The 112,112-nt window shown below is 66.5% G+C and carries 102 protein-coding genes and 3 pseudogenes (2 of these 105 running past the window's edge); 57 read left to right on the plus strand and 48 right to left on the minus strand.

All coding sequences use genetic code 11. The annotated features are described in order from the left end of the window. Both QFZ57_RS08680 and QFZ57_RS08685 read right to left on the minus strand, forming a co-directional pair. Window positions 1-2,596 carry the 5' portion of a family 78 glycoside hydrolase catalytic domain gene (locus tag QFZ57_RS08680; RefSeq protein ID WP_306899535.1) on the minus strand. Its footprint begins 683 nt before the window's first position, so the window shows 2,596 of its 3,279 coding nt (coding positions 1-2,596); its start codon is at window positions 2,594-2,596; the stop codon falls past the left edge of the window. Then, window positions 2,596-3,801, minus strand: a complete 1,206-nt coding sequence (locus QFZ57_RS08685; protein WP_306899537.1) for a Gfo/Idh/MocA family protein — start codon at window positions 3,799-3,801, stop codon at window positions 2,596-2,598. Before QFZ57_RS08685 ends, QFZ57_RS08680 begins: the two co-directional genes overlap by 1 nt. Window positions 3,802-4,037: 236 nt before the next feature. Between QFZ57_RS08685 and QFZ57_RS08690 the strand changes: the two genes are divergently transcribed. The 6 genes from QFZ57_RS08690 (at window position 4,038) to QFZ57_RS08715 (ending at window position 9,691) form a co-directional block, all read left to right on the plus strand. Continuing rightward, the gene (locus QFZ57_RS08690) at window positions 4,038-4,706 is read left to right on the plus strand and encodes a YesL family protein (protein WP_306630033.1); all 669 of its coding nucleotides are present in this window, start codon (window positions 4,038-4,040) and stop codon (window positions 4,704-4,706) included. Between the two features lie 129 nt (window positions 4,707-4,835). Further along, complete coding sequence (locus QFZ57_RS08695; protein WP_306899539.1) at window positions 4,836-6,365, plus strand: extracellular solute-binding protein; 1,530 nt, start codon at window positions 4,836-4,838, stop codon at window positions 6,363-6,365. Then, entirely contained in the window at window positions 6,366-7,340 is a 975-nt protein-coding gene (locus QFZ57_RS08700) for an ABC transporter permease (protein ID WP_306899541.1), read from the plus strand. A 2-nt stretch (window positions 7,341-7,342) separates the two neighbouring features. After that, complete coding sequence (locus tag QFZ57_RS08705; RefSeq protein WP_306899543.1) at window positions 7,343-8,215, plus strand: carbohydrate ABC transporter permease; 873 nt, start codon at window positions 7,343-7,345, stop codon at window positions 8,213-8,215. Between the two features lie 90 nt (window positions 8,216-8,305). Next, a complete protein-coding gene (locus QFZ57_RS08710; protein ID WP_306899545.1) occupies window positions 8,306-9,019 on the plus strand; it encodes a rhamnogalacturonan acetylesterase in 714 nt (237 codons plus the stop codon). Then, the gene (locus QFZ57_RS08715; protein ID WP_306899547.1) at window positions 9,020-9,691 is read left to right on the plus strand and encodes a DUF1961 family protein; all 672 of its coding nucleotides are present in this window, start codon (window positions 9,020-9,022) and stop codon (window positions 9,689-9,691) included. It begins immediately after the preceding gene. A gap of 57 nt (window positions 9,692-9,748) precedes the next feature. On the opposite strand, the gene QFZ57_RS08720 is transcribed toward QFZ57_RS08715, so the two are convergent. Continuing rightward, complete coding sequence (locus QFZ57_RS08720) at window positions 9,749-10,315, minus strand: ABC transporter substrate-binding protein (protein ID WP_306899549.1); 567 nt, start codon at window positions 10,313-10,315, stop codon at window positions 9,749-9,751. A 311-nt stretch (window positions 10,316-10,626) separates the two neighbouring features. On the opposite strand from QFZ57_RS08720, the gene QFZ57_RS08725 reads away from it, so the two are divergent. Then, entirely contained in the window at window positions 10,627-11,004 is a 378-nt protein-coding gene (locus QFZ57_RS08725) for a DUF7793 family protein (RefSeq protein ID WP_306630040.1), read from the plus strand. Window positions 11,005-11,016: 12 nt separating this feature from the next. Here the strand turns inward: QFZ57_RS08725 and QFZ57_RS08730 are convergent, their stop codons facing one another. Then, a complete protein-coding gene (locus tag QFZ57_RS08730) occupies window positions 11,017-12,036 on the minus strand; it encodes a LacI family DNA-binding transcriptional regulator (protein WP_306899552.1) in 1,020 nt (339 codons plus the stop codon). 152 nt (window positions 12,037-12,188) lie between these two features. Between QFZ57_RS08730 and QFZ57_RS08735 the strand changes: the two genes are divergently transcribed. The 9 genes from QFZ57_RS08735 (at window position 12,189) to QFZ57_RS08775 (ending at window position 21,905) form a co-directional block, all read left to right on the plus strand. Then, window positions 12,189-12,533 carry an L-rhamnose mutarotase gene (locus tag QFZ57_RS08735; protein ID WP_306630042.1) on the plus strand — a complete coding sequence of 115 codons (345 nt, stop codon included), beginning with the start codon at window positions 12,189-12,191 and terminating at the stop codon, window positions 12,531-12,533. Between the two features lie 122 nt (window positions 12,534-12,655). Continuing rightward, window positions 12,656-13,822, plus strand: a complete 1,167-nt coding sequence (gene rhaI, locus QFZ57_RS08740; RefSeq protein ID WP_306899555.1) for an L-rhamnose isomerase — start codon at window positions 12,656-12,658, stop codon at window positions 13,820-13,822. Between the two features lie 6 nt (window positions 13,823-13,828). Further along, entirely contained in the window at window positions 13,829-15,919 is a 2,091-nt protein-coding gene (locus tag QFZ57_RS08745; RefSeq protein ID WP_306899557.1) for a bifunctional aldolase/short-chain dehydrogenase, read from the plus strand. Beyond that, window positions 15,916-17,400 carry a rhamnulokinase gene (locus QFZ57_RS08750; protein ID WP_306899559.1) on the plus strand — a complete coding sequence of 495 codons (1,485 nt, stop codon included), beginning with the start codon at window positions 15,916-15,918 and terminating at the stop codon, window positions 17,398-17,400. The genes QFZ57_RS08745 and QFZ57_RS08750 overlap by 4 nt, the downstream gene beginning before the upstream one ends. 137 nt (window positions 17,401-17,537) lie before the next feature. Further along, a complete protein-coding gene (locus QFZ57_RS08755) occupies window positions 17,538-18,557 on the plus strand; it encodes an acetylxylan esterase (protein ID WP_306899562.1) in 1,020 nt (339 codons plus the stop codon). A gap of 48 nt (window positions 18,558-18,605) precedes the next feature. Continuing rightward, the gene (locus QFZ57_RS08760) at window positions 18,606-19,931 is read left to right on the plus strand and encodes a glycoside-pentoside-hexuronide (GPH):cation symporter (protein WP_306899563.1); all 1,326 of its coding nucleotides are present in this window, start codon (window positions 18,606-18,608) and stop codon (window positions 19,929-19,931) included. Window positions 19,932-20,165: 234 nt separating this feature from the next. Beyond that, entirely contained in the window at window positions 20,166-21,287 is a 1,122-nt protein-coding gene (locus QFZ57_RS08765) for a 3-deoxy-7-phosphoheptulonate synthase (protein ID WP_306630048.1), read from the plus strand. A 155-nt stretch (window positions 21,288-21,442) separates the two neighbouring features. Beyond that, a complete protein-coding gene (locus QFZ57_RS08770; protein WP_043452394.1) occupies window positions 21,443-21,655 on the plus strand; it encodes a helix-turn-helix domain-containing protein in 213 nt (70 codons plus the stop codon). 151 nt (window positions 21,656-21,806) lie between these two features. Beyond that, window positions 21,807-21,905 carry a 30S ribosomal protein bS22 gene (locus tag QFZ57_RS08775; RefSeq protein WP_003792170.1) on the plus strand — a complete coding sequence of 33 codons (99 nt, stop codon included), beginning with the start codon at window positions 21,807-21,809 and terminating at the stop codon, window positions 21,903-21,905. Window positions 21,906-21,977: 72 nt separating this feature from the next. Here the strand turns inward: QFZ57_RS08775 and QFZ57_RS08780 are convergent, their stop codons facing one another. Further along, entirely contained in the window at window positions 21,978-22,796 is an 819-nt protein-coding gene (locus QFZ57_RS08780) for an HAD family hydrolase (protein WP_306630049.1), read from the minus strand. Between the two features lie 78 nt (window positions 22,797-22,874). Between QFZ57_RS08780 and QFZ57_RS08785 the strand changes: the two genes are divergently transcribed. Beyond that, window positions 22,875-23,129, plus strand: coding sequence for a glutaredoxin family protein (locus QFZ57_RS08785; RefSeq protein WP_306630050.1), 255 nt, complete (start codon window positions 22,875-22,877; stop codon window positions 23,127-23,129). A 121-nt stretch (window positions 23,130-23,250) separates the two neighbouring features. Then, window positions 23,251-23,955 carry a redox-sensing transcriptional repressor Rex gene (locus tag QFZ57_RS08790; protein ID WP_306630051.1) on the plus strand — a complete coding sequence of 235 codons (705 nt, stop codon included), beginning with the start codon at window positions 23,251-23,253 and terminating at the stop codon, window positions 23,953-23,955. Between the two features lie 104 nt (window positions 23,956-24,059). On the opposite strand, the gene QFZ57_RS08795 is transcribed toward QFZ57_RS08790, so the two are convergent. Then, a complete protein-coding gene (locus QFZ57_RS08795; protein WP_306899566.1) occupies window positions 24,060-24,881 on the minus strand; it encodes a Yip1 family protein in 822 nt (273 codons plus the stop codon). A gap of 229 nt (window positions 24,882-25,110) precedes the next feature. Then, window positions 25,111-25,659, minus strand: a complete 549-nt coding sequence (locus tag QFZ57_RS08800) for a YceI family protein (protein ID WP_306630053.1) — start codon at window positions 25,657-25,659, stop codon at window positions 25,111-25,113. Window positions 25,660-25,874: 215 nt separating this feature from the next. Between QFZ57_RS08800 and QFZ57_RS08805 the strand changes: the two genes are divergently transcribed. The 10 genes from QFZ57_RS08805 to QFZ57_RS08850 all read left to right on the plus strand — a co-directional run bounded on the left by QFZ57_RS08805 (window position 25,875) and on the right by QFZ57_RS08850 (window position 39,834). Further along, window positions 25,875-26,555 carry a histidine phosphatase family protein gene (locus QFZ57_RS08805; RefSeq protein WP_306899569.1) on the plus strand — a complete coding sequence of 227 codons (681 nt, stop codon included), beginning with the start codon at window positions 25,875-25,877 and terminating at the stop codon, window positions 26,553-26,555. 35 nt (window positions 26,556-26,590) lie between these two features. Beyond that, a complete protein-coding gene (locus QFZ57_RS08810; protein ID WP_306632466.1) occupies window positions 26,591-27,169 on the plus strand; it encodes a TlpA family protein disulfide reductase in 579 nt (192 codons plus the stop codon). Window positions 27,170-27,184: 15 nt separating this feature from the next. Next, window positions 27,185-27,940 (plus strand): cytochrome c biogenesis CcdA family protein, encoded by a 756-nt coding sequence (locus QFZ57_RS08815; RefSeq protein ID WP_306630055.1) that lies wholly within the window; start codon window positions 27,185-27,187, stop codon window positions 27,938-27,940. Next, on the plus strand, window positions 27,940-29,694 hold the full coding sequence (gene resB / locus QFZ57_RS08820; protein WP_306899572.1) for a cytochrome c biogenesis protein ResB: 1,755 nt from the start codon (window positions 27,940-27,942) through the stop codon (window positions 29,692-29,694). The genes QFZ57_RS08815 and resB overlap by 1 nt, the downstream gene beginning before the upstream one ends. Next, window positions 29,694-30,782 (plus strand): c-type cytochrome biogenesis protein CcsB, encoded by a 1,089-nt coding sequence (gene ccsB / locus QFZ57_RS08825; RefSeq protein WP_306630057.1) that lies wholly within the window; start codon window positions 29,694-29,696, stop codon window positions 30,780-30,782. The genes resB and ccsB overlap by 1 nt, the downstream gene beginning before the upstream one ends. Before the next feature lie 173 nt (window positions 30,783-30,955). Further along, a complete protein-coding gene (locus tag QFZ57_RS08830) occupies window positions 30,956-33,043 on the plus strand; it encodes an Hsp70 family protein (protein WP_306901560.1) in 2,088 nt (695 codons plus the stop codon). Window position 33,044: 1 nt separating this feature from the next. Continuing rightward, window positions 33,045-35,129 (plus strand): LuxR C-terminal-related transcriptional regulator, encoded by a 2,085-nt coding sequence (locus QFZ57_RS08835; protein WP_306899576.1) that lies wholly within the window; start codon window positions 33,045-33,047, stop codon window positions 35,127-35,129. Between the two features lie 165 nt (window positions 35,130-35,294). After that, window positions 35,295-36,347, plus strand: coding sequence for an IniB N-terminal domain-containing protein (locus tag QFZ57_RS08840; RefSeq protein WP_306899577.1), 1,053 nt, complete (start codon window positions 35,295-35,297; stop codon window positions 36,345-36,347). Window positions 36,348-36,475: 128 nt separating this feature from the next. Continuing rightward, window positions 36,476-38,344 carry a dynamin family protein gene (locus QFZ57_RS08845; RefSeq protein WP_306901562.1) on the plus strand — a complete coding sequence of 623 codons (1,869 nt, stop codon included), beginning with the start codon at window positions 36,476-36,478 and terminating at the stop codon, window positions 38,342-38,344. Then, entirely contained in the window at window positions 38,341-39,834 is a 1,494-nt protein-coding gene (locus tag QFZ57_RS08850) for a dynamin family protein (protein ID WP_306899579.1), read from the plus strand. Before QFZ57_RS08845 ends, QFZ57_RS08850 begins: the two co-directional genes overlap by 4 nt. Before the next feature lie 9 nt (window positions 39,835-39,843). On the opposite strand, the gene QFZ57_RS08855 is transcribed toward QFZ57_RS08850, so the two are convergent. Next, complete coding sequence (locus tag QFZ57_RS08855; protein ID WP_306630061.1) at window positions 39,844-40,413, minus strand: hypothetical protein; 570 nt, start codon at window positions 40,411-40,413, stop codon at window positions 39,844-39,846. Window positions 40,414-40,418: 5 nt separating this feature from the next. Next, window positions 40,419-40,808, minus strand: a complete 390-nt coding sequence (locus QFZ57_RS08860) for a PLD nuclease N-terminal domain-containing protein (protein WP_306630062.1) — start codon at window positions 40,806-40,808, stop codon at window positions 40,419-40,421. Between the two features lie 61 nt (window positions 40,809-40,869). On the opposite strand from QFZ57_RS08860, the gene QFZ57_RS08865 reads away from it, so the two are divergent. Further along, window positions 40,870-41,181: a DUF4229 domain-containing protein gene (locus QFZ57_RS08865; RefSeq protein ID WP_306630063.1), complete on the plus strand. Its 312-nt coding sequence runs from the start codon at window positions 40,870-40,872 to the stop codon at window positions 41,179-41,181. Here QFZ57_RS08865 and QFZ57_RS08870 read toward each other — a convergent pair. From QFZ57_RS08870 to QFZ57_RS08885, 4 genes are all read right to left on the minus strand, one after another. Next, entirely contained in the window at window positions 41,178-42,059 is an 882-nt protein-coding gene (locus tag QFZ57_RS08870; RefSeq protein ID WP_306630064.1) for a 1,4-dihydroxy-2-naphthoate polyprenyltransferase, read from the minus strand. The genes QFZ57_RS08865 and QFZ57_RS08870 overlap by 4 nt on opposite strands. Window positions 42,060-42,134: 75 nt before the next feature. Beyond that, window positions 42,135-43,325 carry an AMP-binding protein gene (locus QFZ57_RS08875; protein ID WP_306899582.1) on the minus strand — a complete coding sequence of 397 codons (1,191 nt, stop codon included), beginning with the start codon at window positions 43,323-43,325 and terminating at the stop codon, window positions 42,135-42,137. A 12-nt stretch (window positions 43,326-43,337) separates the two neighbouring features. Further along, window positions 43,338-44,291, minus strand: a complete 954-nt coding sequence (locus tag QFZ57_RS08880) for a 1,4-dihydroxy-2-naphthoyl-CoA synthase (protein WP_306630066.1) — start codon at window positions 44,289-44,291, stop codon at window positions 43,338-43,340. Between the two features lie 22 nt (window positions 44,292-44,313). Further along, on the minus strand, window positions 44,314-44,754 hold the full coding sequence (locus tag QFZ57_RS08885; protein WP_306899585.1) for a VOC family protein: 441 nt from the start codon (window positions 44,752-44,754) through the stop codon (window positions 44,314-44,316). 152 nt (window positions 44,755-44,906) lie between these two features. Here QFZ57_RS08885 and QFZ57_RS08890 point away from each other — a divergent pair, with 152 nt between their 5' ends. From QFZ57_RS08890 to QFZ57_RS08905, 4 genes are all read left to right on the plus strand, one after another. Beyond that, window positions 44,907-46,181, plus strand: coding sequence for an extracellular solute-binding protein (locus tag QFZ57_RS08890; RefSeq protein ID WP_306630068.1), 1,275 nt, complete (start codon window positions 44,907-44,909; stop codon window positions 46,179-46,181). Between the two features lie 4 nt (window positions 46,182-46,185). Then, complete coding sequence (locus QFZ57_RS08895) at window positions 46,186-47,130, plus strand: carbohydrate ABC transporter permease (protein WP_306899587.1); 945 nt, start codon at window positions 46,186-46,188, stop codon at window positions 47,128-47,130. Between the two features lie 3 nt (window positions 47,131-47,133). After that, on the plus strand, window positions 47,134-48,069 hold the full coding sequence (locus QFZ57_RS08900) for a carbohydrate ABC transporter permease (protein ID WP_306630070.1): 936 nt from the start codon (window positions 47,134-47,136) through the stop codon (window positions 48,067-48,069). Window positions 48,070-48,145: 76 nt separating this feature from the next. Beyond that, window positions 48,146-49,873, plus strand: coding sequence for a hypothetical protein (locus QFZ57_RS08905; protein ID WP_306899589.1), 1,728 nt, complete (start codon window positions 48,146-48,148; stop codon window positions 49,871-49,873). Between the two features lie 36 nt (window positions 49,874-49,909). Here QFZ57_RS08905 and QFZ57_RS08910 read toward each other — a convergent pair whose 3' ends face one another. Continuing rightward, a complete protein-coding gene (locus QFZ57_RS08910) occupies window positions 49,910-50,671 on the minus strand; it encodes a CPBP family intramembrane glutamic endopeptidase (protein WP_306899591.1) in 762 nt (253 codons plus the stop codon). 207 nt (window positions 50,672-50,878) lie between these two features. Between QFZ57_RS08910 and QFZ57_RS08915 the strand changes: the two genes are divergently transcribed. Further along, on the plus strand, window positions 50,879-52,339 hold the full coding sequence (locus QFZ57_RS08915) for an amino acid permease (protein WP_306899592.1): 1,461 nt from the start codon (window positions 50,879-50,881) through the stop codon (window positions 52,337-52,339). A gap of 173 nt (window positions 52,340-52,512) precedes the next feature. Here QFZ57_RS08915 and QFZ57_RS08920 read toward each other — a convergent pair whose 3' ends face one another. Then, entirely contained in the window at window positions 52,513-53,250 is a 738-nt protein-coding gene (locus QFZ57_RS08920; protein ID WP_306899594.1) for a dienelactone hydrolase family protein, read from the minus strand. A 112-nt stretch (window positions 53,251-53,362) separates the two neighbouring features. Here QFZ57_RS08920 and QFZ57_RS08925 point away from each other — a divergent pair, with 112 nt between their 5' ends. After that, the gene (locus QFZ57_RS08925) at window positions 53,363-54,433 is read left to right on the plus strand and encodes a DNA polymerase IV (RefSeq protein WP_441296739.1); all 1,071 of its coding nucleotides are present in this window, start codon (window positions 53,363-53,365) and stop codon (window positions 54,431-54,433) included. A gap of 163 nt (window positions 54,434-54,596) precedes the next feature. On the opposite strand, the gene QFZ57_RS08930 is transcribed toward QFZ57_RS08925, so the two are convergent. After that, on the minus strand, window positions 54,597-54,773 hold the full coding sequence (locus tag QFZ57_RS08930; RefSeq protein ID WP_306630075.1) for a CsbD family protein: 177 nt from the start codon (window positions 54,771-54,773) through the stop codon (window positions 54,597-54,599). 128 nt (window positions 54,774-54,901) lie between these two features. On the opposite strand from QFZ57_RS08930, the gene QFZ57_RS08935 reads away from it, so the two are divergent. The 4 genes from QFZ57_RS08935 to QFZ57_RS08950 all read left to right on the plus strand — a co-directional run bounded on the left by QFZ57_RS08935 (window position 54,902) and on the right by QFZ57_RS08950 (window position 58,619). Next, window positions 54,902-55,576 (plus strand): pentapeptide repeat-containing protein, encoded by a 675-nt coding sequence (locus tag QFZ57_RS08935; protein WP_306899597.1) that lies wholly within the window; start codon window positions 54,902-54,904, stop codon window positions 55,574-55,576. 119 nt (window positions 55,577-55,695) lie between these two features. Beyond that, complete coding sequence (locus QFZ57_RS08940; RefSeq protein WP_306899599.1) at window positions 55,696-56,922, plus strand: thiolase family protein; 1,227 nt, start codon at window positions 55,696-55,698, stop codon at window positions 56,920-56,922. After that, entirely contained in the window at window positions 56,922-57,731 is an 810-nt protein-coding gene (locus QFZ57_RS08945; protein WP_306899601.1) for an enoyl-CoA hydratase/isomerase family protein, read from the plus strand. Before QFZ57_RS08940 ends, QFZ57_RS08945 begins: the two co-directional genes overlap by 1 nt. A 3-nt stretch (window positions 57,732-57,734) precedes the next feature. Continuing rightward, complete coding sequence (locus tag QFZ57_RS08950) at window positions 57,735-58,619, plus strand: 3-hydroxyacyl-CoA dehydrogenase family protein (protein ID WP_306899603.1); 885 nt, start codon at window positions 57,735-57,737, stop codon at window positions 58,617-58,619. Between the two features lie 8 nt (window positions 58,620-58,627). On the opposite strand, the gene QFZ57_RS08955 is transcribed toward QFZ57_RS08950, so the two are convergent. Further along, the gene (locus QFZ57_RS08955; protein WP_306630080.1) at window positions 58,628-58,861 is read right to left on the minus strand and encodes a DUF6480 family protein; all 234 of its coding nucleotides are present in this window, start codon (window positions 58,859-58,861) and stop codon (window positions 58,628-58,630) included. 72 nt (window positions 58,862-58,933) lie between these two features. Here QFZ57_RS08955 and QFZ57_RS08960 point away from each other — a divergent pair, with 72 nt between their 5' ends. Further along, complete coding sequence (locus QFZ57_RS08960) at window positions 58,934-59,542, plus strand: GNAT family N-acetyltransferase (RefSeq protein WP_306899606.1); 609 nt, start codon at window positions 58,934-58,936, stop codon at window positions 59,540-59,542. Window positions 59,543-59,552: 10 nt separating this feature from the next. On the opposite strand, the gene QFZ57_RS08965 is transcribed toward QFZ57_RS08960, so the two are convergent. Further along, a complete protein-coding gene (locus QFZ57_RS08965) occupies window positions 59,553-60,461 on the minus strand; it encodes an SGNH/GDSL hydrolase family protein (RefSeq protein WP_306899608.1) in 909 nt (302 codons plus the stop codon). A 169-nt stretch (window positions 60,462-60,630) separates the two neighbouring features. On the opposite strand from QFZ57_RS08965, the gene QFZ57_RS08970 reads away from it, so the two are divergent. Continuing rightward, window positions 60,631-61,338, plus strand: coding sequence for a tyrosine-protein phosphatase (locus tag QFZ57_RS08970; RefSeq protein WP_306899609.1), 708 nt, complete (start codon window positions 60,631-60,633; stop codon window positions 61,336-61,338). Further along, window positions 61,335-63,929, plus strand: a complete 2,595-nt coding sequence (locus QFZ57_RS08975) for a S1 family peptidase (protein ID WP_306899611.1) — start codon at window positions 61,335-61,337, stop codon at window positions 63,927-63,929. The genes QFZ57_RS08970 and QFZ57_RS08975 overlap by 4 nt, the downstream gene beginning before the upstream one ends. A 74-nt stretch (window positions 63,930-64,003) precedes the next feature. On the opposite strand, the gene QFZ57_RS08980 is transcribed toward QFZ57_RS08975, so the two are convergent. Both QFZ57_RS08980 and QFZ57_RS08985 read right to left on the minus strand, forming a co-directional pair. After that, complete coding sequence (locus tag QFZ57_RS08980; protein ID WP_306899612.1) at window positions 64,004-64,711, minus strand: DUF4397 domain-containing protein; 708 nt, start codon at window positions 64,709-64,711, stop codon at window positions 64,004-64,006. 101 nt (window positions 64,712-64,812) lie between these two features. After that, the gene (locus QFZ57_RS08985; RefSeq protein ID WP_306899615.1) at window positions 64,813-65,256 is read right to left on the minus strand and encodes a PaaI family thioesterase; all 444 of its coding nucleotides are present in this window, start codon (window positions 65,254-65,256) and stop codon (window positions 64,813-64,815) included. A 141-nt stretch (window positions 65,257-65,397) separates the two neighbouring features. Between QFZ57_RS08985 and paaZ the strand changes: the two genes are divergently transcribed. Continuing rightward, complete coding sequence (gene paaZ, locus QFZ57_RS08990; RefSeq protein ID WP_306899617.1) at window positions 65,398-67,509, plus strand: phenylacetic acid degradation bifunctional protein PaaZ; 2,112 nt, start codon at window positions 65,398-65,400, stop codon at window positions 67,507-67,509. Between the two features lie 155 nt (window positions 67,510-67,664). Here paaZ and QFZ57_RS08995 read toward each other — a convergent pair whose 3' ends face one another. From QFZ57_RS08995 to QFZ57_RS09015, 5 genes and pseudogenes are all read right to left on the minus strand, one after another. Next, window positions 67,665-67,970, minus strand: a complete 306-nt coding sequence (locus tag QFZ57_RS08995; RefSeq protein WP_306899619.1) for a hypothetical protein — start codon at window positions 67,968-67,970, stop codon at window positions 67,665-67,667. 12 nt (window positions 67,971-67,982) lie between these two features. Beyond that, window positions 67,983-69,119, minus strand: a complete 1,137-nt coding sequence (locus QFZ57_RS09000; protein ID WP_306899621.1) for a S1C family serine protease — start codon at window positions 69,117-69,119, stop codon at window positions 67,983-67,985. A 102-nt stretch (window positions 69,120-69,221) separates the two neighbouring features. Next, entirely contained in the window at window positions 69,222-69,869 is a 648-nt protein-coding gene (locus QFZ57_RS09005) for a TetR/AcrR family transcriptional regulator (protein WP_306899623.1), read from the minus strand. A gap of 61 nt (window positions 69,870-69,930) precedes the next feature. Next, a pseudogene (gene paaK / locus QFZ57_RS09010) lies at window positions 69,931-71,317 on the minus strand (phenylacetate--CoA ligase PaaK). 7 nt (window positions 71,318-71,324) lie between these two features. Then, window positions 71,325-71,795, minus strand: a complete 471-nt coding sequence (locus QFZ57_RS09015; protein WP_306899624.1) for a hotdog fold thioesterase — start codon at window positions 71,793-71,795, stop codon at window positions 71,325-71,327. 262 nt (window positions 71,796-72,057) lie between these two features. On the opposite strand from QFZ57_RS09015, the pseudogene pta reads away from it, so the two are divergent. Further along, window positions 72,058-74,197: pseudogene (gene pta, locus QFZ57_RS09020) on the plus strand (phosphate acetyltransferase). A 75-nt stretch (window positions 74,198-74,272) separates the two neighbouring features. On the opposite strand, the gene QFZ57_RS09025 reads toward pta, so the two are convergent. Further along, window positions 74,273-75,604, minus strand: coding sequence for an MFS transporter (locus QFZ57_RS09025; RefSeq protein WP_306899625.1), 1,332 nt, complete (start codon window positions 75,602-75,604; stop codon window positions 74,273-74,275). Window positions 75,605-75,845: 241 nt separating this feature from the next. On the opposite strand from QFZ57_RS09025, the gene QFZ57_RS09030 reads away from it, so the two are divergent. From QFZ57_RS09030 to QFZ57_RS09045, 4 genes are all read left to right on the plus strand, one after another. Next, complete coding sequence (locus tag QFZ57_RS09030) at window positions 75,846-76,571, plus strand: GntR family transcriptional regulator (protein WP_306899626.1); 726 nt, start codon at window positions 75,846-75,848, stop codon at window positions 76,569-76,571. A 169-nt stretch (window positions 76,572-76,740) separates the two neighbouring features. Further along, complete coding sequence (locus QFZ57_RS09035) at window positions 76,741-78,090, plus strand: L-fuconate dehydratase (RefSeq protein ID WP_306630096.1); 1,350 nt, start codon at window positions 76,741-76,743, stop codon at window positions 78,088-78,090. Further along, window positions 78,087-79,613, plus strand: a complete 1,527-nt coding sequence (locus QFZ57_RS09040; protein WP_306899628.1) for an aldehyde dehydrogenase (NADP(+)) — start codon at window positions 78,087-78,089, stop codon at window positions 79,611-79,613. Before QFZ57_RS09035 ends, QFZ57_RS09040 begins: the two co-directional genes overlap by 4 nt. Before the next feature lie 5 nt (window positions 79,614-79,618). Further along, the gene (locus QFZ57_RS09045) at window positions 79,619-80,809 is read left to right on the plus strand and encodes a fumarylacetoacetate hydrolase family protein (protein ID WP_373461301.1); all 1,191 of its coding nucleotides are present in this window, start codon (window positions 79,619-79,621) and stop codon (window positions 80,807-80,809) included. An 83-nt stretch (window positions 80,810-80,892) separates the two neighbouring features. Here QFZ57_RS09045 and QFZ57_RS09050 read toward each other — a convergent pair whose 3' ends face one another. Beyond that, complete coding sequence (locus tag QFZ57_RS09050) at window positions 80,893-81,183, minus strand: hypothetical protein (protein ID WP_306630099.1); 291 nt, start codon at window positions 81,181-81,183, stop codon at window positions 80,893-80,895. Window positions 81,184-81,317: 134 nt separating this feature from the next. Between QFZ57_RS09050 and QFZ57_RS09055 the strand changes: the two genes are divergently transcribed. Together QFZ57_RS09055 and QFZ57_RS09060 are read left to right on the plus strand one after the other, a co-directional pair. After that, entirely contained in the window at window positions 81,318-82,484 is a 1,167-nt protein-coding gene (locus QFZ57_RS09055) for an acetate kinase (protein WP_306899633.1), read from the plus strand. Between the two features lie 3 nt (window positions 82,485-82,487). After that, window positions 82,488-83,063, plus strand: coding sequence for a GNAT family N-acetyltransferase (locus QFZ57_RS09060; protein ID WP_306899635.1), 576 nt, complete (start codon window positions 82,488-82,490; stop codon window positions 83,061-83,063). Between the two features lie 84 nt (window positions 83,064-83,147). Here the strand turns inward: QFZ57_RS09060 and QFZ57_RS09065 are convergent, their stop codons facing one another. The 3 genes from QFZ57_RS09065 to QFZ57_RS09075 form a co-directional block, all read right to left on the minus strand. Next, window positions 83,148-84,344: an NAD(P)/FAD-dependent oxidoreductase gene (locus QFZ57_RS09065; RefSeq protein ID WP_306899637.1), complete on the minus strand. Its 1,197-nt coding sequence runs from the start codon at window positions 84,342-84,344 to the stop codon at window positions 83,148-83,150. A 4-nt stretch (window positions 84,345-84,348) separates the two neighbouring features. After that, on the minus strand, window positions 84,349-84,555 hold the full coding sequence (locus QFZ57_RS09070) for a DUF2945 domain-containing protein (RefSeq protein WP_306899639.1): 207 nt from the start codon (window positions 84,553-84,555) through the stop codon (window positions 84,349-84,351). 85 nt (window positions 84,556-84,640) lie between these two features. Then, window positions 84,641-86,872: a S9 family peptidase gene (locus tag QFZ57_RS09075; RefSeq protein WP_306899641.1), complete on the minus strand. Its 2,232-nt coding sequence runs from the start codon at window positions 86,870-86,872 to the stop codon at window positions 84,641-84,643. A 148-nt stretch (window positions 86,873-87,020) separates the two neighbouring features. Here QFZ57_RS09075 and QFZ57_RS09080 point away from each other — a divergent pair, with 148 nt between their 5' ends. The 3 genes from QFZ57_RS09080 (at window position 87,021) to QFZ57_RS09090 (ending at window position 90,332) form a co-directional block, all read left to right on the plus strand. After that, on the plus strand, window positions 87,021-87,587 hold the full coding sequence (locus QFZ57_RS09080; protein ID WP_306899643.1) for a hypothetical protein: 567 nt from the start codon (window positions 87,021-87,023) through the stop codon (window positions 87,585-87,587). Between the two features lie 13 nt (window positions 87,588-87,600). Next, window positions 87,601-89,238, plus strand: coding sequence for an FAD-dependent monooxygenase (locus QFZ57_RS09085; protein WP_306899645.1), 1,638 nt, complete (start codon window positions 87,601-87,603; stop codon window positions 89,236-89,238). Between the two features lie 671 nt (window positions 89,239-89,909). Further along, window positions 89,910-90,332 carry an Hsp20/alpha crystallin family protein gene (locus QFZ57_RS09090; RefSeq protein ID WP_306630108.1) on the plus strand — a complete coding sequence of 141 codons (423 nt, stop codon included), beginning with the start codon at window positions 89,910-89,912 and terminating at the stop codon, window positions 90,330-90,332. 191 nt (window positions 90,333-90,523) lie between these two features. Here the strand turns inward: QFZ57_RS09090 and QFZ57_RS09095 are convergent, their stop codons facing one another. The 8 genes from QFZ57_RS09095 to QFZ57_RS09130 form a co-directional block, all read right to left on the minus strand. After that, on the minus strand, window positions 90,524-91,480 hold the full coding sequence (locus tag QFZ57_RS09095; protein ID WP_306899647.1) for an NAD(P)H-hydrate dehydratase: 957 nt from the start codon (window positions 91,478-91,480) through the stop codon (window positions 90,524-90,526). Further along, window positions 91,449-92,240 carry a histidine phosphatase family protein gene (locus tag QFZ57_RS09100; protein ID WP_306899649.1) on the minus strand — a complete coding sequence of 264 codons (792 nt, stop codon included), beginning with the start codon at window positions 92,238-92,240 and terminating at the stop codon, window positions 91,449-91,451. The genes QFZ57_RS09095 and QFZ57_RS09100 overlap by 32 nt, the downstream gene beginning before the upstream one ends. A 255-nt stretch (window positions 92,241-92,495) precedes the next feature. Continuing rightward, window positions 92,496-93,626: an LCP family protein gene (locus QFZ57_RS09105; protein WP_306899651.1), complete on the minus strand. Its 1,131-nt coding sequence runs from the start codon at window positions 93,624-93,626 to the stop codon at window positions 92,496-92,498. A 142-nt stretch (window positions 93,627-93,768) separates the two neighbouring features. After that, window positions 93,769-94,479, minus strand: a complete 711-nt coding sequence (locus QFZ57_RS09110; RefSeq protein WP_306899654.1) for an arsenate reductase/protein-tyrosine-phosphatase family protein — start codon at window positions 94,477-94,479, stop codon at window positions 93,769-93,771. Between the two features lie 144 nt (window positions 94,480-94,623). Further along, window positions 94,624-95,256 carry a DUF305 domain-containing protein gene (locus tag QFZ57_RS09115; RefSeq protein WP_306899655.1) on the minus strand — a complete coding sequence of 211 codons (633 nt, stop codon included), beginning with the start codon at window positions 95,254-95,256 and terminating at the stop codon, window positions 94,624-94,626. A 56-nt stretch (window positions 95,257-95,312) separates the two neighbouring features. Continuing rightward, window positions 95,313-95,759, minus strand: a complete 447-nt coding sequence (locus QFZ57_RS09120; RefSeq protein WP_306899657.1) for a hypothetical protein — start codon at window positions 95,757-95,759, stop codon at window positions 95,313-95,315. Window positions 95,760-95,791: 32 nt separating this feature from the next. Next, entirely contained in the window at window positions 95,792-97,939 is a 2,148-nt protein-coding gene (locus QFZ57_RS09125) for a copper-translocating P-type ATPase (RefSeq protein ID WP_306899659.1), read from the minus strand. Between the two features lie 80 nt (window positions 97,940-98,019). Continuing rightward, entirely contained in the window at window positions 98,020-98,376 is a 357-nt protein-coding gene (locus tag QFZ57_RS09130; RefSeq protein ID WP_306899661.1) for a heavy-metal-associated domain-containing protein, read from the minus strand. A gap of 269 nt (window positions 98,377-98,645) precedes the next feature. Between QFZ57_RS09130 and QFZ57_RS09135 the strand changes: the two genes are divergently transcribed. Next, on the plus strand, window positions 98,646-99,326 hold the full coding sequence (locus QFZ57_RS09135; protein WP_306899662.1) for a PAS and ANTAR domain-containing protein: 681 nt from the start codon (window positions 98,646-98,648) through the stop codon (window positions 99,324-99,326). 85 nt (window positions 99,327-99,411) lie between these two features. Next, the gene (gene nhaA / locus QFZ57_RS09140; protein ID WP_306899664.1) at window positions 99,412-100,764 is read left to right on the plus strand and encodes a Na+/H+ antiporter NhaA; all 1,353 of its coding nucleotides are present in this window, start codon (window positions 99,412-99,414) and stop codon (window positions 100,762-100,764) included. Window positions 100,765-100,844: 80 nt separating this feature from the next. Here nhaA and QFZ57_RS09145 read toward each other — a convergent pair whose 3' ends face one another. The 6 genes from QFZ57_RS09145 to QFZ57_RS09170 all read right to left on the minus strand — a co-directional run bounded on the left by QFZ57_RS09145 (window position 100,845) and on the right by QFZ57_RS09170 (window position 107,041). After that, window positions 100,845-101,123: a hypothetical protein gene (locus QFZ57_RS09145; protein WP_306630118.1), complete on the minus strand. Its 279-nt coding sequence runs from the start codon at window positions 101,121-101,123 to the stop codon at window positions 100,845-100,847. A 192-nt stretch (window positions 101,124-101,315) separates the two neighbouring features. After that, window positions 101,316-102,473, minus strand: a complete 1,158-nt coding sequence (locus tag QFZ57_RS09150; protein WP_306630119.1) for an ABC transporter ATP-binding protein — start codon at window positions 102,471-102,473, stop codon at window positions 101,316-101,318. Beyond that, window positions 102,470-104,059, minus strand: a complete 1,590-nt coding sequence (locus tag QFZ57_RS09155; RefSeq protein WP_306630120.1) for an ABC transporter permease — start codon at window positions 104,057-104,059, stop codon at window positions 102,470-102,472. Before QFZ57_RS09155 ends, QFZ57_RS09150 begins: the two co-directional genes overlap by 4 nt. Before the next feature lie 4 nt (window positions 104,060-104,063). Next, entirely contained in the window at window positions 104,064-105,119 is a 1,056-nt protein-coding gene (locus QFZ57_RS09160) for an iron ABC transporter substrate-binding protein (protein ID WP_306630121.1), read from the minus strand. Window positions 105,120-105,300: 181 nt separating this feature from the next. Next, window positions 105,301-105,879 (minus strand): hypothetical protein, encoded by a 579-nt coding sequence (locus tag QFZ57_RS09165; RefSeq protein ID WP_306899668.1) that lies wholly within the window; start codon window positions 105,877-105,879, stop codon window positions 105,301-105,303. A gap of 13 nt (window positions 105,880-105,892) precedes the next feature. After that, the gene (locus QFZ57_RS09170) at window positions 105,893-107,041 is read right to left on the minus strand and encodes a zinc-dependent alcohol dehydrogenase (protein WP_306899669.1); all 1,149 of its coding nucleotides are present in this window, start codon (window positions 107,039-107,041) and stop codon (window positions 105,893-105,895) included. Window positions 107,042-107,233: 192 nt separating this feature from the next. Here QFZ57_RS09170 and QFZ57_RS09175 point away from each other — a divergent pair, with 192 nt between their 5' ends. Beyond that, window positions 107,234-107,752, plus strand: coding sequence for a DUF2243 domain-containing protein (locus QFZ57_RS09175; protein ID WP_306899670.1), 519 nt, complete (start codon window positions 107,234-107,236; stop codon window positions 107,750-107,752). Window positions 107,753-107,882: 130 nt separating this feature from the next. On the opposite strand, the pseudogene ctaD reads toward QFZ57_RS09175, so the two are convergent. Then, window positions 107,883-109,638, minus strand: a pseudogene (ctaD, locus tag QFZ57_RS09180) (aa3-type cytochrome oxidase subunit I). Window positions 109,639-109,652: 14 nt separating this feature from the next. Then, complete coding sequence (gene ctaC / locus QFZ57_RS09185; RefSeq protein ID WP_306632471.1) at window positions 109,653-110,510, minus strand: aa3-type cytochrome oxidase subunit II; 858 nt, start codon at window positions 110,508-110,510, stop codon at window positions 109,653-109,655. 198 nt (window positions 110,511-110,708) lie between these two features. On the opposite strand from ctaC, the gene QFZ57_RS09190 reads away from it, so the two are divergent. Then, on the plus strand, window positions 110,709-111,563 hold the full coding sequence (locus tag QFZ57_RS09190) for a carbon-nitrogen hydrolase family protein (protein WP_306899672.1): 855 nt from the start codon (window positions 110,709-110,711) through the stop codon (window positions 111,561-111,563). A gap of 17 nt (window positions 111,564-111,580) precedes the next feature. Here QFZ57_RS09190 and QFZ57_RS09195 read toward each other — a convergent pair whose 3' ends face one another. Next, window positions 111,581-111,994, minus strand: coding sequence for a hypothetical protein (locus QFZ57_RS09195; RefSeq protein ID WP_306899674.1), 414 nt, complete (start codon window positions 111,992-111,994; stop codon window positions 111,581-111,583). Between the two features lie 115 nt (window positions 111,995-112,109). Next, window positions 112,110-112,112: the final stretch of a VIT1/CCC1 transporter family protein gene (locus QFZ57_RS09200; RefSeq protein ID WP_306899676.1), read on the minus strand. It continues 720 nt past the right edge of the window; only the last 3 of its 723 coding nucleotides appear in the window; its start codon lies off the right edge, out of view; it ends in the stop codon at window positions 112,110-112,112.

Consider the following 112,112-nt stretch of genomic DNA (forward strand, 5'->3'; position numbering starts at 1 on the left):
GCCCGTCCACCATGACTCCGTCCACGCGCAAACGCGTACGAATGGCATCGGCGAGCATGCGGGCCGCGGCGGCGTACCGGATTGCCGCGTCCTCATCACCTGCCGCGCTGCAGAGCCGGGCCGTTGACAGCAGTGCCGAGTAGGCCTGGACGTTGACGGTGGTTTTGGCAGCGCACTCCATGTCGTAGCCGAACCGGCCGGGTGCGGGCCAGTCCACGATGCCGTGCAGGTAGGGCCCGGAGCCCCCGCCCAGCCTGGTGACCAGTCCCGCCGTCGGACCTTCCGCGGAAACGTACCGCAGGGCGTAGTCGGCCGTGTTGCACAAGTGGGGCAGCAGCTCCCGGACCAGGGCAAGATCGCCCGTACGCAGGTGGTACTCCTCCGCCCATTCCGGGAGCATCAGGGAAAAATCCGGGATGTCCCGTTTACCGTCCCCATTGGGGTACACGGCGTTGTAACGGCCCTTGTCCGCGCCGGAGGTCCAGTAGCGGCGGGCGGACCAGGCGAACTCCCGCAGCGCCTGCGCCGTGCAGGCGTGTTCGCCGAAGAGCGCCATGGTGGCGTAGGAGATGTTCGCGGCGTCGGCCAGGAACTGGCCCTTTTCCCTGGTGGGCGTGTCCACGAACTGCTCCTGGACGCCATACAGCGCCGAGTCGCGGAGCAGCCAGAATACGGCGTCCAGCGTGGGGTCCGAGCTGCTGAAACTGCCCTCGCCGGGGTGGCTGCCGTGCACGGTGACGGCGCCAACGCGGGAGACTTCCGCGGCATCAACGCCTGGAAGCTCGAGGTAGCGGAAACCCAGATGCACCGTGGCCCGGTGCTGCTGCGGACCGGAGGCCTGGGTGTAGGGGAAGGACATGTCGGTGTTCTGGCTGGCGGTCTTCCCGGCGTCAACCCTGCCATCGGACCGGAGGACATAACCGGCCCGGAGCATCACGGTGCGCCCGGGGACGCCGTCCAGGAAGTCAACCTCGGGCCGTGCGGGGATGACCTGGCCGAAGTCCGCAACCATCGTGCCGTCGTCGGCGGACAGGAACTGCTGCGGGGCCATGAACTCCCCGGCAAGGAAGGTCCGGCGGGGGTGCAGCCGGGGAAAGTCCGACGACGGGTGGTGGCCGGAGCTGATGGCGGCAGGAAGGTCAGCGGCAGCGTCCAGGGACGCCGCGGCATAGCCGTCCAGGTGCTCGACGGGATCGCCCTCGTCGTTGCGGTAGCCCGACTGGCGGTACGGCGCCTCACCCGCGGACCAGCCCGGACCCGAGGCAAGAAGATGCCGGCGCCCGTCGTCGTAGTCCACTGTGAGCCGGACCAGGAGGCCTGGGACGCCTGCAGCGCGGCCCTGGCCCGGACCGTACCAGTGGAGCAGCGCCGTCACTGGCACGGGCGTGCCCGCGGGGTGTGCTGCGAGCAGGCCGGTGACGTCGGCGGCGTCGTAGTAGCCCTCGCCCGGGTAGCCGAACGAGGTGGTGCTCAGGCAGTCCGTCCCTGCCACGGACAACTGGGCGTGGTGGTTGGCCGCCACGTACAGCCGGGCCCGCCGGACGGCTCCCGTGAGCTGGACTGTGGTCCGGAACAGGGTCCACTCATCCGGCTGGCGGTGTCCTGTGGTGCGGGGCCAATCCGCCAGGCACGCGAGGGCGTGGTCATCGCCCGCATCGAAACGGTGGTCGAGCAGGACAGCTTCGGTCCGGCCGGGAGCGGCACCAGTGATGCGGAGCCACGCATACTCCGCCTGGCTCCGCGGACCCTGGTGCAGAGCGAGCCTGCCGCCGGCCTGCGCAGCTGCCGGTTCGTCAACTGCCAGCAGTTCTGTTCCGTCCACCTCCACGCGGATGGTCAGCCCGTCGTCGCTGACAGCGAGGTTCCGCCAGGTACCCGGTGCCGTGACCTCGGCCCGGGCACTCGCCAATACCGCCGTCTCCGGAGCCGCGGGGGAGGGGATCTCCCATTCCGGGGCGCTGCGGAGCACAAGGTCTCCGTCCGCGCCCAGCTCCAGCAGCAGCCCGGTTCCCGCACCGCTGCTGCGCAGGAGCAGGCCGGCCCGGCCCATCACGGGGCGGAGCCGGGTTTCGAGCCGGAAGCTGCGCAGAACGGGGCAGGGAACAGGCAGGAAGGGGGAACCGGCTACGCGGAGTGCGTGGCCGAGGATTTCCAGCGGGGCGCGTCCGCCCGGGGCGCGGCTGATCCACTCGGACTGCCACGAGCCGTCCGAAAGACCCGTGCTGAAAGGCTCCGGAGATGACCAGGCGCCTGTAGTGCCGGCTGCGTCACGGATGCGGACGCGCCAGGCGTAGTCAGAGTCGTCGTCGAGCGCCGGGCCGCCGTAGGGAACGCCGCGCTGGCGAGAGGACGCCACCGGTCCCGAGCTCCACCTGACGGCCCCTTGGCTGTCCTGAACCTCAAGCTCGTAGCCGGTTTGCCGCGCCAGCGCCCGATCACCGCCGTCGTCCTGCCCCAGCTGCCAGCTGAACCCGGGGGAGGAGGCCGCTGTCAGGCACGGTGCAAGCCCGTCCGTCAGGAGGTTGGTCGCATGGAGTTGACCCGCACCCGCGGAAAGAGTGGTGGTCCCGGGAACCGCTGGTTCGTGACGTCCCATCAGGAGGCGGGAAGCTCGAAGACAGCCGGGACGGACGCGGCCCAGGGCAGGCCCAGTTCGCTGAACGTGGCATGCTGCCGGCCCGCGCGTTCCAGGGCGTCCTCGATGCCCACCACCACGGCGTGGGCTGCATCGCCGTCGCCTTCCCACCTGACGTGCGCGGGATCGATGGGGGCAGGGAGCGGTGCTGTGCGGACTGCTTCCAGGACCAGCATGAAGGCTCCGCTGTCCACGAGGCTGCTGATGAGCGGGGTGCCGTTGGCGCGGTGGGCCAGGAGATTCTCCGTCAGGTCGTCCCGGCCGTAGGTTTGCTCGCTGCGGCCGGCCGCCGTCTCGATGGTGAGCCGGTCCTGGGTGTAGTGGAACACCGCGGTACCGGCCGAGCCCTGGAGGGTGACATACGGCTCAACGGACTCCGAGGCGCAGATGGTCAGGGCGCAGGTGATGGGCAGCCCTGCCGCGGTGCGGATCCGGATCACCGAAGTGTCATCCGATTCGATGTCGTTGGCCCGGTAGAGCTCCGTCTCCACGGACGCAATGTCCGCGGTGGTGCGCGCGCCGGCAATCCGCAGTGCGGTTGCCACGGCGTGCGCCAGCGGGTTGGTGGCCACCCCATCCACCACGTCAACGCCATTGATGCTTCGTTTCCCGGCCCAGCGGGAGCGCTTGTAGTAGGCCCTGTCCCGGACCCAGCGGCCGGTGGCGGTGATGCCTTCCAGCGTTCCGATAGTTCCGGCGGCAATCAAGTCCTCAATGGCCTTCAACGCATGCGAGCCGAGGCTTTGGAAGCCGATCTGCACACTGTGGCCGGACGTGGATGCCGCCCCGCAGAGCCGGTTGAAGTCCGCCAGGGACGCCACGGGAGGTTTTTCCAGGTACAGCTCCGCGTCCGTGGCGAGGGCGGCCAGCGCCAGCGGGGCATGGGTCTGGATGGGGGTGGCCACAATGATCAGGTCCAGGTCACGCGTCGCCCCAAGGAGGTCATCGAGCCCCGGGAAGACAGCGGCCGGCGGCGGGACGGCGCCGGGTGCCGGCGGCTGGGGGTCGGCCACGGCAACAAGTTCGGTTGCGCCCGCCGCCTGGAGGCGCTCGAGGTTCCGCAGGTGGTGGGTGCCAAAGCCGTGCACTCCAACCAGCGCAACCCGTGCCGCTGCCCTGGTGGCTGTACCGGCGTCGCTGCCGGCGGCCTCCGTTGCCGTTCCCATGGTTCTCCTTCTGCCCGGCGGTCACCAGCGTCGTGGGCGCCTACATCCAGCAAGCGCTTTCCACCGTTCAGTGTGCGCCATGAGGGCGCGTCCCGTCCAGCTATGTAACGATTCAAAATTTAGCTTGACCCTGGCGCTGCGCGGGGTCTACATTTTCGAGAAACCGATTACCAGCGTGATGCGGAACGCTTTCCGCTTCGCCTCTGCAACGATGGAGAACAGAAGGGAGCCGTGCCATGCTGTCCGGAACCTTCAGTGCCCGCGCCTACTCGTTTTTTGACACGCTCGTGTGGGTGGCGGGCCTGAACCTGATGTGGATCGCTTTTACCGTGCTGGGTCTCGGAGTGTTTGGTGCAGGGCCCGCAACCGCAGCCGCGCAGATCGCGGTGCGCAAGCGGTCCGGTGGTGACGCAGCCCCGCTGCTGCGCGGCTTCGCCTCCGCGTATTTCCGGAACTTCTTCAGGGCGAACATCCTCTCGCTTCCGGTCCTGGCCGTCGCGGCGGCACTTGTCCTGAACTGGAACTACTTTTCCCGCAGTGGTGGGCTCTTCGCTCAATTCATGGCGGCCGCTATTTTCGTTGCCGCGATCTTCCTGGCCGGTGCTGCCTGCTACGTGTTCCCCATGTATGCCCGGTATGAGCTGTCGCTGCCGCAGTACCTGCTGATGTCGTCCCGGTTTGCCGTACGGCACCTGGCCGGGACGGTCATCCTGCTCTTTGTCTCCGCCGCAGTGGTGTATGCCAGCACCGCCCTCCCTGGCCTGATCCCGTTCTTCAGCATCGGGGCCTGGCTGTTCCTTACCGGATGGCTCTGCGACCGATTTTTCGCCGCAAATGATGACTCCGTGGCCGCGGCGGCGGAATCCGCCGGACGCTCCGCCTTCCAGGGAGCTTCCACCGCCTGACCTCCGTCCCGGCACCCTGGTGCTTGTCCTGGTGCCGCCCCGGCCCTGTCCGGGCTATCAAATGAAACGTATCAATAGTGTGGGCGAGACCAGCCCCAAAGAACCCCAACGAAGTGGAAAAGGAAAATAATGATCCGTAGGAAACTTTCCCTGGCCGCCGCCGTCGTCACCGCGACGGCGCTGACGCTAACGGCGTGCAGCGGCGGTGACACCCCCGCCGCTGACCTCACGTCCGTGTCCATCATGGCCCCGTTCCTTGAGGCGCAGCCGCCGGCCGCGGACGGCGCAGTCCAGAAGAAGCTGGAGGAGCTCACCGGCAAGCAGGTCAAGATCAACTGGACCCCCAACGCCTCCTACGAGGACAAGACCAACATCACGCTCGCGGGGTCTGACATCCCGCAGGTCATGGTGATCCAGGGCAAAACCCCCGGGTTCGTCAAGAACGCCCAGGCCGGCGCGTTCTGGGACCTCACGGACAAGCTGGACAAGTACCCCAACCTCAAGACCACGTTCCCGGACATCCAGAAGAATGCCAGCGTCAACGGCAAGGTCTACGGCGTGTTCCGCGGCCGCGCCCCCATGCGCGCGGCCGTCATGTTCCGGCAGGACTGGCTGGACAAGCTCGGCCTGCAGCCGCCCAAGACCACCGAAGACCTGTACAAGGTGGCGAAGGCCTTTACCGAGCAGGACCCGGACGGCAACGGCCAGAACGACACCTGGGGCATCACCATCCCCAAGTGGGGCGCGCTGGGCACCAACAGCCCCTACGACATGATCGAGGAATGGTACGGCGCCGGGAACCGCTGGACGGAGCGCGACGGGAAACTCATCCCCAGCTTCGAAACGGACGAATTCCTCGAGGCGGACCGGTTCATCAAGAAGATGGTGGACGAAAAGCTCATTAACCCCGACTTCGCCACCTTTGACAGCACCAAATGGAATGAGCCGTTCTTCAACGGCAAGGGCGGCATTATTGTCGACGTCGATTCCCGGGTCAGCGTCCTCATCAACCTCTTCAAGCAGGCAGACCCCAACAACTTCCAGAACAAGGTGGGCTTCGTGGGCAACCTCGAAGGCCCCGACGGTGAATTGCACGCCCACCCCACGGACGGCTACTCCGGCTTCCTGGCCGTCCCGAAGGCCAGCGTCCGGACAGAAGCTGAGCTGGACAAGGTCCTGGAATTCCTGAACACCATAAATGGCAAGGACGTGGCCGTGCTGCTGAACAACGGGATTGAGGACGTGAACTTCAAGGTGGAGGACGGCAAGGCTGCCACCATCAAGCCTGAAACCCCGGAGGGCAAGGCCGTCACCACCGATATCAAGAGCTACGCGCAGCTGGGCATGAATGTCGCCGGAAACGGGTTCTACCCGGTGAAGCAGCCCTCCGACTACGAGCAGCAGGTCTTCGACAAGCGCACCGAAGTCATGGCCCAGGACCTCAAGAGCGCCGTCTACAACCCGGCCGCACCCTACGTCTCCGAAACGTACGTGGCCAAGGGAGCGCAGCTGGACAACATCGTGGCAGATGCCCGGATCAAGTACCTGGCCGGCCAGATCGATGAGCAGGGCCTCAAGGATGCGATCAAGCTGTGGGGCACCAGCGGCGGCAACAAGGTCAAGGAAGAGATCAACAAGCTCTGGCAGGACAACAAGTAAATGGCAGCCCCTGTCATTGACACCCTTGCCGGGGAGCGGGCGCGCAGGAACGCGCCCACTCCCCGGACCGGGGGCAGGTTCTCCGTCCATTTCGCGCACTACAAATGGCTGTACCTGCTGCTGCTGCCTGGCGTGGTGTACTTCGCGGTGTTCCGCTATGCCCCCATGTACGGGGTGTCCATCGCATTCAAGGACTACGTCCCGTTCCTTGGCGTAAACGGCAGCCCCTGGGTGGGGTTCCGGAACTTCGAGGATTTTTTCGCCAACCCGGACTTTCCCCGGCTGCTGGGCAACACCCTCATCCTGGCTTTCCTCAACCTGGGCGTGGCCTTTCCGCTGACCATCGTCCTGGCGCTGCTGCTCAACGAAGTCCGGTTGTCCATCCTCAAACGCACCGTCCAGACCCTGGTGTACATCCCGCACTTCCTGTCCTGGACCATCGTGGCGTCCCTGAGCTTCCTGCTCTTCGCCCTGGACTTCGGACCGCTGTTCCTGTTCCTGAACACCGTGATGGGCACCGACATCGACTTCCTGTCCGATCCCGCCTGGTTCCGGCCCCTGATCGTGCTCCAGGAAATCTGGAAGAACACCGGCTGGGGCACCATCATTTTCCTGGCGGCCCTTTCCACCGTGGACCAGGACCAGTACGAGGCCGCCATCATTGACGGCGCCGGCAGGTTCCAGCGGGTCTGGCACATTACCCTTCCTGCCATCCGCTCCACGATCATTGTGATGCTGATCCTTGCCATCGGGCAGATGCTTAACACCGGCTTTGAACAGATCTACCTGATGACCAACGCCCTGAACCGCGAAGTGGCCGACGTCTTCGACACCTACGTCTACTTCGTGGGCATCACCCAGGGCGCCTACAGCTACTCCACCGCCGTGGGCCTGTTCAAATCCCTGGTGGGGATCGTGCTGATCTTCGGCACCAACGCCCTGGCCAAGCGGTTCAACCAGAGCGGACTGTTCTAGCCATGAAAATCCACAACACCCCCGGCGGCCGGATCTTTGACGCCGTCAACTACGTCTTCCTGTCCCTGATCGGCATCATCACGCTGCTGCCGTTCATCTACGTCTTCGCCGGCTCCTTCGCCACCGAGGCCGAGATCACCCGCCGGGCATTCTTCGTCTGGCCGGAGCAGTTCACCCTGGGCGCCTACGAGTACATCTTCGCCACCCCGGCGTTCGTCCGCGCCCTGGTGACCACCATCCTGGTCACGGCGGTGGGCACCCTGGTCCAGCTGGCCTTCACCGTGACCATGGCCTACCCGCTGGCCAAGAGAACCCTGCGGGGCAGGAACGTCATCCTCTCCCTGGTGGTTTTCGCCATGGTGTTCTCCGGCGGCATGATCCCCACCTTCCTCCTGGTCAAGGACCTGGGCCTGCTGAACTCCTACTGGGCCCTGATCCTGCCAGCGGCCATCAACCCGTTCAGCCTGATCATCATCAAGAACTTCTTCCAGGAACTCCCCCAAGAGCTGGAGGAATCAGCCAAGATGGACGGCGCCACCGAGATCGGAATCCTCTGGCGGATCCTGCTCCCACTGTCCAAACCGGTCCTGGCCACCTTTGCGCTGTTCTACGCCGTGGGCATCTGGAACGACTTCATGTCACCGCTGCTTTACCTCAGCGACAACTCCAAGTGGACCCTGCAGATGTACCTGCGCCAGGTCACCGCCGCCTCGGACCTCCTTGGCACCGGCAACGTGGACCCCAACTACATCCCGCCGGAACAGGGCATCAAGTTCGCCGTGATCGTGGTGGCCACCCTGCCCATCCTGATCTTCTATCCATTCCTGCAGAAGCACTTCGCCAAGGGCATGCTCATCGGTTCGGTCAAGGGCTGACCCCCGTCTTGCTCCATCACTTGTGGCTGCTAAAACCGGGTTTTAGGGACCATAAGTGATAGGGCAACCACCAACCAGAGGAAGGACACCATGAAAATTCTGCTGGCCGGAGATTCCACCGTGGCCAACTGCCCCACTCAGGAGTACCCCATGAGCGGCTGGGGAGCGCACCTCGCCCCGCTCACTTACGGATGGGCTGCGGTGCACAACTTCGCCAAGGGCGGTGCGAGTACGGAATCCTTCCGTGACGAGGGATTGTGGGCGGACCTGCTCGCAGAGGCGGGACCGGGCGACCTGTTGCTGATCCAGTTCGGCCACAACGACCAGAAGAAGCAGCACCTCGCCGCCCGTACCGGGTATGCGGCCAACCTGCGCACCATGGTGGGGGAGGTGCGGGCCGAGGGCGCGCTGCCGGTGCTGTGCACCCCGGTGGAGCGGCGGCACTTCGTGGACGGCAGGCACCCAAACCACGGGCCGTCGTCGGACGCTGTCCTTGAAGGCAGCCTGGAGGACTATCCGGAGGTGGTCCGGGAACTCGGCCTGGAGCTGGCGGTCCCGGTGGTGGACCTGAACGCCTGGACCAGGCACCTGTACCTCCGGCTGGGCAGGGACGGATCCCGGGAGCTCTTTTGCCATTTTGCCCCGGGAGAGCACGCACACTGGCCGGACGGCCTGGCAGACAGTACGCATTTCTCGCAGCGCGGGGCCGCTTTGGTGGCGGGGGAGGTGGCCACGCAACTTCGCGCACCGGGGTACGGCGGGTCCACCATCAAAGAGCTAAGTACGACGGCGGTGCGCGGCTAAGTGGGGACAGCAGGCTCGGAGGCGGGCATCCTCTACAGCAACGCACTGGCAGGACCGGACGACGTTGCCGGATGGGTGGCTGAAGGACCGCTGAGGCTGGGAAGCCACCAAGGAACCCTGGAGCTGTCCGGCTCGCTGGACGACGCCGAGTTCGGCGACCACGCGCACTGGACATTCTGGTGCCCCGAGGAATTCCCGGACGGCATCCGCATCAGCTGGGACTTCCTGCCGCTCGCGGAGCCCGGCCTGGCCATGCTGTTCTTTGCGGCCACAGGGCAGCGCGGGCTGGATCTCTTCAGCCCGGCCCTGGCGCCCCGGACGGGCTACTATCCGCAGTACCACTCGGGCGACATCGACGCCCTGCACGTCTCGTATTTCCGGCACAAGCACCAATCCGAGCGCGCCTTCCGCACCTGCAACCTGCGCAAGAGCGCGGGCTTCGAGCTGGTGGCGCAGGGCGCGGACCCGTTGCCGCTCACGGCGGACGCCGCCGGCTTCTATCGGCTGGAAGTGGTGAAGGACGGGCCGGAGGTGGCGTTCTCCATCAACGGGCTGCTCCTCTTTGAGTGGCGGGATCCCTCGGCCAGGGTGCTTGGCGGCGGCCGGATAGGCTTCCGCCAGATGGCCCCGCTCCGGGCTGCCTACCGCAACCTGGTGGTGGAGAAGCTTTAGGGGCAACGGAAGGCGGGCGGCCCCGAAGGACCGCCCGCCTGTTGTAATACCCGGGAGCTAAAGTCCCAGGAGGCGGTTGAGCAGGTTGGCCAGGCCGCTTAGGCCATTGCCGCCGTCCAGGAGCCCGGTGACGGCGCAGAGGAGATTGCCCACCAGGTTGCCCGCTCCCGTCTGGGAGGTGATGTCCAGGACCACCTGGTTCAGGTCGACCTTAAGCCCCAGAACATCCAGGTGCAGCGGCCCGAGGACCAGGTTCAAGATGTCGCAGCTGCCGCCGGAAGCCAGCGCGGCGGCGGTGGAGGGAGCGGCGGCGGCGGTGGTGGTCAACGTCTGGCTGACCGGAGTGGCCACGCCGGCGACGCTGGTGAATGTTCCTTCAACCAGCCCGGTGACCTTCAGCTGGCCGTTCTCGGTGCTGAAGCCCGAGGGCGTGAACGAGCCGACGAAGGTGCCCACGCCCTCGATGGTCTGGTTGATTGTTCCCGTCACGTTGGCAACCTGTGACGGCTGGGAGGCGGCAGAAGGAGCCGCGGGTGCCGCTGCCGTCGCCGGGCCTGCCATGCCGAAGAGCATGGCGCCGGAGAGGGCAATGGCGGTGACTGAAGCTGAGACCTTTGTTCGCATTTTCGGTAAATCCTTTCAGCGCCGGGTTGCGGCGCAACGAACCCCCCGAGGCTCCGCCCCCATGGAGAACCCCGGCGGAACTGTTTATTTCAAATGCAGTTCATTCCTGATGCAGCCCTGTCGGGGCCGCGACACGTGGCGTTGGACTCGTGATCCAGGCCACGTGCACGTCGACCAACCTAATAGTAAGTATGCTGATGAGTCAAGCGGGTCCAGAGTTGTAATTGGGGCGCAGGAGAGCCATGTGTCCCCGGGTCATCCGTACTGGGGCAAGATAGAGGTTCAGGATTGCCTACTGGAGGGAGGCGGGTATGGAGCCCGTCACGGTTGACGGCGGCAAAGGCAGCGTGGAATTACGCGCCGACGGCGTTATCCATCTCATTTGGGAACCCAAGGTCCGGATAGAAATTGAAGATGCGCAGGCTGCTATGGCCACAGTGAACCGGATAGCAGGGGACGGCAACTACCCGATGCTGGTTGACATGGCCACCACCGAGAATGTCAGCCGGGAGGCCCGCGGGGTGTTCTCCATCCCGTGTGCAGCCAACCGGATCGCCCTGCTTGGTGCAAGCCCCGTGGACCGGATCATTGCCAACTTCTTCCTGGGCGTCCATGTCCCGCCCTGCCCCACCCGCTTCTTCACCTCCCGGACCGAGTCCATGAGGTGGCTGCAGCAGGCCACGAATTAGTCCTTAGCTGAGTCAGCCGGCAGGTGTGGCCGTGCTCTGCCGGATGACCAGCTCAGGCGTGAACACCACTGACCGGTGCACGGGGTTCTGGGACTCCACTTCTTCGGACAACAGCTCGATGGCTGTCCTGCCCAGCAGTTCGGTGGGCTGGCGGATGGAGGACAGCGGCACCACGGCCGAGACGGCAAAGTCGATGTCGTCATAGCCGATCAATGCCACGTCCTCCGGGATGCGGAACGTGTGGGTCATGGTGAGTGACTGCATGACGCCAAGGGCCAGGAGGTCATTGGCGCAGAAGATTCCGTCCGGCAGCTCCGCCCGGCCCCGCTCCACCAGCATGTCACCCACGCTGCGGCCCGCCAGGACCGTCTGCCCCTCCGCATCCAGCACTTCAAGGGTGGCATCCGGCTCCTCCTTTACGGCGCGCCGGGCGCCTTGGAGGCGGTCCGCCACCTGCCGGATGGACGTGGGGCCACCAACAAAGGCCAGCCGACGGCGCCCGGTGTCCAGCAGGTGCCGTGCAGCGAGGTACCCCCCGGCGTCGTCGTCCACTGCGACCGAACTGAACTTGGATTCGTCAGCCAGCCGGTCCACCAGCACCGTGGGCACTCCGCGCTCGCGGAGGAGGTCCAGCCGGTCTGCGATATCCCCCACCGGCGAGATCAGCAGGCCCTGGACGCGCTGCTCCTGGAAGAGGTCGATGTAGTTCGCCTCCCGGCTGGCATCATGGCCGCTGTCGCCCAGCAGGACCGCGCTGCCCTGCAGTGCCGCGGCGTCCTCGGCTGCGCGGACCACTGAGGTGAAGAAGGGGTTGCCCACGTCAAGGACAATCAGGCCGATGGTGCGGCTGTGGCCTACGCGGAGCTGCCGGGCGGCATCGTTGCGGATAAAGCCCAGTTCATCAATGGCGCGCAGGACCCGCTCCTTTGTCCGCTCGGACACCCGGTCCGGGTAGTTCAGGACGTTGGATACCGTCCCCACGGCCACGCTTGCGTGGTTGGCCACGTCCTTGATACTGGCTGTGCGGTTCATCGATTCTCCGTGCTGATATGCCCGGCGGCCGTTCGTTCCGCGCGGGAGATCAAAAGTTTCTGTCATTGCTTGACACCTGCTCAAATCCAAGAGTACTTTGAATCGTACCAATGAAACGATTCAAAACTTTTGCAGTTTGAAGAGGAGTCCCAATGAGGGTGTGCTTCCGTTCTTCCGTCCAGCCGGCACTGATCGACGAGTACCGGCGCCGCCATGCGGCGGTGTGGCCGGAGATGCTGCGGGCCCTTAAGGAAGCGGGCTGGAACAACTATTCATTGTTCCTGGGTGAGGACGGGCTCCTGGTGGGTTACGTGGAGTGCGACGACTTTGACGCCGTCCGTGCCCGCATGGCCCTGACGGAGGTCAACGCCCGCTGGCAGGCGGAGATGGCAACCCTCTTTGAAGATTCAGGCCAGGCACCCGACGAAGGGTTCCAGGTCCTCGAGGAAGTCTTCAACCTGGACGGCCAGTTGGCGGCGCAGCCTTCCGCCAGCTGACCGGCAGGACCGAAACAGCCCGCCACGTAAATGGCAGGCATGACCAGTAGCTCGACGGCTCCAGCAGCGGGGCATTAACCACAACGCATCAGACAGACGCTCAAACACCGGGAAGAACCATCATGAATGACGTAGCAACGGCGCTGGGCAGGCTCGAGGAGCTTGCCATCGAGGTCCCTTCGTGGGCCTATGGAAATTCAGGCACGCGGTTCAAGGTGTTCGGCACACCCGGCACGCCGCGGACCGTGCATGAGAAGCTGGCGGACGCGGCCAAGGTCCACGAGTTGACCGGCCTGGCACCCACCGTGGCCCTGCATATCCCGTGGGACAAAGTGGATGACTATGCTGCCCTCAAGGAGTACGCGGCCGGCCTGGGCGTAGGCCTGGGCACCATCAACTCCAACACCTTCCAGGATGACGAGTACAAGTTCGGCTCCCTGACCTCCTCCAACGAGACCGTGCGCCGGCGTGCCATCGACCACCACCTGGAATGCATCGACATCATGCACGCCACCGGTTCCAAGGACCTGAAGATCTGGCTGGCGGACGGCACCAACTACCCCGGCCAGGACGATATCCGTGGCCGCCAGGACCGCCTGGCCGAATCCCTGCGGGAGATCTACGCCGCCCTGGGGGATGAGCAGCGGCTGGTGCTCGAGTACAAGTTCTTCGAGCCGGCTTTTTACCACACCGATGTTCCGGACTGGGGCACCTCCTACGCCCAGACCCTGGCCCTTGGTGAAAAGGCGTTTGTCTGCCTGGACACCGGGCACCACGCCCCGGGCACCAACATCGAGTTCATCGTGATGCAGTTGCTGCGCCTGGGCAAGCTGGGCTCCTTCGACTTCAACTCCCGCTTCTACGCCGACGACGACCTGATCGTGGGTGCCGCGGACCCGTTCCAGCTCTTCCGCATCATGCACGAGGTCATTCGTGGCGGCGGCTTTGGCAAGGATTCCGGCGTTGCCCTGATGCTGGACCAGTGCCACAACCTGGAGGAAAAGATCCCGGGCCAGATCCGCTCCGTCCTGAACGTCCAGGAAATGACCGCCCGGGCCCTGCTGGTGGACACCGCTGCCCTGGCCGAGGCACAGCGTGCCGGTGACGTCCTCGAAGCGAATGGCATTTTCAACGATGCGTTCTACACCGACGTCCGGCCCGTACTGGCCGAGTGGCGTGAATCCCGCGGGCTGCCCGCGGACCCGCTGGCCGCCTTCAAGGCCAGCGGTTACCAGAAGAAGATCAACGAGGACCGCGTGGGCGGCCAGCAAGCCGGATGGGGCGCCTGAATAGCCATGAGTAACAAGACTGTTGAAGACCTGATTGCCCGTTCCAACCGCCTGGGCGCGGACAAGCGGAACACCAACTTCGCCGGCGGCAACACCTCCGCCAAGGGCACCGAAAAGGACCCCGTCACGGGCGAGGACGTCCAGCTGCTCTGGGTAAAGGGCTCCGGTGGAGACCTTGGCACGTTGAAGGCGGAAAACCTCGCCGTGCTGCGCCTGGACCGGCTGAACGCCCTGAAGAACGTCTACCCCGGCGTCGAGCGTGAAGACGAGATGGTGGCCGCGTTCGATTACTGCCTGCACGGCAAGGGTGGCGCAGCCCCGTCAATTGACACCGCCATGCACGGCCTGGTGGACGCCGCGCACGTGGATCACCTGCATCCGGACTCCGGCATCGCCATTGCCACCGCTGTGGACGGCGAAGCGCTGACCACCAAGATCTTCGGCAACAAGGTGGTGTGGGTGCCTTGGCGCCGCCCCGGCTTCCAGCTGGGCCTGGACATCGCCGCGATCAAGGAGGCCAACCCGCAGGCCATCGGCACCATCCTGGGCGGCCACGGCATCACCGCCTGGGGCGCCACCAGCGAGGAAGCCGAGCAGAACTCGCTGTGGATCATCGAGCAGGCCGAGAAGTACCTCAAGGACAACGGCAAGGCCGAACCCTTCGGACCCAAGATCCCCGGCTACGCAGCCCTGCCGGAGGCAGAACGCCGCGCAAAGGCCGCAGCCCTGGCACCCGTGATCCGCGGCCTGGCGTCCACGGACAAGCCGCAGCTGGGGCACTTCAGCGATGACGCCGTCGTCCTGGAATTCCTCGAAGCCGCCGAGCACCCGCGCCTGGGCGCCCTGGGCACCTCCTGCCCGGACCACTTCCTGCGCACCAAGGTCAAGCCGCTGATCCTGGACCTCCCCGCGGACGCGTCGATTGAGGACTCGATCGCCCGGCTGCACGAGCTGCACGCTGACTACCGCGAGGACTACCAGGCCTATTACAGCCGTCATGCGGTCCCCAGCCGCTCCCTAACCTCGCAAGCTCGGCCAGGGGACCCTGCGGCCGTGGGCCCAGCCAGCCCCGCCATGCGCGGCGCGGACCCGGCCATCGTGCTGGTCCCCGGCGTGGGCATGTTCTCCTTTGGAGCCAACAAGCAGACCGCCCGGGTTGCCGGCGAGTTCTACATCAATGCCATCAACGTGATGCGCGGCGCCGAGGCGATCTCCACCTACGCGCCCATCGAGGAATCCGAGAAGTTTCGCATCGAGTACTGGGCGCTGGAGGAAGCCAAGCTGGCCCGCATGCCCAAGCCCAAGTCCCACGCCACCCGCATCGCCTTGGTGACCGGCGCGGCATCGGGCATCGGCAAGGCCATCGCCACCCGCCTCGCCGCGGAAGGCGCCTGCGTGGTCATCGCCGACCTGAACCTGGAGAACGCCCAGAAGGTAGCCGACGAGCTCGGCGGCGCGGACATTGCCATCGGCGTGCAAGCGGACGTCACGGACGAAGCCCAGGTGGCCGCCGCGATCGACGCCGCTGTCCTGGCGTTCGGCGGCGTGGACCTGGTGGTCAACAACGCCGGCCTGTCCATCTCCAAGCCGCTGCTGGAAACCACCGAGAAGGACTGGGACCTGCAGCACAACGTCATGGCCAAGGGCTCGTTCCTGGTGGCCAAGGCCGCTGCGAAGGTGATGATCGCGCAGGGCCTGGGCGGAGACATCATCTACATCTCCTCCAAGAACTCCGTGTTCGCCGGCCCCAACAACATCGCCTACTCCGCCACCAAGGCAGACCAGGCCCACCAGGTCCGCCTGCTCGCCGCCGAACTGGGCGAGTACGGCATCCGCGTCAACGGCATCAACCCCGACGGCGTGGTCCGCGGCTCCGGCATCTTCGCCGGTGGCTGGGGCGCCAAGCGCGCCGCGGTGTACGGCGTGGACGAGGAGAAACTGGGCGAGTACTACGCCCAGCGCACCCTGCTCAAGCGCGAAGTCCTGCCTGAGCACGTGGCCAACGCCGCCGCCGTCCTCACCAGCAACGAACTGTCCCACACCACCGGCCTGCACATCCCCGTGGACGCCGGAGTGGCTGCAGCCTTCCTGCGGTGAGCACCACAAAATCCGGGGTCGACGGCGCTGATCCCGCCTCCAGCGTTTTTGCCGCCGTCGACATCGGGGCCTCGTCCGGGCGCGTGATGCTGGGCCGTGTTTCCACTGCGGGGGTATCGCTGGAGACCGTCCACCGTTTCCCCAACGGTGTGATGGAGCTCGACGGCGGCCTCCGCTGGGACTTCGACGCCGTCTACGCGGAGGTACTGGACGGCCTTCGGGCCGCGGCCAGGGTGGCAGCCGTGCAGGGCGCAACGGTCGCCAGCATCGGCATCGACACCTGGGCCGTGGACTACGGGTTGGTCAACAGGGCCGGTGAGCTGGTGACGCAGCCGTTCAGCTACCGCGACGACCGCAGCAGGGCCGCCGTCGCGCCCGTCCACGCCACGCTGGACCCGGGACGCCTTTACCAGACCACGGGGCTGCAGTTCCTCCAGTTCAACACCATCTACCAACTCGCCACCGAGAAGAACCTGGACGGGCTGCAGGCGCTGCTCATCCCGGACCTCATCGCGTTCCTGCTTACCGGGGTGCGACGGACCGAGGCCACCAACGCCTCCACTACTGGCCTTTTCGATGCGGTGGCGGGGGAGTGGGCGACGGAGTTCTTTGCGGCACTGGGGCTGCGGAAGGACCTGTTCCCGCCGCTGATCCAGCCCGGGGAAGCCTTCGGAAACCTCCTGCCGGAGATTGCCGATGCCGTGGGTTTGCCGGGTGACACCAAGGTGGTGGCGGTGGGCTCGCATGACACTGCATCCGCCGTCGTGGCTGTTCCTGCCCGGGATGATGCTTTTGCCTACATTTCCTCCGGCACGTGGTCCCTGGTGGGGCTGGAACTGAAGCATCCTGTCCTGACTGAAGCCAGCCGAGAGGCGAACTTCACCAACGAGCGCGGCGTGGACGGCACCATCCGTTACCTGCGCAATGTGGGCGGACTATGGCTTTTGAGCGAGTGCCAGCGGACCTGGGCCAGTGAGGGCTTCCGGCCGGACCTGGCGGCGCTGCTCTCGGCCGCCGCGGCGTTGCCTGCCGGCGGTCCGCAGATCAATGCCGACGATTCATACTTCATTGCCCCGGACGATATGCCGGAGCGCATCCGCTCTGCGGTCCGCCGAACCGGTGACGTCCTGCCTAATGATCCCGCAGCCATCACCCGTTGCATCATGGACAGCCTCGCCTCCGCGTATGCCAAGACCATCACGGCGGCAGAACGCCTCGCCGGCCGTCCGGTTGAGGTGGTGCACGTGGTGGGCGGCGGCTCGCAGAACACCCTGCTCTGCCAGCTCACCGCCAACGCCACCGGGCGGGCGGTCATCGCCGGTCCCGTCGAAGCCACCGCCCTGGGCAACGTGCTCATCCAGGCGCGTGCCGCCGGAGCTGCCGCCGGAGGGCTGCCGCACCTGCGCGAACTCATCGCCGCCGGAGCGGACCTCCGCCGCTACGAACCACTGGACCTGACCCTGAACGCTTCAAAGAATTGAACCCTTGAAAATCGCCCTTTTCGCCGCCTGCATCGTGGAGGGCGTGCACGGGCCCAGGCGCCTGGATGTCATCATCGTGCGATAGAAATAGAGGAACCGCACTACCCGCCGAACAACCGAATTCAGGACGGACAACGATGCCCCTCTTCGACCTGCCACTGGCCCAGCTGCGCAGCTACACCTCCGACGTCACGCCGCCGGATGACCTGGGCGCGTTCTGGGATGCCACCTTGGAGGCGGCGCGCGGCTTCCCGCTTAAGGCGTCCTTCGAGCCGGTGGAGAACTACCTGGCGGTGATCGACACCTTCGACGTCACGTTCGCGGGCTATGGCGGAGCGCCGGTCAAGGGCTGGCTGCACCTTCCCGCCAACCGGGAAGCAGGCGCCCGGCTGCCGGTCGTGGTGAACTACATCGGCTATTCCGGCGGCCGGGGCCTGGTCAACCAGGACACCCGCTGGGCGCAGGCCGGGTACGCGCACTTCATCATGGACACCCGCGGCCAGGGGTACGGCGGCACGCTGGGGGATACCGCGGATCCGCACCCCTCCGCCGGGGATGTGGCGCACGCGGGCCTGATGACCCGGGGCATCGCGAGCAGGGAGGACTATTACTACCGCAGGGTCTACGTGGATGCGTTCCGCGCGGTGGAGGCCGCCCAGGCGCACCCCGCCGTCGACCCGTCCAAGGTAGTGCTGGCCGGTGTCAGCCAGGGCGGCGGGCTGGTGGTGGCCACGGCAGGGCTTACCGCGGGGCGGCTCGACGGCGTCATCGCCGCGCTGCCCGACGTCCCCTTCCTCCAGGACTTCCCCCGCGCCATCGACATCACCCCGCGCGGCCCCTACCCCGAAATCGCGCAGTTCCTGGCGCGCCACCGGGACCGCTACGAATCCTCGCTGGAAGTCCTGAGCTACTTCGACGGCGTCAACCTGGCCCGCTGGGCCACCGCGCCGGCACTGTACTCCGCGGCGCAGATGGATGACATTTGCCCGCCGTCCACTGTGTTCGCCAGCTTCAATGCCTATGGCTCGGGGACGTCCGCTGCATCCGCCACTGGAGCGGACAAGGAGATCGAGGTGTACCGGTTCAACAACCATGAAGGTGGCCAGGAGCACCACTGGATCCGGCAGTTGGTGTTTCTGCGCAAGATTCTGGGGTAAGTTTCTCCCGGGGTGAGAAAGCGGTTTCTTTCCCTTGGGCAGGGAGAAATGAAGCGACTGAACAGGGCCGCGGTTGTGGGCTACGGCGCCGGCGACGCAGCCAACAGCATGATCATCAGTACAGCCAACATGTTCCTGCTGGTCTACTACACGGATGTGGCCGGGATAGGCGCGGCTGCTGCCGGCACGCTCCTGGTGGTGGCGCGGGTGTTCAACGCCTTCACTGACATTGCTGCAGGCCGGATCGTGGACCGTTTCCACAGCCCTCGATGGGGCAAGTTCCGGCCCTTCCTGGTCTTCGGCTTTGTTCCACTGGTCTTGGGTGTTGCGGTGTTCCACGTGCCGGACGTCGAACCATCCCTGAAACTCCTGTATGCCTACTGCACCTACGGCCTGGTCTGCCTTGCCTACAGCCTGGTCAACGTACCCTACGGCTGCCTGGTGGGCGCCATGACCCAGGACCCCCGCGAGCGGGCCAGGCTGGCCGGCGCGCGGACCATCGGCGGGCTGTCCGTGGGGGCAACGCTTGGGTTCTTCGTGGCACCGCTCCTGGGCAGGGGCGGGGATATCCAGCAGATCTTCACCGTGATGACGCTGGCCTTCGCTGTCGTCGGCTCCGGGCTCTACGTGTTCACCGGTATTGCGTGCCGGGAACAGGTGGCCGGCAGCATTCCCACGATCACCTGGCGCCAGAGCCTGGACGCGCTCAAGGTGAACTCACCCCTGGTGGTCCTGTGCCTCAGTTCCGTGCTGTTGGTGACGGGCAACTCCGCCACCGTGGCCGCCCAGTTCTACTACCTGCGCGATGTCATGTTCCGCCTGGATCTCTTTCCCCTGCTTTCGGTGACGCAGGTGGTGATCACCCTGACGCTTGCCGTCGTGATGCCCCGCCCGGTGGCCAGGTGGGGCAAGAAGGCCGTGTTCACGCTGGGCTGCCTGCTCGGCGGGGCAGGCGGGATGGTGGTTTTCCTGGCGCCGGAGGGAGCACCCTGGCTGGCGGTGGCCGGCATGGCCTTGGCGCAGTTATCAGCTGCGACGGTCAGCATCCTCACCTGGGCGCTGATCGCGGACACTGTGGAATACGGCGAATGGAAGACCGGGGTCAGGGTCCAGGGCATCAACTACGCGCTCCTGGCCGCAACACGGAAATTGGGTATGGGCTTCGGCGGCGGACTGGTTGCCTTCGCCCTGGCATGGGGTGGATATTCCTCGTCCCTCCAGGAGCAGGGCGCGCCAGCGGTCACGGCCATCCGGGCCGCCGCCGGGCTGCTTCCCGCCGTCCTGGTGCTGGCAGCGGTCGGCGTCATGTACTGGTACCGCCTCACTGACCAGAAGCACGCAGAGCTGGTGGCAGGCCTCCAGGACCGGCGGTAACCGAAATGTGACGGACGGAGATTTGCTGATCCGCAGGGGCGGGCTTATGGTCTTTCCCATGACTAACCGTTGGTATGCGTATTTTTCGTTGGCTCTGGAGGGGCCCGCGTCTAACTGACACGCATCCAGCATTCCTTCAGAGCCAACAGGGCAGAGATAATTCTCTGCCCTTCGCCGTTTCTCCGGCGGGTTCTGATTGTGGGCCCGCTTCCCATCTGGAACAGGACCCCGAATATGAGCACCGCAACAGCAGCCGCCCCCGCCGGCGACACCAAGTCCACCTCGAACCTGCGCGTCAGCGAATTCACTGCGCTGCCCACGCCTTCGGAACTCCTCGCCGAACTGCCCCTGGACGCCCGGGCGGCTGCCGTCGTCGAACGCGGACGCGACGAAGTGCGCGCCATCATGGACGGCGTGGATGACCGCCTGCTGGTCATCGTGGGTCCCTGCTCCATCCACGACCCCAAGGCCGGGCTCGAATACGCCCGCCGGCTGGTGAGCCAGGCCGAGAAGCACAACGAAGACCTGCTGGTCGTCATGCGGACCTACTTCGAAAAGCCGCGCACGACGGTCGGCTGGAAGGGCCTGATCAATGACCCCCGGCTGGACGGCAGCCACGACATGGTCACCGGTCTCCGCACCGCCAGGCAGTTCCTGCAGCAGGTCACCGCGCTGGGCCTGCCCACCGCCACTGAATTCCTGGAGCCGATCAGCCCCCAGTACATGGCGGACCTGATCTCGTGGGGTGCCATCGGTGCCCGCACCACCGAGAGCCAGATCCACCGCCAGCTCGCCTCCGGCCTTTCCATGCCCATCGGCTTCAAGAACGGGACCGACGGCGGCCTGCAGGTGGCCATCGACGCATGCGGTGCCGCCGCGGCGGCCCAGGCTTTCCTGGGGATCGACGGCGACGGCCGGGCTGCGCTGGTGGCCACGGCAGGAAACCCGGACACCCACGTGATCCTGCGCGGCGGCCGCAAGGGGCCCAACTACTCAGCGGCCGACGTTGAACGCGCCTCCAGTGAACTGGCGGGCAAGGGGCTGAACCCGCGCCTGATCGTGGACGCAAGCCATGCCAACAGCGGCAAGAGCCACCACCGGCAGGCCGAGGTGGCTTTGGAGATCGGTGCCCAGCTGGAGGACGGCGGCGCCGCGGCGCGGGCGGTCGCCGGGGTGATGCTGGAAAGCTTTTTGGTGGGCGGCGCGCAGAACCTGGACGTCGCGGAGCATGCGGCCGGACGCTCGGAGCTGGTCTACGGCCAGAGCGTCACGGATGCCTGCATGGACTGGGACGTTTCCGCGTCCGTCCTCGGGCAGCTGGCGGCATCGGCGCGGAAGCGGCGGCAGTCCAAATAGGGGAGTGAAATAGGGGAAGCACTACTTTCACATCTGCCACAGGAACATCTAGAGTATCTGTTTAGGTGGTTGGTGGATGGCTCAGCATCGTAACACCGCATTGGCACGTACCTGGGGTCACTGTTGTCCATCCGTCAGCAAAGGAAAATAGGGAAATGTCGGCAGAACAGAACTTCTCCAACGCGAAGTTCCTGACCGTGGCTGAAGTAGCCGAGGTCATGCGCGTCTCCAAAATGACCGTTTACCGGCTGGTCCACTCCGGCGAAATGCCGGCGGTGCGCTTCGGCCGCTCCTACCGGGTCCCCGAAAACGCCGTCGAACAGTACCTCAAAGGCGCTGTCGTGGACGGGCACACCGAGACCGCCTGAGGCGGCCTGTCCTGAGCCGCTCCCGATAAGCGGTACCCTGTTAAGGAACGTTTTACGTCATTGTAAGAATCTGTCAGTTGTTCAGTTCGTAGCTCTGTCCACGGACATTCTCCATCAGACAGGTACTGCATCTAGTTTGTAAGGAACTTTCGTGGGTTCAGTTATTAAGAAGCGTCGCAAGCGTATGGCCAAGAAGAAGCACCGCAAGCTGCTTCGCAAGACTCGTCACCAGCGCCGCAACAAGAAGTAGAGATACTTCGGACAGCGTGGAAATGCCCGTCGCCTTTCAAGGCGGCGGGCATTTCGTTTGTGACAGGGAGGGCTATGCCCGCGGCCCGCGGATGCGGGCGAAGCCCTTCCAGAGGCCGTAGATGGCGCCGCCGAAAGTGGCCGCCTTGAGGCCAAAGGTGGCGGCACGCCGGCCGGCGCGGAAATCATAGACCGGCCAGTTGCGGTCCCGGGCGTGGCGGCGCAGCTTGGCGTCCGGGTTGATGGCCACCGGGTGACCCACCAGCGAAAGCAGCGGGACGTCGTTGTAGGAGTCGCTGTAGGCCCAGCAGCGCTTCAGGTCCAGGCCCTCATCGTCGGCTATGGCCTGGACGGCCACCGCCTTGGCCGAACCGTGCAGGATGTCGCCCACCAGCCGGCCGGTGTACATACCCTCGGAGACCTCGCCGACTGTCCCCAGGGCTCCTGTCAGTCCCAACCGGGTGGAGATCACGGTGGCCACTTCGATGGGGGTGGCCGTCACCAGCCAGACGCGCCGGCCCACCCGCAGATGCTGTTCGGCCAGTGCCTTGGCGCCGGGCCAGATCCGCGAAGCAATCATTTCGTCGTAGACTTCTTCGCCCAGCGCTTTGATGTCGTCAACGGTGATCCCGGCAGCCAGGGTCAGGGCGGAGTCGCGGACGGCATGAACGTCGTCGATGTTTTCTCCGCGGGCAACGAACTTGAACTGTTTCCAGGCGAACCCGGCGGCCTGCGGCAGGGTGAACGCCCCACGCTGGTACATCTTCCGGGCCACATGGAAGAGGCTGGCCCCACGCATCAAGGTATTGTCCACGTCGAAAAACGCCGCCTCGCCGGGCTGCGGCGCAGCAACCGGCCGCGTGACGACGGCGACGTATTTCTCCTCGGGCATGGACCCGAGTCTAGTCAATCCACTGGCCTGCCGCCGTTGGCGTCCCCTCCAAGCCGCGAACGGCGATACCGTTAAGTCATGGCTACACCCCGCGTCGTCCTGGTCACCAAAGCTGACTGCCACCTTTGTGAGGAGGCGCGCGACGCCGTCGGCCGGGTCACTGCCTCGTTGGGCCTTACCTGGAGCGAAGAGTTGGTGGACAACCAGCCCGACCTGCGGGAGCGCTATGCCGAGGAGATTCCGGTAGTTCTGGTGGACGGGGTGCAGCGCGACTTCTGGAAAATCGATGAGGTCCGGCTGGAACGCGTGCTGCAGCGCGCCATGGCCCAGTAGGGGAGTGGCGGCAGTGGCAGCAGATGCCTTGGATGCGCGGGTTGTTGATGGCCCGCGGTTTTGAAGGCATGAGCGGCAGGGACCTAGAGTGGAGTCACAACGCGACGCAAGGGAGGTGCGGGTGACATCCCTGGGTTCCACGCCCCAGTCTGTCCCGGACCTTCCGGATGCCACGGGCGCACTGTCCAAGCAGATACCTCCGGCTGCCGTGGCCCGGCTGACGATCTACCTCCGTGCGCTGAATACCCTGCTCGCCGAGGGTGTGGAGCGCGTCTCCTCCGAATCCCTGGCTGAAGCCTCCGGCGTCAGTTCCTCAACCCTGCGCAAGGACCTGTCCCATGTGGGGTCCTACGGAACCAGGGGCGTGGGTTATGACGTGCAGTACCTCAGCCGCCACATTGCTGCTGCCCTCGGGCTGACGCACGACTGGAAAGTGGCGATTGTCGGCGCCGGCAACCTGGGCAAGGCGCTGGCCCGCTACGGGGGCTTCGAATCCCGCGGGTTCGACGTCGTGGCCATCTTCGATGCCGACCAGATGGTGGTGGGCAACGAGGTGGGATGGCTGCGCGTCAGCGACGTTGCGGACCTTGAAACCGTCCTGCACCGCACCGGGGCCAACATGGTGGTGCTGGCGCTTCCCGCGGCGGTGGCGCAGGACGTTTGCGACCGGGTGGTGGCGGCAGGGGTGCACAGCGTCCTGAGCTTCGCGCCGGTGATGCTGCAGGTTCCTGAAGGGGTCAATCTCCGCAAGGTGGACATGGCCACCGAACTCCAGATCCTGGCCTACCATGCCCAGCGGGCGCAGGCACCCGGGCAGACGGCCTAGAAACGCTGCGACCGGGCCAGGACTTCGCCAGGTTCCGGCTTAAAGCAGGCGGCCCGGGATGCATGTCGCATCCCGGGCCGCCTGGCTGTCGGCGGGCGTGCTGGTTACCGTCCGTACGGGTTGCCGAAGCCGCCTGAAGAAGGGTTGCCGAAGGGCTGCTGCTTCCGGAAGTACGGGGCAGCTGCCGGCAGGTAGAGCAGCACGATGGCCGCGATCCCCAGGACGGTCCCGAGCGTTCCGATGCTGGGAACCCCGAACAGGCCGAATATGGACAGTGCTGCAAACACCGTTCCTAGGATGCGTGCCCAGTTCTTCCCCTTGCGGATGAAGAAGGCCACCAGCAGGTAGAGCGCGGCCCCGATGATGGCGAAGACCACCAGCGTGCCGGCGATGACGCTCTTGATGTCGTCATAGGTGACGCCCGACGCCCCGCTGGCCTGCACCTGCTGTTCAAAGGCCTGGCGGAACTCAGGATTATCCAGCTGGGTGAGCCCGGTGAGCATGCCGATGACGAAAATCACGGCGGATGCGATCAACAGCCAGAACGAGATATTAACCAGCTGCGGAATTCCGTTGCTGCCGGCTGCCTGCGGCTGCTCCGAGGGGTACTGGCCATACGGGGACTGGCCGAACGGGGGTGGGTTCTGGCCGTAGCCCGGAGCCTGGGGCGCGTTCTGCCCATACGGTGAGCCATACTGCGGGGCATTCTGGCCGTACTGCGGAGCTGCCGGCGGCTGGGACCCATACTGGGGCTGGTTCTGGCCGTACTGGGGCGCGTTCTGGCCGTACTGCGGTGCATTCTGGCCGTACTGGGGCGCGTTCTGGCCATAGCGGGGCTGCTGGCTGCCGGACTGGTCATTTCCGGGCTGGTCATTGTTGGAGTGCGGGTCTTGGGGCGCGGGAGGCGGGACTGGAGGAGTACTCATGGGCGTTCCTTCTGCAGGTGGGGATCCGGGTAGGCTGCCGGGAATCGGTCCTCAGCCTTCCCCCCAGCATGGCTTAAGTCCACCGTACCCCCGGCAGGCTGCGTTGTGGGTGATTCGCAAGGTATCCGCGCAGGTGGACTGCGGGTTAAGCAGGCGGACTGCGGTTAAACAGGGGACCCCGGCCCCAAGCCGGAGGCCTGGTGCCGGGGTGTGCCCTGAACGGGTGGAATTATGCTGCGGGAGCGATGAACGCAAGCTCAAGGTTGATGGCAACCTTGTCGCTCACCAGCACGCCGCCGGCTTCGAGGACCGCGTTCCAGGTCAGGCCGAAGTCCTTGCGGCTGATGGTGGTCTCGGCGGAGACGCCGGCGCGGGTGTTGCCGAACGGGTCAACGGCCACACCGTTGAACTCGGTGTCCAGGGTCACCGGGCGGGTGACGCCCTTGATGGTCAGGTCGCCGGTGAGTTCGTAGCTGTTGCCCTTGGCCACCAAACCGTTGGACACGAAGGAGATCTCGGGGAACTTCTCCACATCGAAGAAGTCTTCGCCCTTGACGTGGCCGTCGCGGTTGGCGTCGCCGGAGTCGAAGCTGGCGGTCTTGATGGTGGCGTTGATCTTGGAGTCGGCCACATCCTGGGCCAGGTCCAGGGTGGCGTCGGCGTCGGTGAACTGGCCGCGGACTTTGCTGATGCCTGCGTGCCGGACTGTGAAGCCGATTTCGCTGTGGGAGTTGTCCAGGGTCCAGGTGCCGGTGGTGACGTCTGCGGGAAGTGCCATGATGTTGCTCCTTGTATGGATATGCCTGCGGTGCTCTTGCGGTTGAACCTTCATCTATTGAAAGCTCAACCAACTTGCTGCATCCAGTATAAACATGCATTTGCATGTTTTGTTCCCGGCTCCGGAACATTTCTTCAAAAACTTCAGTTCTACTGTTTGTAGAAGCACGTGTGGAAGATTTCGGATCGCACGCCATCTTTGAGAAACTGGTAAACATGCCCCAAGCCACTGTCCATCTGCTCCGCCACGGCGAGGTCCATAATCCCGACGGCGTTCTCTATGGGCGGCTTCCCGAATTCCACCTCTCCGAACTGGGGCAGGAGATGGCCCGGACGCTCGCCGAGCACTTCCGGCAGCGCGCCGAACGCGGCGCCCGCATCACTTACCTGGCCGCCTCCCCGCTTGACCGTGCGCAGGAAACCGCGCGGCCGACGTCGGAAGCTCTGCATCTGGAGATCCACACCGACGAGCGGATCATCGAAGCGGAAAACTACTTTGAGGGCATGAAGGTCACCAAGGCCGAGCTCCGCAGGCCCAGGCACTGGCCGCACCTGGTCAATCCGCTGCGCCCGTCCTGGGGCGAACCGTACAAGGAGCAGGCAGCGCGGGTGGCGGCTGCCGCGCAGGATGCGCGGCTGCGGGCCATCGAACTGGCTGCCGGCGATTTTGGTGCCAACGGCCCCGAGGCCATCCTGGTAAGCCACCAGCTGCCTATCTGGGCCACCCGGCTGAGCGCCGAGGGCAGGCCCCTGTGGCACGACCCGCGCAAGCGCGAGTGCACCCTGACATCCGTTACGTCCCTGGTGTTCGACGACGACGGCTCGCTTGTGCGGGTCGAGTACAGCGAACCCGCGGCGGCCCTTCTTCCCGGTGCCGCCAGCACCCCTGGAGCCTAGCAGTGAGCAACAACAACCTTCCCTCACGCCGCAGCATGCTCGCTGCCGGCGGCATGGCCCTGACCGCGCTGACACTGGGCCTGTCCGGTTGTGCCCAGGAGGACGCGCTGGCCAAGCAGGCCAAGGCAGGGGACAACAAGAATTACGTTGCCGGCGACGGCTCCGTGACCGAGTTCGCCGCCGGGGACCGCAAGGAAGCCGTGCAGATCCAGGGTGCGCTGTTCAACGGTGCCGCAGTTACCCCGGCCGATTTCCAGGGTAAGGTAAGCGTCCTGAACTTCTGGTTCGCCGCCTGCGCCCCGTGCCGGGTGGAAGCACCGCTCCTCGAAGAGCTGCACCAGGAGTTCAAGGACCAGGGCGTTCAGTTCTTCGGCGTCAACCTCCGGGACGAGAAGCCCACGGCGGAGGCTTTCGAGAAGACCTTCAACCTGACCTACCCGAGCTTTGACGACAAGGACGGCGGCGTCCTGCTGTCCGTGTCCGGCCTGGTACCGCCCGGCGCCGTTCCCACCACCCTGGTCCTGGACAAACAGGGGCGGGTGGCCTCGCGCGTCCTCGGCGAGATCGAGAAGGGCACCCTGAAAGCCCTCATCACCGCCGCCGTGGCCGAGTAGGACGGGGCCGGGACAGTGAACAGCCCCTTCGCGGAAGCCATCCTCAGCGGCTCCCTCCTGCTGGCCATTCCGGTGGCATTGCTCGCCGGACTGGTTTCCTTCCTTTCTCCCTGCGTCCTTCCCTTGGTTCCCGGCTACCTGGGCTACGTCACGGGCCTGAGCGGCGTGGACCTGGAAAAGCAAAAACGCGGCCGGATGCTGGCCGGGATCGGGCTGTTCGTCCTGGGCTTTTCCGTGATCTTTGTCCTGCTGGGCGGCGCGTTCGGCCAGCTGGGCACGCTCATCACCGGCAGCCAGAACGCCTGGATCACCCAGCTCCTGGGGGTGCTGGTGATCATCATGGGCATCGTCTTCATGGGCGGCTTCAGCTGGCTGCAGCGGGACGCGAAAATCCATGCCAAACCGCCGGCCGGGCTCTGGGGTGCGCCGTTGCTGGGCCTGACCTTCGGGCTGGGCTGGGCGCCGTGCATCGGCCCCACCTATTCGGCCGTGCAGCTGTTGAGCCTTTCCGGCGGATCCTCAGCCGCCAAGGGCGCCTTCCTGGCGTTCGTCTACAGCCTGGGACTGGGCATTCCGTTCCTGCTGATCGCGCTGGCCCTGCGCCGGGGGATGGGCGTGATGGCGTTCTTCCGCAGGCACCGCCTGGCCATCCAGCGCACCGGTGGCGGAATCCTGGTGGTGCTGGGGCTGCTGATGGCCACGGGTGTGTGGGGAGCCTGGGTGACCGGCCTGCAGTACTGGTTCCAAACCGACGTGAAGTTGCCGATCTGATGAGCGAGCGTGTGAACGTAAAGAAGAAGCAATCCGCCCCTCTTGCAGAGGCAAAAGCCCAGGCCGCTGTTCCCGCACTGGGCCCCAGGGGCATGCTGCGGTGGGGCTGGACCCAGTTGACCAGCATGCGCACCGCGCTGTTCCTGCTGCTGCTCCTCGCCGTGGCTGCCGTCCCCGGATCCCTGTTCCCGCAGCGCCCGGCCAACCCGGCCGTGGTGACCCAGTACATCAAGGACCACCCGGACTACGGCAAGCTGCTGGACTCGCTGCAGCTTTATGACGTCTACTCCTCAGCGTGGTTCTCGGCCATCTACCTCCTGCTGTTCATCTCGCTGATCGGCTGCGTGGTGCCCCGCGCCATCGCCCATTACAAAGCCGTGCGCTCCCAGCCGCCGCGTACGCCGCAGCGCCTGTCCCGGCTGCCGGAATACGGCACCCTGGAGATCCCTTCCGCTGCCGGCGTCCCGGCGTCGGACGCCATCAACGGTGCGGCGGGGCTGCTCAGGAAGCGCGGCTACCGGGTGGACGTCAGGGATGCCGACGGCGCCCTGCCGTCCCTGGGTGCCGAACGCGGCTTCCTGAAGGAAGTGGGCAACCTCGTCTTCCATACCTCGCTGATCGGCGTTCTGGTGTCCGTGGCCGCCGGCGGCCTGTTCGGGTACAGCGGCCAGCGGATCCTGGTGGAAGGCGATACGTTCGTGAACACCCTGGTGGGCTATGACCAGTTCAACCCGGGCACCAACTTCCAGTCCAGTCAGCTGCAGCCGTACTCGCTCCAGCTGGACAAGTTCAACATCACGTTCGACCGCGAGTCCAAGGGCAAGTTCGGCCAGCCCATCGACTTTGCCGCCACCGTGACCACCAAGGAAAACCCGGACGCTCCGCCCAGGCAGGAGATCCTCAAGGTCAACGACCCCGTGAGCCTGGGCGGCACCAGCATCTACCTCACCGGCAACGGCTACGCGCCGGTGGTGACCATCCGGGACGGCGCCGGCAACGTGGCCATGCAGGGCCCCGTGGTGGCCAAGCTGCAGGGCGAGAACTACTACTCCTCCGTGGTGATCAAGGTCCCGGACGCCCAGCCCGACCAGTTGGGCTTCGTGGGCTTCTTCCTCCCCACCGCGTTCGTTACGGACAAGAACGTCTCGTTCAGCGCCGACCCGGAGCTGTTCAACCCCCAGCTGACCCTGAACTCCTACTACGGGGACCTGGGCCTGAACACCGGTGCCCCGCAGAATGTCTTCGAACTGGACGTCAAGAACCTCACGCCGCTCAATGCACGGAACCTGGCCGCGGGCGGCATAACGCTTGCCCCGGGCTCCACCTACACATTGCCGGATGGCAAGGGAACCATCAGCTTCGACGGCGTGAAGCGCTACATCGGCGTGGACATCCACCACAACCCGGGCCAGGGGTACGCCCTGGTCTTCGCCTTGCTGGCCGTGGCCGGCCTGATCCTCTCGCTCTACGTCAACCGCCGGCGCGTCTGGGTACGGACGGGCACCGCTGATGACGGCCGCACCATGGTGGAATACGGGCTCCTGGCCCGCGGTGAGGACCACCGCCTGGCCGGCGAGGCAGCTGCGCTCCGGAAACTGTTCTCCACGGAGTGGCAGCTGGCCGAAGACCGTGTTCCGGACTCCACCCCGGATGACCCTGCCGGGTCCCAGCAAACTCCCAGCCGACCGGGCGATAATATAGCAGGCTCCGTCACCACCCCAGCAGGCCCCACCGGGCCCAAAAAGGACCAGTAATGCCATTTGGAATCAATGAAACCATGGGCCAGTACAGCGAACTCTTCATGCTGCTGGCGGCGGGTACCTACACCGTGGCCTTCATCGCCTTCGCCTGGGACCTGGCCAAGAGCAGCAAGGCGCTGCGCGCAGTGGACCTCAAGGCCGCACAGGCCGGGGCTTCCGCCAAGGTCCCCGTTGCCGCCGGGGTTGCCTCCGTTTCTGCCGAGACCCGCCTGGACGGGCCGGCCGGCCGGGCCGAGCGCCCGTCGTCGTCCGCTGCCAAGGCTGCCGGTGCAGGCTCCAACGGAGTGGTGACGGCCGACGGCGACATGAAGTACGCCGCGGAGCGCCGGGTTCCGGCGCGGGTGGCCGTAGCGCTGACCACCCTGGCCGTCGTCATCCATGGCGCGGGCGTGGTCACCAGGGCTTTGGGCGCAGGCCGGGTGCCGTGGGGCAACATGTACGAATTCCTCACCACCGGCGCGTTCCTGGTGGCGGCCGTATTCCTGCTCTCGCTGATCCGGCGCGACCTCCGCTTCCTGGGTACCTTTGTAGTGGGCCTGGTGATCATCATGCTGGTGGCCGCATCGGTGGCGTTCTGGACGCCCGTGGGGCACCTGGTTCCCGCCCTCCAGAGCTACTGGCTGGTCATCCACGTTTCCATCGCGGTGCTGTCCTCGGCCCTGTTCACCCTGACCTTCGCGATGTCCGCCCTGCAGCTGGTGCAGTCCCACCGGCAGAAGACCGTGGCTGCCGGCGGCGCCGACAAGCTCGGTTTCATGCGCCTGGTGCCGTCCGCGCTGAGCCTTGAGAACCTGTCCTACCGCATCAACGCAATCGCCTTCATCGGCTGGACCTTCACCCTGATGTTCGGTGCCATCTGGGCCGAAAAGGCCTGGGGCCGGTTCTGGGGCTGGGACACCAAAGAGGTGTGGACTTTTGTTATCTGGGTTGTCTACGCCGGATACCTGCACGCACGCGCCACCCGGGGCTGGACCGGAACACGCGCTGCCTGGTTGTCGATCGTGGGCTACCTCTGCGTGATCTTCAACTTCACCATCGTGAACCAGTTCTTCAACGGACTGCACTCCTACTCCGGCCTCTAAGCCGAAGCCTCCCGGGCCCAGGACCGGTGACTAAACCCAAATGGGGCAAGTGCCCGATAAATAGCCAATCGATGTAGCAAACAGGGGTGTTCCCCGGTCCTTCGGAAATGCTACGTTGGTGATGTTCTCTGTGATGAAGCTTGCAGGTGAACCGCCAGCCCTCCGAGGTACCCATGAGCTATGCTCTCGCCGTTGACGTCGGAACCAGTTTTACGGCAGCTGCAGTTGTTCGTTTTCACCAGGGCGCTTCCGCTGTGCCCGAGTGCCTGCCCCTCGGCACGCGTGGAGCGTCCGTGCCCTCCGTGGTGTACTACCCGGCGGAAGGCGCCGTCCTGGTTGGCGAGGCTGCCGAACGGCGCGGGCTGGACTCGCCCGAACGCGTGGTACGGGAATTCAAGCGCCGGATCGGGGACGACGTACCAATCATCGTGGGCACCCTTGCGCTGCAGCCGGAGGACGTCTTCGCCACCATGGCCAGGTGGGTGGCGGACCGGGCTGCCGAACGTGAGGGGGAACCGGCGTCGGCCGTTTTCCTGACCCACCCCGCCGCCTGGGGCAACCACCGGCTGTCCGTGATCCGCGCTGCCCTCAGCGCGCACGGCCTGGAGAACGTCACGCTCCTTCCCGAACCCGAGGCGGCAGCCCTGCACTACGCATCCCAGGTGCGCGTGGAGGAAGGCAGCACCATCGCCGTGTACGACCTCGGTGGCGGCACCTTCGACACCGCCGTCCTAAGGAAGTCCGGCAGCAGCCGCTTTGAGCTTATGGGGCGCCCGGAGGGCATCGAAGACCTGGGCGGTGCCGACTTTGACGCCGCCGTCTTCCGCTACGTCGCCGGGCACACCGGGAATGCCCTGGAAGAGCTGGACAGCACCGATCCGGCGGTTCATGGCGCCCTGACACGGCTCCGGCGTGAATGCGTCGAAGCCAAGGAGGCCCTGTCTGCGGACAGCGAGGCCAGCATTCCGGTGCTCCTGCCCGGCGTCCAGCAGCAGGTCCGCCTGGTCCGTTCAGAGTTCGAGGCGCTGATCGAAGAGCCCGTGCGGGAAACAGTGGAGGCGCTGGAGCACTCCCTGGCCCAGCTGCACCTGGAGCCGGCAGACCTGTCCGCGGTGCTTCTGATCGGAGGCTCGTCCCGGATCCCCCTGGTGGCGCAGATCGTGTCCGAGGAACTGGACCGGCCCATCGCAGTGGACGCCGACCCCAAATCCTCCATCTGCCTCGGGGCAGCGGTGGCGGCCGTCCTCGCCCACACGGCTGCAGCGGTGGCACAAACTGAAGCGGCAGAAACTGGAGCGTACGCCGAAGAGGTGCCCGCCGCCGTCGTACCCTCTGAAGTGCCGCCCGCCCCAAGCGCCACGGGCAGGCCCAGCTGGTCACGCAAATCCACGACGCCGGCAGGTGCTCCTGCAGGGCCGGGCGCCGTCCGCGGTGCACGGCACGGGGCGGGAGGCGCGCATGCGCCGAAGCCTGGCGTCCGCGTGACCGCTGTAGCCGCAGCTGCCGCCCTCCTGACGGTCCTCACCGCTACTGCCGCGCAGAGTCCGGACGGCTTCGGAAACCTGACCGCCATGTTCGTGCCGCAGGCCGGTGCCAGCACCACGGGCGGTTCCACCGGTACGGATGCCGCCGGCGCCGGGGAAGCAGCCACCGCGGCCGGGGCCCCCCAACCGCTCGCAGGCATCGAGGCCAGCACCAGGAAACCCCTTGCCCCGGAGCCCGGACTGGAAGGATTCGCCCCGCCCGGCAGCGGGCAGGATTCCGGCAGCGAGGGGACCGCAGGAAGCAGCTCCATTGTGGACGGACCTTCCGGGGCAGGCGGAGCACCCGCCCCCGATTCACTCGCCGGCCCCGGCGGGACAACGGCCGTTGTTCCCGAACCCGCCACCGTGGATCCCACGGCGCCTTCGGACACCCCGTCAGCCGGCTCGACCGGCGATCCCACTCAGGGCCAATCCACGGCCTCACCCACGCAGAACGCAGGCACCACGACTCCAACCGATTCTGCGACCGCGAGCCCCACGTATCCTGCCGCGACTGACCCGCCCACACAAGTCACCACCAGCCCATCCGGTCCGACAGGCAGCCCAAGTCCCACATCTGATCCCGATCCGTCCGTTCCCGATCCATCGATGACCCCAACCGGCCTGGCCACGGAGGCTACGGGCAGCACGGTAGCGCAGGCCACGCCGCTTGAATCGGCAACCACGTCCTCTGGAGTTGCTGTTGCAACGTCCCCGACCACCTCTCCGGCGGCCTGAGATGGACGGGCAGTTTCAACGGGCGGACCAGCCCGAAGGCCTGTACACGGGACCGGACCACCAGGGGAATCCGCAGCAGGCCGCCGAGCTGATGGCCAAGCAGTTGCAGGGCACCAATGCCGCGGTGCGGGAACTTCTGCTGGCGCTCTCGGTGGGCTTCGCCTTGCCGGGGCCGCTGCCTGCGGCGCTCCAGCAGAAGATCGGCAACGGCGCGGTGGAGGACCTTGATGTCCTGGTGGACCGGGCAGAGGCCGCAGGACTGCTGAGGCCGGACGGCACTGTGGTGGGGACGGCCCAACACGCCCTGCTGGCCGCCACCCCAACTGCCAAGGTTCACGCCCTCCAGCGCGAGCTCGTGGACATCTTCGCTTCTACAGGGCAACGGTTGGGAAACCTCGCCCGCGAGCTGGCCCGGGGAGGCCTCACGGACCCGCGGGTGGCCGCGGAGCTGGAACTGGCCGCGGACAGTGCGCTGGAGCATAACCCCCGTCTTGCGTCCCAGCTCTACGAGGAGGCGCTCCTGGCCGGTGCCGATCCGGTGGCGACGGCAGCGAGGCGCGCGCAGGCGGCAGCCGGTGACGGTGAACTTGATGCCGCGGCCCGCATTATCGACAGCCTCCTGGAGAGCACTGACCCCCAGGATGCCCGGCGGTGTGCGGATGTGGCCGCCTCCGTTTGGGCGCAAAGGGGAATGCTGGCCCGCGGCGCGGACGTCTACAGCTGGCTGGGTCCGGAGCGGGTTGGCTTCTCAGCGCCCCTCGCGGCAGTCGTCCTGATAGGAATCGGAGACCGGCCCGGTGCAGACGCGTTTTTGCAGCCGGACGCTCCGGCAGCTTCCCCCACCCTTCTCGCGGCCACCCTGGTGCAGACGGGCCAAGGAATCTTTGCGTCCCTGGGAGAGAAACCGCAACAGGGCATATCCGTGCTGATCCATGCCTCGGACATGCTGAACTCGGCAGGCGCGGCGCTTCCGCTGCCGGAAACACCAGCCGCACTTGCAGCCCTGCTGGCCTTGCACACCGGTGAGCCGCACCTGGCGGAAACCATCTGCCGGGCTGCGGCAGCCGCCGGGCAGGGAGGCAATGCCGCCCAGCCCAGGCTCCTGCTGCTCCAGGCCTGGGCGTCCATGATGCAGGACAAACTCGAAGACGCCCGGCTCGCCGCCACTGAAGCCGCCAAGGTAAACCATTGGCCGCTGGTCCCGCGGGACGAGTTCATGTGTGCTGCACTCGAGGTTGGGCTTGCCCGCCGGAACGGTGATGTGCCGGAACTCCTCAGGGCGTGGGAACGCGCCCGCGAAGCCATGCTCCATACCTCGGTGGACCTTTACAACCTGCTGCCGTGGGGCGAACTGCTGATTGCTGCTGCCCGCCTGCGGGAGACGCGGCGCGTGGCGCATTACCTGGAAGAGGCATGGAAGCTGCTTAACCGCCTGGGTGAACCTCCGCTGTGGGCTGTTCCCCTGCATTGGTCCGCCGTCCAGGCCGCGCTGCTGAATGAAAGTCCCGCCGATCTTGCCCCGCACGCAACGGCACTGGCACGGGCCTCTGCGCACAGCCAACTTGCCGCAGTCCTGGCCACGGCGGGGAAAGCCTGGGTCTCCGTGCTGGCCGGCCGGTTCCGTACCGTCGACGTGGAGGGCGCGGCCCGGTTGCTGGGCGTTGTCGGGATGCCCTGGGAGGGCGCAAGGCTCGCCGGTCACGCCGCCGCGCGTGCGGACGAGCGGCGGGACATGATGCGCCTGCTCGCCTGCGCCCGGGACCTTCACCCGCAGGGCAGTCCGGCCGGTGGCGCGTCCGGGCCCCAGGTCCCGGCGGGCACCGCTGCCGGGAGTGGCGGCAAAACGCACCAGCCGGACGGGTCTGGGTTGAGTGAGCGGGAAAAGGAAGTGGCCCGGCTGGTGCTTGAGGGTAAAACCTACCGGGAAATCGGTGAGGCCATTTACATCTCGCCAAGGACCGCGGAACACCACATTGCCCGGATCAGGCGCCGCCTGGGCGCGGAAAACCGGTCCGACCTCCTGGCCCGTTTGCGGCTGGCCCTCGGTGTTGAGCATTCCCAGCACATGAATCCCCAGCAGGAATAGTCCCTAACACCCCTAGCCGCGGAGGCAGGGGCACCCCGGGACGGCACAAACCGGCAGGGGGAAAGCGCCCGATGCCCCCTCCACGGAAGCGACCCTAGTTTTGAAGCAACCGGATAAGTTCCGCCGCATGATCCGCTACTCAAAGAAGCCGTGAGGACCAGGCATATGCCAACGCTCGCAAACGACCTTGTTCAATTCCTGATGCACCTCTTTGGCAACCGCAAGGCAATCCAGGGGTTCCTGGACAACCCGGAGAGGGCGCTGGCCGAACACGGCCTGGGCAACGTCAGCTTGGCTGACGTTGACGCTGCAATGCCTGTTGTCCTCGACTACGCTCCCATCACTGTCAATGCCTCTTCCTTCGAGCGTGAGGACAACACAGGCGCCGGCAGCGCCTGGGCGGGACAGGCGGCCGTGGCGGCCGGCCCTGCCGGCGCCGCAGCAGCCATTCAGGGCGGAAGCCAGGGGACGGCGCATGGCGGCGCGAACTACGACCATGACGACCACGCCTACGCCGTACAGCAGCTGCACCAAGTGGTAAACCATTTCTCCTACACCACCAACACCACCATGCTGGACGACCGGGACACCATCACGGACCAGTCCGTGTACCAGAACGTCTGGGCGCACGGAGACGTGGAGCAGTGGTTCGACAACGATGCCGTAGTGGCCTCTGGGGACCATGCCGTGGCCGCCGGTGATGACGCAAGTATCCGGGATGCGAACAACATCAGGGATTCATACAACACCGACCACTCGACCGATGACTCCATCCATGCCGGCGGAGACGTCAGCATCGGCAATGAGGAGACGGGCGTTGCCGACTCCTTCAACACTGACCTGGGCCTGGATGTGGAGGACTCCTTCAACGACAATTCGGACAGCTCCGACTACTCCGACCATTCGGACAACTCCGTCAGCACCGACATGGATCTCGATGTCCGTGACTCGTTCAACGACAACTCCGATAACTCCACCCAAAACTCCGTGGAGGTGGAGGACTCCTTCAACCAGGACAGCTCCACCACTACGGCAGTGGATGTGAATGTGGAGGACTCCTTCCAGGACAATTCGGCCACGAGCATCGTCGAGGACAACGTGGTGGTCACGGACAACCAGCTCGATTTCGCGGAGGACAACTCCACCCAGACGGAAGTGGACCTGGACAATCAGACCACCATCAATGACTCGGTGGTTGACGACTCCACCGTGCTGTAACACGCTATTTCCGGAAGATGAACCGCCCGGCAGGAGGCATCCGCCCCCTGCCGGGCTCTTCCGGTATCACCGACTGGGACGAGGGACGCGCTGTGGCAGAAGCAGGACCGGCAAGGGTACCGGGGCCTATCACGGCCGGGCAGCTGGTGAGGCTCCTGGAGCAGGGCCTGCAGCTGGTGGGCAGCGGGGAGCGTGCGGACCTGCGCAGGAGGCTGGACCAGGCCATGGCCAGGCTGCAGGACCCCAGCATCAGGGTCATTGTGGTGGGGGAGTTTAAGCAGGGGAAGAGCAAGCTCATCAACGCCCTGGTGAATGCGCCGGTATGCCCGGTGGATGACGATATCGCCACCTCGGTGCCCACCATTGTCCGCTATGGGGAACCGGCCTCGGCCGCCGTACTGGTACCCGCACCGGAAAAGCCTCCCGGGGAGGCTGCCGGCGACGGCGTGGATGGCAGCGTTGAGCGCCGCCCGGTGGACCTGTCCGAGCTGCCCGCATTGGTCTCGGAGCAGGGCAACCCGGGAAACGTCCGGAAACTCGCGGCCGCGGAGGTCTGCCTGCCGCGCCGGATCCTCACCGGCGGGCTCACCATCATCGACTCCCCGGGCGTGGGCGGCATGGGCTCCACCCACACCCTGACCACCCTTACCGCCCTTCCCACCGCTGACGCCATGCTGCTGGTCTCGGACGCCTCCCAGGAATACACGGAACCGGAACTGCGGTTCCTGCGCCAGGCCATGCGGATCACCCCCAGCGTTGCAGCCGTCCTTTCCAAGACGGACCTCTACCCTGACTGGCGCCGCGTGGAGGAGCTGGACAGGACACACCTGGAACAGGTGGCGCCGGACATTCCGCTGTTCCCCTTGTCCGCGGACCTCCGCCTTGAGGCTTCGCGGCTTCAGGACAGCGAGCTTAACCAGGAGTCGGGCTTCCCGGGCCTGGTGGCCCACCTGCGGAACGAGGTGGTGGGCAAGGCGCAGCGCATCCAGCGCCGCTCGGTCAGCCAGGACCTTCTGTCCGTGACCGACAACCTGCGGTTGTCCCTGCAGTCGGAGCTTGAGGCCCTGGAGAACCCTGGCGGTACGCCGCAGATACTCGCGGCCCTTGAGCAGGCCAAAACCGAGGCGGACGACCTGCGGAAACGGTCCGCGCGCTGGCAGCTGACCCTCAGCGACGGCATCAACGACCTCATTGCAGACATGGAATACGACCTCCGGGACCGCCTGCGCCGGATTCAACGCGAAGCCGAGACGGCCATCGACCAAGGGGATCCCGGTCCCGTGTGGATGGAGTTTTCCCAGTGGCTCGAAGAGTGCGTCGCCGCGGCGGTTTCCGACACCTTCGTCTGGACCAGCGAGCGGTCGCAATGGTTGGCGGCGCAAGTGGCCGAGCACTTCGCCGCCGATGACGTTTCGCTTCCCGTCCTGCACGTCTCCGACTCAGGGGACGCCCTGGACCCGGTGGACCAGATGCCGGACCTGGACCCGGGCCGCGTAAACCCGGTCCAAAAAGTCCTTATCGGCATGCGCGGGTCCTATGGCGGTGTTTTGATGTTTGGCCTCCTGACAGGCATTTTCGGGATGGCCCTGATCAATCCGCTCTCGGTGGGCGCCGGGCTGCTGCTGGGCCGCAAGGCCTACCGGGAGGACAAGGAAACGCGGCTGAAGCGGCGCCAGGGCGAGGCGAAAGCGCTGGTCAGGCGGCAACTGGACGATGTGACCTTCCAGGTGGGGAAACAGTTGAAGGACAGGCTCCGCCTGGTTCAACGGACCATCCGGGACCACTTCACCGAGATCGCGGACGAGTACCACAGGTCGTTGTCGGATTCGGTGGCCGCGGCCCAGAAAGCTGCCAGCTCGTATGCCCAGGAAAAGGAAGGGCGCATCCGGGACATCAAGGCTGAGCTCACAAAGGTGGATGCGCTGCGCCGGGCCGCGGAAGCCGTGTCCGCGGAGGTAACCGCAGCCGGGGCCCGCACCGGGGCGGGAGTGGGATGACGGCGTCCACCACGGCCGGGGCTGCCGCGCTCATCCGTGAAGCGCTGGAGTTTTACCGCGACGACCCCCAGGCCGCCCAGGCGCTGCAGGGCTATGCGCGGCGGCTGGCTGAGCCATTGAGGATCGCCATTGCAGGCATGGTGAAAGCCGGTAAGTCCACGCTGCTCAATGCCATCATCGGTGAGGAGATCGCGCCCACTGACACCGGCGAATGCACCCGGATCGTCACGTGGTACCGGCACGGACACACTCCCCGCATCACGCTCCACCCCATAACCGGGGAGGCGCGGAACCTGCCGCTGAAGCGCGTGGACGGGCGCCTGGTCTTCGTCCTTGACGGCATCCCGGCGGAAGAAGTGGAACGGCTCGACGTCGAATGGCCGGCGCCGACACTTCAGTCCATGACGCTGATCGACACCCCCGGCATCGCTTCCCTCTCCCAGGATGTGTCCGCACGGTCCGTACGGTTCCTGACCCCGGAGGACTCGCCGTCGGAAGCTGATGCCGTCATCTACCTGATGCGCCACATGCATGCCTCCGATCTCCGGTTCCTGGAGTCCTTCCGCGATACCGGGGCCGGTCGCTCGGGTACCGTCAACGCCATCGCGGTGTTGTCCCGGGCCGACGAGGTGGGAGCCGGACGCATCGACTCCCTTCTGTCCGCCGCCGGCATCGCGGAAAGGTACAGCCGGGACCCCAACCTCCGGAAGCTGGCGCTGGGCGTTGTCCCGGTGGCGGGCCTCCTGGCCCAAAGCGCCCGCACCCTGCGCCAGCCAGACTTTGCGGCCCTCCAGTTGCTGGCCACACTGGACCGGGCCGCGCGTGAACGGATGATGCTTTCGGCCGACAGGTTCCGCCGGTCGAGGGAACCGGAAGCACTGACGGAAGAGGCGCGGTCATCGCTGCTGGAGCGCTATGGGCTTTTCGGTATCCGGCTGGCCGTGGTCCTCATCCGCAACGGGTACCCGGAGCCCACGCCGCTGGCCCATGAACTGACCCGGCGCAGCGGACTGGACCCGCTGCTGGACGTTCTGGACCGGCAGTTCCAGGCGAGGGCAGAGGAGTTGAAGGCCAGGACCGCACTGGTGGCGGTAAGTAACCTCCTGGACAGCCGCCCCCGCCACGGAACGGAACGGTTGGCGGCGTCCCTGGAACGGCTGCTGGTCAACGCGCATGAGTTCCGCGAGCTCCGGCTGCTGGCGGCCCTGCGGACCACGGAGGTGGAGCTGGCACCCGAACTCGCCGCCGAAGCCGAACAACTCATTGGCGGCCGCGGCGTGCCAGCGTACCTCCGGCTGGGCGTGGCACCGGATTCGGGCCCCGACGTGCTGGCGGGTGAAGCACGGCGCCGACTGGCCCGCTGGCGCAGGGTTGCCGAAAGCCCGTTGACTGCCAGATCCGCAGTTGAAGCATGCCGGGTGGTGGTCCGCAGCTGCGAGGGTGTCCTGGCGGACTGCGCAGGCAGGGACCGCCAGGCGCAGTCAGCGTAGGGCATGGGCTCAACCCGGGCTGTGCTCCCGCTGCAGCCAGGCTCCGGCGGACGGCAGGAACAGAAACACCAGCCCGGCGACCGCCAGGAGCAGGCCGGCGCCCCACAACATCACCACGTAGCTGCCGGCGTCACCGCCGGGCACCAGGAACGCGGACGCCAGAAGCAGGAGAGGCAGGTGGCTGGCCAGCAGCGGAACCAGGACCCAGCGGGCCCAGTTCCGGCGGCCCAGCACCGCCGCCAGAGCGGCCGCCTCGAGGAGCGTCACCAGCAGCAGTGCGCCAATGCTTCCCCAGAAGACCATTTCCGCTGCCGTACCCACCGATTCTGCGTCGCTGCCGGACGCCATGTCTGCCACCACGCCGCGGAGCCGCTGCAGGTTGGACTCACGGGCCGCGAAGGATCCCAGCAGGACGGCCAGCCCCGCGGCAAAGCTGGAGAACCAGAGCGTGCGGGCCGTGCGGACTGTCCGGGGCGCCGGGGGACTGACCGGAATGGGCGGCGGCGCAGAGTAGGACAGGCCGGGCCTCGGTGGGGGAGCCGACGGGCGGCGCTCGTCACCGCCGGGCTGGAACGCCATGGGCGTTATTTCAGTCCGTCGGTATCATGTTCGTCGGTGCCGCGCTGGCCTTTCCCGCCGTCCTCTTTGGCCTTTCCCTCCAGCTCGTCCCGGAGTTTCTTCAGGCGCTCGGCCTCTGCCTGGCTGCGGCGGCGGGCCTCGAGATTGCGGAGGAAGTCCGGATCATCATCCGGAGCCACGGGATGCGGGTAGCCCGGCCTCGGCTGGGCTGTACCCCGCGGCCTGCCAATCAGCAGCCACAGGATGGCGCCCAAAACGGGCAGGACGATCTGTACGATGATCCATGCCGGTTTCGAAATTCCCCGGGTCAGGCGGCCCTCAGTGCGGATCACGTCCACCAGGCCATACACAAAGATGACGAGGACTGCGACGGCCAAAGCCACACGGAAGAGCATGCCATTAAGTCTATCGTCAGGACGCGCAGGGGCCGCGGGCGGAGGCGGCTAAACTTGAATAGTGGCCTTTTTGAAATATTCCCTGATCCGGCTGGCAATCTTCGTGCCCCTGTTTGCCCTGTTCGCGCTTCTGCAGGTGGGGGTGCTGATGTCCGTGATCTGCGCCGCGCTCATTGCCTTCGCCATTAGCTACCTGTTCTTCCAGAAACAGCGCGACGCTGCCGCGGCGGCCCTGCAGCACCGCTTCTCGGGCAAGGCCAAGCCGCTGCGCTCCGCCGGTGAGGTCCAGGACGCCAACGCCGAGGACGCCCTGCTGGACGCCAACCCGGATATCACCATCAACAACGCCAAAGGCGGCAACACCAAGGGCTAGAACCCGTGGCTGAGGATCAGCCCCAGTGAGAACAGCACGCTGTAGCCAAGGTTGATCAGGCCGGTCTGCTTCAGGACCGGGATCAGGCTCTTGCGTTTCCGTCCGTTGATCATCAGCCAGGCCGGCATCAGGCAGGCCGGAATAAGCAGCAGCACGATCAGGATCCATGGCCGGCCCGGGGCCAGGATCACCACCAGCAGGATGGCGACGGCGAGCATCAGGACGTAGCTTTCGCGCGCGTGCTTGTCCCCCAGCCGCACGGCCAGGGTCTTCTTGCCGGCCTGCATGTCGGTGGGGATGTCCCGGACATTGTTGGCCATGAGCAGCGCAGTGGCGATCAGTCCGGTGCCGATGGCGCCGATGACCGCGGACAGGCTGATGTGCCCGGCCTGTGTGTACGTGGTGCCCAGCGTGGCCACCAGGCCGAAGAAGACGAAGACGAAAAGGTCGCCCAGGCCCATGTAGCCGTAGGGGTTCTTGCCGCCGGTGTAGCCCCAGGCGGCCATGACGCAGCCGAGCCCCACCAGAATCAGCCACCACGCCTGGGTGAGGAACACCAAAACCAGGCCGAAAACCATGGCCAGGGCAAACGTACCGAGCGCCGCCCACTTGACGTGTTCAGGCTGGGCGGCACCGGAGCCCACCAGCCGCAGCGGACCCACACGGTCATCGTCAGTCCCGCGGATGCCGTCCGAATAGTCGTTGGCGAAGTTCACGCCCACTTGGAGGAGGAGCGCCACCAGCGCCGCGAGGATGGCGTTGGGCAGCAGGAACGAGCCCATCTCGTAGGCTGCGGCAGTGCCGATCAGCACCGGCGCGATCGCTGCCGGCAGCGTCCGGAGTCGGGCGCCTTGGATCCATTGGGCGGCTGTGGCCACGGTTAGTACCTCGTGTTGTTTCGGTAAGACGGCAGGATAAGACATGCGCACCCGCCGCGGCGGTGCAGGTCCACTCTACTTTCCCCCGTGCAGGGCGCTGAGTTGGGCGGTCATGGCGAGCCGGTCCGGTTTGCCGTTGGGCAGCATCCGCAGGGCCGGAGCGGTGAGGACGGTCTTGGGTGCCAGGACTCCCAGTTGCTGCTGCCACTGCTGCTGGAGTACGACGGCGGTGTCCCCGGCTTCCCGGGCCCCGTCTTCTCCGGCAAGGGCCACAAAGGCGGCCACGGCCTGGCCCCATTCCGCGGACGGGACGCCGGCCACGAAAGCCGCGGCGACGGCGCCGGACTTTTCCAGCTGCTCCTGGACGTGCCCCGCGGAGACCTTCACGCCCCCGGTGATGATGACGTCGTCGGCCCGGCCCAGCACCGTGAGCCGGCCGTCGTCGTCGATGGAGCCCAGGTCGCTGGTGCGGTACCAGCGCACGCCGTCCTCCTCGAAGAATGTTCCGGTTTCCTCGTCCGGTGCCTCGATGTAGCCGGCGGCCACCGTGTCCCCGCCCAGCAAAATCCGGCCGTCCGCGGCCACCCGGACCGAGACACCTTCCAGGGGGTAGCCGTCGTACACGCAGCCGCCGGAGGTTTCCGCGGAACCATAGGTGGTGACGACCCGGACACCGGCGTCCCGGGCGGCTGCCAGCAGGGCCGGGGGTGCGGGGGCGCCGCCCAGCAGGATGGCATTGAACCGGCGCAGTACGGCAAGCGTGTCCGGCGAGGGATCGTCCAGGAGCCGCTGCAGCTGGGTGGGAACCAGCGACGTGAAGCGGATTTTGTCCGTCAGCTCCAGTGCGGCGGCGGTGAAGGCCTCCGGGGTGAAGCCGCCGGACATGTCCATGACCCAGGGCCGGGTGCCGGCGAACAGGGAGCGCACCAGCACCTGGATGCCGGCGACGAACTGGACCGGCAGTGCCAGCAGCCACTGCCCCTCGCCCTTGAGCCGCAGGGCGGTGGCCATCGAGGAAGCGGCCAGGGATTCCACGGTCAGCACGGTTGCCTTGGGTGTGCCGGTGGAACCGGAGGTGCGGACAACGGCCACGGCGTCGTCGCAGCCCGGGGTTTCCACGTGGCCCACCACCAGTCCGCCGTCCGGCCCAACGGACAGTTCGACGGCGGGGCCCTCACCGTGGAGGGCGGCCGCGAGGGCTTTCAGGGCAGGTTCGATGTTCAGGGGCCCGGTTGGGGCGGGCGCCGGTGTTGCTTCGCTGTTCATTGCCGTCCTGCCTTAGAAGTAGTGCGGGAAGCGTGACCAGTCGGGGTCGCGTTTTTGCAGGAAGGCCTCCTTGCCCTCCACCGCCTCGTCCGTCATATAGGCCAGCCGGGTGGCTTCGCCGGCGAACACCTGCTGGCCGGCCAGGCCGTCGTCCGCGAGGTTGAAGGCGAACTTCAGCATGCGGATGGCCTGCGGGGACTGGCGGGCGATGTCCGCGGCATACTCGAGCGCCACCTCCTCCAGCCGTTGGTGGTCCACGGCCTCATTCACCGCGCCCATCCGGACCATGTCCTCAGCGGAATATTCGCGGGCCAGGAAGAAGATCTCCCGGGCGGTCTTCTGCCCCACCTGGCGGGCCAGCAGCGCAGAGCCGTAGCCGGCGTCGAAACTGCCCACGGTGGCGTCCGTCTGCTTGAACCTGCCGTGCTGCCGGGATGCGATGGTGAGGTCGGCGACAACGTGCAGCGAGTGGCCGCCGCCGGCCGCCCAGCCGTTGACAACGGCAATGACCACTTTGGGCATGGTGCGCATCAGCCGCTGGACTTCCAGGATGTGCAGCCTGCCGGCACGGGCGGGATCGATGGTTTCCTGGGTCTCGCCGTCGGCATATTTGTAGCCGTCCCGGCCGCGGATCCGCTGGTCGCCGCCGGAACAGAAGGAGTGGCCGCCGTCCTTGGGGGAGGGGCCGTTGCCAGTGAGCAGGACGGTGGCAACGTCCGGCGTCATCCGGGCGTGGTCCATCGCGCGGTAAAGCTCATCCACGGTGCCCGGCCGGAACGCGTTGCGGACCTCGGGGCGGTTGAACGCAATCCGGACCGTGGGCAAATCACGCACCCAGCCGCCGTCGGAATCCCGCTCCACCTGGCGGTGGTAGGTCATGTCCTGGAAGTCCTCGAAGCCGGAGACCACCCGCCAGCGCGTGGGATCGAAGACGTCGGACACCGGTGCGGGGATCTGGTTGCTCACCGTCCAAGTCTAGTAATCGGCGTCAGCTGATGCAGAACTCGTTGCCCTCGGGGTCCGCCATGGTGTGCCAGGAATGCGGCCCCTGCCGCGCCGACCATAGGAAGGAAGCGCCGCGGGCCTCGAGCTCGCGCCGCACCTCGTCCTTGTCCCGGCCGTCCAGCCTCACGTCCCAGTGCACGCGGTTTTTCACGATTTTCTCCTCCGGTGCCGTCTGGAACAGCATGCGCCGGGCGGGGGCCTTGGCTGCAATCTCCTCCGGCGGCCGGATGGCGGCACCGTCCTTCCACACCAGGTTGCCGCGGTGCGTCATGGTCTGGTCCCCGGTGGCGAAACCCTGCTCGATCATGGAGCGGATGAACCCGGCATCCTGTGGTTCCACCGCCCACTGCAGGGTTTCCGCCCACCAGTCGGCGAGCTCATGCGGCCTGGCGGAATCGATGACTATCTGGATGTTCAGTCCCATCCGTCCACGGTAGAGGCGGCATGGGCGATGCGGAAGATCCCCATGAAAGTTCCTGTAAGCCGAAAAGTATTCTTGACATTATGTCATGACATACGTCACAGTTTTCTTCGGAAAGGCTTTTCCCTAGCTATAGCGAGAGACAGGACAGAGCATTGTCAGAGAAGACAAGAATCTCCAGCATCACCCGCCGCCAGTTTGGGCTGACGGCTTTCGGACTGTCGGCCTTGGCCGCTGGACTCACGGCCTGCAGCGGGGGAGGAGGGGGTTCCTCTGATGGAGGCTCCAAGACCCTGCAGCTTATCCTGTCCGGGGACACCAACCAGGGCGGTGCCTTTGCTGCGGCGGCGAAAAAGTACAAGGAAGCCACCGGCATCACCATCGAAGTGGTTGACGTTCCCACGGCTGACATCACCACCAAGCTGAAGAACGCGGCCACGGCGAATGACCTGCCGGCCCTGGCCCGTGTCACCGGGCTGGATCCACTCTGGGCCAACCAGCTCCAGGACCTGTCGGACATTGCCAAGTCCCACGGGATCGACGAAAAGTACCTCCAGAAGTCACCGGACGGCATCATCCCCGCCATCCCCTCGGACCTCACCGCCGTGGGCCTGTTCGTCAACAAGAGCCTGTTCGACAAGGCCGGCGTCAAGTACCCGACCGCCATCGAGAACACCTGGACCTGGGACGAATTCATCGCGGCCGTCAACCAGGTCCGCGAGAAGGCCGGCGCCAAGTACGGCGTGGTCATGGACCGCTCCGGACACCGCCTGCGCGCCATGATGTACGAGTTCGGCAGCACGGCCTTCGCCAAGGAAAACGGCAAGTACACTGGCGACGCCAAGGCCGTGGAGACCCTGGAGTACTTCCGGAAAATCAACGATGACCAGACCATGCCCAAGTCCGTCTGGCTCAGCGGCGAGGACGGAAACGCGATGTTCAAGAGCGGCCAGGTTGCTGCCTACTATTCCGGCAGCTGGCAGGTTGCCGATTTCAACAAGAACATCAAGGACTTCGAATGGCTGTCGGTCCCGCTGCCGAAGAAGGAAGTCAACGCCACCAACCTGGGCGGCGGGTTCATGGTCGCCTTCAAGGACACCGGCGCGGACGAGGAAGCCAAGAAGTTCATCGACTGGTTCTATGAGGACGCCAACTACATCGAGTTCGCGCAGCTGGGGGGCTACCTGCCCGCCAAGGACCTCAAGGTGGAGTACCAGTTCCAGCAGCCTTCCTTCGAGCTTTACCAAAAGCAGATCGCCGCCAACCAGGCCAAGGGCGACAACGCCATCAAACGCGTCGTGGCCGAGGCCTATGCCGAGACGCCGTTCTCCGGCGACCCGCTGCGGGAGGAGACCGTGAAAATGCTCTCCGGGGGCCAGGACGCCAAGACCACGGTGGACAACATCGTGAAGCTCTACAACGGGGCCTGATCCCGTGGCCCAACCAACCATCAGCACTGCGGCGGCGCCGGACACGCCCGCGCCGCCGCCGGTCCGGAGCAAATCCGCGCATAAACGCCGGAACCGCTATGTCGTCGCACCGCTGGTGCTGATCGGCGTCAACGTTGTCCTCTTCCTGGTCTTCTTCGTGTGGCCGGGGGCGCTGGGCCTGCTGTACTCCTTCACGGACTACCGCGGCATCGGCAAGCTGCACTTCATCGGCCTGGCCAACTTCCAGAAACTCTTCGCTGATGGAAGCTTCTACGCCGCGCTGGGCAGGACCTTCGTGTACACCGTCCTGTCCGTTCCGCTGGTCTACGTCTGTTCCCTGGGAGTCGCCGCGCTGCTGGTCAGCAAGGCGGTCCGCGGCCGCACCGCGGCCAAGATGGTGATCTTCCTGCCCTGGCTGATCTCCCCCATCGTGGTGGGCGTCATCTGGAAGTGGCTGTTTGGCCAGGACTTCGGGTTCGTGAACTTCGTGATCTCCACCCTCGGCGGAAATCCGCTGCCGTGGTCCAGCGACGGCAACCTGGCGCTGGCCGTGGTCATCTTCGCGTCGGCCTGGGGCGGCACCGCCTTCAACATGCTGCTGTTCATCGCGGCCTTGAAGAACATCCCGGAATCCCTCCTGGAGGCAGCGGAGCTGGACGGCGCCAACGCCTGGCAGCGCTTCCGGCACGTCACCCTGCCGGGCATCGCGCCGACGTCGTTCATGGTCATCCTGCTCTCCACCATCCATGCCATGAAGGAATTCGCCATGATCCAGGCGCTGACCGGCGGTGGGCCGGGGACGCAGAACACCCTGATCGTCCAGTACATCTACAAAACCGGTTTTGAGCAGTCAAAGGTGGGCTACGCCAGCGCGGCCTCCATGGTGCTGATGGTGGTCCTGCTGGCCATCGCCCTCATCCAGCTGCGGTTCAACCGGAAGAAGGGCTGACCCATGGCAACAGCTGCCAACCTGCCTCCTGCCGTGGCGGAGGAACCCGCCCTGGGCGCCGAAAGAAAATCCGCAACGCAGGGCAGGAGGAAATCGCGGCACCAGCCGGGCAACAGTGAAATCCGGGCCAAGGCCTCCGTGCCGCTGACCGTCTTGATGTGGCTCATCGCCGCCATCTATGCGCTGCCGCTGCTCTGGTTCCTGCTGAGTTCGTTCAAACCGGGCAGCGAGCTGTTCAGCTATCCGCTGTCCATGATTCCCCGCGAGTGGACCTTCCAGGGCTTTGCGGACGCGTGGGAGCGGGTGGACTTTGCGCAGTACTTCCTGAACACGGCCACGGTGTCCATCGTGACCACCGTTTTGACGGTCTTCTTCAGTGCCTGCACCGGCTATGCGCTGGCCAAGTACAACAACAGGGGCACCCGGCTGTTCTTCGTCTGCATCCTGGCCACCACAATGCTGCCCACCGAGGTGATCCTGAACCCTACGTTCTCGGTGATCCGGGACCTGGGCTTGTACAACTCGCTGGCCGGCATCATTGTGCCGTCCGTGTTGACGGCCACCGGCGTGTTCATGTTCCGGCAGTTCTTCCTCACGGTTCCGGACGACCTGCTGCACTCCGCCAGGATTGACGGCGCGGGCGAGCTGGCCATCTTCTTCCGTATCATGCTCCCGCTCTCCAAGCCCATCCTGTTCACGCTGGCCATCTTTTCCTTCCAGTGGCGCTGGAACGATTACATCTGGCCGTTGATCGTGCTCAACGACCCCAAGTGGTACACCCTGCAGGTGGCGCTGCGGAGCATCGTGGGCGCGGAAAACATCGACTGGCCGGTCCTCCTGGGTGCCTCCGTGATCTCGCTCCTGCCGCTGGTCCTGGTGTTCTTCGTCTTCCAGAAGTACGTACTGAACGCGGACGTCAGCGCCGGCCTGAAGGATTAGCCGGCCTGAAGAACCCACTAACGCATGAACAATCAGCAGGGTCCCGCTGCGGCGGGACCGGTGAAAGGCAGCAGCATTGCAGACAGCAACAGCGGACACAGCTTTCCTGGAACGGGTGGCGAAGGCAGCGGACGGGCACGTGGCGGCGTTCCTGGCAACGCACGACGGCGACGTCCCCGCCCTGGCGCACCGGCCCGCCATGGCCAGGCTGCTGGCCCTGGTTACAGCCTTTACCCAGCCCGGCTCCGGGTTCTACCGGCAGGAACAGCTGGGAGAGGCGATGGCCCGGTGCCTGGACCGGCTGGAAATCCTGCAGGGGTCCACCGGCCTCTTTGACGGCACCAATTTGTGCTCGCCGCCGGACTCCGCGTTCACCTTGAACGATGTCTGCCTGGCGATGCGGCTCATCCGGGCCGTGGACGCGCCCGGGCCCCTGCTGGCCGGCGTCGACGCGCGGCTGGCCGGGATCGTCGCCCGGTCCGTTGACGCCATGGTGGCCGGGGGAGTCCACACGCCCAACCACCGCTGGGAGCTCTGCGCAGCCCTGGCCCAGATCAGCACGATCCAGCCACGCCAGGACATCGACGAGCGGATCGGACAGTGGCTGGCGGAGGGGATCGACCAGCTGCCGGACGGCATGTATTCGGAACGGAGTCCGTTGTATGCCACGGCGGTCACCAACCCATCCCTGCTGACCATTGCGGACAGTACGGACCGGCCCGGACTCCTGGACCACGTCCGGCGGAACCTCACCGCTTTCCTGCCCTGGTTCAACGCGGACGGCACTGTGGAGTCCGTGTTCTCAAGGCGGCAGGACCAATGGATGGCCTTCGGCGCCGCCCCGTTCCTCCATCTGTACCGGCGCCTGGCTGCGCAGGACGGACGTGCCGATTTCGCCGCGGCAGCCGCCTGGCTGGCCACCCTCCCGCTCCACGAACCCGCTAAGCTGCTGGCCCTCACCAGGCTGGATCCGTGGCTGGCCGGGGCACTTCCGGCCGTGCCGCCGTCGGACGCCGGCTTGTCCCAGCCGCCGGCCCTGACCCCGGCGGAAGCGGCCCTGGACAGCTGCGGCGCCTACCGCTTCCGCTCCGCAGGTACGGTGGCCACCGTATTCGGCGGCTGCGATCCCCTGGTCCCAGGGGTGGGGTCAGGTCTGGCCACCAACCCCACATTCCTCCGCTTCGCGAACGGCGCTGCGGTGCTGTCCGGCGTGCGGCTGTCCAGGAGCTTCTTTGACTTGGGGCCGTTCCGCAGCCAGCACACGGCCCGGCGTGGCCGTTCCCTGGTCCTGCGGGAAGAACTGGAAGCGAACTTCTATCAGCCTCTGCCAGCGGACAAGCTGCGGGCGGACGGGATATACGCGCTGGAGCATGAAGGCCGGTTCAGCGCCGGCATGGAGTTCGGTGCCCGGACGGCGGACGTCCACCGGCTGCTCACGGAAGCCACTGTGCATTGTGGCGACGGCCAGGCTGTCCTGGACATTGGTTTCGAGGGCACCAGGACCGCTTTTGCCCTGGAACTCACCTTCCAGCCGGGCGGAGTGCTCGACGGCGTGGAACCGGCGGGTGCGCCTGAAACCTTCCAGCTGGTGTCAGGCATGGGCACCTACCGTATGGGGCGCGATGTCATCGAGTTCGGGGCCGGGCTGCCCGCGGATCCGGATGCCCCTGCCGTTTACAACCCGGGCGAAAGCTACCGCTACCTCGGCGGCACCAACGCGGCCGACGGCATCAAGGTGTACATTGCCGGCTGGACCAGCGGCAGCCACCGGTTCACTTTCCGGGGGCACACACTTCCGGAGTGAGGGCCGGGCGGATGGCCGGGGGAACGGTGCAGGGGCCTACGCCTGGACGTTCTGCATCTGGCTGAAGAATTCCGGCGGGATGGCATAGACCAGGATCACGGCCAGCAGGTTCTTTGCGGCGTGGACAAAGTAGGCGAACATGACGTTCCTGCCCGTCCATACGTAGACGAACACCAGCGTGGCTCCCATGGCCAGATAGGGCAGCAATGCGGTGAAGGTGACCGCTTCCTGGCCCACGATGTGCAGCGCTGCGAACAGCACCACGGAGAGGGCGCAGCAGATCCAGATGTTGATGCGCCTGCTTAGCTTGCCGATCAGCAGGTGGCGGAAGATGTATTCCTCCACGAAGGGACCCACCACCACCAGCAGCGGAACCATGAGCCACGCCGGGACCTGCTGCATCAAAGCCTGCAAGCCCGCCTGGTTCGCGGAGGTCTCGACCTGCCCGTTTGCTGCCACCACAACCGCGGTCAGGATCATCATCGCTATGACGGCCGCCGGCACCATCAACAGCGTGAACCAGGGCCGGGTCGCCAAGACCCTGAGATCGCGGGCCACCACCTTGCGGGCCGCCAGCAGCGCCAGTATGCCCACCGAGGCATAAAACAGCAGGTTCACGGCGTAGGAGGCGGCTGCAGGGGACGGGGCAACCTGCCGGAGGAGCGGGGCCAGCAGATCGCCGGCGGCTGCGAAGAACCCCGCAATGGCAACATAGAGGCCCAGCGTGGCCAGGTCCATGGGGGAGAAACAGTACAGCTGGGGCTGCGGAGCGGGCGGTAAGCGGTGGGCTGTTGCCATGCTTCCAGACTATCGCCGGCGGGGCGGCTGTAGCCCACGTCACGTACCACCCGGAAGCATCTTGTAGGATGGTCAGGCCGCGTGAAGCTTCGGCAGTTCGAAGATCTACGCTCACAACTGCTGGTTCCACGGCTGAAAGGCCGAATTTTGTGAGCTTGATCATACGAAGTCCGGATGCGGCCAACCCCCAACCCACAAGGAACAGTTGTGCCTCAAAGTACCCCCACAGATCTCCAGAATCCCACGGCACCATCCACCGCCGTCGACCCCACCCTCAGCGCCGAGGGTTACAGCAAAACGCTGGGCAGGCGCCACGTCACCATGATCGCCATGGGCGGCGCCATCGGCGTCGGCCTGTTCATGGGCGCCGGCGGCCGCCTCGCCTCCACCGGCCCGGCCCTGATCTTCTCCTACGCCATTGCCGGCGTCATCGCCTACCTCCTGATGAGGGCGCTGGGCGAACTCATCATGTACCGCCAGACGTCCGGTTCATTCGTCAGCTACGCCGGGGAGATGTTCGGCAAGAAGGGCGCGTTCCTTTCCGGCTGGATGTACTTCATCAACTGGGGCATGACCGGCATCGCCGAACTGATTGCCATCGGCCTGTACTTCCAGTTCTTCTTCCCCAACGTCCCCGTGGAGGCCTCGGCCATCGCCGCGCTGGCCCTCCTGGTGGCCGTCAACCTGCTGAGCGTCAAGGCGTTCGGCGAGTTTGAGTTCTGGGCCTCCTGCCTCAAGGTCGGTGCCATCCTGATCTTCCTGGTGGTGGGCACGTTCATGGTGGTCACCAACGCCCAGGTGGGCGACGGCCACGCGTCGGTCGCCAACCTCTTCACCGCTGAAGGTGGCATGTTCCCCAAGGGCGCCCTGGTGATGGTCCTGGTCCTCAACGCCGTGATCTTCGCCTACAACGGCATCGAACTGGTGGGCGTCACCGCCGGCGAGATGCAGAATCCGGAACGCGAGGTGCCCAAGGCCGTCCGCGCCGTCGTACTCCGCATTGTGGTGTTCTACGTCGGTTCCGTGACCCTGCTCGCCATGCTGCTGCCCTCGGACCAGTACGTGGCCGGAACGTCGCCGTTCGTCACCGTCTTCGGCCAGATGGGCCTGGGCTGGGTAGGCGACGTGATGAACATGGTCGTGATCACCGCGGCCCTGTCCTCCTGCAACTCCGGCTTGTACTCGATCGGCCGCGTGTTCCGCACCATGGCCAACAACGGCCACGCCCCGCAGTGGCTCACCAAAATGTCCCCCCGCCACGTCCCGTACGCGGCCATCCTGGCCATCGCGGCGTTCTACCTGGTGGGCATCATGCTGAACATCTGGCTGGGCGGCTCGCACGCGTTTGACCTGGCACTGAACTCGGCCTCCATCGGCGTCATCTTCTGCTGGGGTTCCATCTTCGCCAGCCAGATCGTGCTGCGCCGCCGCAAGGGCGTCACCTCCAGCCTGCCGATGCCCGGCTCGCCCTGGACCAGCTGGGCGGGCCTGGTTGGCCTGTTCGCCATCACCGTGCTGATCGGGTTCGACACCATGACCAGCAAGACCGGCGAGGTCTTCTACCTGGGACTGTGGACCCTGGCCACCATCCCGTTCTTCGCGGTGGTCCTGTGGCTGGGCTGGCAGAAGGTCAAGACCAACCAGCCCAAGAGCGAGCTGTACAGCTAGCAGCCGGCTTCTCCACGCAACCTTCGACGGCGGGGCGCTCCCTTTGATGGGGCGGCCCGCCGTCGCCGTTTCTTTTGGACGTTCCTGCCCACTTACTACTGCCCACGCGGCTGGCGACACGGCGTGTCCGGAGGAAATGCCGGGCTTGCACTGCAGTAACTGGGAGGGAGCGCTCAGTCCTTCAGATACCGGGCGAAGTGGTCCTCGATGCGCTGCCAGGCTTCGGGCGAGGACTCGGGGTCCGGGCCCACTCCCATAACCCTCATCAGCGGCCGCAGGAGTACCGGGCCCAGTTCTTCGTCATTGAGGAAGGCGTGGCCGGCACCGGGAAATTCCTTCACGCTGTGCTCGATGCCCAGCTGGTCCAGGGCTGAGTCGAGCCGGGCCGCGGCTCCCTTCAGCGGCTTGTCCGCGCCGCCGTAGTTGGCCACGATGGGGCAGGCCCCGCGCAGCGCCTCCACCAGGTCCTCCTGTTGTTTTCCCGGGAGCCGGCCGTAGTTGACCGAGGCAGCGTCAAACCCGTCCCGGGCCACCAGCAGGGCGAACCCGCCACCCATGCAAAAGCCGATCACCCCGGTGCGGCCGTTGCCCAGATCCGACTCCGCAAGCCAGTTACGGGCCGTGGCGATGTCGATGAAGGGCCGTCCTGTGCCGGCTGCCATGGCACGCATGGTTCCCACCAGGCAACGCCGTGGTCCGCCGTCGCTGAAGAGGTCCAGCGCCAGAGTGAGGTAGCCGGCCCGGGCCAGCCGGTCCGCGTGCCGGCGGGCCTGGTCATTCAGGCCGAACACTTCGTGGATCATGACGACGGCGGGAAAAGGGCCCTGCCCTTCCGGTACGGCAAGGTAGCCGCCCAGGGCGGGGGATCCACCGGCAGCGGCGCTCTCGGCGCTCAGGTCCACATTGGTCATGGCCCAAGGCTAACCGGCAGCGGCAGGGGTCAGTCGCGCCGTTCGCGTTCCGGGCCTTGAGGTGTGGGGCAAGAGGTGGTGCCCGGGGCGCGGCCGGGGCAGACTGGGGCTTGTGAGCGAACCGTGGGTGCTGCATGTGGACCTGGACCAGTTCATCGCTGCCGTGGAAGTGCTCCGCCGGCCCGAACTTGCCGGCAAGGCAGTGATCGTGGGCGGCCGCGGCGATCCCACCGAGCGTGCCGTGGTGTCCACGGCGTCCTACGAGGCCAGGGCGTATGGTGTGGGATCCGGAATGCCACTGCGCATCGCCGCGCGCAAGGTGCCGGACGCGGTCATTCTGCCTGTGGACCACGAGGCCTACCTCGAGGCGTCTGAGAAGGTCATGGCAGTCCTGCGCTCGCAGCCGGGAGCCACCGTCCAGGTGCTCGGCTGGGACGAAGCGTTCGTTGGCGTCCGGACAGCCGATCCGGAAGCCTGCGCCCGGCAACTCCAGCACGCCGTCCTGGCGGAAACCCGGCTGCACTGCAGCATCGGAATTGGTGACACGCTGGTCCGCGCCAAGGTTGCCACGGGGTTCGGCAAGCCTGCCGGCATCTTCCGGCTCACGGAAGGCAACTGGCTCGATGTTATGGGGAGCCGGCCGACCATCGAACTGTGGGGCGTGGGAACGAAAGTGTCGCGCCGTCTTGCCACCCTGGGTATCAGGACTGTTGCCGAACTTGCAGCCGCGGATCCCCATGACCTGGTGCCCGAGTTCGGGCCGAAGATGGGTCCCTGGTACGCGCAGCTTGGCCGGGGCGACGGCGCGCGGGCGGTGGATGACACGCCCTGGGTGGCACGCGGGCACAGCCGGGAGACCACCTTCCAGCGCGATCTTACGGACGCGGCAGAGATTGACGACGCCGTCAGGGAGTTGGCTGCGCGGGTGCTGGAGGATGTTGCTGGCGAGGGGCGGCCGGTGGTTGGCCTGACGTTGAAGGTGCGGTATGCCCCCTTCACCACCACCACCTATGGGCGGAAGATTCCTGAGACGTCGGACCCGGCAGAGGTACTGGCCCGTGCCTTCGATCTCAGGGCGAAGATCGATCCGGGCCGCCCCATCCGGCTCCTCGGCCTGCGGGCGGAAATGGCCATGCCGGAAGATTCCCGCAAAGGGCATACTCCCACCCGCAGCGGATGGTGAGGGTTTCCTATCGAGTGCTGAGTACTTGTCGTTATGAGGCGTCAAAACGACAAGTGCGGAGCATTCGATTCTGGGTGGACAGCGAAAGGGCGGCGGATCCACTGGATCCGCCGCCCTCGGGCTGTTGCAGCACGCCGTTCGCTGCGGCTGCACCAGCAAGGAACTAGTCCCGCTTGAACTCGTCCTTGACGCTTTCGCCCACCTTCTTGGCGTCCGCCTTGACCTGGTCGGCCTGGCCTTCTGCCTTGAGGCGGTCGTTGTCGGTTGCGTTGCCTGCAGCTTCCTTGGCCTTGCCGCCAAGGTTCTCTGCCGCGTTACTGATCTTGTCTCCGAGGCCCATGGTTCCGGCCTCCTTTCGTTTCCGTCGATCAACCGTGCCCTTTCACAGTAAGCAAAGCTTGCTTACTTATTCAAGTCCCTGGCCCCACCGTGCTGTTCCTTGCGGGTGCCCGCGTTAGGCTCAGGGCCATGGATAAAGTGCGCGGCAAGGGCCCGGCCAAGGTGGCGCTGCCCCGGCTCTCCCCAGTGCAGTTGCGGGACCTTGAGGACAGTCCGGAACTGGTGTTCCGGCCCGGCGGGAGGTATGAAAACGCCCGCTTCAGCCGTACCGTCGCTGACGGCCTGGACCTGGGCGGTGCTGTCTTTTCCGAATGCCACTTCGACGGCCCGTCCCTCAATGAGGCCCAGCTCCGCGGCGCCTCGTTCCGCGACTGCATCATCGCAGAGCTGTACGCGCCCGTCTTCCGCGGTGCCCGCAGCACCTGGCGCGAGGTGGAGTTCCGCAATCCACGGCTGGGCTCAGCCGAGTTATACGAGAGTGGCTGGCAATCCGTCCGGATCGACGGCGGCAAGATCGACTTCCTCAACCTCCGCGGCGCCAAGCTTACGGACGTTCTAATCAGCGGCTGCATCATCAACGAACTGGACCTCGGTGCCGCCGGCGCAACCCGCGTGAAGCTGGAGGACTGCACGCTGGGATCGCTGGACCTGGCCGGCGCCAAGCTGAAGGACTTCGACCTCAGGGGTACGGAATTCCGCAAGATCAGTGGACTCGGCAGCTTGTCCGGGATGGTCATTGACGATTATCAGCTGGGACTCCTCGCGCCGCTCATTGCCGCCCATCTGGGAGTGACTGTCCTATAACGGATGCGCACCGGGAGCCTTGCCGTGTACCATTTACAGAACGAACGGTCGGTAAGTGGAGGATTCCGCTGTGCCGGCCGGCCGATGACAGTGCTGTTAATCGCGTGAAGGGTGTTTCCATGGCTGCAACCGCAGGTCCGCAGGCTTTCCTTGTTGGCGGGGTCCGAACGCCCGTGGGCAGGTACGGAGGCGCGTTGTCCTCCGTGCGGCCTGACGACCTTGCGGCCCTGGTGGTCCGCGAAGCCGTGGAACGCGCCGGTCTGGATCCCGAGAGCATCGATGAAGTAATCCTTGGCAACGCGAACGGCGCGGGGGAGGAGAACCGGAACGTGGCCCGGATGGCCACCCTGCTGGCGGGGTTGCCGCTGCACATTCCCGGGATCACGGTCAACCGGCTCTGCGCCTCCGGCCTGAGTGCCATCATCCAGGCCAGCCACATGATCAAGGCCGGCGCCGCAGACATTGTTATCGCCGGCGGCGTTGAATCGATGAGCCGCGCGCCCTGGGTGCAGGAGAAGCCCACCGCCGCATTCGCCAAGCCGGGCCAGATCTTCGACACCTCGATCGGCTGGCGCTTCACTAACCCGCAGTTCCAGCACGGCGGCCTGTCACGGGACGGGAAAATGACCTACTCCATGCCGGAAACGGCCGAGGAAGTGGCCAGGGTGGACGGCATCTCCCGCGAGGACGCTGATGCGTTCGCCGTCCGCTCCCACCAGCTGGCCCTGGATGCCATCGAAGCCGGCCGCTTCAAGGATGAGATCGTTCCGGTGACCGTCAAGTCCCGCAAGTCCGAGACCGTGGTGGACACCGACGAAGGCCCCCGCCCCGGTACCAGCCTGGACGTCCTCGCCGGCTTGAAGCCAGTGGCGCACGGCGGATCGGTGGTCACGGCCGGGAACTCCTCGTCCCTCAACGATGGCGCATCGGCCATCATCGTGGCCTCGGAAGCAGCCCTCGAGCGGCTGGGCCTGACACCCCGGGCCCGCATCATCGACGGCGCCTCTGCCGGCTGTGAACCGGAGATCATGGGCATCGGACCCGTCCCGGCCACCCAGAAGGTACTCAAGCGGAGCGGCCTCAGTGTCGGTGACCTTGCCGCCGTCGAACTTAACGAAGCCTTTGCCACGCAATCCCTGGCCTGCATCCGGCGCCTGGGACTGGAACCGGAGATCGTGAACCGCGACGGCGGTGCCATCGCCCTGGGACATCCGCTCGGGTCCAGCGGCTCACGGCTTGCCATCACCCTCCTGGGCCGGATGGAACGCGAAGGCGCCAGGATCGGCCTCGCCACCATGTGCGTGGGCGTCGGCCAGGGCACCGCCATGCTGCTGGAGAAGATCTGATGGGGGCTGCCGTGGACCTGGCGTCAGAGGACTTCACCGCGCTGCTGGTGGAAGAGCGGGACGACCGCGTGGTGGTGCTGCTCAACCGGCCCGAAGTGAAGAACGCGATTGACCAGCAGATGGTGGATGAACTCCATACCGTTTGCGCTGCGCTGGAGCAGAACCCCCGAGTGCTGATCATCGCGGGCGTGGATGGAGTCTTCGCCTCCGGCGCCGACATCGCCCAGCTGCGTGAACGGCGCCGGGACAACGCCCTGCAGGGAATCAACTCCACCATCTTCGTCCGGATCGCCAGGCTGCCGATGCCCGTCATCGCCGCACTGGACGGTTACTGCCTGGGCGGCGGCGCCGAACTCGCCTACGCCGCGGACTTCCGGATCGGCACACCCAATGTGCGCATCGGCAACCCGGAAACGGGACTGGGAATCCTGGCCGCTGCCGGTGCCAGCTGGCGGCTGAAGGAACTGGTGGGCGAACCGCTGGCCAAACAAATCCTCCTCGCCGGACTGGTCCTCGGAGCCGGGGAAGCCCGCGCTGCCAACCTCATCACGGAAATCCACGACCCGGCCGACCTCCTGGACGCAGCCCACAGCCTGGCCGACAGGATTGGACGCCAGGAACCGCTGGCCGTCCGCATCACCAAGTCCGTATTTCACGCCCCTGCGGAAGCGCATCCGCTGATCGACCAGCTGGCCCAGGGCATCCTCTTCGAATCCCAGGCCAAGTTCGACCGGATGCAGGCCTTCCTGGACCGCAACGCGGCTAAAAAGGCCCAAGCCGCCTCCGCCAACCCAGCCGACGGAAAGTAGACCATGACCAACCATGAAGTTCCCGCCAGCCTTCCCGCCGGCCTTCCTCCTTATGTCGGAGTGCTGGGAGGCGGCCGCATGGGTGCCGGCATCGCCCACGCCTTCCTGATCAAGGGTGCCAACGTGCTGGTGGTGGAGCGCGACGACGTCTCCGCCGAAGCCGCGCGCGAAAGGGTGGAATCTGCCGCCGCGAAGAGCATTGAACGGGGCGCCACGGACGCCAACCTGGATGAGCTGGTTTCCCGCCTTGACGTGACGGTGGACTACGACGACTTCAAGGACCGCCAATTGGTGGTGGAAGCGGTCCCTGAAGACTGGGACCTCAAAGTGACCGCCCTGAGGGGGATCGAGGAACGGCTGACAGGGGATGCCTTCATCGCGTCCAACACGTCGTCGCTGTCCGTCAACGGCCTGGCCCGCGAGCTGAAGCGGCCGGAGAACTTCCTGGGCCTGCACTTTTTCAATCCAGTGCCCGCCTCCACCCTCATCGAAGTGGTGCTGGGGGAGCGCACGTCTCCCGAACTTGCCGCCGCGGCAAAATCCTGGGTGGAGGCACTCGGGAAGACCGCCGTCGTCGTCAATGATGCCCCCGGGTTCGCGTCCTCACGCCTTGGCGTGGCCATCGCGCTTGAGGCCATGCGGATGGTGGAGGAAGGCGTGGCCTCGGCAGGGGATATCGACGCCGCCATGGTCCTGGGCTACAAACACCCCACCGGGCCGCTGAAAACCACGGACATCGTGGGCCTTGACGTCCGCCTGGGGATTGCCGAATACCTGCACTCCACCCTTGGCGAGCGGTTCGCGCCGCCGCAGATCCTCAGGGACAAGGTGGCCCGCGGGGAACTGGGACGCAAAACGGGCAAGGGCTTTTTCGACTGGCCCAGCTAGGAGCTGTTTTAGTCTAAAAAGCCCACAATGTAGCCGATGAAGTACAGGAGGCACAGCAGGACCACGACGCCGATGATGGCGATCCACAGGAACTGTGTGCCCTTCCTGGTGCCATGCTCGTCATGACCCTGCGTGGTGCTGGTGGAGGCTTCGCCCGGCGGAGTTTCCCCGGGCGGCACTCCGCCGCCTGGCTCCAAACCAGTGAGCTTGTCCTCTTCCGGATCCGGATTCTGGCCTGACATGTTGACTCCCTCGCTCGACGTCGTGGTGCTTCCCCAGCGTAACCCGGCACGTGCGCGGCCTAGGCTGGGGGAGTGACCTTCCTTGAACCCCTTACCCTGACCGGCCGCTGCGTAATCCTGGAACCGCTCGCGGAGGAGCACCATGACGGCCTTGTGGATGCGGCCAGTGACGGCGAGCTCTGGAAGCTTTGGTACACCTCTGTCCCGGCTCCGGACGCCATGGCGGGGGAGATCCGGCGGCGGCTGTCCCTGCAGGAGCAGGGATCCATGCTCCCGTTCACCACCCGGCTGATCGACGCCGCCACCGGCGGGCCCGGGCGCATCATCGGCATGACCACCTACATGAACATCGATGCCGCCACGCCGCGCGTGGAGATCGGCTCCACCTGGAACGCGGCATCCGTGCAGGGGACCGGCACCAATCCGGACTCCAAGCTCCTGCTGCTCCGGCACGCCTTCGAGGTAATCGGCTGCCCGGCCGTGGAGTTCCGCACCCACTGGCTGAACCACCAGTCGCGGGAGGCCATCGCACGGCTCGGCGCCAAGCAGGACGGCGTGCTTCGCAGCCATTCAAGGACCAGCGACGGGAACCTGCGGGACACCGTGGTGTTCTCCATCCTGGACCACGAATGGCCCGCGGTCCGCGCCGGGCTCGAATACCGGCTGGACCGGCGCGGATAGGGCAGAGTGGCTAAGACCGCACGAGTTGGCCGAGCTTCACCGATGCGAGCAAGGCGGAGGCATATGCGCGGTGCCCGTCTTCGTTGGGGTGGAAGCTTCGAGGATCAAGCTGCACCGTGCCAGTCGCATTGACATAAGCGGCGAAGAAGATCCAAGGATCTCCAGAATTGACCTCGTGCCCGGCGAACCTATTTGTCACGTCGACGTACACGGCGTTGGTGCCATATTTGTTATTTGCGAAGCTCACGGCATCCTCAATCGCTCCGTTGATGGCGATAGTTCCGAAATTAATTAGCTTCTGACTCGCCAGGGGGATGGGGAGGGTAACGGCCGGGTCGGTTGTATCGAAGAGCAATGGGTAACCCAATACGACAATCTTCGCATCCGGTGCGGCTGCTTGGATCGCCTTATATGTTCCAGCTAGCGCCAAAGTGAGCGCGTGAAGGCTCGCCTCTGAGGTCGCCGCGCGGACGGCGTTTTCACAATCCGTTGGGCTCAGTGTTGCGCAGATCCCGATTATTTGTGCAAACCCCAGATCGTTTGCGCCTGCGGTAATGCTCACCAGCTCGGCATCCGAAAGCGCGGCCAGCGTCTTAGGGTCGCTGAGTTGCGCGGCCACACTCGTTGGCCCACCTGCGAGCTCCGCACCGCTACAAGCCGCGTTCACGAGCAGGTCCACCCGACCAGTCTTTCCCACCATGTCCACGTACCCGCCGGAAGTCTGGATGCAAGTCTCGGTAGCGTCATAGGGGCCGGCACCAATGCCCGCCGTATATGAGTCGCCCAAGGCGACGTAGTCAACGTCGCGCGCCTGCGGTGCTGCTTCTGCTGGTATCGCGGCCGCGCCCAGCGCTATTGCCAGGCTGGCGAGGCCGGCCGCGAAAGCCGGGATTCGGCGTCGTAATGCAGCAATTCCCATTGGTGTCCCCTTTGAACATCAGTCACACGAAGTAGCTAGTGTCGCAAGAGTATTGCCCAGCAGGTTGAGGCTATGAGGCCTTTGTACCCTTCCCGGCCGTATGCTTTTGTGACGTGCAGCATTCAGGAGCGTGTGGTTAGCTGTGCGGATGAACAATCGGGGCAGATCCATGGACTGGGATGGCGCTGTCAACGCGTGGCACGTTTCCGGCGGCATCTACCGGATGGGACGTCGTGAGTGGCTGACCGAGGCAGGGTGGAAGCAGGCGTTCGACGACGGCGTCCGCACCGTCATTGATCTCCGTAACGCTGCGGAGGGCCAGCGCCGGGACACCGACCCCGTAGTGCCGGCCGCGGCCCGGGCCGGCATCGACGTGGTGCAGGCACCCACAGAGGAGCCGGATGATCCACGCTTCACTGAAGTTACAGGCCCCTACCTGAACGATCCTGCCCACTACGGCGAGAACGCCCGGCTCTTCCCCGAAAAGCTGGTGGGCGTCTTCCGGAGCATCGCCGTGGCCGCTCCGCGGGGAGGCGTCCTGCTGCACTGTGCCGCCGGCCGCGACCGCAGCGGACTGGTGGCCGCCATGGTGCAGGACCTGGCGGGCGACTCCGACCAGGCCATCGCGGAGGGGTACCGGCGGGCAGCCCGCGGCATCAACGAGCGCTACCGCACGCACGGGCCGCCGCACAGCCGGGAACAGTACCTCGACGAAGCGGAACTCGCGCCCCTGTTGGAACAGCGCGGGCTCGCTGTGGTGGAGTTTGTCCGGGAACTGGACACCCAGAATTACCTGCTGGCGAATGGACTCAGTCCTTCGGAACTTGACGCTGTCATGGTGCTGTCCGGAGCTGCCTACGCAAAGGAATCACGATGAGAACAGCCACAGAAGTCCGGCGAGGAAAGCGCAGCCTCGCTTTGGGGGTGGCCGGAGGAATATTGGCTGCCTCGGCCTTCGGCGCCGCTCCCGGCTGGGCCTTCACCGAACCCGGTAGCGGCTCCCCAACCCAGCCTCCCGCCACTGCTTCTCCAAGTACCACCGGCACCGCCACTGCGGACAGTGCCGCAGGCCCGTCCGGGAACGCCAGTCTTGCGCAGGCCGACCTCGACAAAGCCGTGCTGCGGGATCTGGGGCTCACCCCGGAACAGTTCGCCGCGGCGGGGGAGCTGGGCACCCGGGCAGCGGCTGCGGCGGAACAGCTGCGCGACATCCCGGGCTATGGCGGGATCAGGCTCCAGGACAACAAGATCGTGGTGACCGGCAGTGGACCCGAACTGGAGTCAGCCGTTGGGAACTTGGCCGCAACCGTCCCTGGTATCTCGCTTGAAGAGCCGGCCGTTCCCACTCCGAATCCCACGTCGGGGGCAACGGAACCTGCAGGGACGCCAGCCAGCCCGCCGCCGCCGTCCGCTCCCGAACAGAGACCCTCCGCAGAGCCTGCCGCTCCGGCGCCCGGTTCGCAGGTGGCGGCCAGCACGGAGCAGCTCTTCCAGGCCTACGTGCGTGAGGTGGGTACGGCCGGGCTGCAGGCGGTGGTCACCTCCGGCGGCAAGTTCGTGATCCGGACAGGCGGCATCGCATCGGCACAGTCAACGCAGGGCGGCGCTGCGGGGATGGTCTCCAGTCCGGACGGCACGGCGGAAACCGCGGCGCCCGGTAAGATCTCGCCGTCGGAATTCGTCTCACGGTATGCCAACGTGGTGCTCGACGGCGGCGCTCCCCTCAAGCCGGAGGCGGACGTTCCGGGCGGTGTCGGGTACCAAACGGACCAGCAGGCCATCTGCTCCACGGGATTCTCGGCATTCGATCCCGCAGGCTTGCCCACGGTCCTCACAGCGGGTCACTGTGCCGACGACGGTGCAGCAAAGAGTGCCGATCTGTTGTTCCAGGGCGTGCCCAACGGGCGGCTCGGTGCCTTCAAGTTCAGCCAGTACGGCGGGCCAGGTAATTCAAGGGTCCTGGATCCCAACAGTCCAAATCCGGGCAACGTCGGAACCGACATTTCCGTCATTGGCGACCTCCGGCAGGACCTGGACCCACTCCCCGCCGCAAGCACTTACGGGGACCGCTCCCAGCCCGGGCCCGACGTCAAGATCATCGGCACGGCCGCCCCGGTAATCGGCATGCCGGTCTGCCGTTCGGGCTGGAGGACCAACTGGTCATGCGGACATATCGCAGCGGTGGGAATCTTCCTGGTGGGCGGTCCCACGTACCCGACCGACCTTAACGACATCCGCGCATTCAATGGCTTCCTGTCCTACGACGTGCAGTCCAGCGGTGGTGACTCCGGCGGGCCCTGGATCAGCGGAAACTACGCCGTTGGCACGCACAGTGCCGGTGATGATCCACAGCCCGACCTGCCACCGCCGCCCAACTTCGCGGTCGCAGCCACCCTGGAAGACTCCCTCCAGGTGCTGCCGGGCTACCAGCTGGAACTCTTCCTCAACAAGCCCGGGCTCATGGCCACTGCGGACACCACGGTCAAGGCCGGTACCAGCATCACGGGCCAGGTCCTGGCTGCCCCCGCCTCCGCCGTAGCAGCGGGATCGCAGGTCCGCATCGCCTTTGCAGGCCAGACGCCGTTCGATGTTCCCCTGGACGCCGCGGGCAACTGGTCGTTCACTGCGCCGGAAGCGCCCGGCCCGTTCACCTTCACGGCCGAAACCGTGAACGGATTCAGCCGATCCGGTCCGGTCACACTGGGCGTGGTCATTGCGCCGTCGTTCCTTCCGGCGCCGGTCATCACCACGCCGGCAAACCAGCCGCTGCCGGACCTGGATACCGTCGAAGGCACGGGAACGCCCCGTGCCACCGTTACGCTCTCCGGTGACGTCGCAGGCCCGGCCCTGGTGGGGGATGACGGGCGTTGGGCGGTTTCACTGCCGGACCCGGTCCAGTACGGCAAGGTGAACGTCACGGCAGTGCAGTCCTATCCCGGCCTTCCGGACAGTCCGGCCACCACGGCGACCTTCGCAGTCATGCCGCCGCCACCGGCCGTGACCAGCCTTTCCGAAGGGCAGCATCTTAAGCAGGACGCCCTGCCGGCAGCGATAGCGGGAACCGGGCTGAACGGCGCTGATGTGACGGTGTCCCTCGACGGAAAACCGCTCTCCGCCGCGTCGGTTGGCACCACACAGGGATCCCGTTCCGTTGGCGTCGTCCTGGCGCCCTTGGTCCTGGTGGACGGTGGAACCTGGCAGGTTCCGTTTCCCGCCGGGCTGGCAACGGGCACCCACGTCCTGTCGGTGACGCAGGCGGTGGACGGCGTGGCTTCCACCCCGGCCCAGCTCACGGTCACCATCGACGCCCCGCCCGTGCTTCCCGCCGGGAACATTACGGACGGCACCCTTGCAGCCACGGGGGCCGGGGGACTGGTTTCCGCAGCGATCGGCGCGGCTGCAGCGCTCGCCGTCGGGGTCCTCCTGATGGTGCTGGTCCGCCGCCGGAACCGGCGGTCTGTCAGGTAACTGCGGAGGGCGGGGACGCCGTCAGGCAAGCCCCGCCCCTCGCGGCGCTATTCGTGGTCCGTGCGCGGTGCCCGTCAGTGGGAGTCGTCGCACCTGTCCTTGCCGTCAACCACCTGGACGGCCACGTCCAGGGTGCCGTCGGCCAGGCTTCCCCAGGCATAAACGATGGTGTTCTTGCCGGCTTCCACGGTGATGTCCGCGGGTCCGATCACGGGGTCGGTGGTCCCTGCAGCGGCTACGGACGCTGAAATGGTTCCGGCCTTCAGCTTCAGGGTGGCCTCGTCCGGGTTGCTGAGGTCCTCAATCACTGCCGATCCGCCGGCCAGGACGTCGACGGCGGGGGCTGCGGCAATGTGCCGGACTGTCAGCTTGCCCTTCTTGTCGTTGCGGGGCGCCTTGGTGTCGTTGGTGAAGAGCGATGCGGTGGGGGCGCCGTCGGCGTCAAGATGCGCCACGGCGGTGTAGTTGCCGCCTTCGTCGAGTTCAACGTGCACCGGCCCGATCACCGGGTTCTTGGCGCTGGTGGCGTCCGCGGCCGTGACGGCGATCTGGTAGTCGCCGGCGGCCAGTTCCAGCGGCCCGGCCAGAGTACCCGGTTTGAAGTCGTCCAGCGTAAGGTCGCCGTTCACCCATACATCCACGGTGAGGCCGGGCACGCCATGCAGGACGGACAGCAGTGCCGGGTCGTCGTCATGATGCCGGCCGTCCGCTTGGGCGGGGGCGGCGAACGCCAGTGACGCGGCGAGTGAAAGTGCTCCGGCGGCGAAGGTCATTTTGCGCATTTCATACTCCTTGGAGGATGCCCGGGAACCGGGCTGTTTATGCTTACGCGCTTACTACCGCTGCGACCCCGCGTTTGGATGCACCGCCAGGATCTTTGGTGTCAGTTTTTTCGTTTCATCAGCAGGTTGGTGATCCGGAGCGTGCACAGCCGCTGCCCTGCCGCGTTGGTGATCAGCACCTCGTGCGTGGTGAGGGTTCCGCCCAGGTGGATGGGTGTGGCCGTGATGGTGATCTGGCCTTCCCGCGCGGAGCGGTGGTGGGTGGCGGAAACGTCCACCCCCACGGCCGTCTTGCCCATGGTGCTGGCGTGGATGACGGCGGCCCAGGAGCCTACGGCCTCGCCCACGGCAAGGGAGGCGCCGCCGTGCAGCAGCCCGAACGATTGCCTGTTTCCCTCCACCGGCATGGTGGCCACCACACGCTCCACGGACTCCTCCACGATTTTCACGCCCATCTTCTCGTCCAGCTCGCCGAGGGTGATCTTCCACAGTTCGTGCGCGGAAGGCTGGGTATCGGCAGCATCCTGGGGTGATGGGGCGCTCATTGATTCTCCTTAGTGGCCAATTGGGTCCTGGCCTTCTAGTCTGCAGCACGGCACTTCATGTATGGTGAATATATTACCGAACGGACGGTCAGTAATGACTTGTCCTGTTTGCCTGCCCCCTTGTTGGAAGGACCGTCAACGATGACCACCACAGCCACAGCTCCCCAGGCCACGGTCGACACCGTGGAGACAGTGCCCAGCTTCGTCAGGGACGCCTGGTGGACGCCCGACGCCGGCGCGTCGGCTTCCGCCGTTCCCGTCCGGGACGCCAGCACGGGGGAGCTCCTGGCCAAGGTGAGCACGGAGGGACTGGACCTCGCCGCCGTCGTGGAGTACGGACGCAGCACCGGCCAGGCTGAACTGGGCAAGCTGACCTTCCACCAGCGGGCCCTCAAGCTCAAGGAACTGGCGCAGTACCTGAACGCCCGCCGCGACCACTTCTACGCCTTCTCCGCACAGACCGGCGCCACCAGGATTGACTCCATGGTGGACATCGACGGCGGCATCGGCGTCCTCTTCACGTTCGGCTCCAAGGGCCGGCGCGAACTGCCCAATTCCCAGGTGGTGGTGGACGGGCCCATGGAGGTGCTGTCCAAGGACGCTTCCTTCGCGGGCGAGCACATCTACACCCGCATCCCGGGCGTGGCCGTGCAGATCAACGCCTTCAACTTCCCGGTCTGGGGCATGCTTGAGAAGTTCGCGCCCGCCTTCATCGCCGGCGTGCCCACCATCGTCAAACCCGCTACTCCCACCGGCTACGTCGCGGCGGCCGTCGTCAAAGCCATCGTCGAATCCAACATCCTGCCCAAGGGTTCACTGCAGCTCATCTCCGGCTCGGTCCGCGGCCTGCTGGATGTTTTGGACTACCGGGACCTGGTGGCTTTCACCGGCTCCGCCTCCACCGCCAAATCCCTGAAGGCGCACCCGAACGTGCTGGAGGGCGGAGTCCGGTTCACGTCCGAAACCGACTCCCTGAACGCCGCCATCCTCGGCCCCGACGCGGTGGAAGGCACCCCTGAATTCGACGCCTTCGTCAAATCCGTGGTCACCGAAATGACCGTCAAGGCCGGCCAGAAGTGCACCGCCATCCGCCGCGCAATCGTGCCGCAGGAACTGGTGCCCGCCGTGTCCGCCGCAGTCGGCAAGCGCATTTCCGGGCGGGTGGTCCTGGGCGACCCCCGCGGTGAGGGCGTCACCATGGGTGCGCTGGCCTCCGTGGAACAGCTCGAGGACGTCCGCGCCGCCGTGCAGTCCATGCTCGACGCCGGCGGTGAGCTTGCGTACGGAACGCTTGATTCGCCGTCGGTCACCTCCGCCGACGGAACCACCGGGGTAGTGGATGGCGGCGCCTTCATGGCTCCCGTCGTCCTTAACTGGAACAACCCGGAGGCGGAGGCCATCCACTCACTGGAGGCGTTCGGGCCGGTATCGTCCGTGATCGGCTACAAGGACCTGGCCGACGCCGTCCGGCTCGCCGCCCGGGGCGGCGGCTCCCTGGTGGCATCGGTGTGCACCAACGATCCCGAGGTGGCCCGCGAGCTGGTCACCGGGATCGCCGCGCACCACGGCCGCGTCCTGATGCTCAACCGCGAGGACGCCCGCAGCTCCACCGGCCATGGTTCACCGGTTCCCCACCTGGTCCACGGCGGACCCGGCCGGGCCGGCGGCGGCGAGGAACTGGGCGGCATCCGGTCCGTGCTGCACCACATGCAGCGAACCGCCATCCAGGGCTCACCGAACATGCTCACCGCCGTCACCGGCGTCTGGCATGCCGGTGCTGACCGTAACTTCACCCTGGAGACCGAGGGGACGCATCCGTTCCGGAAGCACCTGTCCGCCCTCCGGATCGGCGACGCCGTCCGGTCCGACCTGCGGCAGGTCACGCTCGAGGACATCACCGCGTTCGCCAACTCCACCGGGGACACGTTCTATGCCCACACCAACCAGGAAGCGGCGGCGGCCAACCCGATTTTCCCGGGCATCGTGGCGCACGGCTACCTGTTGCTGGCCTGGGGAGCGGGGCTGTTCGTGGAGCCCGCCCCGGGCCCCGTCCTGGCCAACTACGGGCTGGAAAACTGCCGTTTCACCAAGCCGGTGGCCGCTGGCGATTCGATCCGGGTGACCCTCACCGCCAAGAAGATCACCCCGCGCGAAACCGACGAATACGGTGAAGTGGCCTGGGACGCCGTGCTCACCAACCAGGACGACGAGATCGTTGCCACCTACGACGTCCTCACCCTCGTCGAAAAGTAGTCCCCTCCCGATGCGCCATCACTTTTGGTCCCTAAGAGGGGGTTTTAACAACCAAAAGTGATGGCGCAACCGGGTGGGGGTGATGCGACTGAATACAAGCAGCAGGGGCGCCCCGGCCGGACCGGGGCGCCCCTGCTGCTTGTATTGGTAAGGCGTCAGCTTTCGGCGCCGCCGTGCAGGCCGTCGTCGCTGCTGTCATCCTCGGGTCCCGGGCCGCGGCCGCCCTCGCTGCGGTCGGAGAGGTCCATGTTGCCGCGGGCCTCGTCCATGGTCGGCCCGCCGCGCGGGACGCTGTAGGTGTCCGGGCGGATGCCGTGCGACTGTTCCTCGATCAGGGCCTGCTCCTCGCTGAAGCGGATCACGTTGGCCTCGTCGCCGGCGTCGCCGGGAACGTCCTCGCGGATCTTTGAGGGGTCCGGGATGATGAATCCTGCGTCGGGCTCTTCCTTGGGGTGGCTCATGTTCTTTCCTTCCTATCGGGTGGTTGTGTTGGCGGGCCGGTCGGTGAGGTCCACCTTGATATCCAAACTTTGATCGCCGCGCGTGACCTTGAAGCCTACGGTGTCGCCGGGGTTTCGCTGGCGCAGTTCCGCCAGGAGCTTCTCTGGGGTGGTGAGCTGCACACCCTCCATGGACTCCAGGACGTCGCCGGGACGGATCCCCGCGCGCCCGGCCGGGCCGTCCCTGTCCGCGGCGAGCACCACCACTCCGGCCCCTTCCCGGATGCCCAGCTGGTCGGCGATCTGCGCCGTCAGCTCGCCCGGTGTCAGGCCCAGGTACGCGTGTTTGGCCGTTCCGTTGGCCAGCAGCTCTTCGGCGACGTCGACGGCGGTGGCGGCGGGAATGGCGAAGCCCAGGGACACTGCCCCGGACGACGGCGGGATGTAGGCCTCGCTGATGCCGATGACCTCGCCGCGCATATTGATCACGGCACCGCCGGAGTTGCCGGGGCTGATGGGCGCGTCCGTCTGGATGAGGTCCACCAGGGAAAGGCTGTTGGACGCGGAGCCGGGGATGGAGCGGTGGAGCCCGGAGATGATGCCGGCTGTGGCGGTGTTTTCAAAGCCAAGGGGGGAGCCCAGGACCAGGGCGCCTTCGCCAACCTTGGGCAGGTTGCTCTGGTAGGTGGGCTTCGGCAGGCCGGTGCGCTTGGCCTGCACCAGCGCGAGGTCCGTCACCGCGTCACTGGCCTTCACCGTCCCTTCCACGCGCTGCCCGTCGGCGAACCCCACCTCAACGGTGGTGGCGCCGCGGATTACGTGCTCGTTGGTCAGGATCAGCCCGTCCGCCGAGTACACCACACCGCTGCCCAGGCCGCCCTCGGTGAAAATGGTGACGACCGACGGCGACAGGTTCTCCACGAGCTGCGGCAGGTTCCCGCCGGCATTCCCGGAGTCGGAGCCTGCTGCGGGCGCGGAGGAACCGGATGCGGCCGGCCCCGGCGTGGAGGTGGCGGCCGACGACGGCGCCTGGCTTGAGGAGGTACCGCTGGGGGCCGGGGGGCTTGGCGTGCCGGTGCAGCCGCTGAGTGCCAGCGCGGCCGCCAGGGCGCCGCCCCCCACCGCCGTCCGGAGGCAACGTGAACGCTGCGGAATGCCGGCCTGGCTCATCGGTACCTCCCCGCGGATGCTCGCTTTCTACCACCGTAGCGGGGGAGCGGGAAAAATACCAAGCACACTTATTATTGGTGGTCTGGCTGGCCCGGGCGCTGCCTACGTGTTTGCGTGCAGCCCTTCGAATGCCATGCTGATGACGTCGTCGGCCAGCCGCTGCGGGGAGAGGGGGCCGCCCGGTTTGTACCACTCCACGATGGAGTTGATCATGCCGAATAGCAACCGCGACACGGTGCGGGGGTCAATGTCCGCCCGGAGCGAGCCCTCGTCCCGGGCCGCGGAAATAAGGCCTGCCACCTTGTGGTCGAACGCACGGCGCCGTTCCAGGGCGTCCCGTTCGATCTCGGTATTGCCGCGCAGGCGCAGCAGCAGGGTGACAAAGGGGAGGCGGTCCACCAGCACGGCCACCGTTTGCCGCAGCACGAACTCGAGCCGGGCATCAGCGGCTCCCGAGGTTGCCTCGGGCTGCTCCAGGATGGCTTCAAGGCCGCCGAGCGCGTGGTCCAGGGCGAGCTTGAGGAGGTCGCCCTTGGACGGCACGTGGTGGTAGATCGCGGACTTGGAGATGCCCAGGTTCTCGGCCAGGATGCCCATGGAGGTGGCGTCATAGCCGTGCCGGTTGAAGACGTCCACGGCGATGCGGAGCACCGACTGCTGGTCGTAGCCGGGGCGGCCCCGCTTGGCGGTGCCATTACCGGCGGTGCTGGGGGTTTCGGTGGTGCTGGCAGTTTTGCTGGCGCTGGGCATAATCGCTAGTTTCTCACGAACGGTCGGTAGGTCCGGGGACGGCGCAGCACCACCGAAACCCTTAAGCCTTCGGGCGCAGGTCGTAAATCCGGCGCAGCTTGCCGTTGGACCGCTCCAGTGAGCCGGGCTCCACCACGTCCACGGTGCACGAAGAACCAACGTGGATCTTGATCTGCTCCTTCAAGGTGCGTGCCGCCGTCGTGCCCTGGTCGGTGGTGACGGCGTCACGCCGCTCGATGCGCACGGTCAGCTGGTCCATCCGCTGGCCCTCGGGGCGCGTGAGTTCGAGCTGGAAGTGCGGGCTCAGCTCGGGGATCCGCAGGGCGATTTCCTCGATCTGGGACGGGAACAGGTTCACGCCGCGCAGGATGATCATGTCATCGCTGCGGCCGGTGATGCGGCCCATCCGGCGGTGCGCGGGCCGGGCGGTGCCGGGCAGCAGGCGGGTGAGGTCCTTGGTGCGGTACCGGATGATCGGCAGCGCTTCCTTGGTTAGAGAGGTGAAGACGAGTTCACCGTGTTCGCCGTCTCGCAGCACGTTCTCCTTGCCCGCCACCGGGTTGAAGGGATCGATGATTTCGGGGCGGAAAGTGGTCCTCCCAGATGTGGCTGCCGTCCTGGGTCTCCACCGACTCGCCGGCAACGCCCGGACCCATCACCTCGGAGAGGCCGTAGATGTCGCAGGCCTTGATGTTCATCATGACCTCAAGCTCGTGGCGCATCTCCTCGGTCCACGGCTCCGCCCCCAGGACGGCGAACTTCAGTGAGGTGGAGGCAGGATCAATGCCCATGTGCGCCATGGCGTCGGCGATGGTGAGCAGGTACGTCGGAGTGGCCAGGATGGCGTCCGGCTTGAAGTCCTGGATCAGCTGGATCTGGCGTTCGGTCTGGCCGCCGGACATGGGGATGACCGTGCAGCCCAGGGCCTCGGCGCCGGCGTGCGCGCCCAGGCCGCCGGTGAACAGGCCGTAGCCGTAGGCGTTGTGGACCTTCATGCCCGGGCGGATGCCTGCGGCCCGGAAGCTGCGGGCCACCAGCTTGGCCCAGTCCGCCAGGTCCTGCTTGGTGTAGCCGACGACGGTGGGCCGGCCCGTGGTGCCCGAGCTGGCGTGGATGCGGGCTACTTCAGCCTGGGGGACCGCGAACATGCCGAAGGGGTATTCGGCGCGCAGGTCGTCCTTGGTGGTGAAGGGGAAGTTGCCCAGGTCATCAAGCCCGCGCAGGTCGGCGGGGTGGATCCCGGCGTCGTCGAACTTGCGCTTGTAGAGCGGCACGCGCTCGTACGCGTACGCCAGGGTGTGCTGCAGGCGCTTCAGCTGGAGGGCTTCAAGCTCATCGCGGGAAATGGTTTCCTCGCGGTCCAGGGCGGCATCGGTGCCGGCGGCGGTGGCTTGCGGATCCGCCGGGGAAACGGCAGCGGCGGGGGTCTCGGGGGCATGCAGGGTCATGGTTTTCCTACTTCTTGGGAATGGTGCGGCTGCGTCCGCGGAACTCGGCGATGAGCTCGCCCGGGGAACCGGGCTGGGTTCCGGAGTCCGGCGTACCGGCGTCGGCGGCAAAGATCTGGATGTCGTACAGGCCGCTGCGCCCGGCACTGGAGCGGCGGTCGGCGACGGCGGTCAACACCTGGCCCCGGAAGGCGGGCTTGAGGAAGTTGATGTCGACGCCGGAGGCAACGGTGATGGCGGTTTCCTCGCCGGGTGCGGGGTGGATGGGGTTGCACGCGAGGGCGAAGGCGGTGTCCCCGAACGCGAAGATCATTCCGCCGTGGGCCATGCCGAAGCCGTTGAGCATTTCCTGCCGGAGTGTCATCCGGATGGTGGCGTGGCCGTCGCTGATGGCGAGGACCTTGATTCCCATCCATTCGGAGGCATAGTCGTTTTCCAGGATGGGGTGGGTGGCCCCCGAAAGTGTTGCTTCAGCCATGCGTCATTGCCTCCAGCTTTATTTACCGAATGTTCATTAGGTAATCCCATGAGGGGGTCCGGTGTCAAGGGGATGGGCGCGTTCCTGCCCGGTTGCTGGGGCGGCCCCGCGCCCGGAAGCCGGGACACGCCGTCGTCCGCGGCGCGCCGCCACGGTGCCGGAAAAGCAACTGGGCAGGAACGCACGACGGCGGCGCGCACCGCCGGGGAGGAAGTGCAAGGATGGGAGGACCGGCACCAGCAAGAACAGCAAAGGGCGGACCATGGCCAAAGGCATTTACGTCAGCGCAACCACCCCCGGATCGGGCAAGTCCCTCGTGGCGCTGGGCCTGGCGGACACCCTGCACCGGCACGCGGACAGGATCGGCTTTTTCAAACCGGTGGTCCACGGGCCCTCGGCCGGCAACGATCCGATGGTGGCCTTGATGAAGGCCCGGTTTGCACTGGAGGACGAGCGCTGCCGCGGCGGCCTGACCTACGAAGAGGTCCGCACGCTGCTCGCAGAAGGAAACCGGGCGGAGATCGACGCCCGCTGCGTGGAGATCTTCGCGGACATCGCCCGCCACTGCGACGTGGTGATCGTGGAGGGAACGGACCTGGTGGGCCAGGACTCCGCCGTCGAATTCGACCTCAATGCCCGGCTGGCCAACAACCTCGCCACGCCCGTGGTTGCCGTGGTGGGAGCGAAGGGACGGACGGTTCCCGAGACTGCTGCCGCCGTCGAAGTTGCCCGCAAGGAGCTGGCCGCCGAAAGGTGCGCGCTGCTGGCCATCATGGTCAACCGGGCAAACGCTGAGGACCTGGACGCCATCGCGGCCGCGCTCAAGCCCGGAGCCTCCGGCCGCCCGGTGTACATCCTGCCCGAGCTGGAGGAAATCGCCCGGCCCACCACCGGCGAGGTGGCCACGGCCCTGCGCGTGCGGCAGATCGCGGGAACGCCGGACATGGAACGCGACGTCAAGGACATCAAGGTGGCTGCCATGAATGTGGGCAACTTCCTGAATGTGCTGGACGAGGGCGCCCTGGTGATTGTGCCGGGGGACCGGGCAGACGTGATGGTGGCCTGCCTGGCGGCGTCCTTCTCGCCCGAGTTTCCGGTGGCCTCCGCTCTGATCCTTACCGGCGGCCTGGCCCCGGACGCCAACATCTATCCGCTCCTGGCCCCAGGCGCCGTTCCCGGTCTTTGCCGCAGACGAGGACACCTACCAGACGGCGCGCCGGGTTTCCGAGGTGCGCAGCGAGATCTGGTCGGGGCACCGGCGCAAGGTGGCTTCCGCGCTGGGCCTCTGGTCACGCCGCGTTGATGAGGCCGAACTGGTGGAGCGGCTGCACCTGCCGCGTGCTGAACGGATGACGCCGCTGCGGTTCCTGCACGACCTCATTGAGCGGGCCCGGACGCAGCGCCGCCATGTGGTCCTGCCGGAGGGGACCGACGTCAGGATCCTGCGCGCGGCCGAAATCCTGCACCGCCGCGACGTCTGCGACCTGACTGTCCTGGGCCCGGAGTCCGACGTCCGGGAACTCGCGGCCGCAAACGGCATCGACATGTCCGGCATCAGTGTCATCGACCCCGCCACCTCCGATCTCCGGCTGCAGTTCGCAGAGAAGTACGCCGAACTGCGGGCGCACAAGGGCGTTGACCTGCCCAAGGCCCTGGAGATCATGCAGGACGTGAGCTACTTCGGCACCATGATGGTCCAGCTGGGCGTGGTGGACGGGATGGTGTCCGGCGCGGCCCACACCACCGCCCACACCATCCGGCCGGCACTGGAGTTCGTGAAGACCCGCCCCGGCGTGAAGATCGTGTCCTCGGTGTTCCTGATGCTGATGCCGGACCGGGTGCTGGTCTATGGGGACTGCGCCGTGAACCCGGATCCGAACGTGGAGCAGCTGGCGGACATTGCCCTGGCATCGGCCGAAACCGCCGCCCAGTTCGGGGTGGAGCCCAGGGTGGCCATGCTGTCCTACTCCACCGGCGGATCCGGTGCGGGCGAGGCCGTGGACGAGGTGCGGCAGGCCACCGAGCTGGTGCGCCGGCGCCGGCCGGACCTCGCCGTCGAAGGGCCCATCCAGTACGACGCCGCCGTGGACGCCTCCATCGCCGCGTCCAAGATGCCGGGCTCCTCCGTGGCGGGGCAGGCCACGGTGTTCGTCTTCCCGGACCTGAACACCGGCAACAACACGTACAAGGCGGTGCAGCAGAGCTCCGGCGCGGTGGCGGTGGGACCCGTCCTGCAGGGGCTGCGCAAGCCGGTCAACGACCTCTCCCGCGGCTGCACGGTGGAGGACATCGTGAACACGGTGGCCATCACCGCCATCCAGGCCCAGGCCCCGGATCCAGCCCAAGTGCAAAGCCCGGCGGAGGCCGGGAGTGCAGTGCAGGCCGGGAGCCCAGCCGCTTAGGACACCATGCACAAAATACGACGCCGGCACTTTGGTAAGTGCCGGCGTCGTACTTTTGCCTGGGGTTGGGAAAGCCTAGGCGGCTGCCTCGACCTTCAGTGGTTCGATTTTGCCAATGACGAACAGGTAGTTGGCTGCGCCAATCAGGGAGATTGCGCCGATGACGGCCAGCGGCGCCACGAAGGATCCGGTCTGGTCCACCAGCACACCGATCAGGATGGGCGTGAAGATGCCGGCCAGGTTGGAGGCGAAGTTCTGCAGTCCGCCGATGGAGCCGACGTGGCGTGAACTGGGGGCCACATCGGCTGGCAGCGACCAGATGCCCGTTGCTGCCACGGTGAGGCTGGAGTAGGCGACGGACAGCAGTGCCAGTGCCATCCAGGCTTCCGGAACCAGCGCGGCAAACATGATGACCGAGCCGCCCGCCAGGCCGCCCGCGATGGCGGTCTTGCGGACCTTGCTGACCGGGGAGCCGGCGCGGACGGCGCGGTCGGCAAGGTATCCGCCCAGCCAGCCGAAGAGCACGGCGCAGATGCCGGGGATGGCGCCGAAGAAGCCCAGCTTGAGCAGGTCGAAGCCGCGTTCCTTGACCAGGTAGCTGGGGAAGAACGTGATGAAGAAGTAAATGGCGCTGTTCAAGCAGAAGAAGCCGAACATCATGCTGAGGATGGTGCGGTACTTGAAGAGCGAACGCCAGGGGAGTTTGGCTGCGCCTTCGTCGTCGCTTGCCGCGCCGCGGGCGCCGCCCTCCTGGATGTAGCTGACTTCGGCGGCGTTGGCGCCGGTGTGCTCCTCGGGGCTGCGGTAATACTTCCACCAGACGGCAGCCCAGATGATGCCAAGGACGCCGATGATGATGAACACTGCGTGCCAGGAGGTGAAGGCGACAACCAGGGTGACGATCGGCAGCGCGATGACCGCCCCGACGCGCGAGCCGGAGTCCCAGATGCTGGTGGCAAAGGCGCGTTCCCTGACCGGGAACCAGGTGGCCACCACCTTGGCTGCCGTACTGGGCGCCGGGCTCTCACCCACGCCCAGGAGGAAGCGGGCCGCGAAAAGGGACCAGAAACTGGACGCTGCGGCGGTGACCATGGTGAAAACGGACCACCAGACGGCGGCCAGCGAGAACGAGCGGCGGGGGCCTACCTTGTCCACGTACCAGCCGGCTGCGAGCTGGAAGAAGTCGTAGGCCCAGAAGAAGGCCGCGAAGATCAGCCCCTGCTGGGTGGCGCTGAGTTCAAAGTCCTTGCCCATGAACGGCAGGGCGACGCTGAGGCTGGAACGGTCCAGGTAGTTGATGCTGAGGCCGATGAAGGCAAGCCAGATGATCACCCAGCGTTTGCGGGTCATCACGCGGGGCTGCCGGGCGGGGTTGGCAATGGATGTCTTACTTCCGAGCGTAGGCATGCGGTCTCCTTCGACATATACATGGCTTCGGTGCGGTGCGCACGGGCGGGAGGGGAAGGCGCAGAAGAGTTCGGCGCCGAAATCATATAGGAATCTGGTCAATCATATAGATATTGTGATCCAGATCAAGTGCTGCCCTGAAAAAGCTCCCGAAGAAGCCGCTGGCGGTGCGTGGCTTATGATTCCCCCAGCAGCTCCAGACCAATCAGTGCCAGTCCAACCCAGTGCAAGAGGTAACCGCGTGCCCCCACGTCAACCATCCGAAGTTCCGCGCGGCAAGGCGGCCGTTCCCGACGTCTATACCGCCATGCGCGCCTCCATCCTGGACGGTGCGATTGCTCCCGGCACGCGCATCAACATTGATGCGGTGGCCCGCAGTCTGGGGGTCTCGCAGACGCCGGTCCGCGAGGTGCTCCAGCGGCTCGAGGGCGACAACCTGGTGGTGTACAACCCCGGACGCGGCTACAGCACCACTCCGCTCCTGGACCTGCCGGAACTGCGCTCGCTGTTCGAGTTCAGGCTCCTTGTGGAACCTTGGGCGGCGCGGGCGGCGGCGGTGGACCGCCTTGCAAATCCAGCCGCGGCGCTGGAAAGGGAGCTGGCGGGCTTCCGGGACGCCATGAAGCGCAGCGAGGACCTGCGGCAGGATCTGGTGGCCCACGACACCCGCTTTCACGACGCCATCCTGGCCGCCTCCGGAAACCCGGTGGTCCGCCATGCCTTTGCCCAGACGCACTGCCACCTGCACACCTTCAGGCTCTACCCTGCGGATGTGGACGGCGCCATCACGGTGGCTGAGCATACTGCCGTACGTGAGGCAATCGAGGCCTGCGATCCTGAGCGGGCCGAGGCAGCCATGACCACCCACATCCGCAACTCCTTCGACAGGTTTGCCCAGGCCTTCGAGGGTGAACTTGCTCCGCTGGAGGACGGCGGTCCGCCCCGAAGGCGGATTGTCACCGGCTAGCCAAAGACGGCGCAGCCCCGGCCCTCCAGGGCCGGGGCTTTTTGCGTCTTGCGATACCGGTAAGTGACGTGCAGGGCTTGACCTGGATCACAAGTCCTATATGATTTTAGAAATTCGTATAGGAATCGAATCTTTCCCTTCCCGCAGTTGATACCGAAAGTTGAGATCCATGCCTTCCATCACGTCCATCAACACCCAGGACGTACGTTTCCCCACGTCCCTCGAACTTGACGGTTCAGATGCGGTCAACGTCGACCCTGATTACTCCGCCGCCTATGTGGTCATCCGCACCGATGCGGGCGATGAGGGGCACGGCTTCGTCTTCAGCTGCGGCCGCGGCAACGACATCCTGACATCCGCGATTGACGCCTACGCACGGCTGCTGGTGGGCCGCGACATCGACGAACTGATCTACGACCTGGGCGGCGCGTCCAGGCTCCTGGTCCACGACTCCCAGCTCCGCTGGCTGGGACCTGAAAAGGGCGTGACCCAGATGGCCTGCGGCGCCCTGGTCAGTGCCCTGTGGGACATCCGTGCCCGCCGCGAAAACAAGCCGCTCTGGCTCCTCCTTGCCGAGATGACGCCCGAGGAACTGGTGAGCGTTGTGGACTTTACCCACATCCGCGATGCCCTCAGCCCCGAGGAAGCCCTTGAGATCCTCCGCGCCGGCCAGGAAGGCAAGGCCCAGCGCATCGAGTCGCTCAGAAACAACGGCTTCCCCGCCTACACAACCTCCCCGGGCTGGCTCGGCTACAGCGACGAGAAACTGGTCCGGCTGAGCAAGGAGGCGGCGGCGGAGGGCTTCTCCATGATCAAACTCAAAGTGGGCGGCGACATCACCGACGACCGCAGGCGCATGGCCCTGGCCCGTGAAGCGGTAGGGGCGCTGCCCATCGCGATTGACGCCAACCAGCGCTGGGAAGTGTCCGAAGCCATTGAGTGGGTCAACCAGCTGGCCGAGTTCAACCCCTACTGGATCGAAGAGCCCACCAGCACGGACGACATCCTGGGCCATGCCGAGATCCGCAAGGGCGTCACCCCGGTGCGGGTTGCCACCGGAGAGGCCGTGGCGAGCCGGATCGTCTTCAAGCAGCTGCTCCAGGCCGGCGCCATCGACGTCCTGCAGCTCGACTCCACCCGCGTGGCCGGGGTCAACGAGAACATCGCCATCCTGCTGCTGGCAGCGAAATTCGGGGTTCCCGTCTGCCCGCACGCCGGGGGAGTGGGCTTGTGTGAGCTGGTCCAGCACTTCTCCTTCTTCGATTACGCCGTGGTGGCCCGCAGCCAGGAAAACCGCATGATCGAATTCGTGGACCACCTGCATGAGCACTTCGCGGAACCCGTCCGGATCATCGAGGGCCGCTATGCGGCCCCGGAATTGCCCGGTACGGGAGCCGAGATGCTCACCGCCTCCCGTGCCCGCTGGGAATTCCCCACCGGCGCAGGTTGGCAGGAAGTGGGCGACCGCGCCGCCGTCACCGGCGGCTCACTGGCCGCGGCAGCGGGAGCCCGCCGATGACCACGGCGGAAGTAACGGCCGTCCTCGCCGCCCCCAGCACCGTGGCGCAGCTCGATGCCGCAGTGGGGGCGGCACACCATGCCTTTGAGCAGGCCCGGTTGGCGGACCCGCACCGGCGCGCGGGCTGGCTTGAAGCCATTGCCGCCGGCCTGGAGCAGGACGCTGCGGGACTGGTGGCCACCGCCGTCGCGGAAACACACCTTGGGGCTCCCCGGCTGGAAGGGGAACTGAAGCGCACGGTGTTCCAGTTGCGGCTCTTCGCAGCAGAAATCCGCCTCGGTGAGCACTTTGACGCCACCATCGACAATGCCGACCCGGACTGGCCCATGGGCGCGCGCCCGGACCTTCGGCGCTACAACGTTCCGCTCGGCGTCGTTGGCGTTTTCGGCGCCTCCAACTTCCCCTTTGCCTTCAGCGTGATGGGCGGGGACAGCGCCTCGGCCCTGGCGGCGGGCTGCGCCGTGGTCCACAAGGCACACGACGCGCACGCAGGGCTCGCTGCCCGGACCGCGCGAACGGTGATTGAAGCGCTGGATGGTGCCGGAGCGCCGTCGGGCCTGTTCTCCATGGTGACCGGGCGGCAGGCCGGCGAGGCACTGGTGGACCATCCCCAGGTGAAGGCCATCGGTTTCACCGGCTCCACCGCCGGCGGACGCGCCCTGCTCAACCGGATCGCCGCCCGCCCCGAACCCATTCCGTTCTTCGGCGAGCTGGGTGGCATCAATGCCGTCTTCGTCACGGGCAGGGCGTGGGCATCCCGGCGGGCGGAAATCCTTGCCGGCTACGCCTCCTCGTTCACCTTGGGAATGGGCCAGTTCTGCACCAAACCCGGGCTGCTGTTCGTCCCCGCAGGACAGGCCGGCGGCGTCCGCCGCGAGCTGGAACGGGCGCTGGCCGATTTCACACCGGCCCGGCTGCTGAGCCCCCGCCTGCACGACGGTTACGCCGCTGCCGTCACCCGGCTCCGCGACAGCGACGGCGTCGACGTTCTGGTGGAAGGCAACTTTGCCGGGGCGCCGGCCCCGACGGTCCTGCTCACCACCGCAGCTGAGGTCCGGAAGAACCCGGACCTGCTCCGCCAGGAGATGTTCGGCCCGGCAAGCCTGTTGGTCGAGTACGGGGACGAATCCGAGTTGCCGGCCCTGGCAGGACTCCTGGAAGGGCAGCTGACCACCACCCTGCAGGCGGAAGCGGACGACGACGTCGCCGCGCTCGCTGCCCGGCTGGCGGACATCAGCGGCCGGGTCCTGTGGAACGGCTGGCCCACCGGCGTCACCGTCAGCTATGCCCAGCACCACGGCGGGCCATACCCGGCCACCACCTCAAACACCACCTCGGTAGGGACGGCGGCGATCCGCCGGTTCCTGCGGCCGGTGGCGTACCAGTCTTTCCCCGCGGCTCGGCTGCCCGAACCCCTGCAGGACGGCAATCCCTGGCAGGTTCCGCAAAGGGTCGACGGCGTCTGGCAGCGCCCGTCCGACGCGCCGGCAGTGGCCGTGGCCGCCCGGGAGGACAAGCCGTGAACGCCTTGAATTCTGAAGAAGTCCAAGCCGTCCTGCCCGAGGACGCGGACCAGGCACTGCTGATCGGGCGGGTCTGGGATGTTGAGAGCTGCGGCCCGCGCGTTGTCGCCGTCAGCGGTGGCCGGGTGTTTGACCTGCACCGCCTGGCCGGGACGGTCGCGGATCTGCTGGAGCTGCCGGACCCGGCAGCGGCCGTCCGCTCAGCCCTCCTGGACCCCGCCATGGCGGAACCGCGGTGGGAGACGGCCGACGTCGTCAACGCTTCCCTGGCGGGTGATGGCACCCGGACCAGGTTGCTGGCCCCCGTGGACCTCCAGGTCATCAAGGCCTGCGGCGTCACGTTCGTGGACAGCATGATCGAGCGCGTCATCGAGGAGCGCTGTGGGGGCGACGCCGGACGCGCAGCTGAGGTGCGGGAACTGGTGGGCCGCGCCCTGGGCGGAAGTATTTCCGCCCTGCGGCCGGGATCGCCGGAAGCCGCCGAAGCCAAACGCGTCCTGATCTCCGAAGGCCTGTGGTCGCAGTACCTGGAGGTGGGGATCGGCCCGGATCCAGAGGTGTTCACCAAGGCCCCGGTCCTTTCATCGGTGGGACTCGGCGCCGGCATCGGCATCCCGTCCTTCTCTTCCTGGAACAACCCGGAGCCGGAGCTGGTCCTGATCGCCACCTCCGCCGGCAAAGTGGTGGGTGCGACCCTCGGCAACGACGTGAACCTGCGTGATGTTGAAGGCAGGAGCGCGCTGCTGCTGGGCAAGGCCAAGGACAACAACGCCTCCAGCGCGCTGGGACCGTTGATCCGGCTGTTCGACGGAACATTCACCCTGGAAACGCTGCGCGATGAGGAAATCCTGCTGCGGGTCGAAGGCCCGGACGGCTACCTTCTGGAGGGCCGGAACAGCGTTTCCCGGATCAGCAGGCCCTTCGAGGAGCTTGTGGCCGCGACCCACGGAAAGCACCATCAGTACCCGGACGGGTTCGCGCTGTTCACAGGGACCCTGTTCGCCCCGACGCAGGACCGCGACGTGCCGGGACAGGGCTTCACGCACAAACACGGCGATCTGGTGACCATCCGCAGCCGGCACCTTGGTGCCCTGGTGAACAGGGTGGGCCCGTGCGAAGAACTGCCGGAATGGTCGTTCGGCCTCCGCCAGCTGTTCGCGTACCTGGCCGCGCAGCGGCAGGGGGCGCGGGCTTAGTTGTTTCGCAGCCACGTACGACGCCGGCACCTTGGCGGGTGCCGGCGTCGTACTTTTGCCTGCGGTGCCTAAGCCCGGGTGGCCTAGCTGTTGTCAGGCTTGGCCAGGCTCTCGTCGTCCTCCTGCTTGGCAGGTTCGTCGGAGAGGCCCTGCGGGGTGAGGTCCAGGTCCTCCCGGTTCTCGGGCGCCTCCGGGGCCTCGCCTGTTTCGGCAGCCTTGACGTTGCCGGTGTCGTCCAGGGCAGGGTTGGCGCCCTCCACTCCCGTGGGATCGTTCTTGCTGCCGGAGTCCGGTTGGGCGTTTAGCGGGGCGGTGCTGCTGGATCCCGTGTTGGTGGGGTCGTTCTCGTCGATCGAATTGGGCTCGTTCGTCATGGAATTGTCCTCTCGGCGTGGTCCAGCCTTGTCCGCCGACCATAGGCACAGCCAGGCCTGATCCGCAAGAAAACGGCCGGGCAAGGCACATATAGTGGGGTTGAACTGCAGACGCCAGGCTGAGGAGGCCCCGCATGCTCGTGCTCGTCATCAACTCCGGTTCGTCGTCGCTGAAGTACCAGGTCCGTGACGTGGCCGCCGGGACGGTCCTCACGGAGGGGCTGATCGAGAAGATCGGCATGGGCAACGGAGGTGGCGGCGATGGCGAGATCGAAGGCCCGCATGACCACGCCGAGGCGCTGGAGCAAGTGGACGCGGCCATCCACCAGGAACTGGGCGACCTTGAGCTGGGTGCCGTGGGGCACCGGGTGGTCCACGGCGGCGAGCGCTTCGCCGAACCCGTGCTGGTGGACAACGAGATCACCCGGGCCATTGAACGCCTCAACCCGCTGGCGCCGCTGCACAATCCCGCCAACGTCCTGGGCATCCGCGCCATCACCAAAAAGTGGCCCAAAATGCCACAGGTTGCCGTGTTCGATACCGCCTTCCACCGGACCCTGCCGGAGCACGCGTGGCGCTACGCCGTCCCGGACGAGTTGTACATCAACCACGGCATCCGCCGGTACGGCTTCCACGGCACCTCACACGAGTACGTGGCGCGGCGCTCGGCCGCGCTGCTGGACCTTCCCGTCGAGGAGTTCGACGGCGTCATCGCGCACCTGGGCAACGGCGCCTCCGTGACTGCCATCCGGGGCGGGAAGTCCGTGGACACGTCCATGGGCTTCACCCCGCTGGAGGGCCTGGTCATGGGCACCCGCTCCGGCGACCTGGACCCCTCCATCCTGGTGTTCCTTGGCCGCGCCGGCTGGAACCCCGAAGACATCGACACCATGCTCAACAGGGAATCCGGGCTGAAGGGCCTGGCCGGCAACAACGACATGCGCTCGGTGGTGGAAGCCGCCGAATCCGGCGACGACAAGGCCACGATGGCGCTCGCGGTGGCGTCCTACCGGCTGGCCAAATACATCGGCGGCTATCACGTGGCCGTCGGCGGGGCCAAGGCACTGGTGTTCACCGCCGGGATCGGCGAAAACTCCCAGCAGTTCCGGGCGCAGGTGGCGGACCGGCTGGGTGCTTTGGGCATCGAGCTCGACGCCGGCCTGAACGCCGAGCGGTCCAGGGAGCCGCGCGTCATTTCCACCCCGTCCTCCGCGATTCCCGTCCTGGTGGTTCCCACGGACGAGGAGCGCGCCATCGCGGAGGCAACGGCCGCCGTCGTCTCCTCATCGGTGGCCCCGTAGCCCATGCCCCTCGTCAACCTGCCCATCCATACGGAGCGGCTGATCCTGCGCCGCTTTGAGGGCAGCGACCTGGACACCTTCCACGCCTACCACTCGTTGCCGGAGACCGCGCGGTTCCTGCCCGGCCCGGCCAAGAGCTACACCGAGTCGATGGAACGGGTGGGCCACTACGCCAACTTCGTGTTCGAAAAGGAGGGCGACTGGGTGGCATTGGCCATCGAGTCGGCGGCGGACGGCGCGCTGCAGGGCGAAGTGGTGCTCAAGTGGCTGCCGGGCCGGGGGCAGGGCGAGGTGGGCTGGAGCCTGGCGCCGGCCGCCAGGGGCAAGGGCTACGCCACCGAGGCGGCGGAGGCAATGCTGCGGCTCGGGTTCGAGGAGCTGGGCATGCACCGGATCGAGGCGCGCCTGGACGAGCTCAACACCGCGTCCGCGGAACTGTGCCGCCGCCTGGGGATGCGGCAGGAAGCGCGGCACGTGGACAAGTGGCATTACAAAGGCGAATGGGCCACCGAGCTCATCTACGCCATCCTTGCCGACGAATGGCGCGTCGGCCGGTCCCTGAAGCGCCTGAATCCTTGAGGGGTCGAGTTTTTGGACAGATACGAGGACTTCAGGGGCGCCGAAGTCCTCGTATCTGTCCAAAAACTCCAAGGGGGGGAGGGGTTACGCCCGCCCTTTGAGGATCAGGTTCCAGTAGATCTTCGGGAACAGATCCCGGTCCACGACCCACGACAGTTTGCTTTCATTCCACGTGGGCACGCGGGGGATGGTGGGCATGGGGCGGTACCGGTCGTCGAATTCGGCGAACACCACCGTGTCCCGCGACACCGTGAACGGGCACACCGAGTAGCCGTCGTACTTGGCACGCAGGGGCTTTCCCTTGCGGGCTGCCACCAGGTTCTTCGCCACCACCTTGGCCTGCTTGCGGAGCGACCCGCCGGACTTGGAATTGGTGGTACCGGCGGCATCGCCCAGGGACCACACGTTGGGGTACCGGAGATGCCGCAGGGTCTGCCGGTCCACCTCCACGAAGCCGCCCGTGTCCCCGCCGGCCGGCAGGTCGGTGGCCTTGAGCCAGTCCGGGGCCGACTGCGGGGGGACGGCGTTGAGGACGTCATACGTCAGGTCCTCCGTGGTGTTTGCGGCGTTGTCCCTGATGGTTGCCCTGCGGCTGGTAGGGCTCACAGCCACCAGTTCGCTGTTGGTCCGCAGTTCGATTCCGTATTCATTGATCTTCCGGTCCAGTTCCCGGTCAACTTCCGGGACCCCGAACACCGTGGGGTAGGGCTGCACCATCACCACGCGGATTTTGTCCAGGACCCCCCGTTCACGCCAGTAGTCGCAGGCCAGGTACATGGGTTTCTGGGCGGCGCCGCCGCACTTGATGGGACCCGCGGGCATGGTGAAGACGGCGGTGCCGGACGTCATGCTGCTGAGCAGCGTCCAGGCCTTGGGGGCCAGCTCGAACTCGTAATGGGATGTGCCATGCGGTGAGTGGACGGCATCAGCCAGGCCCGGCACCGCGTCCCAGTCATACTGCAGCCCCGGGCACACCACCAACTGGCCGTAGGCCACCGAGACCCCCGATTCCAGGGCAACCGTGTTGGCGTTGGCATCCACGCCCGCGGCTGCATCCCGGATCCAGGTCACGCCCTGGGGCATAACCGATTCCTGGGGGCGGACGGCTTCCTTGGCCTGGGCCCGGCCGCCCGCGATGTGCGAAAACAGCGGCTGGTACAAGTGGTGGCCCCGGGGCTCAATCACGGCCACGTCTTTGACGCCGTACCGCTGCAGCCTGGCCGCCAGCGAGATGCCGGCATTGCCGCCGCCGATGATTACCACCTCATGCTGGGCAGCCATGGCACTACTTCTTCTCGGTCAGCGCGGACGCCTTGTGCGCCGCGCGGGCGCCGGTCTTCTCCGACTCCACCACGTACTGCGGCTCATCCTCGCTGGCGCGGTGCGTGTTGCCGTCGAGTTCAAAGTCGCTGGTTTTCTTTTCCAGGATTCTGCCGTGCGTCTTGCCCTGCGAAGTGTTCCACTCCACGCGGGTTCCCTTGCTCAATGACATGCCGGCTCCTCTGGTATCCCTGCGGAAAACAAGTGCCCCACAATGGTAAGCATGGTTAGCTTTTTCCGGTACGCGGATGAAGGACCTACTTCAGGCCGGCGCCCGGCAGCAGTTCGGTGGCACCCAGGGCATCGGCGATGAACGCGTAGTCCCAGGCCCGTTCGCGCCACTGGACGTACCGGCCGGACGCGCCGCCGTGGCCGCCGTCCATCTCGATCTTCATGACAATGGGCTGGGATCCCGTGGTCTTGTTCCGCAGTTCCTGCACCCACTTGGCCGGCTCAACGTACAGCACCCGGGTGTCGTTGAAGGACGTCACGGCGGCGATCCTGGGATAGGCGACCTCCCGCACGTTTTCATAGGGGGAGTAGGACTTCATGTAGGCGTAGGCCTGGGGGTCCGTGATGGGGTTGCCCCACTCCTCCCACTCCAGGGCGGACAGCGGCAGGTCCGGATCCAGGATGCTGGTGAGCGGGTCCACGAACGGCACCTGCGCCACGATGGCCGCGTACTTCTCCGGCGCCATATTGGCCACGGCGCCCATGAGGAGCCCGCCGGCCGAACCGCCCAGCGCCGCGATCCGGGCAGGGTCCACCCACCCCGAGTCCGCCAGCCAGTCGGTGGCGTCCACGAAGTCGGTGAAGGTGTTCTTCTTGGTGAGCTTCTTGCCGTCCTCGTACCAGTGCCGGCCCAGTTCACCGCCGCCGCGGATGTGGGCGATCACGAACACCACGCCGCGGTCCAGCAGCGACAGCCGCGCAATACCAAAGCCGGGATCCATGCTCATCTCGTACGAGCCGTACCCGTACACCAGGCCCGCCGCCGTCGAATCCTGCTTGACGGCCTTGTGCCGCAGGACCGACAGCGGGATGCGGGTGCCGTCGGCGGCGGTGGCCCATTCCCGGGTGGCCACGTAGTCGTTGCCGTCGTAGCCGCCCAGCACGGGGCTTTCCTTACGGAGCAGCAGCTCACCTGCGGGCCGTTCCGGGGTGGGCAGGACGAAATCGTAGATGCGCGACGGCGTGAAGTAGGACGTGTAACCCAGCCGGATCACCGGGGCGTCGTAATCGGAGCCGCCCACGCCCGCGGTGTACAGCTCCTCGTCAAACTCCGGTTCCACGGGCGCCTGCTGGCCGGGCGTGCCCAGCCCTGCGAGCCCCATCACCTGGACGCGCTCGATGGTGTCCTTGCGGATGGAGACGATGAGGTGCGTGGCGGTGACGCCCGCGCCGTTGACCCGCACGTCATCGGAATGCCCGACGACGGTCTGCCACGTCTGCTCGGCCAGCGGCTTTTCCAGCTCGGCCGGGTCCGCCAGGGAGACCATGGAGTTGATGGCGCCGCGGTTGTGGGTGAGCAGGATGCGCTCTGTCTTGTGCCCGTCCGGGCCGTCAAGCAGGAAGGGCTCGGCTTCGTACAGGACGCGTTCATCCCGGGAAATCACGGTGCTGACGGTGCCGGTGGGGTCGTCAAAGCGGAGCAGCCGGGTTTCGCTGTACTCCGAGCATCCGATGCCCAGCACCAGGTAGCGCCGCTCCGCGGAGAGTTCGAAGCCCAGCCACATGGCGGGGTCGTCCTCCTGGTAAACCACCGCATCATCGGCCACGGGCGTGCCCAGGACGTGTGATTTCACCTGGTACGGCCGCCAGGACTCGTCCACCACCGTGTAGAAGAGCCGGGTGCCGTCCGGGGAAAACGCCACGCCATAGAAGATGTTCTCAATGACATCCGGCAGCAGTTCGCCGGTGCGAAGGTCCTTAATCCGGAGGGTGAAACGTTCGTCGCCGGAGTTGTCCACGGCATAGGCGTACAGGGTGCCGTCAACTGTGACAGCTGTGCCGCCCACGGAAAAGAATGGCTTGCCTTCGGCTTCCACGTTGCCGTCCAGCAGGATCTCTTCGCCGGGAATTTGCACGCCGGCCTCCACCGCCGGCGGTGTCCAGTCGGCCACTTTGTCCCCGGTATCGGCAGCCCGCACCCGGCAGTGGATACCGTACTCCTTGCCCTCCGCCGAGCGGCTGAAGTACCACCAGCCGTCCTTGCGGTGCGGAACGGAAAGGTCGGTTTCCTGGGTGCGGCCCTTGATCTCCTGGAAGATGGCCTCGCGGAGGGGCTCCTGGTGCGCGGTGACGGCTTCCTGGTACGCGTTTTCGGCCCGGAGGTGCTCCACCACCTCCGGCGATTCCTTGTCCCGCAGCCATTCGTAGTTGTCCACGAACGTCTCCCCGTGGTGGGTGCGCCCAGTGGGAACCTTCTTGGCAACCGGGGGCGCCGGGATTGCAGTGCCGGTGGAATCCTGCAGGGAAGTGGAGGTCATGGATTCAATATATAGACCACCCCGGACAAGTCAGCAGGCCGTTCGCTACCGGGGGAGAAAGGGCAACCGGAAAGGGGCGAAAGACTCTGGGACCCTGCCCGCGGTCCCCGCAGTCTGGATGGGCCAACTGGAAGGAAAAGGAGACGCCATGACCCTCGAATCCGCCACCCCGGCTCCCCGGGCCAAAGCATGGCTGGCGGTTGCCCGCTGCATGGGAACGTCCTGCATCATGCTGGCCCGCAGGCAGGTGCGCTCTCCGAAGGAACATGTGGGCCGGGTGCTGCGTTTCGCTGACGGTAGCACGACGAGGGTCTACCGGGAGACCGCCGTCGACCGTCAACCCGGCGAGCCCTGCGTCCTTGTGGTGGCCTTCACGCTCCGCCTGGTCCGCGGCCGGGCGCACCGCCTTTTCGAGGCGGAGAGCCTGCTGAACACCCCGCTCTTCGTGGGGTTCCCCGGCTTTGTCTCCAAGCTCTGGTGTGCCCACGACACCTACGGCGCCTACCGGGGCCTGTACCAGTGGGACGGTGCCGAGCGGGCCCGCAGCTACGCCGCCGCCCTCTGGCGGGTCCTGGAACTGGTCAGCGTCCCCGGGTCCATCAGCTACAAGGTGCTGCCCGGGCTGAGCCGGGACGACGTGCTCGCAAACCCCACCCTGATGCAGTCAACAGTCCAGCCCGACCACGCCTGGTGGCGGCTTCTCGGCCAGGCGTGACGGCCGGGCCGGAATGCCAGGCAGCCAACGCACGACGGCGGACACCGACCTTTTAGTGGTGGGCGCAGGTCCCGCCGGGCTCACCACAGCCCTCCAGGCCCATGCGCACGGCGCCACGGTCCGGGTGGTGGACCGGCGCGAACACCGGGTACGGCCTTCCCGGGCGATGATGCTGCATGCCCGGGCGCTGGAAGGCCTCCGCCCGCTGGGCGTGACGGACGGGTTGCTGGAGCGCGCCGACACCACCCCCGAAGCCCGCATCCACCTGGGCCGGCGCGTCGTTGAAGCCCGGCTGGGCCACGCCAACCTCCCGGACACCGCCTTTCCGCACCTGACCCTGGTCCGGCAGGCCGACGTCGAGGACGTGCTCTGGCAGGAACTGCAGGCCAGGGGCGTGCCGGTGGACTGGGGGGTGGAGTTCCGCGGCCTCGGACCGGAACGCCGCGGGTGGGAAGGTTCGGCGCCAGGCTCCGCGATGGTGCACGCGGACCTTCATGCGGCCAGTGGCGCAGCCGGGCACCACGTCTCCCGGTTCCTGGCCGGCTGCGACGGGCAGTCCAGCACGGTCCGCGGCATCACCGGCGCACAATGGCGCGGTGGTCCGTACCGGGTGGAAGCGGTCCTGGCAGACCTGGAGCTTGATGGCACCCTGGACCCCGGGCTGCTGCACGTAGCGGTGGGGAGCGCGGGGTTGGCGTTCCTCTTCGCGCTGGGCGAGGGTGCCACCTGGCGGATGCTGGCCACGCGGCCGGCACTGCCGCAACCCAACGCCGGCTTCGGCCAGCTGGGCCCGCCCGTTCCGCCGGAGGAGGTGGTGCGGCTCCTCAGGGAGTCGGGACTGGGCGCTGCTGTCCGGGATGTGCGCTGGTCGGCCCTGGTCCCGCTTCAACACCGCCTGGCCAGCACGTTCGAAAGCAATCCAGTCTTCCTCGCCGGCGACGCCGCGCATGCCCACTCCCCGGCCGGCGGCCAGGGCATGAACAACGGGATCCTCGACGCCCTCAATCTCGGCTGGAAGCTTGGCTTCGCCTCGACGGCAGGCAGGCCGCTGCCGGAGCTGCTGGAATCCTACGGGCAGGAGCGGCGGCTCGCTGCCCGGCGGGTGCTGGCGCTGACGCACGTTATCTTCTTCGGCGAAGCCTCGCCGCATCCGGCTGCCCGCCTGGCCCGCAGCCTCCTGCCCGCGTTCGCGCCGGTCCTGCCGCTGCTGCTCCGCCGGCAATGGCTCACGTCAAGGGGGATCAGGCTGCTGGCCCAGCCGTTCGTGCACTACCGGAACAGTGCCATTTCCCGTGACGGAGTGCCCCGGGCCAATGGGTGGCCCAGGCCCGGGGAGCGGCTGCCGGACGCATCGGTTACGGCCGATGGGCGTGCGGTCCGCCTTCACGAACTGACCGCCGTGCCCGGCATCCACCTTTTGCTGGAGCGCGACGCCGGACCCGGCGCCTTGGGTGCAGTCCCAGCACTCCCGGCCCTGGACAACCGCGGTCCGCTGCTTCACGTCCACCGCCTCGACAGCCGCCCCGGCCGGGGCGTTGTTGCCGTCCGGCCGGATGGGTACATCGGTTTTCGTTGCGGGGAGGCGGACCCCGCACAGCTGCGCGACTGGCTGCGGCTGGTGGGTGCCGCCCCCGGATTGGACGTTGCCTGACTAAACCGCGCCTGACGAGACGATGCCTGACTCGACGGCGCTCGACTAAACGGCGCCCGACCCACGGTGCCCTCCCGCCGTCGTGATGCTCTATCACTTGTGGCTCCTAACCAGGCCGCTTTAGGGACCATAAGTGATGGAGCAACGGGGAGGGGGAGGGTAGTTGCCGGAGGCCTGCAGGCGTATTCTGTTCAGTTCAAGGCACATCCGCCCAGCGTGAGAGGGGAAGTTCCATGACCATCCCGCCAGTGCACGAACCCGAGCCGTTTCCGCCCGAACCCGGTCCGGAGCCCACATCACCGGATCCCACGCAGCCGCGCCCGCCCGGCCCGCCGTCTCCGAACCCGTTCCCCACGCCGGCGCCCCCGGGCCCGCTGCCGGTGCCCGATCCAGGTCCCGCACCGCTTCGCCCGGATCCCACCAGGGACTGACCACAACCCCGAATGAAGGACTTCGGAAGGGGCCTCCCGCACAGCAGTTCAGTGCGCGGGAGGCCCCTTCCGCATGTTCCGGCCAGCGCAGGAATCCAGCGCGGGCAGAGGCAAAAAAACTTCCAAGAATCTGCGCTTGAACCCCTTGAAGACCTGCTTCTCCAGTGCTAAAAAATCTGTATCAGCCAATACAGATCGGCTGATGTGGGTATTGGAATATCTCTTACGAGGAGGGAAGCCATGTTGATGCGTACCGATCCGTTCCGCGAGCTGGACAGGCTAACCCAGCAGGTCCTCGGAACGGCTGCACGGCCGGCGGCGATGCCGATGGATGCATGGCGTGAGGGCCAGGAATTCGTCGTGGCCTTCGATTTGCCCGGCGTCACGGCGGACTCGGTGGACCTGGATGTGGAACGGAACGTCCTCACGGTGCGGGCCGAACGCCCCGAACCTGCGGGCAAGGACACCGAGCTGATTGCCGCTGAGCGGCCGCGCGGCGTCTTCAGCCGCCAGCTGATCCTTGGCGACACACTGGATATGGAGAAGGTGAAGGCCAGCTACGATGCCGGTGTCCTGACGCTGCGGATCCCGGTCGCGGAAAAGGCCAAGCCGCGCAAGATCGAAATTGAGACGAAGGGGGCAAAGCAGGAAATCGCTGCCTAGGGTTTGACAGGATCGGGAGGCGGCCGCATCTGTTGACTGCCTTTTTGGGGCGAATCGCCATTCTGTGCACGCCACAGCGCCAGACAGCGCACCGGCAGCTTTGGCTCTAGCCTCCCGACACGGTGGCCCCCGGCTTCGGCCGGGGGCCATCCACGTGTCTGCACCGTAGCCGGGGCCAGGTTACCGAGTTGTCAGGTACCGAGTTCCAGCATCAGGGCGGGAAGTTCGTCGGCAAGTTCGCGGGCCAGGAATCCCAGCGGCCCCAGCCTGCTGGCCAACCGGTCCGCTGCTGCCGCATGCAGGTGCGTACCCCAGCAGGCTGCCTGGGCGCTGCTTGTTCCCCGCGCCCGGAGCCCGGCAATGGCGCCCGCCAGCACGTCCCCGCTGCCGGAGGTTCCCAGACCGCCGTACCCCGTGGTGATCTTCCAGAGTTCCGGCTCGTCCGGGTCCAGCCCGGGCGGCTGGGTTATCAGGCCTTGACAGCTGACCACCGCATCGAATCTGGCGGAGATTTCGGCCAGGTCTTTCTCGAGGTTGTCCACGTCCCGGCCCAGCAGGATCCCCGCCTCCTTGGGATTCGGGGTGAGGATGAGCCGGCCGCGCCAGGGGTCCAGCTGGTCCTCCAGCGGCACCAGGGCGCCCAGAGCGTAGGCATCGAGTACGACGGCGGGTCCTCCCTTGCTGCCACCGTCACCGGCGGCGTCCCCGCCACCGTCGCCGCCGGCCTCGCGCTGGAGCAACGCCTCCAGCAGTTCACCGGCAAGGTCGGGGTCATCGAGGCCGGGTCCCACCAGCAGGGTGTCCGTCCGGTCCAAGTAGGAGGAGATCCGGTCCAGCTCGGCCTTGACCGAGCCTTCGGCAGTCTCAGGCAGGCCGATGGCCCCGCATTCGGGCAGCGCCACCCCCAGATGTACGGCCACCGACTCGGCAACGGCCAGGGTCAGCTTCCCGGCGCCGGCGCGCAGGGCGGAGGCGCCGGCCAGCAGGGCGGCACCGGGGGTGGCCCGGGCTCCGCCTATCACCAGCACCGATCCGCGCGAATATTTGTCCTCGCCCGGCGCCGGCAGCGGCCACTCCCGCAGGAGCGACGGTGTCACCAGGGTGGCGCCGGACGATTCACCGCGGCCGGACACTGGTGTCTCCCGCATGCTCGGTGACGGTGACGCCCTGCTCCGCCAGGTGGTCCGCCACGTTGAAGCTCTCCAGCGTCCAGGGCCCCACGCCGGAGGGGCGGACGAACCGGGTGACGGAGGCGTTGAGGATGGCCTCCGTGGCTGCGAGGTCCAGCAGTTCCTGCTCGCTGAGCCCCTCCAGTACATACCGGAACAGCATGATCACGGCATCGTGGCACACCAGCATCACCCGTTGGCCCGTGCCCAGACTGTTCAGCTCGTCCAGGACCGACCGCAGCCGCAGCGCCACATCCGCCCAGGATTCCCCTCCCGGCGGCCGGTAATACAGTTTGCCCAGCCAGTTCCGGCGCTCAGATTCCTCCGGGTAGCGGTTCTCCACGCCCAGCCTGGTAAGCCGGTCCAGGATGCCGAGTTCGCGGTCGCGCAGCCGCTCATCCGTGCGCACCTGCAGCGGCCAGCCGGCTGTTTCCACCGCAATCTCGGCCGTCTGGCGAGCGCGCGCGTAAGGGGAGGACACCACGGCGTCGGGGCGGAACTCCTCCGCCATTCGAGCCAACGCAATACCCAGCGCCTTGGCCTGGTCCCTTCCGGTTCCGGACAGGTCCACGTCCGCATCGCGGGCGGGAACCTCGATGACCTCCACTCCGGCCTGGCGCGCCTCGGTGGCCGCAACGTTGCCTTCGCTCTCACCATGCCGGATCAGCAGCAGCTCCACGGCCCCCGCCTGCTGGACGGCCTCCGTCAGTCCGTCGTCGTTCGCTGAAGTGCCCTTCAAAAAATCACCCCGTCCTCGCTGTGCCGAATTGCATACCGAATACTCTGCCGAATGCGGAAACACTACAGTCCGCGTACCCAGGGTGCGCCGGAAAATAACGGTCGACGGCGGCGGCGCAGAGTTGCGTGGCCGCCATCGACGCGCAAGTTCGCCCATGACGCGCGCGTTCCCTGCCGCTCCCGAAATGCAGGCCGCGCAAAGGAATATGCGCCGCGTCACCGGGCATGCGCGTCGCAACACGCTCGGCCGCCCTGTTTAGGGGACCGCGTACTCCCCGATCCTGCCTTCCCGCAGCGCAGCCCCCACGGCGTTGATGCCGCCGTAGTCGGGGAACACCACGGACTGGCCGGCGGCCATGCCCGTTCCGGCGGTGGGGAGGGTCATGGTGCCGATGGCGTTTACGTCCAGGTTGCGCAGGCTGTAGGCCAGGATCGCGGCCTGGACGGGATCGAAGCCCTTGTCCACCGTGAGGCAGCAGGAGGCGAAATCGACCAGCGACCGCACCGCGTTGACGTCATTCAGGGCGCCCCCGGCGGTCAGGCGGGCCAGGATGGCGCGGAGCATGATCCGCTGGTCCTGCACCCGCTGGAAGTCGCCGTCGGAAAACGCGTAGCGCTCACGGCTGAACTCCAGGGCCGCCTGGCCGTCAAGATGGTTGATCCCCTGCTCGAAGGCGTGGTGGGTTTCGATGGTGGACTGGAAAGCAAAGGGGACGTTGACGTCGATCCCGCCCAGGCCGTCCGTGAGGGCACGGAAGCCGTTGAAGTCCAGCATCAGGGTGTGGTCAATGGTGATGCCCAGCAGCTGCTGCACCGTCTGGGTGGTCAAGTCGATGCCGCCGTACTGCAGGGCTGCGTTGATCTTGGAGCCGCCCACGCCCGGAACGTCCACCCAGAGGTCGCGCATGATGGAGATGACGTAGAGGGTGTGGCGGTCGGCCGGAACATGAACCACCATGAGGGTGTCCGAACGGTGGTCCGAGGCCTCGCCGGTTTCCGCGGTGTGGGCGGCCTGCTCGCGGGCATTTTCGCGGCTGTCGCTGCCGATGACCAGGACGTTCATGGCTGCGGCCGGGAGATCCGGGATGGGCTGGGGCGGAGGTGGGGGAGCAGGGGCTGGCGGGGGAGTTTCAGAGGGAGTCGGCGTCGGTGTTGCGCTGGGTGACTGGGTTTGGGTGGCTGCCGGCTGTGCTTCCTGGCCGCCGCGGCTCAGGCTGAAGACCGCGACGCCGGCCACCACCACAAGGGCCAGCGCAACCAGGGCGGCGATCCAGCGGCGGCGGCCCAGGGCCGCCAGCCAGGCGGGCCGGCGGGGACCGGGCGAACCCGGCGGTACGGAACCTGCGTTGCCGGGCCCGGATGGATCTGAACCGCCTGGGATGCTCATGACGCCTCCACCTCATTGTGTCTGGTGGGATCAGTGTCCGTCCGGCAGGCACTGCTTGGCTACAGGGTTATCCAAACTGTCACCTGCCAAGGCCTGCGGAGGAACACCTGGACGGCGGCAAAGCTGCGGTGGCGCCGTCCAGTTACAGCGGCTGGGACGCGGTCCCGCGAACCGGGGAGTTGAGGCGGGCATGGCGCAGGATGGAGATAATCGCGGGGGCCAGCTGGTCCTCCATCTCCCGGTACACCTCCGGCGCGCGGCGGTACGGGTCCACGATGTCGTTGTCTGCGGAGTCGGCGGGCAGCGAGAGGTGCCGCACCCCCGCGGCCCGCGCCGGCAAGCCGCGCCACAAGGCGGCGTTGGCAGCGAGCCGGGGATCGTCGTCGGACGCGTTGCTGCCGGGTTCACCCTGGGAAGGCGCCGCACCCGGGGAAGATCCGACGGCGCCGGGCTGGCCGTCAGCAGCGGCTGCGGCCCGCTGGTCCAGGACGTCGAGCATGCGGGCGAACTCGCGGATGGTGAACGTCCGCTTGAGCAGGGAGGCATCCAGTTGCAGGACCTCGCCCCGGTGCCCGGATGTCATGGTGAGCACCAGGTCAACGCCGCGCAGGATCTTGGGCGTGAGCTGCCGTGCCGCGAACCCTTCCGGATCCCCGCCAAAGGTCCGCACGATGTCGGCAGAAATCGGCTGCATGGGCTCACCTACCAGGGCGCGGGTGCCGGCGCTGGCCACCTGGAAACCGCCGGGCACCGCCTGATCGAGTCCTGCCTGCAGCAGCCGTTCGGCCACGGGGGACCGGCAAATGTTGCCGGTGCAGACGGTGAGGATTCGTACTGGTGCGGAAGTGTCCAAGGAGATTTCTCTTTTCCCAGCTGGTGGCGGATCCGTTCGGACCCGTGCTTTTCAACTTAACACGCAACGGCGCCGCGGCGGCCTCCCGGGTTGGGTGCCGCCGCCGCGCCGTGTGTATTGCCCGGCGGGCCGGCGCGTCTTTGTTTAGAGCGTGGCCAGCAGTTGCTTCATCTGCGTGATCTCCGCCTGCTGCGCGTCCACGATGTCGCGGCCCAGCTTCACGGCGTCCGGGAATTTGCCGGCGCTGATCTCCTGCTGAGCCATGTCGATGGCGCCCTCATGATGGCCGATCATCTGCTCGAGGAACAGCCGCGCGGCCTCGGTACCGGTGGCGGACTTCAGTTTGTCGATGCCGTCGTCGTCCACCATGCCGGACATTCCGTGCCCGGTATGGTCGCTCATCATGGTGGGCACGTTCCAGCCGGTGAGCCAGCCGGTCATCTGCTCGATCTCGGGTGCCTGCGCCGCCTTGATTTTGGTGGCCAGCGCGGCCACCTCTGCGGGCATGTCCGGTTTGGCCAGGATGATGCCGCTCATCTCCACCGCCTGGGCGTGGTGCGGGATCATCATCTGGGCAAACATGATGTCGGCCTGATTATGGTCGGCGCTGGCACCGGGCATCATGCTGGCGCTGGGCATCGAGCTGGACATGGGGCTGGAGTTGCCGTGGTCCATGGGCATGCTGTTGCCGGAGCCGGTATTGGCGGCGCATGCGGCGAGTCCGATCGAGGCGGCCAGGGCAGCAGCAATGGACAGGGTTTTGATAGTGGTGTTCATGGGTTGTCCTTCAGGGATGTAGTGGAACTGGGCCGGGTTGTTTGGCGCAGCCCGGTTTACGTCCGGCTGATGGACAGGTCGCAGGGTGTGGGGCTGGGCGGCAGGTAGTCGTAGGCAGGGCCAGGCGTGCTGACGGTTGGCAGCAGCGGAAGGGCAGCCAGGGTTGCCTGCGGCGGGGAAACCGTCACCGGCGCGCCCGGTGCCGAGGGGATGCACTGTGCCCCCGGCGCCTGCGCCCCCGGACAGGAGTCGCCGCAGGTGGCGGGCGCCACGACCGGAGCGTCCGTGGAGACGTCGGTGGCGCCGGTGGCGGCGTGGCCGCCATGGCCACCATGGTCGCTAACGGGAGAATGCGCGACGGCGGCCGCCCCCTGGGAAACAGCCCCGTGCGAGGCGTGGCCGGAGGTCAGCACATGCATGCCCAGGAGCCCGGCGACGACGGCCAGGATGGCGGCGAGCAGCCAGGCCTTGCGGAGGAGGGACGCAACGGCGCGTGCAGTCATGGCGGCCACTCCTTTCGGTCGGTATGGGATATTCAACGTACCTCGGACGGGTTCAGTTTCAGGCGCCGGAGGAGCTGGGCGTTCAGCGCCACCACCACGGTGGACGCGGACATCAACACCGCCCCGGCAGCGGGCGAGAGGACCACCCCGGCGAAGGCCAGGACGCCCGCGGCCAGCGGCACGGACAGAATGTTGTAGCCCGTGGCCCACACCAGGTTCTGCCACATCTTCCGGTAGCTGGCCCGGGACAGGTCCACCATGGACAGCACCGCGCGCGGATCATTTCCGGCCAGCACCACCCCGGCAGACTCCATGGCCACATCCGTGCCGGCCCCGATGGCAATGCCCACCTCGGCGCGGGCCAGCGCGGGCGAATCATTGACGCCGTCGCCCACCATGGCCACCTTCAGCCCGCGGGCCTGCAGTTCAGCCACCTTCTTGTCCTTGTCCACGGGCAACACTTCAGCGAACACCTCGTCAATGTGCAGGTCCTCCGCCACGGCCCTTGCCACCTGCCAGGCATCGCCGGTGACCATGGCCACCTTGACGCCGCGGTTCTGCAGGGCCGCCACGGCCTGGCGCGACTCCGGCCGTACGGCGTCCTCCAGGCTGACCGCCCCCAGCACGCGGCCGTCGTCGTCAATCACATGCAGGACGGCAGCGCCGCGGTCCATCCACGCCCGGGTGCTCCGGGCCAAAGCTGCGGGTTCGACGACGCCGAGCTCGCGCAGGAGCGCGGGTCCGCCCACGTGCACGGTGCGTCCGTCCACGCTGGCTTTGACGCCACGACCCGTCAGGGACGTGAAGCCGGTGGCTTCAGGCAGCACCAGGTTCCGGGCCCTGGCTGCACGGACGATGGCCCGCGCCACGGGGTGCTCGCTGTCTGACTCCACGGCGGCGGCAAGGCCCAACACGGCATCGGCATCCGCCCCTTCGGCCACGGCAACGTCTTTCAGCTCCGGCTCGCCGGTGGTCAGGGTACCGGTCTTGTCGAAGAGGACCACATCGATGGTGCGCATCCGCTCCAGCGCCATCCGGTTCTTGATCAGCACCCCGGCCCGCGCGGCCTGCTCCGTGGAAATGGCAATCACCAGCGGTATGGCCAGCCCCAGGGCGTGCGGGCAGGCGATCACCAGCACGGTGACGGTGCGGGTGACGGCGTCGGGAACGCTTCCCAGCAACGTCCAGGCGATGAAGGTCAGCACACCCGCGCCGGCGGCGAAGTAGAAGAGGAAGGCCGCTGCACGGTCCGCCAGGGCCTGCGCCCGCGAGGACGAGGCCTGCGCTTCTTCCACCAGCCGCTGGATCCCGGCCAGGGCGGTCTGGTCGCCAACAGCCGTCACCCGCACCCGGACACTGTTGTCCGTGGCCACGGTTCCGGCCACCACCGGGTCGCCGGCCCCGCGTGCCACGGTCTTGGATTCGCCGGTGATCATGGACTCATCGAACTCGGCCTGCCCGTCCACCACCGTTCCGTCCGCCGGCATGCGGGCACCGGGACGGACCAGGACCAAGTCGCCGGGGTTGAGGTGGGACACGGGCACGGTTTCGGTGCCGTTGTCCGTGATGAGTTCGGCCTCGTCCGGCAGCAGCGCGGCGAGGGCATCAAGGGCGCCTTGCGCGGAGCCAAGGGCCCGCATCTCAATCCAGTGGCCCAGCAGCATGATGGCCACCAGCAGCGCCAGCTCCCACCAGAAGTCCAGGTCGAAGCCGCCGATTCCCAGGCTGGTGACCCAGGATGCGGCGAACGCCACCGTGATGGCCATGCCGATCAGCAGCATCATGCCGGGCGTCCGGTCTTTGAGCTCCTGCAGGCCGCCCTTGAGGAACGGCTGGCCGCCGTAGAGGAAGATCACGGTGCCCAGGACCGGCGGAATCCAGGCGGAACCGGGGAACTCCGGCGGCATGTAGCCCAGGAGGTGGCCCATCATGGGGCTGAAATAGACCACCGGAACGGCAAGGGCCAGCGTCAGCCAGAACCGGTTCTTGAACATGGCGGTGCTGTGCCCCGCGTGCTGGCCGTGGGTGTGGACAGTATGGTCGTCGTCGCCGTGGGGTGTATGCGCGGCGCCGTGTGCGTGTCCGGCGTCGTGCGCCGGGGGCTGGGTCAGGGTCCCGCTGGGTGGCTGGTCAGGGTTGTGCGGCCCGCCCTGGTGATGCATGTCGTGATGGTCCTGCATTGTTCCTCCTTGGAGGCGATCGCTGCCCGGTGATACCCGGGCCGGCGGAAATTGTGGGGCCGCGCCGCGGGGCGCCGGCCTTATGCCAGGGCGTAGCCTGCGGCGGCTACCGCCTGGCGGACGTCGGCGTCGGATGCCGAACCCTTCACGGTAAGCCGGGACCGGCCGCCGGGGACCAGGTCAACCGACGCCGAAGCCACACCCGCCACCGCGGACACGGCCGTTTCGACGGAACGGACGCAGTGCCCGCAGGTCATGCCCTCCACCGCAAAGTCACGCTGGGAGGAGGCTTCGGCGTCGGAACTTCCGACGGCGGCAGGGGACTGCTGCGCGGCAGGCACAGGCAGGGTGGTGGCCGGCTCCGCTGTTCCGGCAGGGGCGCAGCAGCTGCAGCCGGAGGAAGCGAGGGGGAGCTGGGGGCGGTTCCCGATGTTCATGTCAGTTCCAATCCGTTGAGGAAATCAAGGGGCGCTGGGGTTGAACGGCTGTGAAGACCGGTGCAGGGCACCAGCCGGGACATACCACTTCACTGACAACACCGCCAATATACCCCCTAGGGGTATCTGCGTCAAGCATCCTACTGTATTGCCCTTGCTACTGCCATAGGCCTCCTGTACTACCTTCTGTTACAGCAGGGCACCATACTGGAAGGTGCGAGGACAGAGCCCGCCCGCTGGGGGCTGGCCTTTGCGCGGGAGGTGGACCGGTGACGGAGCTCGGCGACTTGTACACGTATTCGAGTGCCCTTGGGGACAGTGAAAGCGACGCCGGGACCTTCAAGGTGGATATGAAGCCCGGCGGACCCGCTTTCCAGTGGTCGGACGGCATGTACCGGCTGCACGGTTACCACCGCGGCGAGGTTGTTCCCACCTTGGAGCTGGTCTTCGCCCACAAACATCCCGACGACCGCGAGCGCTGTGAAGAGATCCTGGCCCAGGTTTCACAAACCGGCGGATACTTCTGCATGTATCACCGGATCGTCGATGCCCGCGGACGGACCCGGCGCGTGCTGACGTCCGGCGAAGCGATCCTGGGTACGAACGGATCACTCGCGGCGCTCGAAGGCGTGGTGGTGGATCTCAGCCGGACCCTGCAGCGCGAAACCGAGCAGACGGCGCGGAAGGCGGTGGCAGGCGCTACGGCAACCCGCACAGTGATCGACCAGGCCCGCGGCATCCTCATGGGCCAGCTGAAACTCGGCTCCGATGACGCGTTCCAGATGCTGGTGAGCACCAGCAGCCACCGGAACGTCAAACTGGTGGCGGTGGCCGCGGAACTGGTGCAGCTGGCCAATTGCCCCGAATCGCGGATCCACCTGGACCGGGCCGTGCGGGCCATCCAGCTGCATGGGCGGGCGGACCGTACGGGAGGCCGCCGTGCCGGTTAGGGCGGGCTCCCGGTAGGATGGGTGCAGGTGCGCCGGGAAGTCTGGTCGGCATGGATTTGCCGAACCCGGATTTAAGGACACCTGCATGAACTCGACTTCGCCCACGCCCGGCCGGAACAAGTTTTTCGGCTCCACCGTCTTTTCCCGCGGCAGTTACGCCGAAGCCCTGCGCATTGGGGAAATCCTCCGCAAGGAAACGGTGGGCGGCGCCCTCCTGGTCCTTGCAGCGGTGGTTGCCCTTATCTGGGCCAACTCCCCGGCGTCGGACAGTTACTTTGCCCTGCGCGACTTCAAGGTGGGCTATGAGCCATGGCACCTGGAACTGAGCCTGGGCGCATGGGCAGCGGACGGCCTGCTGGCCATTTTCTTCTTCCTGGTGGGCCTGGAACTCAAACGTGAATTCGTGGCCGGTGACCTGCGGCAGCTCAGCAAGTCCATCGTGCCCGTGGCGGCCGCCGTGGGGGGCGTGGTGGTCCCGGCGGTGACTTACGCCGTAGTCAATCTTGCCAGCCCGGAAACGCTGCGCGGCTGGGCCATCCCCACCGCAACCGACATCGCCTTCGCCGTGGCGGTCCTGGCGATTATCGGATCCCACCTGCCCAGCGCCCTGCGGATCTTCCTGCTCACGCTGGCCGTGGTGGACGACCTCATTGCCATCACCATCATCGCGTTCTTCTACTCCAGCGACATCCAGGCCGCCCCGCTGCTCCTGGCCCTCATCCCGCTGGCCATCTACACCTTCCTGGCGCAGAAGTGCCGCCGGTTTTTCGGGCGCCATGCAGCCGCGGCCTGGCTGATCCTGCTGCCGCTGGGGGCCCTGACCTGGGCGCTGGTGCACGCCTCGGGCATCCATGCCACCGTGGCCGGGGTCCTCCTGGGCTTCGCCATTCCCGTGATCCGCTCGCAGGCATCCGGCGGCCCCGAGGCCGGTCCCGGGCTGGCCGAGATCTTCGAGCACCGGTTCCGGCCCATCTCCGCCGGCGTGGCCGTCCCCATCTTCGCGTTCTTTTCCGCCGGCGTGGCCGTAGGCGGATGGGAAGGCCTGGGCTCGGCCCTGGCCGATCCGGTGGCGCTGGGCATCATCCTGGGCCTGGTCCTGGGCAAGCCGATCGGCATCATGGGAACCACATGGATCCTGACCAAGGCCACCAGGGCCAGCCTGGACAGTTCCTTCAAATGGATCGACGTGTTCGGTGTTGCGCTGCTGGCAGGCATCGGGTTCACCGTGTCCCTGCTGGTGGCGGAGCTCAGCTTCGGCCACGGCAGCCTGCATGACGACCATGCCAAGGTGGGCATCCTGGCCGCGTCACTGATCGCCGCGCTGCTGGCGACGGCCGTGCTCCGGACCCGGAACCGGCAGTACCGGCTGGCGGAAGAGCTGGAGCGGGTGGATTCAGACCACGACGGCGTCCCGGACGTCTACCAGGAACGCACCTGACCCCTCCCTCTGGAGTTTTTGGGCAGATAAGCCGGGTTCCGAGCCCCGGAAGTCCGCATACCTGCCCAAAAACTCCGGGGTCAGGCCGGGGCGAGAGGTTGGGGCCGGGCCTCGGGCTTGATGTGGGTCTCCGGCTTCATGTGGGTCTCCGGCTTGACCGGGGCCTCCTCGTGGCGGATCTCCAGGGCCTCGGGGTCCAGCAGCTTGCGCGTGCCGGTCCGGGCGTCCAGGATCCAGAAGAGTTCAAGGTGCGGGACGACGTCGGTCACCCGGCCTTTGTGGAAGAGCCTGCCCCGGTGCCACGCCTCGATCTGGTCCCCGATGCGGAGCTGGGCGGTACGTATTCCTTGTGCCTCCATAATGGGCTGCCTCCTGCTGTTGTATCCCCGTAAGCACAGCTTGCCGTGGGCAGGTTGCGGGCGTGTTTCCGCCCGGTGATTTTCCTGTGTCGACGATGGAGGGAGCCCTCAGAACCTTGTTCGCAGGACCGGAGCCAATAGGTTCGGAAACGCGAACAAGCCTCTGAGGCGCCGGGTGAGGAAGGCGTGCGCTCAGTCTTCGATCGGGAAGGCGACGGCTTCGCCCACCACCCGCAAACACAGCTCCATACCGGGCCGCGCGATCGAGGCGTTCCAGTGCCGGATGGTGATCACTTCGCCGCCGCCGGGGTACCGGTGATCGGCGTGCTCCGCCACTTCCTGGGGGACGTTCAGCTTCAGCCGCACTGTGGTTTCCGGGCCGAAGTAGTCCGTGTCCACCACCACGCCGCGGATGGGGCCGTCCTCGGCGATGCGGATCTGTTCCGGCCGCAGCATCAGCTGCACCCGTCCCTGCGCCGGCGGCCGGCGCACCGGGATGCCGCCCAGGGAACAGGTGGCCAGGGACCCCTCCAGCCAGGCGTCCAGGATGACGGCGTCGCCCAGGAATTCAGCGGTGGCCCGGTCCGCGGGGCGGGTGTACACCACAAAGGGGTTGCCGATCTGGGCCAGCTTGCCGCCGCGCATCACGGCCACCTGGTCGGCGAAGGAGAGGGCCTCGGCCTGGTCGTGGGTGACCAGGATGGTGGTGACGCCGGCTTCGGCCAAGACCTTGGCCACCGCGCGGCGGGTGGCCACCCGGAGCCCGGCGTCCAGCGCGGAGAAGGGCTCGTCCAGGAGCATCAGTTCCGGTTCACGTGCCAGCGCCCGGGCCAGCGCCACCCGCTGCTGCTGGCCGCCGGAAAGCTGGTGCGGCCGGCGCTTGGCCATGGACGCATCCAAGGACACCATCTCCAGGAGTTCGGCCACGCGGGCGGCGACGGCGCGGCGGCCGCCCTCCAGCTTGGCCGCATCAAGGCCGAAGGCAACGTTCTGGCCCACGGTGAGGTGCGGGAACAGGGCGCCGTCCTGGGCCACATACCCGATCTGCCGCTTGTGCGCCGGAAGCCAGGCGCCGTCACCGGCCACGGTGGTGCCGTTGAGCGAAATGGTGCCGGTGTCCGGGTGTTCAAAGCCGGCGATCAGGCGCAGGAGCGTGGTCTTGCCGGAGCCGGACGGGCCCACGATGGCGGTGGTTCCGCCCTTGGCCACGGACAGGTTGACGCCCTTCAGGACCGCCTGGGGTCCGAAGTTCTTGGTGACGTCCGTGATCTGCAGGTGGCTGTTGGTGGTTGCCGCCACGGAGGGCGCCACCCGAGGCCCGTGCAGCCTGCGGGTTGATGGTGCTGTCACTGTCCGGCTACTTTCTTGGACTGTTGGAAGAGGAGATAGGTCATGGGGGCGGAAAGCAGGATCATCAGCAGGGCGTAGGGCGCGGCTCCTGCATAGTCGATCTCGCTGCTCTTGCTCCAGAACTCGGTGGCCAGCGTTTTGGTGCCGTTGGGGGACAGGAGCAAGGTGGCGGTGAGTTCATTGGCAATGGCCAGGAACACCAGGGCAGCCCCGCCCGCGGCGGCCGGGGCCGTGAGCCGCAGGGTAACGCGGATGAAGGCCAGCAGCGGCGGCTTGCCCAGCGCCTGGGCTGCCTCATCGAGTTCCTTGGGGGCCTGGGCCAGCCCGGCGCGGAGGTTCACCAGGGCCCGGGGAAGGAACAGGAGCACATACGCCGCCACCAGCAGCCCCGCGGTCTGGTACATCCCTGGAACCATCCGGATGCTCACGGTGACGAACGCCAGCGCCACCACGATGCCGGGCATGGAACTGGTGACATAGTTGGAGAGTTCCAGTGACTTGCTGAACCAGCCGGGGTGCCTGACGGCCAGGTATGCCATGGGGAAAGCCACCACGGTGGTGGCTGCGGCGCCGGCCAGCCCGTAGGTGAACGTGGTGAAGAGGGCCGGAAGGAACTCGGACGCGGTCCAGATCTCTGCTCCGCCGGCCACGATCCAGCGCACCACGTAGTACAGCGGGAGTCCGAACGCCAGGGCTGTGAGCACGAGCAGGAACAGCTGCGCGGGGACCTGGTAGGCGTGCAGCGGAAGCCGCAGCGCCTTTGCCTGGACGCCGGACCCGATCCGGGCGTAACGGGCGGTGCCACGGCTGCGGACCTCCGCCAGCAGCAGGAGCAGGCAGAAAAGCACCAGGACGCTGGCCAGCATGTTCCCGGCCGCGCCGTTGAAGGTGGACTGGTACTGGGTCATGATCGCGGTGGTGAAGGTATCAAACCGGATCATGGCGAACGCGCCGTATTCGGCCAGCAGGTGCAGCCCCACCAGCAGCGCCCCGCCGGTCAGGGCGATCCGGAGCTGGGGGAGCACCACCCGGAAGAAGGTCCGCCAGGCACCCAGCCCCAGGGCAGCGGCGGACTGCTCGATGGCCGGGTCCAGGCGGCTCAGGGTGGCGGCCGCCGGGATGTACACCAGCGGGAAATAGGACAGTGTGGAGATCAGGATCCCCGAGCCCAGGCCGCCCAGCGACGGGATGGCAGAGACCCACGCGTAGCTGTTGACGAATGCGGGGACGGCCAGCGGGGCGGCCAGCAGCACGGCCCAGACGCGGTGGCCGCGGAGCCTGGTCCGTTCCACCAGCCACGCCCCCGCCACGCCAAGCAGCAGGCACAGCGGGATGGTGGCGGCCATGAGCAGCAAGGTGTTCAGCAGCAGTTCGCCCACGCGGGGGCGCAGGATGAGGCCGACGGCGGTGTCCCACCCGGTTGCCACCGTCATGTACGCCACGTACCCCAGCGGGACGAGGGAGAAGAGGGCGATCAGCACCGCCAGGACGGACACCGCGGAAACGCCGAAAGGCGGGCGGGGGCTGCTGCCCCGGCCCGCCGTCGTCGTGTTCCGCCTTGGCGGAGCAGATAGATCGGTGGTCACGGAATTAGAGGAGTCCGGCCTTGGTCATCAGGTCGGTGACCTTTTCGGAGTTGAGCTTGGCGGCGTCAACCTTGGGAGCCTGCAGGTCCTTGATGGGAACCAGCTTGTCGTTGGCGGGGACATCGGAGCCGATGGCGTACTCGAAGGACGTTCCGTTCTTCAGGACTTCCTGGCCCTTCTTGCCCGTGATGAACTTCAGGAACTGCTGCGCGGCGGCAGCGTTCTTGGAGGACTTGAGCACGCCGCCGCCGGAGACGGACAGGAAAGCACCCGGGTCCTCGTTCTTGAAGTAGTACGGCGTGACGTTCTTGGAGTTCTCGCCGGTCTTGGCCTGGTCGCCGTAGTAGTAGTAGTGGTAGATCAGGGCGGCATCCACTTCACCGGCGTTGACTGCCTTCATGGCCGTGCTGTTGCCCTTGTAGGCCTTGGAGTTCTCCTTCATGCCCTTCAGCCACTCCTCGGTGGCGGACTCGCCCTTCAGCTCCAGCAGCGCTGAGACGATGGCCTGGAAGTCGGCGCCGCTGGGGGATGCGGCCCACTTGCCCTGCCATTCCGGCTTGGCCAGGTCAAGCATGGACTTGGGCAGCTGATCCTCGGTGAGCTTGGCCTTGTTGTACACCAGGACGGTGGAGCGGGCGGCGATGCCAGTCCATTTGCCGGTGGACGGCGCGAATTCGGCGGGCACCTGGGCCAGGGTGTCCTTGTCGACGTCGGCGAACAGGCCTGCGTTCTCCACCTGCGTCATGGCGGGGGAGTTCTCGGTGAGGAACACATCCGCGGGGGACGCCTGGCCTTCCTGGATGATCTGGTTGGACAGCTCGGTGTCTGAGCCCTGGCGCATGGTCACCTTGATGCCGGTTTCCGCCGTGAAGGCATCCACCCATTCCTTGGTGAGGCTTTCGTGCTGGGCGTTGTACACCGTGATCTCACCCGAAGCGGCGCCGCCGGAAGCGGAGGACGAGCTGTCGCCGGCAGGGGTGGCGCCGCCGCAGGCGGTCAGGCCAAGAGCTGCGGTGGCGGCGAGTGCGATGCCGGCCAGCGCGCTGTTGCGGATCTTCATTGAGGCTGCTTTCGGTGGGGAAAAAATCTGCTTGAACCGAGGTCCTGATGGGCGCCGTAAACGGTGCCTATGTCAGGAAACTGTAGGGTAGGCAAACCTAAGCTCCAAGCCGGAAAGCGCTTTAAGTGACGAGGTTCACATCAATTACGCAAACATGGCGTGACCTAATTCCTTTTGGACATCAGCGGCGTCCCCGGAGGCCCCGGAGGACCGCCGCGGCCCCGAGCCCGGCCAGCACCCACGGCCCGGCAACGATGATCGGGTCCATCCACGCGTGGTTGGTGTCCACACGCTTCCCGGCCCGGGATTTGAACCCGTTGCCGGAGAATTCGCCGCCGATCCCGGTCTCTGTTATGGGGTTGTCCGGCCGCGGAGCAGCCAGGGACTTCAGGTGGTTCTCCCATGCATCCACCCGGTCCGCGGCGATCAGCAGCAGCCAGTGCGCCGCCCGCCCTTCGCTGAACCTGCGGTAGGCGTACTTCCGGATCGCCCCGGAGGCGCCTTTGAGCGGGGCCGAGGTGCCGAAGACGGGCGGCAGCATAGCGTGCTCGATGGACCGTTCCCGGGGCTGGTTTTCGGGCTGGCGGTCCGGAAACTTCCAGTGCGCGCCGGTCTCGATGCCGGGCTGCTCGCGCGGAAAGGACGGGCGGTCCTTAGGGTCCAGGTCCACGCCCCAGCCCGGGATGCGGGCGCGGAGGGCCATCGAGGACTCGGGGGATGGGGACTTTCCCGCCTTGTACGGGGTTGCGGGTTCGGTCATGGTGCGCTCCCTTTCAGGCAGTGGTGGAAACGATCAGGGGCTTGATGCAGTTGTCCAGCTTGGACGAGAACAGGTGGTAGCCCTCTGCGATGTGCTCCAGCGGGATCCGGTGCGTCACAATGTCGCTGGGCTTCAGGTAGCCGTTCCGGATGTGCTCGAACAACCGCGGCCACTGGCGTTTCACCGGGCACTGGTTCATGCGCAATGTCAGGCCCTTGTTGACGGCGTCACCGAATTTCACGGCACTGAAGATGGGGCCGTAGGCTCCCACCACGGAAACCGTTCCGCCCTTGCGGACCGAGTCGATGGCCCAGTTCAGTGCCACGGGGGAGCCGCCCTGCAGCTTCAGTTTTGCCGCCGTCACGTGCTGGAGGAAGTTTCCGTCCGCCTCGGCCCCCACGGCGTCGATGACGACGTCGGCGCCCAGGTAGTCGGTGGCCTTCTTCAGGTGCACCACGATGTCGTCGTACTCGGCGAAGTTGTACGTCTCGGCGTGGGCGAAGCTGCGGGCTTTCTCCAGCCGGTAGTCCAGGTGGTCAATCACGATGACCCTGCCCGCTCCCATCAGCCAGGCCGACTTCGCCGCGAACAGGCCCACGGGGCCGGCGCCGAACGCCACCACCGTGTCGCCCTCCACGATGTCGCCCAGCTGGGCCCCGAAGTAGCCGGTGGGAAGGGCATCGGTAAGCAGCACCGCGTCCTCCTCATCCATCCAGTCCGGGATCCTCGCCGGCCCCACGTCCGCGAACGGTACCCGGACGAACTCGGCCTGGCCGCCGTCGTACCCACCGCAGGTGTGGGAGTAGCCGTAGATGCCGCCCACCGCCGTGGCATTCGGGTTGACGTTGTGGCAGTTGGAGTAGAGGCCGCGGGCACAGAACCAGCAGGACCCGCAGTAGACGTTGAACGGCACCATCACGCGGTCGCCGGGGATCAGGTTCTGCACCGAGGAGCCCACCTGGTGCACCACTCCCACGAACTCGTGGCCGAACGTGGTGCCCACCCGGGTGTCCGGCATCATGCCGTGGTAAAGGTGCAGGTCCGAGCCGCAGATCGCGCCCGTGGTCACCCGGATGATCGCGTCGTTGGGGTGTTCGATTTTTGGAATGTCTTTTTCTTCGACCCGGATCTTGTACGGGCCGCGGTACACCATTGCGCGCATTCGTGCCGCCTTTGTGTGTGGCCGGCAGTGGGAGGTTCCTGGCCGGAACCAACCCCGTTGCTTGAGGCCCCACCGCGATCTTCACAGGCTTCCATCCGGAGGGAACGAGGTCAAGGGTGCCTGCCCGGGTTGGGGAGGACGACGGCGGGTAGGGACTTGGGAGAGAGGCGTACGTGACGAAAGGGGAACAGGATGTCCAGCGAGAGTACCGGCGCGGCCGTCACGGGCGCTGCCAAGGCCCGCGCCGCCGTCGCACCTGCCTTCCTGCTGGGGATGGGGCTGGGTGGTTTTGTGGACGGGATCGTGCTGCACCAGCTTCTCCAGTGGCACCACATGCTGACCCACACGGAGCCGGGGAATCCCAGGACGGTTCCCGGGCTGGAGCTGAACACGCTGGCCGACGGCCTGTTCCACGCGGCCATGTGGGTGCTGGTGGCGGCCGCCGCATTCCTCACTATCCGTGCCCGCCGGAACGGCACCCTGTCTCCGGGCTGGGCCTTCCACGCCGGCCTGGTGCTGCTTGGTTGGGGTGTCTTCAATGTGCTGGAAGGCCTGGTCAACCACCAGCTCCTGGGGATCCACCACGTCCGCGACGACCTGGGCGGGCCCCTGGCCTGGGACCTCGGCTTCCTGGTACTGAGCGTGGTCCTGGCTGTGGCGGGCTGGTTCCTGTACCGGCGGGCTGCAGTTGGGGTGCGGGCCGGCAACTAGGCGGCCAACCGCTGGCGCTGCGCAAAGACACTGGCGCTGCGCAAAATCGCTGGCGCGGCGCAAAAACGCTGGCGCGGCCCGAATTCGGGTAGCGCCAGCGTTTCTGCGACTCGAAAAGCAGCGCGTGCCGCTACTTGTTCGGGTTGGGGTCGTGCAGGTCGTGCTCCCCGATGTCCGCCGCACCCAGGATGCTTTCCGCGGGGGCGTCCTCTGACGGATGGAGCCGGACGCTCAGCTCGGGATGGTGCAGGTCCAGGGCGGGGCGCTCCGACCGGATGCGGGGCAGCGAGGTGAAGTTGTGCCGCGGCGGTGGGCAGGACGTGGCCCACTCCAGCGAAGCGCCGAAGCCCCAGGGGTCATCCACGGTGACCTTCTTGCCGGCACGCCAGGTGATATAGACGTTCCAGAAGAACGGAATGAGGGATGCTCCCAGAAGGTAGGAGCCAATGGTGGAGAACTGGTTCATGCCCGTGAAGTTGTCCTCCGGCATGTAGTCCGCGTACCGGCGTGGCATGCCCAGGACACCCAGCCAGTGCTGGATCAGGAACGTGGCGTGGAAGCCCAGGAAAAGCATCCAGAAATGGATCTTGCCCAACCGCTCGTTCAGCATGGTGCCGGTGAACTTGGGCCACCAGAAATAGAACCCTGCGAACATGGCGAACACCACGGTGCCGAACACCACGTAGTGGAAGTGCGCCACCACGAAGTAGGAGTCCGAAACGTGGAAGTCCATGGGCGGCGAGGCCAGGATGATCCCGGTGAGGCCGCCGAAGAGGAACGTGGCCAGGAACCCCATGCTCCACAGCATGGGGGTCTCAAACGTCAGCGACCCGCCCCACATGGTGCCAATCCAGTTGAAGAACTTCACGCCGGTGGGCACCGCGATGAGCATGGTCATGAATGCGAAGAACGGCAGGAACACCGCACCGGTGACGTACATGTGGTGCGCCCACACCGTCACCGAGAGGGCCGCAATGGCGATGGTGGCATACACAATGCCCTTGTAGCCGAACAGGGGTTTGCGGCTGAAGACCGGGAAGATCTCTGACACGATGCCGAAGAACGGCAGCGCGATGATGTACACCTCGGGGTGGCCGAAGAACCAGAACAGGTGCTGCCAGAGGATGGCGCCGCCATTGGCGGGATCGAAGATGTGCGCACCGAACTTCCGGTCCGCGCCCAGGGCGAACAGGGCGGCGGCCAGCGCGCGGGAAGGCCATGAGCACCAGGATGGCGGTGACCAGGGTGTTCCAGGTGAAGATGGGCATCCGCCACATGGTGAGCCCCGGGGCGCGCATGCAGATGATGGTGGTGATGAAGTTGACGGAGCCCAGGATGGTGCCGAAGCCGGACAGCGCCAGGCCGAAGACCCACAGGTCACCGCCGATGCCGGGGGTGAAGGTGGTGTTGTTCAGCGGCGCGTAAGCGAACCAGCCGAACGAGGCCGCGCCCTGCGGGGTGATGAACCCGGACACCGCGATGGTGGAGCCGAACAGGAAGAACCAGAATGCCAGCGCGTTCAGCCGCGGGAATGCCACGTCGGGCGCGCCGATCTGCAGCGGCATGATCACGTTGGCGAACCCGGCGAACAGCGGTGTGGCGAACATCAGCAGCATGATGGTGCCGTGCATGGTGAACAGCTGGTTGTACTGCTCTTTGGTCTGCAGGATCTGCATGCCGGGTTCGAACAGCTCGGCGCGGATCAGCAGCGCCATCACGCCGCCCGCGCAGAAGAACACGAACGACGCGATCAGGTACATGTACCCGATGGTCTTGTGGTCGGTGGAGGTGATCCAGTTGACGACGATGGTGCCTTTGGAGCGCCGGACCACTGCCGGTGCCGCCGTAGCCGCGGTTCCGCCCATTCTCTGGCCTGTGGTGGTCATGTCGGTGCCCTCCTTTACTGTGCTGCTTCCGGGACCTGCGGGGACGGGGCCGATAGCGGTGTCCTGTTGAAGTCGGCGCCCAGGTTGCCGGTGTTGCCCTTGGCCTTCAGGTCGGCCATGTGGCTGTCATACTCCTGCTGGCTCACCACCCGGACCTTGAAGAGCATCTCCGAGTGGTACTCGCCGCAAAGCTCGGCGCACTTTCCCATGTATTCGCCGGTGCGTTGGGGGGTGATGCTGATGTACGGGTTGTACTGTTCGTGGCCCGGGTACAGGTCGCGTTTCTGCAGGAAATCAACCACCCAGAAGGAATGCTGCACGTCCCGGGACTGCAGGTGCAGCTCCACTGTCTTCCCCACCGGAAGGTAGAGCGTGGGCAGCCGGTCGGGCGCGCCCCAGTCGCCGGTCAGGTGGGCCTGCTGTCCGGCGTCCTCGTGGACCTGTTCCTTGACGTAGTTGAAATCCCAGGACCACTGTTTGCCGAAGACATCGATCACGACGTCCGGGTTGGGGTAGCGCTCATCGATGGCACGCTGTTCCCGGTCCGTGAAAACGAACAGGACGCCGATGACGATCAGCGGGATGGCCAGGTAGAAGACCTCAAGAGGGAGGTTGTAGCTCAATTGCGGGGGAAAGCCCACCGTATTCTTCCTGCGCCTGTACGCCACGATGACCCAGATCATCAGTCCCCAAGTGATGATGCCCACCACGAGTGCAGCGATCCAGGAGTTGACCCACAGGTCCGTAATCAGTTCCGTGTTGTTGGTGGTGTCCCGGTTTCCGGGAAGGAAGCCGCGGGAGACTTCGGCGGAGCAGGAGGCCAGTGCCGGCAGGGCAAGAACGCCCGCGGCCAGCGCTGCGAAGCGCCGCATGCTGTGGTTCTTGAAAGGTTTCCTAGCCACTTGTGGTCCCTCCGGCATGCTCCAGAAGCCCAGTTGCATGAGCCCACCACTGGCCCGGGGACCAGCGGTTGTGTGCCCCACCATACGCGGGGAGGATGCTGATGGGAAGAGGTTCTGCCGCGGCCGGGAAGACGCCGGCGGCAGCCCTCCCGGACCGGAAGGACAGCCATGGTTTCAGCGGACATGATCATTGCGGCGGGACAGTTCAGCGCGGGCACCGATCCCGGGGGAAATGCGACGGCGGCCGGCTGGCTCATTGCGGATGCTGCGGCGGCGGGGGCGGAACTGGTGGTCCTCCCGGAGTCCAGCCTGTACGGCACCAGCGAAGCAGCCGGGGCCATTGCGGCCGTCGCGGAGGACCTGGAGGGTCCGTTCATCCGGAGCATCGCCGGGTTTGCCAGGGAGCATGGGATCGCGGTGGTGGTGGGAACCTACGAAAGGACGGAAGCGGGCCTGCCGTTCAACACCCTGGTGGCGCTGGACAGCCGCGGGGACATCCTGGGCTGCTACCGGAAGGTGCATCTCTACGATGCATTCGGATACCGGGAAAGCGACGGCATCTCACCGGGCAGTGCGGAGGAACCGTTTGTCTTCAGCCTGGGTGGCTTCCGGTTTGGGACGTTCACCTGTTACGACCTGCGCTTCCCCGAGAGCGCGAGGGCCGCCGTCGACGCCGGAGCGGACGTCCTGCTGGTGCCGTCCATGTGGATCCCGGGGCCCGGCAAGGAGGACCACTGGGCCACGCTGGCCAAGGCGCGGGCCATCGAGAATACGGCCTACGTCCTGGCGGCCAACCAAGCCGGCCCGCTCGCCACCGGATTCTCCATGGCCGTGGACCCGGCCGGTGTGGTGGTAGCCAACGCGGGTGAGGAACCGGGCCTGATCGTGGCGCGCCTCAGCCGGGAACGGCTGAACCAGGTGCAAGGGCGGGTGCCGGTGCTCGCAAACCGGCGCTTCGCCGTCGTACCTCTTCCGCGGGAGCCTGCCTCAGGCACTGTTTCAAGCGCCAAGCCGGACGGCTGACGCGCCGGAGTGGGCGGCTACCGGGTCCCGGCCCAAACGGATACTGCCCCGGAGTGGCCGGTCACGATGGCTTGGTACACCAGGAACAGGCCCGCCAGGACGCCAAGAACCGAGGTGGCAGGGACCAGCCAACGGGATTCCAGGAGTCCGCGCAGACCGCGGAAGGCGGGCCTGCGCGTCAGGACCGAGGGGAAGGCGGCGGCGATCTGGGCTGCCACCGCCACCAGGAAGAACACTGTGACGTATCGGAGGAAACTTCCCTGGTGGGCGTGCTCCTCGATGAGGCTTGACGCCCGTTTTGCCTTCTCCAGCTGTTCCCCGGCTTCGGCCGTGAGGATGGACAGCGGGACCAGCAACAGCGCCAGGACCCCCAGCGGCCAGGCCAGGTAACGCCTGGGAGCGGCGGAGCAGCGCGAAAACCACTGCTGCAACCCCAGCCAGCGGGGCCAGGACCACCACGCCGTGAATCAACAGAATGTGGGCCGGAAGGCCGGCGATCTCCAACACGTGGACGCTCCTGACAGTAGTGGACCGGGGTAAGAGGGACTA

Source organism: Arthrobacter sp. B1I2 (genome assembly GCF_030816485.1).
In the GTDB taxonomy this organism is placed as follows: Bacteria; Actinomycetota; Actinomycetes; order Actinomycetales; family Micrococcaceae; genus Arthrobacter.

Bases quoted from the DNA above. Each gene is read 5' to 3' on its own strand.
- QFZ57_RS08720 (WP_306899549.1), bottom strand. From the start codon at position 10,315: ATGCGAACAAAGGTCTCAGCTTCAGTCACCGCCATTGCCCTCTCCGGC.
- QFZ57_RS08930 (WP_306630075.1), bottom strand. From the start codon at position 54,773: ATGGGCCTCGGAGACAAGATCAGTAACGCGGCAGAGAACCTTGGCGGC.
- QFZ57_RS09005 (WP_306899623.1), bottom strand. From the start codon at position 69,869: ATGCCCAGCGCCAGCAAAACTGCCAGCACCACCGAAACCCCCAGCACC.
- QFZ57_RS09085 (WP_306899645.1), top strand. From the start codon at position 87,601: ATGCCAGGCAGCCAACGCACGACGGCGGACACCGACCTTTTAGTGGTG.
- QFZ57_RS09090 (WP_306630108.1), top strand. From the start codon at position 89,910: ATGTTGATGCGTACCGATCCGTTCCGCGAGCTGGACAGGCTAACCCAG.
- QFZ57_RS08800 (WP_306630053.1), bottom strand. From the start codon at position 25,659: ATGGCACTTCCCGCAGACGTCACCACCGGCACCTGGACCCTGGACAAC.
- QFZ57_RS09075 (WP_306899641.1), bottom strand. From the start codon at position 86,872: ATGACCTCCACTTCCCTGCAGGATTCCACCGGCACTGCAATCCCGGCG.
- QFZ57_RS08810 (WP_306632466.1), top strand. From the start codon at position 26,591: ATGCTCGCTGCCGGCGGCATGGCCCTGACCGCGCTGACACTGGGCCTG.
- QFZ57_RS08695 (WP_306899539.1), top strand. From the start codon at position 4,836: ATGATCCGTAGGAAACTTTCCCTGGCCGCCGCCGTCGTCACCGCGACG.
- resB (WP_306899572.1), top strand. From the start codon at position 27,940: ATGAGCGAGCGTGTGAACGTAAAGAAGAAGCAATCCGCCCCTCTTGCA.
- QFZ57_RS09055 (WP_306899633.1), top strand. From the start codon at position 81,318: ATGCTCGTGCTCGTCATCAACTCCGGTTCGTCGTCGCTGAAGTACCAG.
- paaZ (WP_306899617.1), top strand. From the start codon at position 65,398: ATGACCACCACAGCCACAGCTCCCCAGGCCACGGTCGACACCGTGGAG.
- QFZ57_RS08975 (WP_306899611.1), top strand. From the start codon at position 61,335: ATGAGAACAGCCACAGAAGTCCGGCGAGGAAAGCGCAGCCTCGCTTTG.
- QFZ57_RS08910 (WP_306899591.1), bottom strand. From the start codon at position 50,671: ATGGCAACAGCCCACCGCTTACCGCCCGCTCCGCAGCCCCAGCTGTAC.
- QFZ57_RS08840 (WP_306899577.1), top strand. From the start codon at position 35,295: ATGCCAACGCTCGCAAACGACCTTGTTCAATTCCTGATGCACCTCTTT.
- QFZ57_RS08875 (WP_306899582.1), bottom strand. From the start codon at position 43,325: ATGAACAGCGAAGCAACACCGGCGCCCGCCCCAACCGGGCCCCTGAAC.
- QFZ57_RS08835 (WP_306899576.1), top strand. From the start codon at position 33,045: ATGGACGGGCAGTTTCAACGGGCGGACCAGCCCGAAGGCCTGTACACG.
- QFZ57_RS09070 (WP_306899639.1), bottom strand. From the start codon at position 84,555: ATGTCATTGAGCAAGGGAACCCGCGTGGAGTGGAACACTTCGCAGGGC.
- QFZ57_RS09035 (WP_306630096.1), top strand. From the start codon at position 76,741: ATGCCTTCCATCACGTCCATCAACACCCAGGACGTACGTTTCCCCACG.
- QFZ57_RS08955 (WP_306630080.1), bottom strand. From the start codon at position 58,861: ATGTCAGGCCAGAATCCGGATCCGGAAGAGGACAAGCTCACTGGTTTG.
- QFZ57_RS09165 (WP_306899668.1), bottom strand. From the start codon at position 105,879: ATGACCGAACCCGCAACCCCGTACAAGGCGGGAAAGTCCCCATCCCCC.
- QFZ57_RS09105 (WP_306899651.1), bottom strand. From the start codon at position 93,626: ATGAGCATCCCAGGCGGTTCAGATCCATCCGGGCCCGGCAACGCAGGT.
- QFZ57_RS09040 (WP_306899628.1), top strand. From the start codon at position 78,087: ATGACCACGGCGGAAGTAACGGCCGTCCTCGCCGCCCCCAGCACCGTG.
- QFZ57_RS08920 (WP_306899594.1), bottom strand. From the start codon at position 53,250: ATGACCAATGTGGACCTGAGCGCCGAGAGCGCCGCTGCCGGTGGATCC.
- QFZ57_RS08980 (WP_306899612.1), bottom strand. From the start codon at position 64,711: ATGCGCAAAATGACCTTCGCCGCCGGAGCACTTTCACTCGCCGCGTCA.
- QFZ57_RS09125 (WP_306899659.1), bottom strand. From the start codon at position 97,939: ATGCAGGACCATCACGACATGCATCACCAGGGCGGGCCGCACAACCCT.
- QFZ57_RS08710 (WP_306899545.1), top strand. From the start codon at position 8,306: ATGAAAATTCTGCTGGCCGGAGATTCCACCGTGGCCAACTGCCCCACT.
- QFZ57_RS09080 (WP_306899643.1), top strand. From the start codon at position 87,021: ATGACCCTCGAATCCGCCACCCCGGCTCCCCGGGCCAAAGCATGGCTG.
- QFZ57_RS08935 (WP_306899597.1), top strand. From the start codon at position 54,902: ATGGATAAAGTGCGCGGCAAGGGCCCGGCCAAGGTGGCGCTGCCCCGG.
- QFZ57_RS08735 (WP_306630042.1), top strand. From the start codon at position 12,189: ATGAGGGTGTGCTTCCGTTCTTCCGTCCAGCCGGCACTGATCGACGAG.
- nhaA (WP_306899664.1), top strand. From the start codon at position 99,412: ATGAACTCGACTTCGCCCACGCCCGGCCGGAACAAGTTTTTCGGCTCC.
- QFZ57_RS08830 (WP_306901560.1), top strand. From the start codon at position 30,956: ATGAGCTATGCTCTCGCCGTTGACGTCGGAACCAGTTTTACGGCAGCT.
- QFZ57_RS09095 (WP_306899647.1), bottom strand. From the start codon at position 91,480: ATGCGGGAGACACCAGTGTCCGGCCGCGGTGAATCGTCCGGCGCCACC.
- rhaI (WP_306899555.1), top strand. From the start codon at position 12,656: ATGAATGACGTAGCAACGGCGCTGGGCAGGCTCGAGGAGCTTGCCATC.
- QFZ57_RS08965 (WP_306899608.1), bottom strand. From the start codon at position 60,461: ATGGGAATTGCTGCATTACGACGCCGAATCCCGGCTTTCGCGGCCGGC.
- QFZ57_RS08685 (WP_306899537.1), bottom strand. From the start codon at position 3,801: ATGGGAACGGCAACGGAGGCCGCCGGCAGCGACGCCGGTACAGCCACC.
- QFZ57_RS08690 (WP_306630033.1), top strand. From the start codon at position 4,038: ATGCTGTCCGGAACCTTCAGTGCCCGCGCCTACTCGTTTTTTGACACG.
- QFZ57_RS08885 (WP_306899585.1), bottom strand. From the start codon at position 44,754: ATGGGACTGAACATCCAGATAGTCATCGATTCCGCCAGGCCGCATGAG.
- ctaC (WP_306632471.1), bottom strand. From the start codon at position 110,510: ATGCGGCGCTTCGCAGCGCTGGCCGCGGGCGTTCTTGCCCTGCCGGCA.
- QFZ57_RS09115 (WP_306899655.1), bottom strand. From the start codon at position 95,256: ATGAACACCACTATCAAAACCCTGTCCATTGCTGCTGCCCTGGCCGCC.
- ccsB (WP_306630057.1), top strand. From the start codon at position 29,694: ATGCCATTTGGAATCAATGAAACCATGGGCCAGTACAGCGAACTCTTC.
- QFZ57_RS08700 (WP_306899541.1), top strand. From the start codon at position 6,366: ATGGCAGCCCCTGTCATTGACACCCTTGCCGGGGAGCGGGCGCGCAGG.
- QFZ57_RS09050 (WP_306630099.1), bottom strand. From the start codon at position 81,183: ATGACGAACGAGCCCAATTCGATCGACGAGAACGACCCCACCAACACG.
- QFZ57_RS09065 (WP_306899637.1), bottom strand. From the start codon at position 84,344: ATGGCTGCCCAGCATGAGGTGGTAATCATCGGCGGCGGCAATGCCGGC.
- QFZ57_RS08745 (WP_306899557.1), top strand. From the start codon at position 13,829: ATGAGTAACAAGACTGTTGAAGACCTGATTGCCCGTTCCAACCGCCTG.
- QFZ57_RS08705 (WP_306899543.1), top strand. From the start codon at position 7,343: ATGAAAATCCACAACACCCCCGGCGGCCGGATCTTTGACGCCGTCAAC.
- QFZ57_RS08765 (WP_306630048.1), top strand. From the start codon at position 20,166: ATGAGCACCGCAACAGCAGCCGCCCCCGCCGGCGACACCAAGTCCACC.
- QFZ57_RS08945 (WP_306899601.1), top strand. From the start codon at position 56,922: ATGGGGGCTGCCGTGGACCTGGCGTCAGAGGACTTCACCGCGCTGCTG.
- QFZ57_RS08985 (WP_306899615.1), bottom strand. From the start codon at position 65,256: ATGAGCGCCCCATCACCCCAGGATGCTGCCGATACCCAGCCTTCCGCG.
- QFZ57_RS08950 (WP_306899603.1), top strand. From the start codon at position 57,735: ATGACCAACCATGAAGTTCCCGCCAGCCTTCCCGCCGGCCTTCCTCCT.
- QFZ57_RS08970 (WP_306899609.1), top strand. From the start codon at position 60,631: ATGGACTGGGATGGCGCTGTCAACGCGTGGCACGTTTCCGGCGGCATC.
- QFZ57_RS09190 (WP_306899672.1), top strand. From the start codon at position 110,709: ATGGTTTCAGCGGACATGATCATTGCGGCGGGACAGTTCAGCGCGGGC.
- QFZ57_RS08770 (WP_043452394.1), top strand. From the start codon at position 21,443: ATGTCGGCAGAACAGAACTTCTCCAACGCGAAGTTCCTGACCGTGGCT.
- QFZ57_RS08785 (WP_306630050.1), top strand. From the start codon at position 22,875: ATGGCTACACCCCGCGTCGTCCTGGTCACCAAAGCTGACTGCCACCTT.
- QFZ57_RS09000 (WP_306899621.1), bottom strand. From the start codon at position 69,119: ATGAGCCAGGCCGGCATTCCGCAGCGTTCACGTTGCCTCCGGACGGCG.
- QFZ57_RS09015 (WP_306899624.1), bottom strand. From the start codon at position 71,795: ATGGCTGAAGCAACACTTTCGGGGGCCACCCACCCCATCCTGGAAAAC.
- QFZ57_RS08995 (WP_306899619.1), bottom strand. From the start codon at position 67,970: ATGAGCCACCCCAAGGAAGAGCCCGACGCAGGATTCATCATCCCGGAC.
- QFZ57_RS09025 (WP_306899625.1), bottom strand. From the start codon at position 75,604: ATGCCTACGCTCGGAAGTAAGACATCCATTGCCAACCCCGCCCGGCAG.
- QFZ57_RS08900 (WP_306630070.1), top strand. From the start codon at position 47,134: ATGGCAACAGCTGCCAACCTGCCTCCTGCCGTGGCGGAGGAACCCGCC.
- QFZ57_RS09175 (WP_306899670.1), top strand. From the start codon at position 107,234: ATGTCCAGCGAGAGTACCGGCGCGGCCGTCACGGGCGCTGCCAAGGCC.
- QFZ57_RS09060 (WP_306899635.1), top strand. From the start codon at position 82,488: ATGCCCCTCGTCAACCTGCCCATCCATACGGAGCGGCTGATCCTGCGC.
- QFZ57_RS09130 (WP_306899661.1), bottom strand. From the start codon at position 98,376: ATGAACATCGGGAACCGCCCCCAGCTCCCCCTCGCTTCCTCCGGCTGC.
- QFZ57_RS08760 (WP_306899563.1), top strand. From the start codon at position 18,606: ATGAAGCGACTGAACAGGGCCGCGGTTGTGGGCTACGGCGCCGGCGAC.
- QFZ57_RS08850 (WP_306899579.1), top strand. From the start codon at position 38,341: ATGACGGCGTCCACCACGGCCGGGGCTGCCGCGCTCATCCGTGAAGCG.
- QFZ57_RS09145 (WP_306630118.1), bottom strand. From the start codon at position 101,123: ATGGAGGCACAAGGAATACGTACCGCCCAGCTCCGCATCGGGGACCAG.
- QFZ57_RS09120 (WP_306899657.1), bottom strand. From the start codon at position 95,759: ATGACTGCACGCGCCGTTGCGTCCCTCCTCCGCAAGGCCTGGCTGCTC.
- QFZ57_RS09160 (WP_306630121.1), bottom strand. From the start codon at position 105,119: ATGAAGATCCGCAACAGCGCGCTGGCCGGCATCGCACTCGCCGCCACC.
- QFZ57_RS08725 (WP_306630040.1), top strand. From the start codon at position 10,627: ATGGAGCCCGTCACGGTTGACGGCGGCAAAGGCAGCGTGGAATTACGC.
- QFZ57_RS08780 (WP_306630049.1), bottom strand. From the start codon at position 22,796: ATGCCCGAGGAGAAATACGTCGCCGTCGTCACGCGGCCGGTTGCTGCG.
- QFZ57_RS08730 (WP_306899552.1), bottom strand. From the start codon at position 12,036: ATGAACCGCACAGCCAGTATCAAGGACGTGGCCAACCACGCAAGCGTG.
- QFZ57_RS08755 (WP_306899562.1), top strand. From the start codon at position 17,538: ATGCCCCTCTTCGACCTGCCACTGGCCCAGCTGCGCAGCTACACCTCC.
- QFZ57_RS08860 (WP_306630062.1), bottom strand. From the start codon at position 40,808: ATGCTCTTCCGTGTGGCTTTGGCCGTCGCAGTCCTCGTCATCTTTGTG.
- QFZ57_RS08805 (WP_306899569.1), top strand. From the start codon at position 25,875: ATGCCCCAAGCCACTGTCCATCTGCTCCGCCACGGCGAGGTCCATAAT.
- QFZ57_RS08855 (WP_306630061.1), bottom strand. From the start codon at position 40,413: ATGGCGTTCCAGCCCGGCGGTGACGAGCGCCGCCCGTCGGCTCCCCCA.
- QFZ57_RS08940 (WP_306899599.1), top strand. From the start codon at position 55,696: ATGGCTGCAACCGCAGGTCCGCAGGCTTTCCTTGTTGGCGGGGTCCGA.
- QFZ57_RS08795 (WP_306899566.1), bottom strand. From the start codon at position 24,881: ATGAGTACTCCTCCAGTCCCGCCTCCCGCGCCCCAAGACCCGCACTCC.
- QFZ57_RS09170 (WP_306899669.1), bottom strand. From the start codon at position 107,041: ATGCGCGCAATGGTGTACCGCGGCCCGTACAAGATCCGGGTCGAAGAA.